This window comes from Rothia sp. P7181 (assembly GCF_048513015.1).
Classification (GTDB): domain Bacteria; phylum Actinomycetota; class Actinomycetes; order Actinomycetales; family Micrococcaceae; genus Rothia.
In genome coordinates this window covers 1-115343 of sequence record NZ_JBLXXZ010000006.1, presented here as the reverse complement: position 1 = coordinate 115343, position 115343 = coordinate 1, and the positions used below count along the sequence as shown (strand labels likewise).

The window sequence follows — 115343 nt, the reverse complement described above, 5'->3', positions numbered from 1 at the left end:
GAGTATGACAGCAAATTTAGCGACTACTTTCATTTTTCTGAACCGCTCAGAAAAATACCTAGCCACCGTGTTCTTGCTTTGATGAGAGCCGAGAAAGAGGGCGTCGTTGAGCTTCGTATAGAAATAGCTCAAACCCCAGAATTTTTAAAACAATCAGGTGAAAGCGACCTCGCAAAACTTCGTGCAAGTAGTGAACGTAACGAACAAGAACGTTATACCTATGAGTCTGCTATCGCTTTTGCGTTAGGTATTCCGGTGCAGGTGCTCAACACTGTCAGCGATGAAGACCGTGTTCTTGGATGGTTGGCATCAACAGTACGTTCTACTTGGAAAAATCGTATTCTCCCTCGCCTTGCAACACAGATAAGGGCTCGTCTGCGAGAACACGCCGAAAAATCTGCTATTGATGTGTTCTCATCAAATCTACGAGACCTACTTTTAGCAGCACCAGCTGGTGAACGTGCTGTGCTCGCCTTAGACCCCGGTCTACGCACTGGCGTAAAAGTCGCCGCGTTATCTGCACTTGGGGAGGTGCTCGATACTACTGTTATCTACCCTCATGCCCCTAAAAAACAATGGGCTGAATCGCTGAATACCTTAACTGAACTCGTTAAAGAACATCATCTTGAACTGGTTTCTATTGGTAACGGAACAGCCTCTCGCGACACTGATAAACTTGCCAGCGAACTATTGAGCACCCTTAAAAATGAGGGAATCTCTGTACAAAAAGTTACTGTTTCAGAAGCAGGAGCTTCCGTCTATTCTGCATCTGCTCTAGCAAGCGAAGAACTGCCAGATCTCGATGTGTCTCTGCGCGGGGCAGTCTCTATCGGACGTCGTCTACAAGACCCTCTTGCTGAGCTTGTTAAAGTAGATCCGCAATCTATTGGCGTAGGTCAATATCAGCATGATATTTCAGCTCATGCGCTACGACGCTCCTTAGACGCAACTGTTGAAGACTGCGTCAACCGTGTAGGTGTATGGGTTAATAGCGCATCCGTTGAATTACTTTCTCATGTTGCAGGTCTGAACCGTGCGTTAGCTCAAAATATTGTGAACTATCGGCAAGAACATGGTGCTTTCAAAAACCGTCAGGAACTTCTAAACGTCTCTGGAGTAGGCCCTAAAACCTTTGAACAAGCTGCCGGCTTTATTCGTATTAGGGGAGGGGACGAACCTCTTGACGCCTCTGCCGTTCACCCTGAGTCTTATGGGTTAGCTCGTCGTCTCCTTCAGGATGCTGGGGTACGTGCAGGTGAAGTGATACCGTCGAGTGTTCGAAAAAAGATGGAATTACAAAAATATTTAGATGAGGGTTTTGGCACTCAAACGCTCAACGATATTTTGGATGAACTCGAAAAGCCCGGCCGTGACCCGCGCCCAACGTTTCGTGCTGTGCACTTTACTGAAGGTGTCGAAACCATCCATGACGTCAAAGTCGGCATGATTCTTGAAGGGACAGTTTCAAACGTTGCTGGTTTTGGAGCTTTTGTGGATATTGGTGTTCACCAAGACGGACTCATTCACGTCTCACAGATGAGCACAAGCTATGTTCAAGACCCTCACCATATTGTACGTTCTGGCGATATTGTACAAGTCCGTGTTACCCACGTTGATACAAACCGTGGGCGTATAGCGTTATCGTTACTGCTTGAAGACGAACCTTCTATTACAAAGAAAAATGCTCGACGTCGGCAACGTCGAGCATAAAAACCCAAATAACCTCTTCTAAATTCTATGAGGTCTTTTGCACTGGCGGAACAGAACCTTCATCCATCGGCATAGAAGGTGATTTCTGCTCACTGTCGAAAGGTACCACTTCGTGTAGTTCTGCTTTTTTGCGAGCCTCGTAACCTTTAAAAACAAAGCGGTCAAGTGCCCAAAATCTAAAGACCATCGCTAGGGCTGTACCGAGAATAGGGCCGGCAATAAAGTCCGCTATTTCTTGTGCTAGAAACGAGATATTGGGGTACGACAAATGAAATATATAGCGTGATACCCACTGTGGAAGAGCGTTTAACCCAATACCGATGACCGTCACAATGAAGAAGCCTAAGAACTGCTCGAACGTTGGCTTTCCGGAGGAGCCTTGCCACGTCCAACGTGAAGAAAGAATATACGAGACAATACTTGCTATTCCGGTTGCAAAAATAAGAGCTGTTGTCGGTTTTGCGGTAAGAACCGTGTATTTGAGGGCATAGTTAATGACCATGGTAAGCACAAAGCAACCACCACCAACAATGAGAAAACGGACTTTCTCATTCTGAAGAAGCTTAAAAAAACTTTCTTTCATGCCCTCAGCTCTTTTCTTTCATCATGGGCTTTGTTCCATAAAGTCTTAGAACACATCACCTCAAAATAGCATTATTACCTCTCTAAAAGAGGAGTATAGCGCTAAAAAATAGCGTGGTATTAGTTGCAGTTTAACCTCAAAGAGGCAGACGCCCTATGACGTCTGCCTCACCTGAGAAGGTAAAAGCTGCTCTTAGAACTCGATATGTGACGGGTCAGGGCCAATACGCCCATCTGCACGAGTCAATGAGTTAATAGCCTCAATATCGGCATCATCGAGGCGTACCTGTAGAGCCTCAAAGTTGGACACAATTCTTTCTGGCGTGACCGATTTAGGAATAACAACGTTGCCTAACGCTAAATGCCATGCGATAACAACTTGTGCCGGTGTGGCCTGATGCTTTTGAGCGATTTCAGTGATGACAGGGTCACTGAGTAACTGGCCACCTTGACCTAACGGAGACCATGCCTCGGTTAATATTCCAAGCTCCTGATGAACTGCACGCAACTTCTCTTGAGAGAAATATGGGTGCAACTCAATTTGATGGATAGCAGGGGTTACCCCTGTTACCTCAATAATTTCGCGTAATTGTTGTTCGGGGAAATTTGAGACACCGATGGAACGTACTAGTCCACGACGACGCAACTCAATGAAAGCTTCCCACGTCTGAACATATTTTTCACGATGGATAGAAGCCCAATGAATGAGGAGAAGATCAACACTTTTGAGCCCGAGGCGTTCTAAGGATTCTTCACAAGCTCGAAGTGTTTGGTCGTACCCTTGGTCGTCATTCCAAATTTTGGTGGTGACAAAGATGTCTTCACGAGCTACGTGGCTAGATGCTAATGCTCTGCCCACACCAGTTTCGTTGCCGTAGATTTTTGCGGTATCGATATGTCGGTATCCGGCATCGAGTGCTAGTTGTGTCACTTCTTCTGCGCGGTCGTTTTCAACCTGCCATAATCCATAACCTAGCTGAGGGATGGTGTGTCCATCATTAAATGTTTTGAGAGGTTGTTGTGCCATCTGATAATCCTTTCGAAGGTGTGCTCAACGGCATCAATCAGAAAACTTTATGCGTAAAATTTTCTGTCTATTCTTTCATCATAGAATTAGTGCCGCCCAAAAATGCTGGTGTTACTTTTCTTTGCGTCATCAGATAATCTTCATCAACGCACCGATAACCCCTGAAAAGATGCGCAAATAGACGGCATAAGACACGGTTAGCCATAGTGTAGTATTTCCCTCATGGCGAAAATTTTTATGGATTTAACGCCGGTCAAAGAACTCCCCGAGTACCGCCGGCTGTGGATTGGTTCTCTCTTTTCTAGTTTGGGTTTCCAAATTACATCAACAGCCGTCACCCTAGAAATTTTTTCGTTCACGCACTCCACCTTCGCCGTGGGGCTTCTCGGCTTTATTGTGGTGTTACCCCTTATCATAGGAGGTCTTTACGGAGGAGTCATTGCCGATAACTATGACCGTCGTAAAGTTTCTTTAACCGCCAGCTGGGGCATGTGGCTCATGACCCTTTTCATTGCCTTGCAATCATGGATCAATCTCCAGAACCAATGGATTTTGTATACTCTCGTTGCTTTAGAATCATTACTTTTCCCCATTAATCAGGCTGCTCGTGGCGCTATTATCCCTCGAATAGTTCCGCCAAAACTTCTTGCATCTGCCAATGCACTTAATATGAGCGTTGGCTCCTTGGGCATGGCTCTTGGGCCTTTACTCAGCGGTTTATTCATTGCTTCTATCGGATATAACTACACATACCTTGTTAACGTTTTTGCTCTACTGGTCAGTATCTGGGCGCTATATAAACTTCCTACAGTCCTTCCTGAACACGATGAAAAAACACCAAAAGTTCGTGGTCTTCGCTCCGTAGTAGAAGGCTTTTATTTTGTACGGCGCACCCCCGTCATTGCGATGACGTTCATCGTTGATTTGATTGCGATGATATGTATCCAAGCCCGTCCTCTCATTCCGGCTCTAGTGCTCCTCTCCTTTGGTGGTGGAGACCTTGGCGCCGGTGTGCTCTTCTCAGCTGGCGCACTAGGGGCTTTTATTGGGGTCACTTTTTCGGGGTGGCTATCAGCTATACAACGCCGTGGAGCTTTCCTCACAATGAGCTATATGTTGTGGGGGATAGGATTCGTTTTCTTCGGCACAATTGCATTCTTCTTAGAAGGACGCTCTCCAAGCGAGTCCTTGCACGAAAACCTGTTACCTCTTGTCTGTGCTTCTTGCGCGTTAGCGGTAGCAGGCTGGGCAGATGGTGTAGGCGGTATATTCCGTTCTACTATCATTCAACAAGAAACCCCCGATAGGCTTCGCGGACGTCTTCAAGGTATCTTCATCATGACCCTTGCTGGTGGGCCTAACATCGGTATTGGTGTGATGGGTCTGGGAGCTGCACTATTTGGTACCTCAATGACAGCCATCATTGGTGGTGTGATATGCGTTGGTGCTATCGTGCTAGCGACATACTGGAAACCAGCTTTGTGGAGATATCCAACCGAAAATACTCTTGAACAATAATGAACGATAACTTCCCTTGTATTCTTGGGGTAGTAGCTTATTGGACAGAGATAAAGAAAAGAGATCCTCATGGCTGGCGGGCTAGTTGCGCTCCTAGACGACATCGCAGCATTAGTAAAACTCACAGCGGCAAGCACCGACGACATCGCTGCCGTAGCCTCTAAAGCAAGCGCTCGCGCTATTGGTGTTGTTGTTGATGATACTGCTGTTGTTCCCCAATATCTGAACGGGGTAGAACCTCGTCGTGAGCTACCTATTATTCGTAAAATTGCGGTTGGTTCTCTCCGGAATAAGCTATTTTTTATTCTTCCACTGATTATCTTTTTGAGTTGGTTATGGCCAGCGTCATTAACTCCGTTGTTAATGTTAGGTGGTCTGTACCTCTGTTTTGAAGGTGCTGAGAAGATACTAGAGCTATTTCATCCGCACTCAGCAGAAGAGACCGAAACCCCCGCCATTATTGCTGGGGAAGAAGCCGAGAAAAACGTTATTTCTGGGGCGATTAGAACAGACTTCATTCTCTCTGCCGAGATTATGGTCATCGCCATGAACACTATTGCTCATGAGGGAACGTGGGCTATTCGTATTATCTCCCTCATCGTGGTGGCGGTGCTGATTACTCTACTTGTCTACGGCGTTGTTGCCGTACTCGTGAAGATGGATGATGTCGGCTTAGCGCTCATGCGCCGTGAATCTTCTATGACACAGAAAATAGGCGCTGTGCTCGTGTCAGGAATGCCTCTTGTGATGAAAGGTATTTCATTACTTGGTACTTTTGCGATGCTTTGGGTGGGCGGGCATATCGTCTTGAACGGTTTAGCAGATATCGGTCTTCACGCCCCAGAACACGCGGTTGAATACCTTGTTCATGCTCTCACCTCGTGGAGTTCCGGTACTCTTCTGAGCGTGCTTGCATGGTGCGCTGAAACATTTTTTGCCATGATCTTTGGTCTGTTATGTGGCGGTATTGCGGTTGTTACAACGCACTTCTTCTCATCGCTACGAGGTACTCAATAGTTCTCGGATATGTTCTGCTGTCATCTTTTCGCTAAAGAAATCTCCATCATCAACAACAGCGTCGAAGAGTGCAGACTTATTTTTTTGTAATTCCATAACTTTTTCTTCAATGGTTCCCGCAGCAATAAGCCTGTAAACCATCACATGTCTGGTCTGCCCAATACGGTGGATTCTGTCGATGGCTTGTTGCTCTGCTGCAGGGTTCCACCACGGGTCCATCAAGAAACAATAATCTGCTGAGGTGAGGTTAAGCCCGAACCCTCCCGCCTTGAGCGAGATGAGAAAGACGGAGCTTTCTCCTCTCTCAAATTGTTCGATAACTTTTGCACGGTCTCTTGTCGAACCGTCAAGATAGCAGAATTCAATATTCTGTTCTTCTAAATCTTTTGCGATGGTTTTAAGGTAGCTGGTGAACTGGGAGAAAATCAGTACACGGTGTCCCTGAGAGAGAACTTCTGGCAGATGCGCCTGAAGGTACTCTAGTTTTGATGAGGTAATGTGCGAGTACTCTTCGTCGACTAGATGAGGTGCTAGCGCCATCATGCGCAGTTTTGTTAACGAACGGAAGACCGTAAAACGGTTTTTGTCCATATCTTTGAGCAGTCCCAGAACTTTTTTGCGTTCTTGTTGTAGGAGCATATCGTATGCTTTACGATGCTCTGGGTTAAGAGCAATGGGCATTCTTTGGTCTGTTTTATCTGGTAGCTCTGTGGCAACAAGTTCTTTCGTTCGCCGGAGAATCAGCGGGCGTATCCGTTGCCGTAACTGTTCGAGTTTTTCGTGGTCTTTGCTTTCAGTGATGGGTTGTACGTAATAGTCTTTGAATTTTCGTGCACTGGGGAATAGACCTGGTGCCACGAGAGAGAAAATGGACCATAACTCCATGAGGTTGTTTTCCATGGGTGTTCCGGTGACAGCAAGTTTGAAACGTGCAGGTATTTTTCGTGCTATTTGGTGTGCCTGAGTCCTCGCATTCTTAATGAACTGCGCTTCATCAAGAATGACCCCGTTCCACGGTGTTTCTTGTGCGTAATTGTTAAAAGCGTTGGAATCTAGTCGTAGCAGAGTGTATGAGGTGATAACGACTTGTGCCTGACCGATACGTTCTGTGAGTGTTTGTTGCGATTTTGCAGTGGATGTGGTGATGGCGGCGACTTCAAGTTCTGGTGCGAAGCGTTCTAATTCTTGTACCCAGTTGGGAACAACAGAGGTTGGGGCAATGATGAGGAAGGGAGCAAATGATGGGGTGCTGTTATTGAGCTCTTCGACCCATTGTTCATAGGCTTTGAGCATCATGGAAATAGTTTGTAGTGTTTTACCAAGCCCCATGTCATCACCGAGGACGGCTCCAAGGCGGTGTTTCCACAGGAAGTAGAGCCATTGGTAGCCTTCTTCTTGGTAGGGGCGTAGCTGTGCTTGGAGTGTTGCTGGAGTCGGTACGTTATCGCTACTGTCTTTGTCGCTGAGGAGGCTGTGAATATTTTCTTGCCATCCTTGGCATGATTGTGTGGTGGTGGCAAGATCTTCGAGTTCTTCCCACATCCCTAATTGGTGTTTGTTGAGGCTAAGTGGTTGGTCTGGTTCTGAGAAGTCTTCTATTTCGGCTAGTAGTTGACGTAGTTTGATAAATTCTGGTCGGTTGAGGGGATAGTAGTTGCCATCACCGAGAAGGATGTGTTTTTTCCCCGCGTTGAGTGCCTCAAAGATCGTAGAGAATGATACGGTCCATTGACCAATGGTGACGATAATTCCAAGGTCAAACCAGTCTTGGGTGTCGCTTGGTTCAACTCTCATCTGGATTTCGGGGGTAACGTCCAGTTCTGTGAATTGAGGTTCTTGTCCGTGAGTTTGGATGCGGAGTCCACGAACATTGCGGTATTGGGGCAGTATAGATTCGGTGAGTTGTTGAACATCCCAGTCGTAGAAGTGTTGTTCTGTGAGCTGTAATGCGGGGTAGATATTTTTGAGTTGCGCGAGGATTGTATTTTCGTAGTTTTTATCGCGCTGTTCATAGATGTCTAATAAGGTGCTCTGTACTGGGAAGTATTCGAGGTTGCTTTCATCTCGTGTGTTCTTGAGCGGGTCTTTAGGGTATTCCCATTCCCAGCGGGTGTGGGCGTGGGGTGTTTGTTCGCTGTCGAAGTAGACGTGAAGAATTAGCTCTGGTTGTTGCACTTGGGGTGGTTGTATCGTTGCGTCGTTGGTGCAGAAGCTGATATTGCGTGTGAGATATGGGTAGAACTCTTGATAGAAACTATTGATATCTTGTGAGGGGATTTCGATATGTTCTTCTCGGATAAGGGTTTCTGCTGCGCCGTTGAGTGTTTCTTTCAGGGGAATGAAAATGAGGTCGGCTGCGGCGTATCGGTCGTTGAGACGTGTTGGATTGATGGCGCTAGGTAGGGTTGTTTCCCAATGTTCAGCTTGTGCTGTGGCTTTGTAATGTTCTTGTGCTTTGTGCCCGAGGGCAATGAATCCGTTGCGGGGCTGGCCTATTGGGTGGCAGTAGTATGCGGGGAAGGCATTTTCTCCTGTGGTGAGTGTTGGTGTGATGCGTAGACCGTCTTTGTAGCTGTGAAGTTCTGCTTTTAGCGTGGCTTCTTCGGTGTGCGCCGTAGTGATGGGTTTTCCCTCTAACAGGATGGGCAGTGCTATTTTTTCTGCTTTTTTGAGTACTTTCCATAGTAGGGACGAGTTAACCGTAGAAAGTGTTACCCAATCGCGGTGGGAAGTGTACGCTGATTGCCAAGGTCTGATGATGGAGTAGAACTCTCGCAACCATCGTTCGTGTTCGGGCCGGAGGGCGTGGCTGCTTGTCTTTCCGGTGTGATCTTTTTGGAAGTGTTCCCAGTTGATGCCGTCTTTAATCCAACGGTTGTTTTTACCTTGGACGAGTGGACGTGCTTGTAGGGTGATACGTGGTGTTTTGTGTTGACCGCTACCGAGTGCGAAGCGGGAGTTAACGTGCATTTTGAGGTCGAGAGCGGCGATGGTATTGCTGTTATTTTCGTAGGGTATCCGGTGATGCTGCGCCAGTGTTTGTGACAGTGTTCTGCGCCATGTCGACATTTTTTGTTGTTCTGCTAGCTCTTGTGCAGTAGTGATTCCGTGGTGTTTGAGCTGTTCTTCGCTGAGTCCGTCTGTGACGCGTTGAGTGGAACTTTGAGCTTTGCTAACTTTTTCGGCTCTTTCGATGGCGGTGAGCATGATGGCTACGGAGTGTTTGCAGTCGGTGCGTACTGGGCAGGTGCATCGTGCGGAGAAAGCGAGGGACCCTTCAACCTGTTCTGCGGGGAAGACAATTTTGCTGAGGTATGGGTCTGTTGCGTCGCCGTAGGTTGTTCCTGTCAGGATGTGTGCTTGGGCGTCGTAGGAGTATCGGGCGACTTTGCCCTCTTGCATGTATTGTTTTCCGCGCAGGTAGGTGCGGTGTCCTACTTGCTGGATAATTTTTGCTGCGCTGACGGGGATTCTGGGGAAAGCTGATGGTGCATTCACGGTGGTTGTATCCTCTGCTGGCAGGGTGCATATATGTTCTAGGTTACCGGATGAGCTTGCACCAAAGCTGGTGTAGCCTAAATCTCTCAAATATTTTGGGTTGAGCTCTTTGTTTTTTGTGGTGGTTGCGTTATTCTGGATTCAGCTTCAAGAGTTTCAACTGATAAGCTCCGACTTTAGTTGAACGCCAACCCCATGTTCACGGGTGGCTCGGATGACGAAGCGGTTCGTATTCGCGTCATAGTACGCAGGCTGGTACGGACAAGAGCACTTCGAAAGGAAAGCGCATTCAGCGCAGTTGTATCATGCACAACACCGCTCGCCCTCAGCACAATATTCAACCTGTTTCTTCTGCTCAAACTCGTGGCGGTTACGCTGCCGTAAGCATTCAAGATTACACTCGTATTTCCCATGAGCGTTCTGAGTTTCTTAACTTTTTGCTCTCTCCTAATCCGCACGGTATCCCTAACCAAGAATACGGTATCTTACAAGCAGCATGAGTATAAGAGGACTACTTCTAGACTCTGATGTACTAGCAGAGATTCGCAAAGCCACACCACATCCGCAGGTCGTTGCGTTTCTTCGCCGTCGCTCATATATGGTGATGTACATATCAGCACTTAGCCTAGGCGAACTTAAAGGGCTTTACCCCTACCCTGAAACAGAGAGGTGGGTTAACGAACTTCTCGAACGTTTTAGCGGGCAGGTTCTCGACGTTGATACGAACGTATCTTTGGCATGGGCCGGTCGCCAAATTCGTGCTGAAGAACGCCCCTCACCAGAAGGCCCTTATACGCCATTGCCTACCGCCGCACTTGAAGGGCTCATGGCTGCTACCGCTGAAGTGCATCAGCTAGAAATAGTTTCTTCTAAAGCAGATATTTATCGTCGCTGGGGAGTCCCTGCCGTTAATCCGTTGCATGAAAACGCCGCGCGAGGACTATAAACACTGTGTCTTTTACGTGACCTTAAGACGTAGGCTGTGATGAGCTTAGCCTCTTGACCGGCATACATGGTATGGTTCAGTGGGGTGCACGCGGTGAAGAAAATCCTTGGTTTATGTCTCATTTGGATGAGAAAAGCTGTGTGAACTTCAGAGTTCAATAGAGTTCATGACAAGATAAAAGACGATGAAAACCAACGTGATGAAACCTCAACAACGTTCGATACCGATGCCCCTCTGGCTACAGGGGGTTGTCGAACTCTTTCGTACTGCCTTCTACTCTTGCTTTGCTGTAGTGCTACTACTGGGTGCCGTATGGTTTACCGGCGGTTTTGAACAGCGTGACCTCTACGCTATGGCAGTTTTAGTTAGCCAAATGTGGCTTCTAATCCATGGGGTTCCTCTTCATCTGAACATCTCTGCCCCGTATGGAGACACCCCCGATATTCAGGGGACGATGAGCTTTATCCCGTTGGGTTTAACGCTGATACCCTTATGGTTATGTTTCCGTTCAGGACGAGTCTTAGCTCAAGCATCTCGTGAGGGACAATTCTGGATACCAACATTAACCGGAGCTATCACTTATAGTGCCTGTGCTGGGGGCTTGAGCCTTTTGACAACAGATACTGCTGCGGTAGCGTACCCTGTAGCTTCTGCACTTGTACCGTGTTGGGTCGTTTTATCAGGGCTTATTCTTGGTGGCTGGTACGAGTCTCGTTCTTTGGCGAGAATGATCGGTGTTAACGCTGCAGAATGGGTTGCTCAGTTTAGCCAGTACTCACGTTGGGCGGGTTCTTATGTTTGGACGGTTCTTCGCGCATCAATCGTGGCAGTTCTTGCGTTTATTGGCTGTGGAGGGCTATTACTGAGCTTGTCTTTGCTCTGGCATTGGAGCGATGTCGTCACAATTTATCAATTGCTTGATGCTGGTGCTATCGGCGATACTGCTTTGACCTTTTTACAGCTTGGTGTTATCCCTAACGTAGTTTTTTGGGCGATGTCTTGGAGTGTCGGAGCTGGTTTCTCATTGGGAGAACATACCTCCGTAAACTTCTTTGAACACTCTACTGGTGTGCTCCCCGCTTTCCCTCTTCTGGGTGCCTTACCAACGGTCAATGAGCCGTGGAGCTATATTGCTATTGCGGTTCCTGTGCTGTGCGGTATTGTTGCTGGCTGGTGGTTCTTCCGTGCCGGCGAAGACCATCTTGATGAGTGGCTTTCTCTTAAAATTCCTTTCCGCTGGATTTCTTTGCCACTATCAACTTTTGCCTTAGCTATCTTTGTTTCTATTCCTGCCGGCATCATTTTGGCGTTATGCGGTTGGGCATCGCGCGGTTCTCTTGGTATGGGACGTTTTACTGATTTAGGGCCAGATGCTTTATTATTTGGTGCTTTATCTGCCGGTTGGATTGCTTGTGGCGTGATGATGGGATCGGTGATGGCCCCTATATTCCATCGTGGCGCTATTACTGAGCTTGAGCGTTTTTCTGATCTAAAGAATGACCGTGAAGAGCGCCGTCGTCGTAAACGTCTTGCCCGCGAGCAGAAAAAAGCGCAACGTCGAAACTCTCGTCAGAATTCTGCTATCGCAGAAGTTGAAGAACAGCATGATGAAACCAATAAGCCTTCTTCCGAGGCTGTGCGTCGTCTCTTAGAAGACTCTGATGAACCGTTATCGGATATGACGCTATCTGAGGTGGCTCAAAAGGAGGAGCAAAAAACTGCTGATTTTGAATCTGTCGTAGCCCAAAACTTACGATTGTTTTCTGATATCGAAGAGGAAAACCTCGAGGCTCAGGCAGAGGCTTCGTCAACTGAAGATGACGTATCGAAACAAAAAAATGATACTGCAGCCGATCAGGTAACTGGAGATAAGGATTCTTCTGAAGGGAAAACCCTCACTCACTTTAAACATGGGCGAGTCATACGCCGTCCAAAAACTCGACGTCGTTCTTCGTCGCAGTCTGATGACTCTTAACGCTTTTCGGGGCACAGAGCTTTTGGCGTTTTGAGGGTGTGAGAAAACCTCACTTAAATAATTGAGCTGATGGGATGTATCTAGAGCATCATCAAATGTGCTTGAAGACAATACCTTGAGGTTTTATCTTGAAGTTTATTGTGGGGGTTGTTTGTCCCAGTCTAATCGCTCTACAACCACCACCATGAGTACTGCTACCAGTACCCCTATAACTCCCGGTATAACTGCCCCTATCGGCTTTATTTGAGTAAGGACCCTAAAAGATTATCTTCTAAATCAGCTTTACACTGCTCCTGCCGGACAATAGTCAGAGCATGACGGGTACAATCTGCAAACTGGTTTGTTTGGTCCATAAAAATTATTTGTATTGCGGTGCTAAACATGAGCACTAACGCAATCACCATAAAGAATGTGAACGTCACATACATGCCTGAGGACGCACGTGCCCGAGCAATATACGTCATGCCCCAAACAGCGCTGACAATCATCCCTAACTGAAAAGACACTGCTGCAATAAGCCACCACCCGCTATACGAGGAGAACACAAACCCTAAAAGGCCAAAAGCAATGCTCAAACGATGACAGACGTCAAGACGCTGCTTTGCGTCTTGAACCATGGGGGAGGACTCATTCTCAGGAAGCATAGGCTGTACAGACATACTCTCTAGGATACCTGCTCTGAGAGATTTGAGGGATTCCTCGCGCCTGCTCTCTCATGCGCAAAATACTTTAAGTCATATAAATAATTGAACTATTAGCTTCGCCACAAGGTGGGGTACACTGTGAACCATGCGTATTGTGGTGATGGTCTCTGGGTCAGGGACAAACTTACAGTCCATCATAGATGCTGTTTCGGCAGGCACCCTCACGGTGGATATTCTTGCTGTCGGTGCAGATAAACCGTGCCGTGGTATCGCACGAGCCCAAGAGAACGGTATTGAAACGTTCCTGTGCGAACCACATCATTATTCTTCTCGCGAGCAATGGAACCGCGCCCTTGAAGAACACCTCACCCGATATAACCCTGATCGTATCGTCTTCGCTGGCTTCATGCGCATCGTGGACAAACAACTTGTTGAACGATTCGCCGGACGTATCATCAATACCCACCCTGCTCTCTTACCCTCTTTCCCCGGAGCACACGGGGTACGCGACGCCCTCGCCTATGGGGTTAAAGTCACTGGAATGACGGTTCATTTAGTTGATGCAGGGGTGGATACCGGAACTATCCTTGCTCAAGCTCCTGTCCTTGTGGAAGATACAGACACCGAAGAAACCCTCCACGAGCGTATCAAAGTCAAAGAGCGGGAATTACTTGTGAACACTCTTGAACAGATAAGCCACACTCTACGTTCTTCGCAGAATGCCACGGAGAAAACCACTCCTGAAGAACATACACCCCCGCTTTTATAAGCGCCGGTGCCACAGATGTAGATACCTCATCACTGGTATCTAGCCCGTGGGCCGGGGCTGAAAACGGCTCAAAATAACACCTTTTACCCAGACAAAAAATTGGAGTATTTGTGAGCCTTACTCAGCTAGACCGTGTCCCCATCAAACGTGCGCTCATCTCTGTCTACGACAAAACTGGATTAGAAGACCTTGCACGCGAACTACACCAAGCCGGTGTATCACTCATTTCAACAGGTTCTACCGCAGCGACGATTGCTTCTGCTGGCGTACCAGTAACAGAAGTATCTGATATCACCGAGTTTCCCGAATGTCTTGAAGGTCGCGTCAAAACTCTTCACCCGAGGATTCACGCAGGTATTCTAGCTGACCGTCGGAAAGAAGAACACCGACAAACTCTAGAAGAGCTGAGCATCGAACCTTTTGACGTTGTTATCGTTAACCTTTACCCTTTTGCGCAAACCGTTGCTTCTGGCGCTGACCACGATGCTATTATCGAAAAAATCGATATTGGTGGTCCTTCCATGGTGCGTGCAGCCGCAAAAAACCATCATTCAGTAGCTGTTGTCGTCGACCCCCAACGCTATGATGACGTCATTAACGCAGCCCAAAACGGTGGATTTACTTTAGCTGAACGTCGCCGTCTTGCCTCAGCTGCTTTTGCACATACCGCCACTTACGATACCGCTGTAGCAACATGGACAGCCGCCCAGCTAGAAGGATCTGAGAACGCCCAATACTGGCCACCTTTTGCGGGACTATCCTTTGAACGTTCAGAATCTTTACGCTATGGAGAGAACCCTCACCAGCAAGGAGCTCTTTACGTCGACCCCGCTAGCGCCCCCGGCATTGCCCAAGCTGAACAACTCGGCGGTAAAGCAATGAGCTATAACAACTACGTTGATGCTGACGCCGCTCTACGCACCGCCTATGATTTCGATGAACCCGCAGTAGCTATTATTAAACACAATAATCCTTGTGGCGTGGCAATTGCACCACCACAAGCTGAAGACCCTATTGCACAAGCTCATATGAACGCTCACGCCTGTGACCCGGTGTCTGCCTATGGCGGTGTTATTGCAGCAAACCGCGAAGTGACCGCACAGATGGCGCAGAACATCAAAAACATTTTTACCGAAGTAATTGTTGCACCGTCCTATAGTGCAGATGCTTTAGAGATTTTACGGTCTAAGAAGAACCTACGTATTCTCGAACTGCCTCAGAACTATACGCGAAGCACCATCGAATACCGTCAAATTTCTGGTGGCGCATTATTCCAAGATGCAGACCAGTTACAAGCTGAGGGTGATACGCCTACCGCGTGGACTCTCGTTGCCGGTCAACCTGCCGATGAACAAACCCTCAAAGATTTGAGCTTTGCTTGGCGTGCCCTACGTTCTGCAAAATCAAATGCTATCCTTCTAGCTCATCAAGGTGCTGCTGTCGGTATTGGCATGGGGCAGGTAAACCGTGTAGATTCTTGTAAACTTTCGGTTGAACGCGCTAACACTCTTGCCGATAATGCTGAACGCGCTCGCGGTTCAGTTGCTGCCTCTGACGCCTTTTTCCCTTTCGCTGATGGTCTACAGGTGCTCATAGACGCTGGTGTTCGTGCGGTTGTTCAGCCTGGTGGCTCTATTCGTGATGAAGAAGTCATTGCTGCCGCTGAATCTGCTGGTGTGACAATGTACTTCACTGGCAGCCGTCATTTCTTCCATTAAGAAGAATAATTTCAGAGAATCTGTTCTCTGATAAGGGAGAGATACTAAGAGGGGTATGGTTCAGAAAATATTTTCTGAACCACACCCCTCTTAGTTGAGTTTGGAAAACCTAGTATTTATTGGTTTTCGGTTGCTGTCTCTTGGTGGTGTGCTTGCGCTTCTTCGGCTCCAGCATGTGCTAGTGCCTGTTTCTCTTGGCTAGAGAAAGAGAACGCTTCTGCGAAGATAAGTTGGATATCTTCTGCAGAGTTTGCGGGGAATGCCTGTCCACCGGTTTGGGACGCAATTTCTTGGAGCGCTTGCATATCTGCATCAGCTGAAATGCCGATAAGGATGATATAAATCGGAGCTTCTGGATCTTGTTGAGACTGGATGGTCTTAATAAGGTCTTCGGTGCTGATGGAATTATCATCGTGGTTTTCACCGTCGGTCATGATGATGACGGTGTTTGCTGCGCCGACTTTATATTCCTTTTTAACATTCTGGAATGCCGCAAGAATGGTGTCGTTGAGTCCAGTGTAGTTATCTGGGATAGGCTTGAGAGAAGAACCTGCTTCAAGGAGAAGGTTGCGTTGTGAACGGCCGTCGGTTTCGTCACTCATGTGGCGGATAGGAGCAAGGCTCTTGTAATCGACGGTATTTCCTTGGGCGTCTTGGCTCATGTTGCTAGAGAAACTCCACAATCCCATGGAATCTCGTGCGGGGAAGAGTTTGTATCCGGCAAGGATGGAGTTGACGGCAATGTCCATACGGGTTTGGTCGGTACCTTCAATTTTGTATCCCATGGAGCCAGAGACGTCAACCGCAACGAGAGCGTTCAACGGTGCTGCTTGAAGGGAGTATGTAGACCAGGCTTCTGCGAGAACTTCTGGTTTTGCTCCGGTCAGGTTGGTGAACTTTCCGATGGAATCTTTTTCGAGTGGTTCGCCTTGTGCATTGCGTAGACCTGTTTCGGCGAGAGCCTTTTTGCCGTCTTCAGAGGAGATGAAGTTGGTGATTTTATCGGCTGCTTGTGCGATGGTTTTATTGGCTTCTGTACCGCTAGACGCTGGCTGATAGAGCGGATAGTCTAATTCGCCACTGCCAGTTGCTGGAACATACGCGGTGAGCTTGGAATCGGAGTGTTCTTTAAGGTACGAGACGTAGTCATTTTCTCCGACGATAGCTGAACGGTAGGTGTCATGTTCTACACCTGAGAGGAGTTCTTGAGCGTTTTCTGCTGCTGCTTCAACTCCGATAGTTTGTGCGCGTGAGCCGAGGTTGCTTGCCAATGACTGTTTGCTTGTTTTACCGTTAGCGCTTTCTTCTGTAGCGTTGATGATGGCCATAAACGAGCTAGGTTCTACGCTGGGATCGCCTACGTGTACGGCGGTTACATCGCTGAGCGCTTCGTTCCACGATGGGTATTTATCTGAAGATTTGGTGACAATGACGCTAGGGGTTTTTGCGAGGGATTCGGCTTTAGTCACTAGCTCGCTTTTTCCTGCGAGGGCAAGTTGTGCTTGTGTCGATGATGCAGGTAACCAGAGGTTTGGTGCAGATTTTCCTGCAATAATTTGACTTGCAACGTCAGCGACGGAAGTGTCGTGGCTAACAGATAAGACGATGCAGTCTTCTGGATTGACGGGGATTTTGTGGAGGACCTGCGCCATAATGGGTGTGGTTTCAATGGTGACGCGTTGAGTAGTTGCGCAGGAGGTAGGTACGGATTGTGCGTTAACTACCTTGTCTTCTGTGTTGTTACCTTTGAGGTAATATGCGAGCATTCCGCCGCTTAGTAGGATGGCTGTTGCGCCTCCGACTGCGGTCCATTTGCGCATGTTTTTTCTGCGTTGTGCTTCTCGTGCTTCGCGTCGAGATTGAGCGTTCCCCATTTGTACCCTTCCGCTCTGTCTCCGTAGGTGAGTTTGTTTACTGGTATGAAGATGCGTGAGCGCATAAATAAAGTATGTATCCTTACAAGCCTAATACTTTAGCATATAAAGTACGGTTAATTTTTATACCATGAAGTTGTTTAAAAATGGATATAATTAGTGCAATTTTTGAGATGATTATTTCTTGTTTAAACATATTTTTATCAATAAAAGTTTTTACTGAAACTGGCCACATTACCCTGACTAGATGAAACAATAAAATTATAAGTGAGCTGTTAAAAATTAAGGTTCTCGAAATTCTCAGACCTACATGAGACACCTTCTTATAATGTGGATAAATCCTTCTTGTGAGTTAAAAACGAAAAACTCAAAACTTGAGTGATTATTAAAATAAAGTTAGTAAAACTGTAGAAACTGTCGAAAAATATACGCGCTGTCTACTATTGAGCTAGGTCAAGAGTCATGTAGCACCATGAAGTGTTGTGATAGAAATATCAAAAATATTACGATGAACAACAACTTAGCTGAAGTAACACATGTACGTAGCGTGGGTAACACTAATACACTAGATGAGTAGTCAATATTCGCACAGGGAAACCACCCACGAACAAAACTACTTACGCCCTGTACCGAGCTTCCCTCTTGGAAGGAACACCTCATGTCCCAAACCGAACAGGTTACTAACCTCCCACTATCCCAAGTAGACCCAGAAGTTGCTGAAGCTATCGCCCAAGAACAGCAACGCCAACAAAATACCCTCGAAATGATTGCCTCAGAGAACTTTGCGCCACGTGCAGTTCTCGAAGCTCAAGGTTCCGTACTAACCAATAAATACGCTGAAGGATACCCATCCCGTCGATACTACGGCGGTTGTGAATACGTTGACATCGTCGAAACCCTTGCCATCGAACGAGCTAAAAAACTCTTCGGAGCAGAACACGCTAACGTCCAACCACATGCTGGCGCCCAAGCAAACAACGCCGTCATGCACGCACTACTTAACCCTGGCGACAAAATTATGGGTCTTTCCCTCGCACACGGAGGACACCTCACCCACGGAATGAAACTCAACGTCTCCGGAAAACTCTACGACGTCGTCGCCTACGGTGTTGACGAAGAAACCGGACGCGTCGATATGGGCCAAGTACGCGAACTAGCACACACCGAAAAACCACAAGTCATTATTGCTGGATGGTCCGCATACACCCGTCACCTGGACTTTGCCACATTCCGAGAAATTGCGGATGAAGTAGGAGCATACCTCTGGGTCGACATGGCACACTTTGCTGGTCTCGTCGCTGCAGGAGTTCACCCCAATCCCGTACCCTACGCACACGTGGTCTCGTCGACCGTTCACAAAACCATTGGCGGACCCCGCTCCGGATTTATCCTCTGCACGGAAGAACTCAAGAAAAAAATTGATTCCGCCGTATTCCCCGGACAACAAGGCGGCCCTCTCATGCATGTCATTGCTGCCAAAGCAACAGCCTTCAAAATTGCTGCAAGCGAAGAATTCAAAGACCGTCAAAAACGCACTCTCGCAGGAGCCAAAATCCTTGCTGAACGCTTGAGCCAACCCGACGTTGCAGAAGCTGGAGTCTGCCTCATCTCTGGAGGAACAGACGTTCACCTTGTGCTCGTCAGCCTCGTCAATTCAGCACTCAACGGCAAAGAAGCAGAAGACCTCCTCCATGAAGTCGGAATCACCGTCAACCGTAACGCTGTGCCCAACGATCCTCGCCCACCCATGGTTACCTCTGGGCTACGTATCGGCACCCCAGCCCTCGCAACCCGAGGCTTCGACGAAAACGCCTTTGCTGAAGTTGCTGACATCATCGCTGAAACCCTCAAACCTGGTGCAGACGTTAAAGCCCTGCAACAGAGAGTCACCGCACTGTGCGAAAAATTCCCCCTCTACGACGGTATTCAGGAGTGGTAATGACACAAATACTTGACGGAAAAGCAACCGCACAAGCCATCAAAAAAGAACTAGCACAGCGAGTAGAGGCCCTCAAAAAACAAGGCATCACCCCCGGTTTAGGAACAGTGCTGGTTGGAGACGACCCCGCATCTCGCTCCTATGTTGGAGGTAAGCACAAAGACTGCCAAGAAGTTGGTATCGCTTCCATACGACGTGACCTCCCCGCTGAAACCACTCAAGAAGAGCTAGAAGCAGTTCTAGACGAACTCAACAACAACCCAGAATGTACTGGATACATTGTTCAACTACCTCTGCCTGAGCACCTAGATACCAACCGTATCCTTGAAAAAATTGCTCCCGAAAAAGACGCCGATGGCTTGCACCCCACAAACCTTGGCAAGCTCGTCCTCAACGTCAACGAGCCCCTTAACTCCCCACTACCATGCACCCCACACGGCATTGTTGAGTTAGGTCGCCGTCACGGCATCGAATGGGCAGGTAAACACGTCGTCGTGCTCGGTAGAGGAATTACTGTGGGGCGTCCGCTTGGACTCTTGCTCACTCGCCGTGAAATCAACGCCACGGTAACTCTCGTTCATACCGGAACACAAAACCTCGACGAAATTCTCCATAGCGCAGATATTATTATCGCCGCGGTTGGAGTCTCCCACATCATCAAAGAACATCAAGTGCGCCCTGGCGCCGTAGTCTTTGACGTAGGAGTCTCTCGCATCTTCGACGAAGACACCGAAAAATACCGTCTTAGCGGAGATATCAGCCCAGAAGCTGGAGCTAAAGCTAGCTGGGTCTCCCCAAACCCCGGCGGTGTTGGTCCCATGACCCGCGCCATGCTCCTCGTGAACGTTGTCGATACCGCAGAAAGAACGGTGTCCTAGCCCCTCACCATCTCTATAACGAGCTCATACAAGAAAAAGATGGCGGTTGCCTCATCTGGATACTCAATAGATGAGGCAACCGCCATCAACGTTAAACTAGCCCAAGGTTACAACACCCTCAAAGGTCGTACCTATCTACCAGAACGTGAAAGCCTAAACTCATAGTCATACCTATCAGCACGGTACAAACACACCGTGCTCTCTACCGCAATACCGCGATCGGTATAACCAATCTTCTCCACCCTCAACGCCGCAGAACCAGAAGGGATGTCAAGGGCTTGAGCTTCTTCTCCTGCCACAAGTGTGGCACTGACACGATGCGTGGCCTTTTCAATACGATAACCACTACGCGAGAGTTGTTCGTCCAAAGAACCATGTGTTTCAGGCTCCATATGAGTGAAAACTTCCTGAAGAAAATGAGCTTTTTCATAGCACATCGGTTCAGTATCAGCCCGACGAATCTTTACAATCTCAATCACCGTTGTTCCTATTGGAATCTCAAGGTTCTTTGCTGTCTGAGCGTCTGCACCCATCGGGTGACATCTCAACGTCGAGGTATCAGGCTTCTGCCCACGAATATCCATATCTTCGGTGTACGAAATCAGGCGCGGTTCCTTCGCATGCAAATAGCGGTCTGCAACATATGTGCCAGACCCCTGAATGTTATACACCAACCCTCGACGTTGCAACGTCGCAATAGCACGCCGAACCGTATCTCGACTAATACTAAAACGCTCCTGAAGTTCTCTTTCTGTCGGCAAAAGAGTATGGGGCGTGCCCTGATCAATATATGTTGTACACAAATAATGCGCTAAACGAAGATATTTTGGTGGATTATTTGGGGGCAACTCGAAAGATGCAGAAGTCTGTGCTGTCGCGGCCATCGTCATTGAGTCTTCGCTAGTCATAGCTTCATACTATCTGGTTAAAGTACAATTCTTGAGTTTTTTCTTCCTCAACCAGACAATAACGTATCAGGCAATAACCGCACACAATAAACGGCATATACTCCTCAACCGTTTTAACCACCATAAAAACTATGAGGAAAGCCAAGCTCCCCACTATCGTGCTTGGACGTTATCACACTGGCATAATGATAAGTATGCAATCTTCCGGTTCAGACACAACAACACGTACCCAAACACTTTCAAAAGCTCTCATCGGGGCAAGTATTGGGGGAGGTATCCTCCTCGTCCTCTGTATTCTCGCCATCTACCAAGCCTCGCACGAAGAATCTGTGCTCGGATGGATTGTCGCAGGTATTCTGCTGGCATGGCTAGGGGTTGCCGGATACCTCGCCATCATCGTGACACAACAAGCTCGCACCACCCAAAAAAATCAAGAACTCTTCCTCCAAGCACGTCGAGCAGAAGAAGACGCCATGCTCGACGACAAACTATCTCACAGCTTCCAAATCGTTCTCGTACAATCAAAAGTCATTGCAGAACACCTCCACTCAGATAATCAAGATGCACCTGCCATGATTGAACGAGCACTAGACACCATCAACACCACAGCTTCTAACGGCATGAGCATGATTAAAGAAGCCCAAGGGCAGAACAACGCAGAAAGAGACTAATCACCCCATGACAAGAACACCTAAAACCCTACGTATTGCCAGCGTCAATGTGAACGGCATCCGCGCCGCATACCGTAAAGACATGGAAAGCTGGCTCAACGAACGTGACGTCGACATCCTCTGCCTACAAGAAGTACGTGCCCCCGACAAAATCGTACGAGAACTACTTAACGAAGAAAACTGGCATATCCTCCACTCAGAAGCTGCCGACAAAGGACGCGCCGGAGTCCTCATCGCCACAGCACGCACCCCACATAAGAACTCCATCCTTCCCGCCGCAGAACCGACTAATACCCGATCACACATCGGCGAAGAATACTTCGAACACTCTGGACGATGGGTTGAAGCAGACTACACTCTTCCCAACGGAGAACAACTTACCGTTGTCTCCGCCTATGTACACTCTGGAGAAGTAGACACACCCAAACAAGACGACAAATACCGTTTCCTCGAACGTATGCTTGTGCGTCTTCCCGAACTTGCTCAACACAGCGAAAACGTTGTCGTTGTGGGAGACCTCAACGTCTGCCACACAGAACGAGACCTCAAAAACTGGAAAGCAAACCAAAAACGAGCAGGATTCCTCCCCGAAGAACGCGCCTACTTCGACAAATTCTTTGGACAAAGCGGATACGTCGACGTTGCACGTTCGCTTGCTGGAGACGTCGACGGCCCATACACCTGGTGGTCCTACCGTGGACAAGCCTTTGACAACAACGCAGGATGGCGTATCGACTACCAGATGGCAACACCCGCCATGGCACAACGCGCTATCAGCTCAGTTGTTGACCGTGCAGCATCCTACGACCAGCGTTTTAGCGACCACGCACCTCTAGTCGTCGACTACCAATTCGCGTAGCACACGAGTCAAAAATCTTAACACCTTCGAGGACTTTGATACCCTCATGGTCAAGACCCCGTCACAACACGCCAACCCATTGAAGGACACACCGTGGCAGAAGAAACCACCAACACCATAGACCGCGCACTCATCCCCAACGCGTCCAAAGGAAAACCACGCGCTTTCTCCGGCGCCCAACCATCATCCGACTCTTTACACCTAGGAAACTACCTCGGCGCAGTAGAAAACTGGGTGCAAATGCAAGAAGACAATGAATGTCTCTTCTTCATCCCCGACATGCACGCTATCACCGTACGTCAAGACCCAAACGTTCTTCGTGAACGTACCCGAACCATTGCCGCACAATATATTGCTGCCGGAATTGACCCACAAAAAACACCTCTTTTCGTGCAATCTCACGTACCTGAACATGCACAACTCGCATGGGTCCTCAACTGTATTACCGGCTACGGTGAAGCCGCCCGCATGACCCAATTCAAAGACAAATCCAGCAAACAAGGCTCCGAGAACACTACCGTCGGACTCTTCACCTACCCCATGCTCATGGCAGCAGACATCCTGCTTTACCAAGCAGACCGTGTCCCAGTAGGCGAAGACCAACGTCAGCACCTAGAACTTACGCGCACTATCGCACAACGCTTTAACTCTCGCTTTGGCACCACCTTTCTCCTGCCAGAACCATTAGAGTTCCGCGAAAGCGCAAAAATCTATGACCTGCAAGATCCCACCTCCAAGATGAGCAAATCTGCCCAAAACGATAAAGGCATTATCTGGTTGCTCGACGACCCGAAGAAAACCGCCAAAAAAATTAAGTCTGCGGTAACTGACGACGGATCAACCATCGCCTTCGACCGAGCCGACAAACCGGGCGTATCAAACCTCCTTGCCATCTATTCAGCAATCACCGGACGCCCTATCGAAAACATCGTCGAAGAATACGACGGCAAAATGTACGGGCACCTCAAAGTCGACCTCGCTGAAATTCTCGTACAAACCCTAGCGCCTATCCGTGAACGTTCTCTGGAACTGCTCGACGACCCAGCCGAACTCGATAAACTCTTGGCTGTCGGTGCGCAACGCGCTCGCGAAATTGCGTCTGTGACGTTGCAGAATGTCTACGAGCGTGTGGGCTTCATGGGTGCGACGACGCTTTAGCTGAAGAGCCCTTTGATGTCTTTATCGTCTTCTGCTGTGCGAGCTTTAGAGCTTGACCGGCATTTGAGCGTTATTGCGCCGGTACAAGGCGAGTTATCTCGTCTTGTCCGGTGCTGGCAGGGTGCTCATGGTGTGTCTGAATCTGTGCAGACGAGTCATCTAACAATTTTTTTATATGAGCCTACTCCTTCGACGAAAGATATGGTGCTCTCATCCTTGGTGAAGGCCTTATATGGGCAATACTCTTTTAGCGTGTCTATGGGGGCTATTGAGAGCTTCATGCCGTTATCTGAGGTGAGTTATCTGCCCGTGCTAGAGGGCGCGACAGACTTGATGACTTTACGTCAGCGGTGTATTGATGCGGTAGGGGAGTCTAGCTCTCCTTTTGCGTATGTTCCGCATCTGAGCGTATCGAATCGTTTGGGGCAGAGAGCGCTAACGGATTCTTTGCAATATTTTGCGTCGTTACCTTCTACTGCTGAACGTTTTGTCGTAGATCATCTTCAAATCTGTGAGCATGTTCAAGGGACTTGGCGTTGTCTTAGGACGGTTCCGTTAGATACGAGTCATGATTAGGTTCTAGCTGGTAGGTCTGGCGGATACAGTAAAGCCTGTCTTATCGTTGTTGCGATAAGACAGGCTTTACTCTGTTGAGTTTCTTTTTTAGAGCAGCTCGTTGAGGTTGAGCTCCTTAATGTCTGCAACAGTGTTTTTCACTGCTTGAGCTTTATCTCGTGTCGTAATGAGTAAGGCATCGGGAGTGTCAACTACGACGAGGTTTTCAATACCGATAACAGCAATTTTGCGTTCCGCATGGGTGACAATAAGCCCCGAGGAATCTTGGTTGAGAACATTGCTCTTTTCGCCTAATACGGTGAGCTTTTCACCTGTTTTCTCTTGGTTCAGGCGGGTGACTGCGTCGAAGTCTCCCACGTCGTCCCATGTAAAGGAGCCTGGCACCATGGCGACATCTCCTGCGGCTGCTGCTGGTTCTGCAACAGCGTAGTCGATAGCCGTTTTGGGGAGAGTCTCCCACACTTTTTGAAGAGTTTGGTGCTGTTGTGGGGTGTCCCAATCTTCTGCGATGGCGTTAATTCCGGCGTATAGTTCTGGTTCGTTTTCTTTGAGGTGTTTGAGCATCAGTTCTGCTGGTGCGACAAACATTCCTGCATTCCAGGTGTATTCTCCGGAGTTCACATAGTCTGCTGCTGTTGCTGCGTCAGGTTTTTCGACAAACGACTCTACGGCTAGAGCTGAGGGGGCATTATCGATACCGAGCGAAGACTTTGCTTTGATATATCCAAAAGCTGTGGATGGTTCGGTAGGGGTGATACCAATAGTCACGATTTTTCCGGTAGCTGCAGTTTCTACCGCTTCTTTGACCACTTTTTGGAATTCCCCAACCGGTGTGATGACGTGGTCAGCAGCGAAAGAGCCAACAATAGCTTCTCGATCTCTTTTATAGAGGATAGCGCAAGCTAATCCGATAGCTGCCGCCGAGTCTTTGGGGGAGGGTTCAAGGACGAAGTCAGTGTCGTTGAGTTCACGAACTTGTTCGCGTACTGCTTGAGCGTGCGATTCTCCGGTCACAATCATCACTGAGCTTTGGGTGAGTCCGCTGAGCCTGTCGTAGGTTTGGCGTAGAAGTGAAGATCCGTTACCGGTAAGGTCTAGTAAAAACTTAGGTGCGTGTGCCCGCGATAATGGCCATAGGCGGGACCCTACCCCACCGGCCGGAATGAGCGGGTAAAACTTATCTAGTGGTGTTCTCATCACCTCTAAGAATAGCGAATTTTTACGTCATAATTCTGAAAATTTTTTGAGATGTCTAACTATTGCTGGTCACTTTTTACGTCCAATGTGATGAGGATTTCCCTTGTTCTCGCGGAAAAGTTGAATATCGACATAAAAATTTGTGCTAATTACGCTAAAATAAGCCGGTTTTTTATCAACTAACTGTCAATAAAACCGTAAGTGAACTGGTACTGTGTGTGACTAGATGAACACACATTAATTAGCTATTCGATGGTAGACATCGCTTGTTTGATGAGCCAAAACAAGGTCACAGCCACGAACAGCTTGCAGGAGGTTATTCAGTGCCGAATAATTCACGAGGAACCTTGTACCGCGGCCGTGAAGGCATGTGGTCTTGGGTAGCTCACCGCATCACCGGTATCGCTATTTTCTTTTTTCTTCTTGTCCACGTCTTAGATACCGCTCTTATTCGAGTTTCCCCCGAATCCTATAACTCCGTGATGGAGCTTTATAAAAATCCCATCATGGGGCTAAGTGAAGCAGGACTTGTGGGAGCTATCGTCTACCACGCCTTTAACGGTATTCGCATTATCCTGATTGACTTTTGGAAAGATGGCGCAAAAAACCATAAAACAATGCTTTGGGGAGTCCTCCTTCTCTGGGCCGTTGTTATGGTTCCTTTCCTCATCCGCCACATGATTAACACTTTCGGAGGCTAACGCATCATGGCTGTTTCACCACAGAAAATCAAAATTTCTGCTCCGAGAAGCAAAGACAACACCGTTAACGGAGTCAAATACAACCGCTCTAGCTCAAAACGCAATAACTTTGAAATGTTCGCATGGCTTTTCATGCGCATCTCAGGTGTTATTCTCGTTGTCCTTATCTTTGGACACCTCTTCGTCAACCTCATGATGGGTGAAGGCGTTCACCGTATTGACTTTGGTTTCGTTGGTGGCAAATTAGCTCAACCTTTCTGGCAAGTATGGGATCTACTCCTGTTATGGCTTGCAATGTTGCACGGCATGAACGGTATTAGAACCATCATCATGGACTATGCAGAAAAAGACAGCACCCGCCTGACCCTAAAACTAGCGTTGTTCTGTTCTGGCGCTTTTGTTCTTCTGATTGGAACTCTCGTAATCTTCACGTTTGACCCATGCCCAACTGGTGCGGCACCAGAACTATTACCTTCTTTCTGTACCGCCCCATAAATAGCTGAACCTACTACTAGATTTTAGAAAAGAGCATTTTCACATGCAGGTACATAAGTACGATGTCGTTATTATCGGTGCTGGTGGAGCTGGCATGCGTGCCGCCATTGAAGCCGGCACTCGCGCTCGAACCGCCGTTTTGACCAAATTGTACCCAACTCGTTCCCATACAGGAGCCGCTCAAGGTGGCATGTGCGCGGCCCTCGCCAACGTCGAAGAAGACAACTGGGAATGGCACACCTTTGACACCATCAAAGGTGGCGACTACCTCGTCGATCAAGACGCCGCCGAAGTCATGGCTAAAGAAGCAATTGACGCTGTTCTTGATCTAGAGAAAATGGGTTTGCCCTTCAACCGTACCCCCGCTGGACGTATTGACCAACGTCGTTTTGGCGGACACACTCGCGACCACGGTAAAGCACCAGTGCGTCGAGCATGTTATGCGGCGGACCGTACCGGACACATGATTCTTCAGACGCTCTACCAGAACTGCGTAAAACATAATGTGGAGTTCTATAACGAATACTACGTCCTTGACCTCATCATGGTAGAAGATGAAAAGGGACAGCGTCGCCCCGCCGGCGTGGTCAGCTACGACCTTGCTTCTGGCGATGTGCACGTATTCCAAGCAAAGTCCATTATTTTTGCCTCGGGTGGTTGTGGAAAAATCTTTAAAACGACATCGAATGCGCATACTCTCACCGGTGACGGCATGGCGATTGCTCTACGTAACGGTATTCCGCTAGAAGACATGGAGTTTGTGCAGTTCCACCCAACGGGTCTTGCCGGACTAGGCATTCTCGTCTCTGAAGCTGCTCGCGGTGAGGGTGGTATTCTTCGTAACTCTGACGGTGAGCGTTTCATGGAGCGCTACGCCCCGACCATCAAAGACCTTGCCCCACGTGATATTGTGGCGCGTTCTATGGCAAACGAGGTGCGTGAAGGTCGCGGTTGTGGACCGAACAAGGATTATGTTCTTCTAGACTTGACCCACCTCGAACCAGCCCACATTGATGCGAAACTTCCCGACATCACGGAGTTCGCTCGCACCTATCTAGGCGTTGAACCGTACACCGAACCTGTTCCGGTGTTCCCCACTGCACACTATGCAATGGGCGGTATTCCCACCAACATCGAAACAGAAGTGTTTGCAGATTCGGAGAACACTATCCCCGGTCTTTACGCCGCTGGCGAGGTTGCGTGCGTATCTGTGCACGGTTCTAACCGTTTGGGCACGAACTCTCTGCTTGATATTAACGTTTTTGGTAAACGTGCTGGCATTAAAGCGGCAGAGTACGCTGCTTCTGCAGAGTTCTTACCTATCCCTGAGGACGCCGCAAACCGCACTTTAGAACTTTTGACGTCTCTACGTGATGGTGAGGGAACCGAAAAAGTTGGTGTCATCCGTAAAGAACTACAAGATGTGATGGACGCCGATATGCAGGTGTTCCGCACGGCCGATACGATTCGTAACGCTCTTTCAAAGATTGCAGAATTAGAAGAACGTTATCAGCGTATTTCTATTCAAGACAAAGGTAAGCGCTTCAACCTTGATTTGTTGGAGGCCGTCGAACTGGGATTCTTACTTGAGCTCGCTAAGGTGATGTCTGTTGCTGCTTTCCATCGTCAGGAGTCTCGTGGCGGTCACTTCCGTGAAGATTATCCGGATCGTGATGACGTGAACTTTATGAAACATTCGATGGTATATCGAGACGAAAACTCAGAGTTCGAGGGTATTCGCGGTCTTCGTTTTGGTACGAAGCCTGTTGTCTTTACCCGTTATGAGCCGAAGGAACGTAAGTACTAAAATGTCTGATTTTGAAGCACGCGAACCAGAATCTAAGGTTGCTATCGCCTCGGAGCAAGGTGGCTCCCAAGGTATTAAAACCTATGATGTGACGGTTAGAATTCGTCGTTATAATCCTGAAGTTTCGGATCAAGCGCATTGGGACGAATTCAAGGTGACAATGTATGGTACCGATAGGGTGCTTGATATCTTGCACAAGATTAAGTGGGAGATTGATGGTTCGTTATCGTTCCGCCGTTCATGTGCTCACGGTATTTGTGGTTCTGATGCTATGCGTATTAATGGTAGAAATCGTTTGGCGTGTAAAACCTTGCTGAAGGATTTAGATATTTCTCAGCCGATTACGATTGAGGCTATTAAAGGTTTGCCTTGCGAAAAAGACCTTATCGTGGACATGGAACCGTTCTTCCAGTCGTATCGTGAGATTATGCCGTTCTTGATGAATGAGGGGCATGAGCCAGAGCGTGAACGCTATCAGTCTGTTGAAGATCGTGAACGTTTTGACGACACAACAAAGTGCATCTTGTGTGCAGCGTGTACGACGTCCTGCCCTGTGTTCTGGACGGACGGCCAGTATTTTGGCCCGTCAGCTATTGTGAATGCTCACCGTTTTATTTTTGATTCTCGTGATGATGCTGGTGATATGCGTCTTGAGATTCTCAATGATAAAGAGGGCGTGTGGCGTTGTCGTACGACGTTTAACTGTACTGATGCGTGTCCTCGCGGTATTCAGATTACGAGGGCTATTGCTGAGGTGAAGCAGGCTATTCTAGCTCGTTCTCTTTAAGACAATGGCGGCTCTGTTTTTTTCGTATAGAGCTTGTAGAAAAGTGCCCTTTTCTTGATGATGTGGTGTTAGCTTCTGTAGAAGCTGACACCACATTTTTATGTCGTGATACAGAAAATGTGCGTTGGTGTTGTGTGAGTGGATAGCACAAAGCCCCTTTGACCTATCACCGATAGGTCAAAGGGGCTTTGCCTTATGGTTGTTCTTCTGTTTGAAGAGAACCTTTAGGAAGTTTTAGCCACCGGTAGAGATATCACCAGCGGAGCGGGGAGTTCCTGCAACACCTTCAGAACCTTCGCAAGTACCGCGAAGAACTGGCTGGTTATTACGATCATCGCTATTAGGTAGGTATTCCTTACCGTTGAAGATAACCTTGGTATCACGGTTAAGGCGAGTTGAATTACCCAAGTAAGAGAACTTAACGGTTGGGTAGCAAGGTCCGTCGATAATAACGGGCTTGTACCTGCTGTTGTTAACTTTTCCATCACGGAGAGGAATGGTGACGCCAACGTTGTAGCTCTCAGTTCCGTTAGAGGAAACAACGCTAATGTGGCTACCTGGGTCAATGTTAGATGAGTTTGCGGAAGAACCATTGTCCCAAAGGAGTCTTGCAACACAGTTAACTTCGCTAGTGGAGATGTCGGTATTCGCAGTAAGAGTAACAGTGAACTTACCATCAGCAGTGCGTGAACGCTCTGGAGGAGTTACTGAGAGAGACCAACGACCATTCTGTGAGTAATTAAGACCAGGAACACGAGCGCTTGTAGCGTCGAATACCCAGCTAACAGTATCGCCTTTTTTCATCATGCCGTTTGGTGTGATGACAGAGAGACCAATAGTGGTTCGCTGCGCGTTAACGTTACCGCTACCAAAGAAAAGGTCACAGATAGCACCATAAGGTTTATCTGAAGAAGACGCGTATGCGGGAACAACAGCAGAAGCAGCTACAACAGGAGCTGCCCATGCTGCACCCTTAGCCAGGGTACGGCGTGAAATTTGAGTCATAAGTATATTTCCTTCTCAAAAAGATGCTAAGTGAGGATAATCGGGATACGTCACCAGTTACGCCCTCTAACCTAGAGAATACGAATGTGCACTAGGGTGCATACTCTTTGAGACCTACATGAGCAGGACACTCAGCTATTTAGGGGACAGAACTGGTTTCCGACTAATAATATCAGCGAATCCCCAGAAATAAAGAGGTTCATTCTGAAAATATCCCCCGAATGGCCGATAAAAATACAACTTTTAAGAAGAATACTGCCCCCTAAAAACCCACAACCTAGAACGTTGGAAAGTGGGTTTTTATAGAAAAATTTAATTTTGTGTTAAGTATGAGCACGTCAAGCGATAGAAAATCTGATGTTTAACACTGAAGGAAATTTGGGTTCAAGCACAAAAGCCACCCATGGCACTGCGTCTTGCAACGTGCTATGAGTGGCTTTGTGATTTTAATATCATTTTGGGCAGGGGTGGGTTGAGAGGCCTAGTATCCTCTCGTTGCCTGCTTTCAATAACCTGTTATTAAGTTCTATTATCGAAGAAGTTTTAGACTCGACCGTCCTGATTTGGATCCCATTTTGAAGCACCGCGACGCTTGTCGGGAGAAGCTCGGTCGATGGAGTCGTAGTCTACAACTAAGGTGTCTCCTTGATATCCGCGAACAATGACCTTGTCTGCGCGTCTGTTTCCAGGGAAGAGTCCTGTAAGGCCTGTGAAAATTTTGAAACCTACGCTCAGTGTTCCGCGCTTTGCGCCACGCTTATCAACAAACTCAGGAGTATCAAACGTAATGGTTTCTACGCCAGTCTTTGAATCGTATTGAACTGGTGAGACGTTGGTGCGTGGAAATTCAGTAGGAATTGCTGATCCTCCACCGTCTCCGGCAAGGTCTTCAATCTTAAAATCACGCTTTTTGGTGATGGTTTTATCGTCATCGTTTGGCACTGGAACAATAGTAACTTCCCAGCGCATGGGTGGAATTGTTGACCCTACGGGGATGAGGAAATGGAAGTTTCCTTCTCTAATGGATGAATGTGAGCCTGCATCTCTCTGGTCAATATAGAAAGGCCCGCATGAGCCGTCTAATTGGCATGTTGCAAGAATATTTGAACTTGCTGCGTATTGTGGTACTCCGGTTGAGTTACGCACGGTAGGTGCTGCCCAAGCGGGAGCGGTGGCGAGGGCAAGGGGTGCAGCAATTGCTGCACCTTTTGCGAGGGTTCGTCGCGAAATGTGTTGAGTCATGGTGTATTCCTTAGAATGCTCTCATTAGCGGTGCGGAAATATAAAATAATCAATAATATATTGAAATAAATATGAAGTTATGGTGCCGTGTTATCTGTTGTCACCACGCTTTGTTGAGTGGTTCATATACTGTCCCTTAAATATGAGTACCCTATTTGGTGGACAACGATAACACCCTCAACGCTAGTGAATCCCTTCCGAATATTCAGCCTGTTTCGTGCTTATTACGCAAGACTTAAGGGATTTTTTAATAAAAAGCAGTCTCTTTTTAGGGGACAAACTTTCAATATAGAAAATAGTGATTGAAAATTAATATTAAGTTTCTGTGAGAATCCTCGGTGCGAGTAGTGAAAAAGCATTTAATGAATGTGTAATACGTGTAAAAAATATCCATTTTTACGAAAATAAATATAAAAAATAGACTAAAAATGTATCTTTAATTACATGCTTATATATTGATTTTTGACGTTTATACCGTTTACTGACGAATCCTGTAGCGATAACAAAGGGAAGCCTCACAAAACTCCCACCACAACACCAAAGCGCGCTACATTAGAAAAATGGCAGAAAAACCCGCACTAGCACTTCTCGACGAATCTGGCCCCGTCATCGGAACACGCATTAAACACCTCACCGAAGAACTGCGCCAATTCCGCAGAATCGTTCACCAAAACCCAGAACTCTCGTTCAAAGAACACCACACCACAGAGCGAATCATTGCCCGACTACAAGTCGCCGGTATGAGTCCCCAGCGTTACAAAAACACCGGATGCTACGTAGACATTGGAGAAGGCGCCATCGCTGCCGCACTACGGGCAGATATTGACGCCCTACCCATCAACGAATACACCGGCTTAGACTACAGCTCCATTCGCCCCGGCGTCATGCACGCCTGCGGTCACGATATTCACCAAACCGTCATGCTCGGAGTCGCGCTAACACTCTGGGAAATACATCAACAAAGCCCGCTCGCCCGCACTATTCGCATCATCTTCCAACCGGCTGAAGAACAACTCCCCGGTGGAGCCGTAGAAGTTATCGCTCAAAATGCGTTAGAAGGAGTCCCACGCGCCTTCGCTTTACACTGCGAACCAAAAGTGGATGTCGGAAAAATTGGAACCCGCATCGGTCCCATCACCTCAGCCTCAGATACCATCAAAATACGACTCACGGGACGAGGCGGGCACACATCGCGTCCACACCTCACAGAAGACCTCATCTATGCGATGAACCAAATCGCTATCAACGTCCCCGCAGTTCTCTCGCGACGAATCGACGTGCGCTCAGGCGTACTCCTCGCATGGGGGCAAATTCAAGCAGGTGTTGCACCCAACGCAATCCCCTCCGAAGGCTACCTTGCCGGAACGATGCGTTGCCTCGACGCCCAAGCCTGGTACCAAGCCGGAGAAATCCTCGACGAAGTGGTCGAACAAGTTGCAGCACCCTATGGGGTCACCGTTGAGCTAGAACATATCAAGGGAGTACCACCAGTTGTAAACACCGAAGACGAAACAACCATGGTCGAAAACGCGGCACGAGCAGAACTTGGCGAAGACTCCGTTGTTCTCGTCGAACAATCTATGGGCGGAGAAGACTTCGCATGGATGCTTCAAAAAGTTCCCGGAACCATGATACGACTAGGAACAAGAACCCCCGGAGGAGCCACCTACGACCTGCATCGAGGAGACTACAACCCCGACGAAAGAGCTATCGGGTACGGGGTACAAGTCATGGCCTCCACTGCACTACGAGCCGTACGCTGGGAAATCGCAAAACGTTCTGCCGAACAATTCCGAACAAGCAACACCTACTAAATAACCACAGAAAATAAGTGTTACAGGAAGAAAAAATTGAACCAGAAAAGAGATAGTGGCTAGGCTAAACCCTGAACACTCACCAACGCGGACAGATAACAGTACCCCGCCCCACGGAGTGTGATACGACATAACCACGTGTGACCCATTACTATATAACGTATATACCGCACTCTCATCCTCAACAGAGCTAGGACGGCAGAACCTTTCTGGCACACCATGAGTGCACCCCCACTCAACACATCATGAAGGGACGACGATGACCAATCGTAAACGTTTTGCAGCAACAGGTTCAGTCCTGGGTATCTCAGCTATGCTCCTTGCAAGCTGTGGTGCAGCACCCGAAGCATCCTCCGGCGATGCACAAGCTAAAGACTCCAACTTCAAAGGCTGCATTGTCTCCGACTCCGGCGGTTTCGAAGACAAATCCTTCAACGAAAACTCCTACGCTGGACTCAAAGCAGCAGAAAAAGATTACGGCATTCAAACTGCACAAGCAGAATCAAACTCCGAGTCTGAATTTGGCCCTAACCTCACCAACATGGTCCAAGCAGGCTGCAACATCATCGTCACCGTTGGATTCTCACTAGCAGACGCAACTAAAGAATACGCAGAGCAGAACCCCGACATTAACTTCACCATCGTTGACTACGGCGACATCGACGTTAAAAACGTCCGACCCATCGTCTACGACACAGCACAAGCAGCTTTCCAAGCCGGCTACCTTGCTGCAGCACAGAGCAAGAGCGGTAAAGTCGCAACCTACGGTGGTCTAGAAATCCCCACCGTTACCACCTTCATGGACGGCTTCGCACAAGGCGTTAAATACTACAACGAACAAAAGAACGCTAACGTTCAGGTGCTCGGCTGGGATCACGACTCCAAGAGCGGAACCTTCACCGGCGACTTCTCCGACCAGACCAAGGGCAAGACCAACACCCAAAACTTCCTTGACCAAGGGGCAGACATCATCCTGCCCGTAGCAGGACCAGTTGGTGCAGGTACCCTTGACGCCGTGACCGAATACAACTCAAGCCACCAAGACGCACCCGCATCTGTTATCTGGGTAGACTCCGACGGCTACGAAACCAACCCGAACTACCAAGACATCATCCTCACCTCTATCCAGAAGAAGATGAAAGAAGCTGTAGAATCCACCATCCACGACAGCCTCGAAGGCAAGTTCACCTCCGAGAAATACGTTGGAACCCTCGAAAATGACGGTGTTGGACTCGCTCCATTCCACAACTTCGAATCCAAAGTCTCTGACGAAACCAAGACTGAACTTGGCACCATCAAAGACAAAATCATTTCTGGCGAAATTACCGTTAACACCGACGGAAAACCACAGAAATAAAACCTTATAGGGCTCAGTGGCTGGCACTCAGAGGGACACCTCTTCGTGCCAGCCGCTCAGCGCTTAAAACTCCACCACATATTCACACGGATAACCCCGCTCAAACGCTGAGAGAACCAACCCCAACCCTCACCAGCAGAGTCTGAGCAATGACAAGAAAGCACATCGATGAAACTCGAACTGCGAAAAGTCACAAAAAAATTTGGTGATTTTACCGCAAATGACAGCATTGATTTAGTCGTAGAACCAGGTACTGTCCATTGCCTACTCGGCGAAAACGGTGCCGGAAAATCGACACTCATGAACGTCATCTACGGACTCTACGAACCCACCGACGGGCAAATCCTCATCGACGACAAACCCGTTGAATTCTCCGGTCCCTCAGACGCCATGGCGGCCGGCATCGGCATGGTACACCAGCACTTCATGCTTGTACCCGTCTTCACCGTCGCAGAAAATATTGCCCTCGGCTCAGAAGAAACGCGCGGAACCGTTCTCAACCTCGAAGCAACCCGCACCAAAATCCGTGAAATTTCCCAACGCTACGGGTTCGACGTCGACCCAGACGCCATCGTTGAAGACCTCCCCGTAGGTGTGCAACAGCGCGTAGAAATCATTAAAGCGCTCGTACGAGACGCCGAAATTCTCATCCTTGACGAACCCACCGCCGTGCTCACCCCCGCAGAAACTGACCAGCTGCTCGGCATCATGGATCAGCTACGCAAAGACGGTAAATCACTCTTATTCATCTCTCACAAACTACGAGAAGTACGCGAAGTATCAGACCACATCACCGTCATCCGACGAGGAAAAGTCGTCGGCACCGCTGACCCCAGCGCCACCACCGACGAACTCGCCTCCCTCATGGTCGGAAAAGCCGTCAAACTCGTCGTCGACAAAGACACCCCACAACTAACTGACGCAAACTTCACTGTTGAAAACCTCAACCTCATCTCTGACCAAGGCGTACCACTTCTCAAAAACGTCAGTTTCAACGTTCGCGGAGGCGAAATCCTCGCCATCGCCGGTGTACAAGGAAACGGGCAGACTGAACTCGCTGAAACTATCATCGGGCTACACCCTAAAGCGCACGGTTCGATGAAGCTGGGGGAGACCGAACTCCTCGGCAAAAATACTCGACAAGTACTTGACGCAGGCGTTGGCTTCGTCCCAGAAGACCGAAATGTCGACGGTCTAGTAGGTTCCTTCTCCATCGCAGAAAACCTCATTCTCGACCTCTACAATCGCAAAGAATTCTCCCAATACGGCACACTGCGCAACAGCGAAATCGCTCAGAACGCAGAAAGAGCCATCAAAGAATTTGATATTCGTGTTGGATCACAACACGATGCAGCCTCAACGTTATCTGGCGGTAACCAACAAAAAATTGTGGTTGCACGAGAACTCACCCGAGACCTCAAACTCTTTGTCGCATCACAGCCAACTCGCGGTGTAGACGTTGGCTCTATCGAATTTATCCACCAAAGAATCGTTGAAGAACGAGACAAAGGCGTACCCGTCATCATTATCTCTACAGAATTGGACGAAGTACACGCCTTAGCAGACCGTATTGCCGTCTTCTTCCACGGTGAACTTATGGGCATTGCACCACCGGAAACGCCACGTAACGTCTTGGGTATGATGATGGCTGGAACACCCTATGAAGAAGCTCTCAAAGCGGCAGGGGAAGTTTCTACTACAGATAAGAACACTCCCCAAACACAAACCCCCGAAACCGAAAATATCCCCTGGGCAGAAGGAGACCAAGCATGAGCGCCGAAGGTAAATCCACCGTCGCAGAAGCCACCGATACAGTGCTCACCGCCTCCGAAACAGTACCACCGGCACACACACAACCTTCCGAAAAAGAAAAACTTCCTGTACTGACTCGTATACTATCCGGCTCCGTCAGCTTGTCCTTTTTCGCACTACTTGCTGCACTCATCGTCGGTGGTATTCTTATCGCGGTCACTGACCCCGCAACACAAAAAGCCTCACGCTACTTCTTCGCCCGCCCCCTAGACACACTCAGCGCCGGCTGGGAAGCAGCAACCAACGCATACCTCGCATTATTTAGAGGCGCTATTTTCAACTATGAAGCGAGCACCTTCACAAAAGCGATTTACCCGCTGACCGAAACACTCACGGTAGCAACACCACTTATTTTTGCTGGTCTTGCCGTAGCAATCGCATTCCGTACCGGACTCTTTAACATCGGTGCACAAGGACAAATTATCCTTGGCGCAATCGTCGCCAGCTACGTTGCTATCAACTGGCACCTACCCAGCTACTTACTACTACCTTTTATCGTTCTTGGCGGTATCCTTGGTGGTAGCCTGTGGGGTGGTCTCGTCGGATTACTCAAAGCAAAAACTGGTGCGCATGAAGTCATCCTATCCATCATGCTCAACTACATTGCTGCGAACCTACTTCTCTTCCTCCTCAAAACACCACTATGGCAACGCGAAGGAAGCTCAAACCCCATTTCACCTGTATTAGCAGATGAAGCAATCTTCCCCAGAATCTTTGGACAAAGCTTCCGTCTTCACGCCGGATTTATCCTCGCGTTACTGGCTGTCCTCTTTGTCTCGTGGCTGATTAACCGTTCAACTATCGGATTCAAACTCCGTGCGGTAGGGGCAAACCCTCATGCTGCAAAAACTGCGGGCGTATCTGTTGCTAATGGATACATTATTGTGATGGCTATTGCTGGTGCGCTAGCAGGTCTTGCCGGTGTCGCCCAAGTATCTGGAACCGAAAAAGTCTTGAGCACCGGTATCGCTTCCTCCTATGGTTTTGACGCTATTACTGTGGCACTTCTTGGACGAGCAACACCCGTTGGAACCCTTCTGGCAGCTCTTCTCTATGGGGCACTTCGAGCAGGTGGTGTGACCATGCAAGTCAGTACCGGAACGTCTGTAGACCTTGTCGACGTGGTTCAGGCACTGATTGTGCTCTTCATTGCTGCACCACCACTGGTACGAGCCATCTTTAGGCTTCCAGACCCCGACAAGCCCAAAAAGAAGAAAAAAACTACTCAGTCCGCGGAGGCAAAATAATGAGCACGACAGCTGTTATCGACACCGCAACACCACAAGATACCGTGCTCGTACGTCACTGGAAAAACACGTGGATTTTCGGCACGCTAAGCGTCATATCGCTACTAGTTCTTGCCTTGAACGCTCCTGCCTCACACGTGGTACTTGGTCTGTCCACCAAAAATGACGTCATTCAACTTCCGGCGCTGAACCTATCAACGCCAACAACGGGTTGGGCTGTTACCGCCGTCCTCATTGCCGTCACCTTATGGTGTGCTAAGCTCACGTTCTCCGGTAAGAAAACACCGCTATATCTCTCAGCTATTTTTTGGTTCTCTTTTATCTTTGGCGTACTCATCTGGGCTATTGGCTCTGCACGTATGACCGAAATATCGTTGATTACCATCCTTACCGGTGCTGTTGCACTCTCAGTCCCCATGATTTTTGGTTCGATGGGAGGACTCCTTTGCGAACGCTCTGGAATCATCAACATTGCGATTGAAGGTCAACTTCTTTTTGGTGCATTCTCTGCCGTACTTGTTGGTTCTATGACAGGAAACCCGTGGATTGGTCTTATCGCAGCGATGATCGGCGGTATGCTCGTATCCTTCCTACTAGCAACTTTCTCCATTAAATATCTTGTTGATCAGACCATCGTTGGTGTTGTGGTGAACGTCCTCGTCTCCGGACTTACCGGATTCTTATACTCCCGTGTACTCCAACAAGACGCAGCACACCTCAACTCGGCTCCTCGTCTACCTAGCTTTGAAATTCCGGTTCTTTCACAAATCCCTGTGATTGGTCCAGTATTATTCAACCAGTCCGTTATCGTGTACTTGATGTACATTGTGGTTGGTACGATTTGGTTCTCTCTGAACAAAACACGTTGGGGGCTTCGTACCCGCGCGGTTGGCGAACATCCCCAAGCTGCAGATACCCTTGGCGTCAACGTGAACCGTCTACGCTTTAGCAATGTTATGATTGCTGGCGCTGTTGCTGGTATGGGTGGAGCATTCTTCACCCTTGTTGCCGTCAGCTCCTTCAACGCAGATATGACAGCAGGACAAGGCTACATTGCGTTGGCTGCTCTCATCTTTGGACGGTGGAAACCACTTGGTGCACTCAGCGCATCACTCCTTTTCGGTTTCTCCCTACAGATGCAGTTCATCCTTTCTGGACTCGGAACGGATATCCCTACTGAACTATTGGCTATGCTCCCTTACGTCGTAACGATTCTTGCAGTGGCTGGTCTGGTCGGTCGTTCGCGTGGACCTGCAGCAGCCGGTAAAGCGTACACCAAGGGATAACCGCCCTCGGTCTTATGAGAAAATACTAATGATGAGGTTTCGATAGTGCACACTGTCGGAACCTCATCGTGCCCTCTGGCACCATATGCACATCTTCACCCCTGCAAGGACCCCAAGCATGAGCCAACGTGAAACCCTAGAACACCCCATCAACTGGGAAGAACTCACAGAGCATGCCACCTGCGCGATGAAAAAATCCTACTCACCGTACTCACACTACGCAGTAGGAGCAGCTGCTCTCACCGACGACGGCAGAATCATCACCGGTTGCAACGTCGAAAATGCGTCCTTTGGGCTTACCTTATGTGCTGAATGTTCCCTCATCTCAGAGCTTTTTAGAACAGGTGGAGGGAAAATCCTTGCCTTTACGTGTGTGGATAAAAATGGTGAAGCACTCATGCCTTGTGGACGGTGCAGACAACTACTCTACGAACACAGCACTAAAGATATGCTCATCAAAACAGTGAGTGGAATACTTTCTATCGAACAGATGCTTCCCGACGCTTTTGGTCCTGAACGGCTCTAAAAATATTCACACTTGACCTCACCTAACACCTTTGATGGAGGAAAACACATGTCCTACGAACCATTCGACGCTGTAGACGTCATCCGCACTAAACGAGATCGCGAAGAACTCACGAAAGAACAAATCGACTGGGTTATTGATGCATATACGCGTGGAGTCGTCGCTGACGAACAAATGAGTGCACTTGCCATGGCGATTTTCTTGAACGGAATGAGCGCTACCGAAATTCAACAGTGGACCCAAGCCATGATTAACTCGGGTGAACGACTCGATTTCTCCTCTATTGTTGGTGCCGGTAAGAAAATTGCAACCAGCGACAAACACTCTACTGGTGGTGTGGGAGATAAAATCACGCTGCCACTAGCACCATTGGTAGCAGTATACAACGTTGCTGTTCCGCAGCTATCTGGTCGAGGGCTAGGGCATACCGGTGGAACACTCGATAAATTAGAGTCCATCCCCGGTTGGCAAGCATATTTGAGCAACGAACGAACTCTCGAAATACTCTCGGACGAAGGCGCTGTTATTTGTGCTGCCGGAAGTGGACTAGCCCCAGCAGATAAAAAACTTTATGCGCTACGTGATGTCACTTCTACTGTAGAGGCTATACCGCTGATCGCAAGTTCTATCATGTCTAAAAAAATTGCTGAAGGAACAGATTCTCTGGTACTTGACGTTAAAGTTGGCTCCGGTGCTTTTATGAAAGACCTCGATTACGCACAAGAACTAGCACGTACTATGGTGCGTTTAGGAACAGACGCCGGCGTCAAAACAACAGCCTTGCTCACCAACATGGACACGCCCTTGGGGCTGACCGTTGGCAACGCGTGTGAAGTGGAAGAATCTGTAGAAGTACTTGCCGGTGGGGGACCGTCCGATGTCGTTGAACTAACGGTGGCGCTTGCCCGTGAAATGCTCCTTTCATGCGGTATCGATGAAGATCCTGCTGAAGCTCTTGCCGATGGCCGAGCTATGGATAAATGGCGCGCCATGATCAGTGCACAAGGTGGCGACCCCGATGCTGCATTACCTCAAGCTCGTGAAACTCACACTGTTTATGCAACAGACAGCGGTGTGCTAACTTGTCTCGATGCGTTGAGCGTGGGTGTTGCTTCTTGGCGTTTGGGCGCTGGACGAGCTCGTAAAGAGGACCAAGTACAAGCCGGTGCTGGAATCCGTCTCCACGCTAAACCAGGAGACACTGTGCGTGCTGGCGAACCCCTCATGACATTGATGACCGACACTCCCGAACGCTTTGAACGAGCGCTAGAATCCTTAGAAGATGCTTATACTATCGGCAAAGAATATGAGCCTCAACCGCTGATTCTAGGTAAAGTGAGTACTGAACAGCAGTAAACTACCCGTAAGAACACTCATAGTTCGCACCGAAGAAAGAGAACATCATGGGACTTTTTAGCCGTCGCAAAGACAAGAAAGCTGCTGAATCGGCAGCGACAACAACACCGGAAGCACAACCTGTTGCGCAACCTGCAGAACCAGCAACGCCGGTGCAGGAACAGGTACCAACCCCTCCCGTAGAAGAAAGCACCTCTACTCTTATAACTTCTGAAGAGCTCAATGAACAGAGTGCTCTTCACTCGCTGATTTGTATGATGCAATCTAAAGGTGATGGTCAGCTGACCCTTGACCTGAAGCAGGCAGGCAACGACATGTTGTTGAGCTTTGAAGAGAACGGTAAAAAAGTAGAAGAAACCATTGTTGTTCCTGGAAACCCTTGGTTCGAAAATGTTGCGGCACTCTACACCGAAGAAGAAAAAAGCCCGCGCGGTGCATGGACTCGTGCACTCATCATTCTCTTAGGGACTAATGCTCAGGTCTCTTACCTCAACTCAAAGAATGAGACCTCTTGCAACCTGCATTATCAAGTGGAGGAAAAGGCGAACGAGCCAGCAGAGAAAACGTCTGCTACAGAAGCTACAGAAGTAGCTGGAGCAGACGTATCATCTGAAAATCAGCAGAACGGCATTGCCGATGACTCTCCTCTTGCACGCGTTTCAGAACGTTTTGAAGCAGCACAGTCAACAGAAAAAACTGCTGTCGCGCATAACGTCAACGCAGAAGAAGCTACACAAGAGAATAGTTCTGCAACATCAGTAACTGATGCTCACGACTCTGTTGAAGAAACATCATCTGTTGCTAAAAATATCGAGACTGAAACTTCACCAGCTGAGGAAAACACCGCAGCGGGTACCGTGGCTGAGCCAGCAGACGATGCCACTCACAACCCTGCTCGTGATGTTGTAGAAGAATCTAAAGAAACCTCAGAGGCAGCTACAGCTGAAACTGGTGCAGAAACTGGTGAAGATGTCCCTCAGGGCGTTAAAGAAAATACTGCATCAGTGGTTGCTCCGCAGGCTCAAAGCACTGAACAAACAGCTCCAGAAGCTGAACGGGTTGAACCTCATGCGCGTTTGGCTGTTGCCCGCCCATCAAATACTGCGAGTGTAGAAACAGCAGCTGATACCACCACAGGAGCTACTGAAAATTCTGCAGGGGACGCTAAAACTCCAACCACAAATACCGAAGCCAGTGAGAACACTCCTCCTGTCCCATCTGAAGACGCAGAATCAGCAACCCACCACTCAGATGCAGAGACCTTCACTTCCGCACATGATATTTCGCTGGTCAGCGCGTCACTGCCAGAACACGTCGATGACGAGTGGGAAGAAGAGGAACCAGATACTCTTATTGGTTCCTCAGCTACCAACTCTCGTGGAACAGACCTCCCTGAGGCCGCTCAAGGCGTAGACGTAGCACCCTCCTACAACAACCCCACAGAAGAGGTGCAACCGCCTTCTACCACCGAACTAGCAGAAGGAAACCTCGTCCTCACCGAAGCGCAGGTTGTTGCTCGACTACTTAAAGCACAAGAACAACTCTTCGGAGAAAACGGGACAGCACGGGACGTCTCCACCGTACTTATTCGCGTGCGAGCCCTCGGCTCCTACTACGACGCACTAACACACGTACGACGTAACGGCTTCTGGGATCAACAACGAACCTTCGACCTCATCCCTGAAGATGTTCTTGCTATTTTGCAACTCAAAGCAGATTCCTATAAAGAAGGCGCGGGCTCCCCACTAGCGATGAGCCTACGTTTCACCCCTGGAATCCCTCCGGTAGCGTCCTTTAGCTACAACGATGAAGGCGCCTTCGCTAAATACCAGGACACTCTACCTGCACAGCAATATGTTGAAGAGCTCAGACTCTTCCCCCGTACGGGAGCAAACATTCCTGAACATATGAATCGGGCGCTTGCTTCATGGACTCTCTAAACCTTTAGAGCATAGAACGCTGTCGAGAAACTCCACTAGTGGGGCTACTCGGCAGCGTTTTCGTATCGACGTTAAATATCTCGTATCAGGAAAGAACATCACCTATGACACAGCACGATGAGCAATGGATTCAAAAACTACCAAAAGTATGTCTACACGATCATCTCGATGGTGGTCTGCAACCACAAACAATGATTGATATTGCACAAGACATTGGGTATGAACTACCCAGCACAGAACGTGAAACTCTCCAACAATGGTTCTTTGACGCCGCAAATTCTGGCTCTCTTGACCGCTACCTTGAAACCTTTACTCACACTTTAGCTCTCATGCAACGAGCAGAAGATTTGCAACGTATTGCTCAAGAACATGTTCTTGCGTGCGCGGCAGACGGTGTGATTTATGCAGAGGTCCGATGGGCACCAGAACAGCACCAGCGTGCAGGTCTTAGCCTTGACGAAGCAGTCCGTGCTGTTGCTACAGGACTCAACGACGGTATGGAAATGGTAGCTCAAGCAGGCGGAAGAGTTCTTGTTAACCAGATACTTTGCGCCATGAGAGACCGCGATAATTCACGGCAGATAGCAGAACTTGCTGTTAAATATCGCACCTTAGGTGTGGTAGGTTTTGACCTTGCCGGTGCAGAAGAAAACCACCCTGTAGAACAACACCGTGAAGCTCTAGATTATCTTGCAGAGAATTTTATGCCGGTCACGATTCATGCCGGTGAAGCTGAGGGGCTACGCTCGATTCGCTCTGCATTATTGGTGGGACGTGCCCTACGTATCGGCCATGGCGTACGTATTACCGAAGACTTTTCGTATACAACGGTCGGGGAGATTGACCCCGAGGGGAAGATGATGCCCCAATCACCCAAAGATCAGAAAATTCTTCAGCTTGGTGCGCTCGCTAGCTGGGTTAAAGATCGTCGTATCACGTTGGAAGTGTGTCCTTGTTCTAATATTCAAACGCGTGCCGCTTATGCTGTTGAACATGGTGTGGTTGATTCTGCTCGTATCGCTGAGAATCTTTCGGAACACCCCGTCAATGCTTTGCGTGAGGCTGGTTTTGCTGTGACCATTAGCCCCGATAATCGTTTGATGAGCGGTAGTAGTGTTACTGCTGAATTTGTGCATTTGGCGAATAATTTTGGGTATCAGGTGCAAGATTTCTTTGAACTAACAACTAATGCTATCGAAGGTGCTTTTATTTCGATGGAGGAGAAACAGCATCTAATGCGTGCTGTTCAGGGTGCGTATATGAGTGTTTTTGAAGAGCAGAATCGTGTCGCTCAGGAGCAGGAGTAGTCATGGCAGAGCAACGTATTATTCCGCAGGGTGCGCCGGAAGCGTTTGAGCGTTTGATTGAGTTGATGGATACTTTGCGTTCTGAGGGTGGCTGCCCTTGGGATGGGAAGCAGACACATCACTCGTTGGTTCGGTATTTGATTGAAGAATCATATGAGGTAATTGAGGCTATTGAGTCTCAAGAGCAAGTGAACTATGAGCTTTTGAAAGAAGAGCTGGGCGATGTGCTTTTGCAGGTTCTTTTTCATGCTCGTATTGCTGGTGAGCGTAGCGTAGAAGAGGGCGGTTTTAGTATCGCCGATGTTGTTGAGGGGCTGAACCAGAAACTTGAGCGTCGGCATCCTCACGTTTTTGGTGATTCTTCTGCTCACTCGCTGAGTGATCAAGAGGTAACTGCTCAGTGGGATGAGCTGAAGAAGCAGGAGAAACCGGAACGTTTATCTGTTTTTGATGGTATTCCTCCTCATCTTCCGGCGTTAGCTTTAGCAGATAAGGTGATTTCTAAGGCTGATAAGGGACAGGTGTCGCTTGATGTCGCTGGTGTTACCGCTGATGGAGGTGAAGAATCGGCTTGTGCTGTGGAGTTGTTTGAGATGGTTCAGCGTGCTCGTGCTCAAGGGATTGATGCTGAAGGTGCGTTACGTCGTTTAATGTATGCGCTGATTCAGGCGTCTGAGAAGTAATGTGCTGTGCGGTGTTATCTACCGCTGATGTTGTTATTCGTGGGAATATCTTTGGGCGGATAGGGGAGTAGCGTAGGAAAATATCTCAAAGATATTGGTGGGAATTATTGAATCCCTGTGTGCTTATGTGGGTTTCTTTGGTAAAATCGTAGCTGAACGTACGCTCACGTAAGTGCGCACTAGTGAAACTTGCCTGAGCTTACTCATAGCCAACCAATCTAAGCTTCAAGGAGCATATTCATGGCTTTAATTACAGCAGTTCACGCACGTCAGATTCTCGATTCTCGTGGCAACCCTACCGTTGAGGTAGAGGTTCTTCTCGAAGACGGCGCATTCGGTCGCGCAGCAGTTCCCTCCGGTGCATCTACCGGTGAATGGGAAGCAGTAGAACGTCGTGACGACGACAAATCCGTCTACCTTGGCAAGTCTGTTCTTGGTGCTGTCGGTGCAGTCATCGACGAAATCGCTGAAGAAATCATCGGCATCGATGCAACTGACCAGCGTGCACTTGACGCTGCAATGATTAAGCTTGACGGCACAAAGAACAAAGGTAAGCTCGGCGCAAACGCTATTCTTGGCGTATCTTTGGCCGCTGCAAAGGCTGCTGCAGAATCTGCAGACCTTCCGCTGTTCAAGTACCTAGGCGGACCTAACGCACACGTTCTTCCTGTTCCTATGATGAACATCCTTAACGGTGGTTCTCACGCAGATTCCAACGTTGATATTCAGGAGTTCATGATTGCTCCTATCGGTTTCGATACCTACTCTGCAGCATTGCAGGCAGGCGTTGAGGTATACCATGCACTCAAGTCTGTTCTCAAAGACCGCGGTCTTGCAACCGGTTTGGGTGACGAAGGCGGATTCGCTCCTAACCTAGAGTCAAACGCTGCTGCTCTTGACCTCATCATCGAAGCAATCGAAAAAGCTGGCTACAAGCCCGGCGAAGAAATTGCTTTGGCACTAGACGTTGCCTCCTCTGAGTTCTACAACGACGGCGCATACGAGTTTGAAGGTCAGAAGAAGACCGCTGCAGAAATGTCCGCATACTATGCAGACCTCGTCGCTAAATACCCACTCGTCTCCATTGAGGATCCTCTCGATGAAAACGACTGGGAAGGCTACAAGAACCTCACCCAAGAAATCGGCGACAAAGTACAGATTGTGGGCGACGACCTCTTCGTCACCAACCCAGAGCGCCTAGCTCAGGGTATCGAATCTGGTGCTGCAAATGCGCTGTTGGTGAAAGTCAACCAGATTGGTTCTTTGACTGAAACTCTTGACGCTATGGAAATGGCACAGCGTCACGAATACCGTTGCATGGTTTCCCACCGCTCCGGTGAGACCGAAGACGTCACCATCGCAGACCTCGCTGTTGCAACCAACGCGGGCCAGATTAAGACCGGTGCGCCTGCACGCTCTGAGCGCGTTGCAAAATACAACCAGCTTCTACGCATTGAAGAAGAACTGGGCGACGCAGCTGTTTACGCTGGGGCATCTTCATTCCCCCGTTTCAAAGCATAGAGTTTTCTGTTTCCGCGAGGGAGCTAAAAACTCATAGATAGTATCTCCACCAAGAGAGTCTCTGATATGGAGCTTTCTTGGTGGAGATACGTCGTTTTAAAGAGTGCCCGTGTAAGAGACAAACTTTAAAACAGCTGAGAAGACACCACGAAAATTAGAATCTAACGGGTACGTTTCAAAAACCTAGAAGTGATTTACTTTTTGGGTGGGTAGAATAGCTAATGCGCAGTATCTTCTTTCTCTGTGCTAGAAGATATACAAAAAGCTATCGAGCGAGTGAAAAACGTAGTCAGGGGTAAAATGTCACGAGATAATAAGCAACGTCGTCGCTCATGGGCAAACTTTTTTGGAACAGAAAAATATCAAAGCTCTCAGGACGCTAACGCTAAAGAAGATTCTGACGCTCCTGTTGCTGCACATGCCTTTTCGGGCAGAATGGTCGCACCTCTGGTCATTTTTGCTGTTATTCTCATCTCTTCTTATGCGCCGGTTTCAACATATATCCGCCAACAGGCAGAAATACACCAAGTTGAATCACACATTGGTGCCTTGCAACAAAATCACGATAGTTTACAAACTCAGCTGAGCTGGTGGCAAGATGAAAACTACGTCAAACAGCAAGCAAAGAGCCGTCTATACTACATGTCTGAAGGCGAAACACCCTATCTTGTGGTGGGAGTAGACCCAGCAGCGCATCGTGCAGACGATACATCAGCAGCAGCACAAAGTGCCCCTAAAGAATCTTGGACAAAAGGGTTATGGAGTTCTTTCGAACAATCAGCTTTTGCACACGATGCAACCCACCAAAAACCATCCGATAACACCTCGGAACCGGCAAATACAACACCTACCGATGAGATAGCCCCTGCTGATACTTCTCGTCCCGTAGTTGATCCGAGCGCCCCAACCACCCCGCCAGCTAGCTCTACTCCAGCACCCTAAAAATAGACTTTATTCACTAACTAAAACCAATATCACGAGGAACTTCATGATGACGAACACTACCAACCCACAAGGTTTCGGCGTGAGCGCAGAAACCCTAGAACCCACCGAACTAGATATCCACGTGTTATCTGAACAACTGGGACGAAAAGTACGTGATGTCGCAGAGATTCCCGCCCGCTGCCGTTGTGGCAACCCTCTCGTCGCTGCGACCGCACCGCGACTATCGAACGGTTCACCTTTCCCAACCGTCTTCTATCTAGCCCATCCTGCTATTACTGCAGCTGCCAGCCGTTTAGAAGCTGAAGGAAAAATGTACGAGATGACTGATCGTCTTGCTGAGGATACTGACTTGGCTCAGCAATATCAGCAAGCCCACGAAAACTATCTCAGTGAACGTGAACGTATCCGCCTCAAGACTCACACCGAAGAGGTCCCTGAAATTGACGGTATTTCTGCTGGCGGTATGCCTGTACGCGTAAAATGCCTCCACGCGGTACTTGGGCACACCCTCTCTGTCGGTCGTGGAATCAACCCTATGGGCGATGAAACACTTGATCTGATTGCACCATGGTGGACTCCTGAACAATGCGCTTGTGACCCACAATGGCGCCATAGCTTTGTGGCAACCAGCGAAGAAACCACTCAATAGGAGAAAGAAGACCCTACCGTGCGTATTGGTGCTATTGATTGCGGAACAAACTCCCTACGACTACTCATTGCAGATGTTGAGACGCAGAACGGTGTGAGCACCCTTCACGATGTCGTACGTCTTATGCGAATTGTACGCCTCGGAGAAGGCGTTGACGCTACGGGCAAGTTCTCAGAAGAAGCCCTTGAAAGAACCTTTAACGTTGCCCGCGAATATGCACAAATTATTGCTGAGCACGGTGTTCAGTCTCTTCGCTTTGGCGCAACAAGTGCGACGAGAGACGCCACCAATAAAGATATTTTTATTCAGGGAATACAAGATATTTTAGGTGTGAGCCCAGAAGTTATTACTGGTGATGAAGAAGCCAAACTTTCTTTCTACGGTGCGCTTTCCTCTCTTGACCCCTATGAGGGGAAAACCCTTGTAATTGACTTGGGTGGAGGCTCAACAGAATTTGTTCTAGGCGATAATCAGTCACTGTTTGCTGCTCGTTCTGTCAACATTGGTTGTGTACGTCTTACCGAGCGTCATCAGGTCAGTGCCCCTATGACTGAGGAACAGAAACAACGCATTATTGCTGATGTTGAGGAAGCTCTTGAGGAAGCTCTTGCACATGTTCAACTGTCACAAGCACAACGAGTAGTTGGTGTGGCTGGTACCGTTACCACCATTGTTGCAGAACATTACGGTCTTGAAAGCTACGATCCTCGAAGAATCAACGGTGCAGAACTTAGCATCCAAGATATTGAGCAGGCATGCCATTCTCTGGCTCAAATGACCGCTGAAGAACGTGCCGGACGTGGGTTTATGCACCCCGGTCGTGTCGATGTGATTGGCACTGGAGCTGTGATTTGGGCGCATATTATTCGACGTTTAGAACAGCTCACAGGTGGGGCCGTCTATAGCGCTACTGCTAGTGAACACGATATTCTTGATGGGTTGGTACTCTCGCAGCGATAACACGTTCAGGTATTCAACACCGTTTGATCGTGATGTTTGTTGTTTTTCTTGAGATAACATTCTTTGGGGAGAGCCTATGCCTAACCACATAACGCCTGATTCTTGTTCTTCGATGCCTTCATCCTCGCACCGAATGAGAAAATATGCCTGTTTCACGGCAACACTATTACTGAGTATTTTTGCGCTCTCTTCGGCATCGGTGGCGCAACCTGTGGCTGCACCGACTCCTACACCAAAGTCATCAGCTTCACCTGCACCGCAACCACCGAGCGCCCCTCAAGTACCAAGCGTACCGTCAGAACCTCCAAGGGTGCTTCCCTCGATACCGACTATTGAGGTACCTGAAGGTGATGCTGTTCGCGCACGAGAATACTGGCTTAAAGATTATGGTTTTAGTTCCGTCTGGAAAGAAGCTACCGGACGCGGTATCACCGTTGCGGTGATTGATACTGGCGTAGACCAAAGCCACCAAGACCTTAGAGACAACGTTTTACCCGGTACAGACGTTTCCGGTGTTGGTTCTGCTCGAGGGTGGAAAGGTCTTGGAGTTGAGCCTGAACACGGAACAATGGTGGCCTCATTAATTGCGGGGCATGGGCACCGCGACCCCCAAACACCGTCCTTCTCAGGGGTCGGCGGTAAGCGTCCAGCTGGCATGATTGGAGTGGCGCCAGAAGCTAAAATTCTTCCAATATCTTTAGAAATTGGTACTGTCTCTGAAGGCGCTAAAAGTATTGATGAACAACTTCCTGAAGCCGTACGATACGCGGTAGATCACGGCGCCGATATTATTAATCTTTCTGTCGGCTCAGATAGCACAAACTGGCCAGAACAATGGGATAGCGCCTTCGCCTATGCCGAGGAAAAAGGCGTCATCATCGTAGCCTCTGCCGGTAACCGTGGTTCTGGTATTACGCAGGTAGGCGCTCCTGCAACGATGCCGGGGGTGCTGACCGTTGGGGGAGTGAACCAAAATAAACAAGATTCTTGGTCTTCATCTTCTCAGGGCATTTCGATTGCTGTTGTCGCCCCCAGCGAAAACCTTATGGGCGCTACTCCCGATAACAAATATGCGGTGTGGTCAGGCACTTCTGGGGCAGCACCTATTGTCTCGGGTTTGGCAGCTCTCATTAAAGAAAAATACCCAAACCTTACTGCTTCACAGATTATCCAGCGTATTATTTCTTCAGCTGATGATGCTGGAGAAACGGGGCGAGATGCCTTGTACGGGTATGGCATTATTAATCCAGCAAAAGCTCTGAGCTCTAAAACCTCTGATGACGTTCAAGAGAACCCTTTAGGGTCTATGAGCCAATGGATACAGGTCCATCGTAAAAGCCAGAGCCAGCCTGCTCCTAGCGCGAGTGTTCCGATACACCATGCTGATGAGAATATTCCAGTGGCATCGGCACCGAAACCTCGTCGTCCAGTTGAAGATTCTGCGATTCTGCCACTTATTGTGTTGGGCGGATTTTTTCTCTGGGCATTTATTATTACGAGATTTTCTATTCGTTCGCTAAGTCAGCTAGTCAGAACCCATCAAAAGAGGCGTAGACCACAAGGTCGATAAAATCAAGAATCAAGAAAAGCTAAATCCTTGAAGAAAAAAATGCCCTGTAGAGTAGGAAAACTTCGGCTTAAGTGGCAAGATAGCATATTGAGCAATTGTCCTCTCACCGCGCTGTTTTGCGCTCTAAAGGATGTTGTACTTTTAATAGTTAAACATGCGGTGCAGACACAGATACGAGTGCATAGACAGCTCCCGTATCTCAACCTAAGGAAGTAGCAAAATAAATATGGCATTCACCAAACTAGCTCAGGATCGTCCTCGAGTTCTCATCGTCGGCGGTGGCTACGTAGGATTCACCGTCGCCAAAAAAATTCAGAAGACCATTAAAGAAACTGGCGGTATCGTTACCGTTGTAGACCCTAACCCTTATATGACTTACCAGCCCTTCTTGCCAGAAGTTGCTGCAGGTTCTATGGAAGGTCGCAACGCTACCGTTCCTCTACGCCAGCACCTCAAGAACTGCGAAGTTGTTGGTGGCCGAGTCACCGCAATTAACCATGCAACTCGCACCGCAACAATCGAACCCATCGACGTTGGAGAATCTTTCGAGGTAACGTACGACGAAATCGTCATCGGTGCAGGTGCTGTTACTCGTGCATTCCCCATTCCTGGTCTTGCAGAAATTGCTATCGGTATGAAGACCGTAGAAGAAGCAGTTTCTGTCCGTAACTGGGTTCTTGAGCGTATCGAAGTTGCTTCCATGCTTGATGATGCAGATGAACGCCGTCGCGCCCTCACCTTCGTCATTGTTGGTGGCGGTTTCGCTGGTGTCGAGACCATCTCCGAACTTGAAGATATGGCTCGTGTAGCGGTAGAACGTAATGGTCGCCTTCGCGTATCTGACCTTCGCTTCGTTCTCGTTGAAGCTGCACCTCGTATCATGCCTGAGGTTCCTGCAGACCGTGCGGAGAAGGTTGTTGAAGAACTCCGTGGACGCGGTATTGAGGTTCTTCTCAACACCTCCTTGGCAGACGCTACTGACGGTCACCTCGCGTTGATTAACATGGGAGATAAGTCTCCTGCCGGTGAACTTGATACCGACACCCTCATTTGGACTGCTGGTGTTGCAGCATCCCCAATGCTCAAGAACACTGACCTTCCTTTGGATGAGCGTGGACGTGTACGTGTCGGCGCAGACCTACGTGTTACCGGCGACGACGGTGTGATTGAAGGTGCATGGGCAGCTGGCGATAACGCTGCTGTTCCTGACCTTTCTGGTGGCGGAGTCGGCGGTTTCTGCGTTCCTAACGCACAGCACGCTTCCCGTCAGGCTGTTAAGCTTGCACAGAACCTATTGGCTTCTCGTCGCGGTGAAGCACTCACCGACTACTACCATGAGACCATCGGCGTTGTTGCTGGACTCGGCTTGTGGAAGGGTGTTGCGAACTTCAAGGGTAAGACCATTGGTGGACCTCTTGCATGGTTGATGCACCGTGGATACCACGGTATGGCGATTCCTACCGCTGAGCGTACTGTACGTGTTATGAGCATTTGGGCGTTGAACCAAATCTTCGGTCGTGACACTTCTTCTATCCGCCATCAGCGTTCTCCACGTCGCGCATTCCAAAGCGCAACCGGAACTGCTCCTGAAAAGAGCAAGGCACGCCTGTAATAAAAAGTGCGTTCAACGCAATTTTATGGCTATAATAATGTCCTGTGCCTAGAGTTATCTAGGTGCAGGACAACACTATTCGTTCTATACGGTATAGTGGTAAGGTAGTTGTTTTCTAAAATCTAGCTGCCGATATTGCTCCTATAGCCCAATTGGCAGAGGCAGAGGACTTAAAATCCTTGTGTTCTGGGTTCGAGTCCCAGTAGGAGCACAGACAAAAGGTGACCCCATCAGTACATACTGATGGGGTCACTTTTTATACACGATAAGAATTCTGAGCTCCTATGCCACGATACTCAGCCTCTCTAAAAACTGTTAGAACCCTAGGAAATACTGTGCTTTTCACCAAAAGTCCCCACGAATATCACGGTTCTCCGATAGTCTGGTAGAGACAGAATTATAGAACTAAAGGAGATTGTTCTCGTGGCAGGCAACCCCCTCATCAATTCCATGCTAGATTCTCAAAAGAAGGATTCTCGCTTTGGACAATTCGGCGCTGGTGGCGCATACTCCAACGGTCAGAGCTCTTCCGCACCGTACGGATATACACCTACCTCACCTCGTGAGGAGACTCCTACCGCCGCTGACCTCAACGCAATGTACCAGTCCCCCAGTGCAACAAGCGCTCAAACGGGGCAGATGACCATGAACGACGTCATCGTCAAAGTTGCTATCAACTTTGTTATCCTACTGGTTGGCGCAGCCGCATCGGTGATGTTCCCCATACTCGTTGTAGCCGGTTTAGTCGGTTCTATTGTTCTAGGACTTGTTAACGGTTTCAAAAAAGAAGTTTCTCCCGTACTTGTGATGGCATACGCCCTAGCACAGGGTATGCTCCTTGGCGGTTTCTCCGCCATGGCAGAAACACGCTACCCCGGTATCGTTGGGCAGGCTGTTCTAGCAACCTTCATCGTCTTTGGTACGGTTCTGGTTCTCTTCCGCAACGGTAAATTGCGTGAATCACCTAAGATGACGAAATTCTTCACCATCGCAGCTATCTCATACGCAATTTTCTGTCTCGTCAACCTTGGCATGACCCTCTTCGGCGGAACAAACGTTCGCAGCATCGAAGTCATGGGCATTCCTCTCGGTCTCATTATTGGGCTCTTTGCTGTTGCTCTGTGCGTATACTCCCTCATTCTTGACTTCACCCACGTCAGCGAAGCTGTGCGATACGGTGCACCAGAACGTGAATCATGGCGCATGGCATTCGCCCTGACCTCATCTCTGGTATGGCTCTACATCGAGATTCTTCGTATCCTCATGTACGTTCGTGAAATGATGGAACGCTAAACGCCAATAAAGCATTAAACGTCAGGGCACACGATACCTATCGTGTGCCCTGACGTTTATATACAACCTTTTCTTACGTTTGTTTCGCCCCGAAAATAACGACTTGTCTAAAGATGTGAAAGAATAGTATGCATGAGCGAAACTACCCCCTCACCAGTACCGAAAAACCATGTTGAACAAAGTTCTTGGTACCACGGCGACGAACGATACATTCCATTTGCCCTACGCACTGCTGCCGCTTGGTCGTGGAGACTCATCATCGTCCTCTTCGCATTAGCTTGCCTCCATTGGGTTGCCGCAAAAATTAGTATCATTATTATTTCTATCGCCGTGGCAGTACTGCTCGCTGCGCTCATATCACCAGCGGTATTTTTCCTGCGCAAATACGGTCTTAGACGAGGATACGCAACAGCTATCGTCGAGTTAGGATTCATCGCGCTTGTTGTTGGACTACTCACCCTTGTCGGACAACAAATTACCTCTGGATTCTCTTCACTATCAGATGAGATTGTGCAGGGGTACCACACTGTTCTCGGGATGATTGATCAATCTCCTCTTACCCTAGACCTGAAAGAAATAGACTCACACTTTTCGGAGTTTACACAATTCGTCAAAAATAACTCTGACTCCATCCTCTCGGGAGTTGCCTCACTCGGTTCTACCGCTGCCGATATCGGAACTGGCACAGCCCTTGTCCTTTTCACCCTGATTTTCTTCCTTCTTGAAGGTGAAAGAATCTGGATTTTCTTGGTAGGGCTTTTCCCTGTAACCGCACGTGAAGCAGTAAACGGCGCCGGACGTCGTGGCTGGCGTTCTCTCGTAAGCTACGTCCACGTCCAAGTCTTTGTTGCCTTCGTGGACGCTCTTGGTATCGGTTTAGCAGCGTTCTTCCTCGGAGTCCCGCTAGCTATTCCACTGGGCGTACTCGTATTCCTTGGCTCTTTTATCCCTATTGTGGGTGCTCTCGTAACCGGCGCAATTGCAGTGCTTCTAGCGCTTGTTGCTAATGGATGGTTTAACGCTCTGATTATGTTGCTAATGGTTCTGCTCGTACAACAGATTGAATCACATATCCTTCAACCCCTAGTAATGGGCAAAGCCGTCTCCTTACATCCTCTCGCCGTAATTTTTGCGGTAGCTAGCGGAACTATCCTTTATGGGCCACTTGGTGCGTTGTTCTCTGTGCCTGTTCTTGCCGTGATGAATACCATCGTGCGTTATCTGGCCCGACGCGAGTGGGAAAAAGACCCAGAAATTCGTACTAAAGAGTTTCTCTACGACCATGAAATTGCTCGTAAAAAACGTAAAGCTGTGGCTGATAAAGTCAAAGAACGTCTTGAACGGCTTAAAGAACACGAACAAGAAGAATCAACACTATAACTGCACTACTCTTGAGATAGTTTTTGTTTCTTACAACTATTCTTCGGATATTCTCTAACGCATAAAGGAAACACCTGTGTCCACTGTTTCAACACAATTACCTGTTCAATATGCAGATATCGAACAAGCCGCTCATCTTCTCAAGCCGGTCATTGAACGCACACCGGTGGACCACTCCTTAGCACTATCAGAAATGATTGGCTCAGAAGTTTACTTTAAATGTGAGAACCTACAACGTTCTGGATCTTTTAAAGTACGCGGAGCATACGTCCGTATGGCAAAACTTACTGAAGACGAAAAATCACGTGGAGTAGTTGCCGCCTCAGCAGGTAATCACGCACAAGGCGTCGCTTTAGCTGCCCAACAACTAGGCATTAAAGCGCGCATCTATATGCCTTTAGGTGCAGCTCTTCCGAAAGTTGCTGCAACTAAAAGTCGTGGGGCACAGGTTATCTTGCACGGCGCAACCGTTGACGACGCCCTAGCAGAAGCAAAACGTTATGCCGAAGAAACTGGCGCCGTTTTTGTTCACCCCTTCGATAACCCTGATATTATCGCAGGTCAAGGAACTATCGGTATTGAAATCCTAGAACAAGTACCTGATGTTGAAACTATCATCGTCGGTGTTGGCGGGGGAGGGCTACTTGCTGGTCTATCTGTTGCTGTTCGAGAACTTGAACAAAAAACTGGTCGGAAGATTCGTATTATTGGTGTTCAAGCAGAACATGCTGCAGCATACCCACTCTCTTTAGCTGCTGACGCTTTAGTGCCCCTGAAAAAAGTATCTACCATCGCTGACGGTATTGCTGTCGGGCGACCTGGGCAGATGCCTTTCTCCATCATTAAAGAACTTGTTGATGACGTGCATACCGTCTCTGAAGATGATATTGCTCGGGCACTCATCTTTTTGATGGAACGTAATAAGCTAGTCGTAGAGCCGGCAGGGTCTGTTCCTGTTGCTGCTTTGATGGATGGAAAACTCCTCCAACAATACGGAAACCTTGGGACAACAGTATGTTTGCTCTCTGGCGGAAATATTGACCCAATGCTGATGCTCAAAGTAATTCAACGAGGACTTTCAGCTGCTGGACGGTACTTAACTATCAAGATGATGTTAAATGACCGCCCTGGCGAGCTAACAACTATCTCATCCATTATTTCTTCTTTAGATGCGAATGTGACCGGAGTAGACCACACACGTGTCGGCGGTGCCCTTTCTATGGGAGATGTTTCTATCACCATTGATATGGAAACGAAAGGAAATGAGCACATCCAGCAGGTGCTTGATGGTCTTACAAGTGCTGGCTATAAGCCAATCGTCGTATACTAAAACATTGATTAAACGTGTTGTAATATGCATGATGCCACCGCATTTGACCCATTGCCAGGGTATGCGGTGGCATCACTGTTTTGAGCCGAGTAACGGCGTCAGCGGAGTTTCTTAGCCTTCAAAAGGAACGACAGAAATAATCTTCACATCAATTGTCTTACCGGTGGGCGCAACATATGAGGTTTCGTCACCAGCACGGCAACCCAAAATAGCAGAGCCCATCGGTGAATTTTCAGAAAAGACCTGAAGACCAGAATCACCGACCAAAGAATCTGCAACCTCACGTGAACCGAGCAGGAATTTAAAAGGTCTACCAGCAAGTTCGGCTTCTACCACCATTCCAGAGTCGACAACTCCGTCATTATGTGGTGCTTCGCCAATTTGAGCGTTCTCGAGCAACTGAGTTAGCTGAGCGATACGTGCTTCGTTTTTGCCTTGCTCTTCACGGGCAGCATGGTAGCCACCGTTTTCTTTGAGGTCACCCTCATCACGAGCAGCCGAAATACGATCAATAATTTCTTGACGGTAAGGGCCAGAGATATGTTCTAGTTCTTTTTTGAGGCGGTCGTATGCCTCTTGGGTGAGCCAAGCACCTTCATGAGCGCTCATATATCTTCCTTTCATAAAATCTTGAGCCTAAGGAGCTATCTGTCGGCTATCCTCAACCTCAAAATTAGAGTAGTTGTAGCGAACTTTACCCGTTCTAACATGCAAGTGCTAGTTTGTGGTGTGAATTCTAAACCTTATGACGAGGTTCGCATACTCCAACAGGTATCAACGGTCGCGGTGACAGCGGGGGAGAGAACCCGTATGTTAACAGTTTGAACATGCACTCGAGACGAGCTCTCACCAGCGGTATCGGCAGGAATGGTGACTTCTTTCCAACCAACTGGTGCACGTGAAGAGTTCAACGCTTTAACCGCGCAGACGGCTTTCACCTGAGGGTCCTTGAGCACTTCAAAAGTCAGTGATACTTCATCGGAACTGGTGAGCTGATGTGAAAGATCACGCGCTTGAGGAGATGTTGCTGAAGAGTCACTTTGCACCCACCAAGCGAAAAGCATCGAGATGATGGTAGCGCAACCAGCTAAAAGAACCCATACCCACGTCGGTATGTTCCTTTGAGCAGGCTTCCTGCCATAGCGTGAATCTAAGCTAGTTGTCACGACATCCTTCGTTCATATTCGTTAACCTAGATTGGGTTATCACCATCAGATATTCGCTAGAATAGAGTGTCCTCTTGCTCTCGCATCATCTGCTGACGTTCTAGATGTACTATTTTAGCTACTCTAACGAAAAAATATTGGAGTTCTTCGTGACCGACTCAAAACACCCTAACAGTATCCTCAAAGATATGGTGCCTTCACCCTTAGCAGAGGACTATGCAGGACTACGTATTTTAGCGGTACACGCACACCCCGATGACGAGTCTTCTAAAGGCTCTGCAACAATGGCAGCATATATACATCGTGGGGCACGAGTTATGGTAGCAACGATGACTGGCGGAGAACGCGGCGATATTCTCAACGAACAGGTGAATGAAAACCCTAAAGCCCACCGAGACCTCCCCGGTGTCCGACGTGAAGAAATGGCAGAAGCTGCCAATATTATTGGTATTGAGCATCGTTGGATAGGGTTTGTAGATTCTGGACTACCTGAAGGTGACCCGCTACCAGAACTTCCTTGGGGCTCTTTTGCAACACTGCCTCTAGAACAAGCAGCTGCACCGTTAATCCAACTCGTGAGAGAATACCGTCCACACATTATTCTGAGCTACGATGAACGAGGCGGATACCCTCACCCCGACCACATTATGACCCACCGAGTCGCAATGGAAGCTTACGACAAATCCGGTGACGAAAAAGCATACCCGCAATTAGGGAAACCATGGGAAGTTCAAAAAATATACTATGACCGTGCTTTCAACCCAGAACGTATTAGAACCTTCCACCGATACCTCACGAGCACCAAAGGTGAAAGTCCTTTCACCCAGTGGGTGGCTCGTCTTGATGAGAGAGAAGAAGACGAAAAACGTCATCCTTCGCCGTACCCCTCCCACCAGACAACGACACGTATCTCGTGTTGGGAGTTTTTTGAAACCCACGACCGTGCACTTCTTGCGCACCGCTCACAGGTTCGCCCAACCGATGCATTCTTCGCGCTCACACCTGAACAGCAAAAAGAAATCTGGCCTTGGGAAGAATACGTATTAGCAAAAAGTAGAGTCCACTCAGAACTACCAGAATGGTGCTTTGCAGAAGGAATCGACTATAAGAGTTCCGAACCTAACGCGTAGAATAAGAGACAGCTCTTCTCGTGACAAGACTATCCTTAGAACAACAACGACCAAGAAAATCTGGTGTAACGCATGACGTATCTTTTTGCTGTTGTGGAGACAGCCCAACTTCTGGCAAACTCAACCACACAATATAATCAGGACGGCTCACCAACGGGTTCTCCAGGGTTCCTTGGATTTGTCGCAACTTTCACCGTAGGTGTCTTCATCATCTTGTTGATGTTGGATTTTACGCGCCGTGTACGTCGTATGAGGTACCGTAACCAATACGCTATGGAACAAGAATCACAACAACGTCAGCAACCCCAGACGGGCGATAACGATACTTCATCTAAACCCTCACCAACAGAAAAATAAATAAAGTGCGCGCTGTCTTCACCAGAATATTCTTATGCGTAGAGGGAGAACACCACTGCGATATAGTGCAGAATAAAACCGATAACCGTGCACACATGGAATAACTCATGAAACCCAAAAATATGGGGAGCAAGATGAGGTCTTTTCGTCCCATAAAAAACAGCGCCAAGAATATAGAAAGCGCCACCAGCTGCAATAAGAATCGTTGCGATGACAGAAACCTTCCAAAAATCTTGAAGGTAAAACACCGCCATAAGACCCATCACCACATAAATAGGGGTATAAAGCCAGCGTGGAGCGTACGTCCATAACACCCTAAAAAGAACCACGCCTAAGGCACAGCCCCAAATACTCCATAAAAGAATCTGACGCTTTGGGCCGTTAAGGAGCGTAAACGCAAACGGGGTATATGTTCCGGCAATAACCAGCGCAATGTTAGCGTGGTCAAGACGTTTGAGAAGAAGACGCACCCGATCTTCCCAATACCCTCGGTGGTACATTCCAGAAACACCAAAAAGTATGACACCGGTCAACGAGAAAATAGCGCACGCAACTGCTAAAACACCACCGCCAGAGAGCACCACAAGAACAATCCCTGCAATAAAAACAATGGGAGAAAAACCAGCATGTATCCAGCCACGCAGCAGAGGTTTCTTTTCAAAAGGACGATGAGAAGTATCTGACGATAAAGAAGTTGAAGAAGATGAACGGTGTGTCACTGGTGAACGCCAATCCTAAAAATGTGGTTTCCTCCATTATCTCTGCGATACTCATTAAGGACAAGAGGCAATAAACATTGTGGAACGACTTCAGCACGGTACGATGAAAGAAGACGTTGTTTACTCAAACCAGAAGAAAATATGACATAAGGAGCTATAGGTGGAAGATTCCTCATCAACTCAAAGCCTTGAACAGCTTCAGATGTTTCAGAACATTCCGCCCCAGAAACTTCCACAACACGTGGGTGTCCTTGTCGACGGCAACAGAAGATGGGCAGCACAACAAGGCAAAAACACCAAATACGGGCATCAACGTGGAGCCCAACGCATTATCGACTTCCTCCAATGGTGCCAAGAACTCAACGTCCCCATGGTCACCCTCTACATGCTCTCCACTGAAAACCTCAAACGAGACCCCGAAGAATTACAAGACCTCCTCGACGTCATTGAAAGTCTTCTTAAAGAACTCACAGATAAACGTCTTGCAAAAATACATGCGGTAGGAAGGCTCCACGCCTTACCAAAAACTCTGACACAGAGCATCAACAAAGCAACAGAAGCAACTCAAGACATCAACACACTACAAGTCAACATTGCCGTTGGATACGGTGGAAGACAAGAAATCGTCGATGCCGTCAAAGAACTTCTACAACAAGCACAGCAGAGAGGAACCTCTCTCGAAGAACTAGTACAACAACTAGAAACTTCAGATATCAGCGAACACCTCTACACCCGTGGACTACCCGACCCCGATCTTTTAATTAGAACCTCTGGAGAACAACGCATCTCAGGATTTCTCACATGGCAATCTGCCTACTCAGAGTTCTACTTCTGTGAAGCGCTCTGGCCAGACTTTACCCGAACAGACTTCGTTCACGCCCTAGCCGACTACGCCCTCAGACAACGACGTTTCGGCTCCTAAACACCATAGAAGAACCACCATGCTGAATATCATCGTTGAATACTTTCATCGTGGAACAGTGCTCAGTAACACGCAAGGAACCATACTAAGCCTAACCCTCATATACTTCATCTATCGAGCCATCGAACTGAGCATCATCGACATACGAGAACACCGACTACCTAACCGTATCGTTCTTCCGCTATACCTGACGATTATGCTACCGCTCATAGCGGTATACCTCCTTGAACACAACATCATCGGTGTTAAAAATACCCTCTACTCAGCTGTGTTCTTAACACTTTTCTACTACGTACTACGAGTATTCTCCCGCGGTGGACTGGGCCTAGGAGACGTCAAACTCTCCGGAATCCTTGGAGCGCTCACCGGTTTCATATCACCTATGACTCTATGCTGGGCAACCTTGCTCACCTTCACCTTAGGTGGCATATATAGTCTTATCATCCTCCTACAACGCACCAAAACACCACAACAACACATCGCCTTTGGCCCGTTTATGCTCCTTGGCACCACCCTTGCAATACTTTTCCCACCATCAAACACCCTTTTCTAAAACCCAAAGGAACTCTAAAACACTATGCCAACACCATCATTTATCACCAAACTACGTGAAAAAATTGGCAACGACATGCTCTGGCTCTCCGGCGCAACAGCCGTCATCCAACGACAAAGCGACCAAAAGATTCTGCTGGTTCAACGAAGTGACTCCGGAGCATGGACACCCATCACAGGAATCGTCGACCCCGGAGAAAACCCAGCCCTAACCATTCGCCGAGAAGCTCAAGAAGAAGCGAACGTCAGCATCGAAGTTATCGCCTTAGCACAGCTCAAAGCAGACCCTCCACACACCTTCAACAACGGTGACCAATGCCAATTCCTTGACCACACCTTCTACTGCCACTACATCAGTGGAAAAGAACGCGTCAACGACGAAGAAAGCACACAAGTTCGTTGGGTAAGCCTTGAAGAAGCCCAAGAACTCTGCTCCCCAAGGATGCTTGACAGAATAGACGCCGCCTTGCACTGGCAAGACGGCGTCCGATTCGGCTACGAACAAGCCTAAAACACTAAAGACCGTTCACAAACCTAAAGAATCTGCCTCCAAGCACTCATATTACGCAGATTCGAACGAGCCATAGCAACAGCCTCACCAGCACCACGATTAAGAGCAATCTTCGATAGCGAGGAGGCAAAACCAATAATTTGTTTTGCCTCAACTTCTGGAGGCATCGAAAGAGCATTAGGATCTGTCACAACATCCACCAACGACGGACCACGGTGCTCCAACGCCTGACGGTAAGCATCCTCAAGATCTTCTGGATTTGTCACACGTTGAGCCTGAAAACCCATCGCCTGAGCAATATCCGCATAATTAACCTCAGGAACGTCTACACCATAATCCTCAAAACCTTGAACTAACTGTTCAAGCTTGACCATCCCCAACGTCGAATTGTTAAACACCACCACGGTCATCGGCAGGTTATACATCTTGGCTGTGAGCAAGTCTCCAAGAAGCATCGACAAACCACCATCACCCGAGACAGAAATTACCTGACGTTCAGGATGAGAAATCTGGGCACCTAATGCCATCGGCATCGCATTAGCCATCGACCCATGTAAAAACGAACCTAAAAGACGACGTTTTGGACCTGGCGTAATATAACGAGCCGTCCACACATTACACATTCCCGTATCAGCCGTAAAAATAGCGTCCTCAGCAGCAACTTCATCCAGTACTGTAGCAGCATATTCGGGGTGAATGAGCGCAGAAGTATTAGGATCCTTTGCGTAAGCATTGACAACTTTCTCCATAATCTTCTGATTCTTTTTCACAAGAGTCTCAAGAAAACTACGGTCTTCTTTTCTCGAAACCAACGGAAGAACACCGTTGAGAGTTGTCTCAATATCGCCTTCAACAAGCAACCCCACATTAGTACGTCGGCCCATCACCTCAGCACGACGATCAATCTGAATCGTCTCAGTATCAGGCAAGAACTGGTCATAAGGAAAATCCGTGCCCAAAAGCAACATCAGGTCAGCTTCCTTAAGACCCTCAGCTGCCTCACCATAACCTAACAGCCCAGTCATTCCCACATCGTACGGGTTATCGTATTGAATGAACTCTTTACCCCTCATCGTATGTCCGATAGGAGCACCGATTTTTTCGGCAAGTTCAATAACGCGCTCGCGTGCTTGAGCTACCCCAGCACCGGCAAAAATAGCGACTTTTTGTGCTTTATTGATGCGTTCTGCAATTTCTTTAAGCGTCTCAGAGGTTGGGGTTAAGGCCGCTCGACACAAAGTACCCCATTCGGGAACTGCTTCGACGGCATCTTCTGAAGCAATATCGCCGGGGATAGAGACGACGGCAACACCGTTCCGAGCAATTGCGTGACGCATTGCTGAATTGACAATGCGCAATGTTTGTTCGGGGGAGACAGCCATCTCGTTATAAACAGAGCACTCTTCAAAGATTCTTTCGGGATGGGTCTCTTGAAAATAACCGGTGCCGATTTGTCCCGAAGGAATATGCGAGGCAATAGCAAGAACTGGAGCTTGAGAACGATGCGCGTCGTATAACCCGTTGATGAGGTGAGTATTTCCCGGTCCGCAGGAACCTGCACAGACCGCTAGTTTGCCGGTGAGTTGTGCTTCAGCTCCAGCGGCGAAAGCTGCAACTTCTTCATGCCGGACGTGTATCCAGTCGATTCCTCCATTGTCTGAACCGCCGGATGCTCGTACTGCATCAACAATCGGGTTTAGAGAATCTCCTACTACACCATAAATTCTTTTAACCCCAGCTTCGATGAGTTGCTGGACAATCTGTTCTGCTAACTTCATGGAAAACCCCTCAATCGTTATCAGTATTCTTACGGTTAACGATAGACCCGTTTCCTAAGAACATCTAGAGTCAAGAACTGAAAATCTCAGAATAAAAAAGACCCTCAACGTTTAGAGAAAAAACAATATGCCGTTGGTGCAGATACCTTGTGTATCTGCACCAACGGCATATTATGCTCAGCGTCTTGACCGGACTTAAGAGACTAACGATAAGAACCAATCATGCTCATCACATCTAACGCCTGATCCAACTGTTCTTCCGTAATCTCTCCACGCTCAAGGTACCCAAGAGCTAATACCGCTTCACGAATAGTGCTCTGATGCGCTACCGCATATTTGGCAATCTTCGCAGAAGCTTCATAACCGATATATTTATTGAGCGGAGTTACGGTAGAAGGAGAAGCCTCCGCTAAGAAACGAGACCGCTGAACATGAGCTTCTAAACCATCAATCATCTTGGACGCCATCACTGTTGAAGCATTAGCGAGTAAGCGAATTGACTGTAGAAGGTTAGCAGCCATGACGGGAATACCAACGTTAAGCTCAAATGCGCCGTTGGTAGAAGAAAGCGCAATCGTCGTATCATTACCAACAACCTGAGCGGCTACCTGAATCACTGCCTCACAAATAACAGGGTTCACCTTTCCGGGCATAATAGAAGAGCCCGGTTGCAAATCTGGAATCTGTAATTCTCCTAGACCCGTATTAGGGCCAGAACCCATCCAACGAATATCATTGCAAATTTTCATCAACGAATACGCAATAGTGCGCAAATGCCCCGAGGCTTCAATTAGAGCATCACGGTTTGCTTGCGCCTCAAAATGGTTACGAGCTTCAGTAATCGGTAAAGAAGTCTCCTGCGCAAGTAGCTCAATGACTCGCGCAGAAAAACCTTCTGGAGTGTTAATACCCGTACCAACAGCAGTTCCGCCTAAAGGAACTTCTGCAACACGCGCCAAAGAACTTTCGACACGCTCAATGCCATACCGTACTTGTGCGGCATAACCAGAGAACTCTTGTCCGAGCGTTACGGGGGTTGCATCCATAAGATGCGTACGGCCAGATTTCACAACATCTTTGAACTGCTCAGACTTTTGCTCTAAAGATGAAGCCAACGTATCCAAAGCTGGAATGAGATTGTTAATCAGAGCAGAAGTAGCTGCCACATGAACCGATGTAGGGAAAACATCGTTAGAAGATTGTGAAGCATTGACATGGTCATTGGGGTGAACCTCAAGACCTTGCTCCTTGAGACGACGTGTTGCAAGAGTTGCTAGAACCTCATTGGTGTTCATATTAGAGGAGGTTCCCGAACCGGTTTGAAAAATATCAATAGGGAAGTGCTCATCGTATGCTCCGGTTGCGACGTCATCGGCGGCTTCACGGATAGCTTGAGCACGCTGGGAATCAAGAACACCTAGTTCTTCATTCGCGGTAGCAGCAGCCTTTTTAATGAGCGCTAAAGCGCGAATATGTGCAGATTCTAAACGTTGCCCTGAGATAGGAAAGTTTTCTACTGCTCGTTGGGTTTGTGCACGGTACAGCGCCTGTGCTGGGACGCGCACTTCGCCCATCGTGTCATGTTCAATACGGTATTCAATATGTTCAGCCATGACTACCAGCTTAGCTTCCATAAAGTGACTTACAGCTCACTTTGCGGGTTTTTGACAAGAAAAAACCAAAAATTAAGAACCACACAAACCCTTAAGCTAAAAACCTCATCGCAGCATTCTTATCGATATTCTGTGAACAATACACCAACTCAACTTTTCCATCTGCAAGGTGATAAAACATCCCCACAACAGCTGTACGTCCCTCATCCACTGCCTTCGCAATAAGACGTGACTGCTCCAAAATACGTTCCGACACCTGAACAGTATGCTCCCGAACCACTTCATTGATACTCGGAGTAGACGACAAATGGGCAGAGATTGCTGAAGGAATAATTCTCTCCACCAAATAACGAATAAAGCCTCCAGGAAAAACACCCGTCTTCAACGCTTTTTGAGTGACCGAAACAGCTCCACACGAATCATGTCCAAGAACAACAATCAGTGGGGTATGTAAATGTGCAATCGCATACTCTAAAGAACCGGTAATCGCACTCTCCATCACATGCCCCGCCGTTCGTACCACGAACATATCGCCTAGACCCTGATCAAAAATCACTTCAGCAGCAATACGAGAATCGGCGCAACCAAACAACGTTGCATAAGGGAATTGTCCACTGACTAAATCATTGCGACGTTCTGCATCTTGATTCGGATGCTCCACCTGCCCGTGTACAAAACGCCAATTTCCTTCAATCAACCGTTCAAGAGCCTGTTGTGGAGTAAAAACTCGCTCGCTAGTATTCATTCTTTTTCTTTTCTCAAGGCCCACAGAGTTTTTATCTACTGAATACCCGAAGACGGTGTCGGTTCAACAGTTTTTGTGGGGTTCTTCTCGTATGCAATCACAGCTTGAGCTAACTGAATAATTTCGTCCTCGGAACTTTGCCCATTGAGAATGACCGTTGTTCCTGAAACAGTACCCACATACGAAATGGTTGGTTCACCATCTTTAGGGGTATATATACGCACATCCCAGAGTACTCCAGCAACCTCCTGTGTTCTTTGAACAGGAGCATTATTGACTCGCTGAGCAATCCACGTAGGGTTAGTGTTTTGGGCTTGAACCAGCTCAATATATCCTGCTTGAGCAGTGAGCTGACCAGTATTCCAGAAGCTAATACCATCTGCTTGACGACTCTTCCATCGAGCAAAGTTATAACGCCAGCCGTCTATCTCTGGCGCTGCTACAGGATAACCAGCCTCTTGAGAAGACAGGTACGCAATAGAATCTAAATCAACTTGTGGATTGTAATGATTCTTATTGGACGTCAAAGCAGGGGTTAACCAGAGAATAGGGATCAGAATAAGAATCATCACCGCCATCGAAATAATCATATTTCGAGCCGGAGCATGAATACGCTGTGCCTGTTTTTGCGTAATCAGGGGAACTACCGGTTCAGAAGAATCATCGGTAGAAATGGTGTCTTGAGATGAAGGATGTTGTTCTGTGCTCACCTAACTATTTTCCCCTATCTTTCTCATAAAAAACCTTAAGACGTCCTAAAGAGCTCAGAAAAACTCAGGTAATAGAGAGAAAAATTTAGCAATTTGAATCACAACAATCAATATATGGAACTAAGCTTATAGAATGATGAAGGAAAAAGGGAACCAGTCATAACGACGACGTAATGACTGACCTATGACCACATCTTAAGTACATATCATCCACTTCGAAGGTCAGGGAACATGTCAGAAAATCTGGCGCAGAACGATACTTACCACACCGATCGAAACCTCGCACTAGAACTCGTGCGCGCAACTGAAGCTGCTGCAATAGCAAGCGGACCCTGGGTAGGGGCAGGCGACAAAAACCTCGCTGACGGCGCAGCCGTTGACGCTATGCGATACCGACTCTCCACCGTCAACTTTAGCGGTACAGTCGTTATCGGAGAAGGCGAAAAAGACCAAGCGCCCATGCTTTTTAACGGAGAAAAAGTAGGAGAAGGCATAGGTGCCTCCTTCGATATTGCCGTAGACCCTATCGACGGTACACGGCTAACCGCTCTGGGAATGGATAACGCACTATCGGTTATTGCCGTTGCAGAAGCTGGCTCCATGTTCGACCCATCTGCCGTGTTCTACATGGAAAAACTTGTTGCTGGACCAGAAGCAGCCGAGCTCGTAGACTTACGACTACCTGTTAAACAAAACCTTCACCTGACCGCAAAAGCGCTAGGCAAACCGGTGAGCCAACTTACCGTTTGTGTGCTTGACCGCCCTCGTCACGAAAAACTGATTCAAGAAATTCGTGACGCTGGTGCTCGTACTCGCATTATTCTTGATGGCGACGTTGCCGGAGCTATCGCAGCGTGCCGTGAAGGAACAGGTGTAGACCTCATGATGGGAACCGGCGGAACACCAGAAGGAATTGTTGCTGCTTGCGCTATCAAATCTACTGGTGGAATCATTCAAGGCCGACTCGCACCTGTCGATGATGCCGAACGTGAAAAAGCTATTGAAGCCGGACATGACCTTGACCGTGTCCTCACCACTGATGACCTCGTCACCAGCGACAATTGTTTCTTCGCGGCAACAGGAATTACCGACGGTAAACTCCTACGTGGTTTGAGATACAACGGAAACACCGTTACCACTCAGTCATTGGTCATGCGTAGTAAATCAGGAACAGTGCGCATTATCGACGCAGAACATAACCTAGAACGCTGGGAACGTATTCTTCAGCGTAAAGCAAGTGTACGCCGATAACCATACGTAGAAGGCTCTACCAACAAAAACTGCGGGTGGGGTGAAAAACAGTATGTTTTTTCACCCCACCCGCAGTCTGTTAAGACACTTTGAGCAGAATGCTCAGAACAAAAACTTAAGATTCTTGACGAGCTGAACGAACCTCAGCAACCTTAGCCTTAAGCTGTTGAAGGCCCTCACGAGCAGCGCGGATACCTTCGTAGGCACGGTAACCGACCGCAGAGACGGGCAAATCCCATGTTCCAGGGTAAGCGACTGAACGTCCACCAAAAGACTTCTTAAATTCGGTGAAACCTGCCCACTCATGATTCGGATCATCATTAGGAGCAATTCCGAACAAGTCAACGTATTTGAGACCTTTTTCTTTCGCATCCATAATCATCCACGACACGAGAGGTTTGTTGATGCGTAGCTTACGGTGTTCCCAAGACGTCCCCGTGTGGGCATAGGTGCGTGTGTCGTCAGAGTCATAGACGAACGTCGCCCCAATAGCTTCACCCTCAGCAGTTCGAACAATAATAAGACGAGCAGCATCTTCAGGCATAAGAGTTTGAGCAACACGCTTAAGGTAATCATCTTGCTGACGCTTAAACTGATTACGTTGCGCTGTCTGCTCTAGATATTTGGTAAGAATCTCGATATCCTCAGGATTATGTGAGACCTCAAAGGTAATACCCTTCTTATGAATATTACGGTGCAAGTTACGGTTGGTGGATTGCATCTGCTGTAAGAGTTCATCCTCAGATAATTCCAAATCGATAATCTGAGTGTGTCCGGGCTGAATCTGCCGTGGAGATAGTTTAAAACCTCGTGCAGATAAGAATGTATCTGCCGAACGAGAACCCCAAATAGCTTCTTGCGTAGGTTCAATACGAATAAACCAGCATTTATTCTCGGCAGCAACCTTCTTCATCTCTGCGATAGCCTCATCAAAAGCCTCCGAACTATCGGCAACAGGACCATAGGGGGAGTAGAGGTATCGTCCGGTTTTACCGCCTTCTAACGTTGCAAGATAGCTCCACCCATCTCCGCTACCACGGAACACCTGGTGACCATTTGCTGTTTGGAACTTTGCCCAAATATCTGATTGCAGGATATTACTCATGGTTTTCAGCATACCGAACACTGAGCCTCTTTGCTCACTCTATAACAGCTGAGTTATCCCACATTTAATGAAGAATCAGAGAAAAGAAAAAGTTCCACTGCTCGAATATCTTTGGGCTAATGATTAGGGTGCATAAGGTTTATCAGACGGTACATCTTCTACTGTCGGCAGGTTTGTAGAATCATCTTCTTGCTGTTGGGTGCGTGATGAAACTTTAGCACGGAGAACTGCACCCTTATCCTGAGCAGAACGTTTGAGATTCTGCGCAAACTGTTTGATATCAGCTTGAATCTGCTGAGCTTGGTCATCAACACCAGCACCTAAGATACGTAAAGCAAGAAGACCCGCATTACGTGCACCATTGATAGACACTGTTGCTACCGGAACACCGGCTGGCATCTGAACAATAGATAACAAAGAGTCCATTCCCTCAAGATTTTTTAAACGCACTGGCACACCGATAACTGGCAGCGGCGTCACAGAAGCTAACATCCCTGGAAGATGTGCAGCACCACCAGCTCCGGCAATAATGACACGAATACCTCGCTCATGCGCACGGAGCCCATACTCAATCATTTCTTCAGGCATACGGTGAGCTGAAACTACATCAGCTTCGTATGCGATACCAAATTCCTCAAGAACGGCAGCAGCTTCTTCCATAACTGGCCAATCAGAATCAGAACCCATGACGATACCGACTATGGGCTGGGTGTTCTCGTACGATGAGAGCATCATGTTACTCCTTTGAAGAGGTGAGTGTCTCTGCGCCAGTGCTGAAGAGACGGGATAATGTTTCAGCGGCTAGTTGCCGCTGGGGTAATGATTGTTCAGAACCTGTGATGTTAATGTGCCCAATTTTTCGTCCGGGGCGGACATCTTTACCGTAAAGATGTATTTTGGCTTGAGGTTCAAACGCTAATGCTTGCGGGTAAAGTTCCCAAATATTTTCATGAGTTCCACCGAGAATATTTTTCATGAGTGCACTAGGCTCTGTGAGCTGAGTGTCTCCTAGAGGAAGATTAAGTACTGCTCGTAAATGCTGTTCGAATTGACTGGTCTTTGACCCGTTTTGAGTCCAATGCCCAGTATTGTGTGGGCGCATTGCTAATTCATTGATGTAGAAGCCCTCTGGCGAGTCTGGCACTTCAAATAACTCAACTGCCATAACTCCTGTTACGTTAAGTTCACGGGCAAGGGTCTGTGCAGTATCGCGTATCTTTTGCGCTAAATGCTCGGATAATGCTGGAGCTGGGGCAATAACCTCATCGCAGACAGAATTGACTTGCCGTGATTCACTAATATCCCAAAGACGAATCTCTCCGTTGTCATTGCGTGCAACAAGTGCCGATAACTCTCTCGTGAAAGGGACTTTCTCTTCAACTAAAAGTGAGGAAAACGCCGTGTTATGTTCAAGCTGAGCGAACCATCGTGCGACGTCTTTGCCGTGTGCTTGCTCTGGAGAGCTGATAACCATGACACCTTTGCCGTCATACCCTCCACGTGGAGTTTTGAGAACAATATCCCAACCATATTTTTCACCAAAGCTAAAAAGTTCTTCACGAGTACGTACCTCAGCCCACGGTGGGTTAGCTAATCCTAGGCGGTGAACTGCCTGACGCATCTGTAATTTATCTTGAGCATATATGAGAGCTTGAGGGCGTGGCTGAACGTTAATACCTTCGCTGATGAGCCGTTCTAAGAAATCGGTGGGGACGTGCTCATGATCAAAGGTCAATACATCAACGTTCTGAGCAAAATCGTGAAGTTGTGTGTAGTCGGTGTAATCGCCGACAGGTGCCTCAGGAATGGTTTGACGCGCACAAGAGTTTTTGTCTTCAGCCATGACTTTCAGATGAAGACCTAATTCATGGGCGGGAGCTGCCATCATACGTGCTAACTGACCGCCACCAACAATGCCAATGATGGGAGAGTTCACAACCATAAGGCTACCTTCTTTTCTGGTTGGAAGGGAAAAATGTCTTTTCATGAAATATCGATAAAGGTGCTTAGAGGTTTGGTGCGCATACCGCTTTTTCTTCACGGAGAATACGATCGATTTCTTCGGCACTCCAGAGGACATTCGGATCTCGTAGAATAATAGCTTTTCCTTGAGAAAGATAATGTAGGACCTGTTGAAGATACTTAGCGTTGAGCATGGTAGGAGCGCTCATATCGTAGGACTGTTCCGGTGATGTCTCTTGGACTGTTAGCGCCATATTGTTGAGAAGTTGCTGATAGCTGGTATCTTCCCAGGCGGTATCCATGAGAGATGGTGTTGATAACCCATGGTAGACATCGCCATAGGAACGAACAAGAGCGCAATAATCCATGGTGTCATCGGGTAGAACACCCATAAAGCGTGGTGCGAGAGGGCTTTTTTCAATCATGAGCTGATATTCGGCAGAGTTTTTGTGAAGATTATCAGTGTTATCGGTACAAAATATATCGGCACATTCTTCTTCTGCTGATGTGAACTGTAGTTGCGCTCCGATGCGGAGGGCAGCTAATGCAATGATGATAGAGCGCCAATGCGTGCTGGTGTTTAAATGTATTGGTTCTGAACTATCAAGCTCACATTCTTCACTGAGAAGGTTTGCTGTTTTGCTTACCCAATTTTCGAGGACTCGACCAGAGAGTTCAATACGTTCTGAATGGGTGCTGTACCAGATAAGAGCTGGGCTTTGACGTGTTTTAAGCGTGGTAAAAAATTTTTCAAAAGAATAGTTTTGGGAGGGTTTTTGGGTGAGCATGCACATAACTTTAGCGAAAAACTCCTCGAAACATAATGTATATCACTTAACTTTTGAGATAAGAGCCATACTTTTTGGTCGATATGGAAAAACATCGCATAACACAGTAGGGTAGATACCACATCGAGGGTATAAAAGACGCTGTTTCAGTGAATAAAATATAAAAGTTTTTGCTCTCAGCTTGACTAAACCGGTATTACACGCGTGTAATTAGGTTCAAGGTTTATTGCACTTTTGATTTTGCTTCAGCATCGTTGCGAGCTATACAGTGTATGAGTGCCAATAAACCACGCCAATCAAGAATCAGCAGATTGGTCAATAGAAAACCTCCACGATATAGGGACACGGAAGGGACGAAAATGGGTGTGTATGCTCACCGCAACTACGGGAGCGAATCGCGATATAGCGGAACACAGACCCAACGTTATACTATGCAATCCGCTCAATACCTTGAAGAACGAGCAAACGCTTTACTAGCTGCCGCCGACGCTAAAGAAAAAGCAAAACAGCCTCCACAGCAAAAGAAGAACCTTGACCCGTTCTCTGCAGAAGCGCTTTCCCTCTGGGAAGCTGCTGCCGGCTTATATAGCACCGAAGGCGACGACGGAGAACTTGCTTGGCAAGCAGATGCTCTCTGTGCACAAACAGACCCAGAAGCATTCTTCCCTGAAAAAGGTGGCTCAACACGCGACGCAAAGCGTGTGTGCAATGAATGCCCCGTACGTGAAGCATGTTTAGAATATGCAATGGATAATGACGAACGCTTTGGCATCTGGGGTGGACTATCCGAGCGCGAACGTCGTCGTCTGCGCAAACAGACTATTTAGCAGAAAAGAGAAACGCTGTGATGGCACAAGTTCGCCTTTGCTCACGACAAACCTGCCAGCGTGAAGCTATCTTCACTCTGACTTATGCATACAGTCAATCAACGGCAGTTATCGGTCCGCTCTCGGCACACCGTGAACCACACGCCTACGACCTCTGCGCATTTCACGCAGAGAGACTTACTGCACCTCAAGGGTGGGATGTGATGCGTTTGGACGAGTCGCAACCTGACACACAGGAATCCCCCTCCAATGAGCGCGAGTACCCGACACTGCGTAGCGTACAAGACTAATCTGCTGTTTTTCTCAGTTTAGAACTTTACATATCAAACTACTTATCAGTAAACTGATAACTTCGAGTGCAAGTTTAACTTGCACCATCACAACACACACAGACTCACCTCAATCCCCAGTGCCACTGATACCGCCACACTAAAAATGGCGGATATTCACGCGCACCACACTCGGTAAGTCCCTCCCCGTCGTATGTTCTTCAGTAATCACAACACAGTAACTAAGGTGGATAAACTTCGTGAGTCAAACACGACCAAACTCCTCTCGTACCTTCGCACGACGCCCCTTCCTCAGCGCATCGGCGGCATTGTTAGGGCTCACTACATTGAGCGCTTGTGGAGCAACTAAAAACACGACACCACATGCAAATAGCTCAGCAACCCTAACACCAAGTGCGAGCCCCAGCCCCAAAAAATTTACAGGAACTGTCGAAGCTGTTCCTGCCAAAAAAACCACCGAATATAACCCCACTCACCCTGTGACGCTCACCGTCACCGGCGGAACACTCAGCAACGTCACCCTCAAAAATGAGGACGGAGAATCCGTTAACGGTGAATACAATGCCGACAAAACCGTGTGGACGTCCGCCGAAACCCTCAACTTCAAAGACCACTACACCATGAGCTGGACAGCCGAAGACCCAGACGGCGGAAAAACCAACGGAACGTCAACCTTCTCCACTGTCTCCGCCGCATATGAAGCTGACGCGAACACTAACATCATTAACGAAGCCACCTACGGTGTTGGAATGCCCATCGAAATCCGCTTCTCAGAACCGGTCATCGACAAAGCATCCATGGAAAAAGCCATTACCATCACCACCGACAAAGCACAACCTGGAAAATTCCGCTGGTACTCCGACCACATGGTGCGCTACCGCCCCGAAAACTACTGGGCACCTAACTCCACCGTCACAGTCAATATCGACATCCTTGGACTAGATTTCGGACAAGGAATGATCGGTAACGCAAATATCAAACGAACTTTCCACACTGGCAATAAACACTACGCATTAGCTGATAACAACACTAAACTACTCACCATGTACGTCAATGACGAACAAGTCTACCAAGCTCCTATCACCCTAGGAGACCCCGAATGGCCTTCTGTGACTGGGCAACTTGTCATCATGGAACAAGCAAGCACCTACTTCTTTGACTCCGGCTCACTCGGACTCAAAAAAGGAGACCCACACTACTACGAACCCTTCTGGGCTACAAACGCCTCACGCATCACCGCAGGGGGAGCCTTCGTACACCAAGCACTACCTAGCGCATACCCCTACGTAGGAAACGCCAACGTCTCCCACGGCTGTATCGGATTACTACCAGCAGACGCAAAATACTTCTTCGACTCATTCCGCGTCGGCGACATCCTCGAAACCATCAACACCGGATACCCCAACGCCGACCCCGATGACGGTTACGGAGACTGGAACATCCCCTTCGAACACTACGACGACGAATCATACGTCGGCAACTGGTAAAAATAATCTATACCTCAAGTCCCTCACCCCACACCGGTGAGGGACTTGATACTATCTGAGCTGACCTATACTTATTGCAAGTACAGCAAAAATAAGCGCGCACGAGCAGGAGCTATAAAATGACAACCCCTCCGCAACGACGGAACGAATGGGCAAAACTGTCCCCAGCTATCTCCCATAAGGTAGCTAACGCCGACGAACTACTCTCCGCTCGCAGACAAGAAACCCAAGAAAAAGATAAAACTTCTAACCCCTCAAATACAGGTACTGTACATAGCGGCACCACCCCTTGGGCATCACAAAAGCAGCCTTCACCCGTGCCTCACACCAATACAACGCCTGAATCCCACAACCAACAGGAACAGCACACAGTACCAACCACAAGTGCCGCAGAAGAAACTGCTACCACCCCAAAACAACCGTTAGCTACCCAAGAAGAACAACACAGCACACGACGTGCAGCACGTGCAGAAGAAAACCCCGAACAACAACAAAAACGCCTCAGCACACGAGAAACCGCCGTCGAAGACAAACCCAAACTACTTGGACTGCGAGCAACACTTATCGGGCTGAGCGTACCACTACTCACCTTCTTCCTCAGCCTCAAACTCGTAGCCTCCTCAACTTTTCTCTGGATCGAATACCACCGCGCCGCATTCCCCAAAGACCGCTACGGGTTCGACACACAAGACCGCCTCACCTACGGCAACTACGGGCTAGAGTACATCTTCAACCTCGCACCAGCTAGCTACCTCAGCAGTATCAAAAATCTCGAAGGGAAAAAACTCTTCCTCGATAGCGAAGTACAACACATGACGGACGTCAAGCACCTCATGCTCACACTCACCGTTCTTGCCATCATGAGCATCATCAGCGCACTACTTTGCGCACGAACCCTAAGCTTGCGAGCACCAGGAATCATCCGCCGTAGCATCTGGTACGGAAACCTTGCCACTGCACTCATCCTTGCCGTACTAGCCATTATCGCCATCACCGGATGGGACGTCTTTTTCACCCAATTCCACCACATCTTCTTCCCCCAAGGAAACTGGCAATTTAGAGAATCAGACACCCTCATCCGACTCTATCCACCACAATTCTGGGTTGACGCAGCACTCGTATTCTGCACCCTATGCCTGAGTACTATCGCCGTTCTAGCAGCCATAACCTGGCCCACCACATACCGCAAAATACAAGAAGAAAAACGCAAACAAGAACGCCAAGAACTCCGCCAAAAACTAGCTGGATAAACAACACCTCATGAACCAGAATCTCAGGGAGCAAGAGTGACAGCCCCACAAACACCCATAGCTTTAACAAAAGGCTGGAAGCTAGAAGAACTGTATACCCGACTCCACGTCGAATACATTGCACTACCACGCTATGGCTGGATTGCCCCCGCCCTCATCGTCCTCCTTGCCGGAGCACTACGATTCTGGAACCTTGCCCACCCCAACGCCATCGTCTTTGATGAAACCTACTACGTCAAAGACGGCTACTCCCTCCTCCATTACGGATACGAAAGAAACTGGTCAGAACACGCTAACGAAACATTCGTCGCCGGAACACCCACCGGAATACGAGACACCGCAGAATACGTCGTTCACCCACCCGTTGGAAAATGGATGATTGCCTTCGGAATGGCACTCTTCGGAGACAACAACCCCTTCGGATGGCGTTTTGCAGCAGCACTCACCGGAACACTCAGCGTTGGTCTTATCGCCCTCGCCGGATGGCTTATCTTCCGATCTGTTACCGTCGCAAGCCTCAGCGCACTACTACTAGGTGTCGACGGGTTAGCTATCGTTCAATCAAGACTTGCCCTACTCGATATCTTCCTCATGTTTTGGCTCCTTGCCACCTTCGTCTGCCTCCTTCTCGACAGAGAACAAGCACGCAGAAAACTCGCTCAAGCCTTGCACCACAACGCCCAACACAACGGGGGAGAACCCACCAACAAACTACTGCAATACGGACCTAAAATAGGTATCCGTCCATGGCGTATCCTCGCCGGAATCTGTGCCGGACTAGCCGTTGGCACAAAATGGAACGCACTATTCTTCATCGCAATATATGGTGTTATTACCGTCCTTTGGGACAACCGTGCACGCCAACTACTCGGTATCAAAAAATGGTGGATACGCGGTATCTTCGACGACGGGATACGAGCCTTCCTCTCCATCATCGGTATTGGACTCCTCACCTATATCAGCACCTGGTCAGGGTGGTTCCTCTCCGATAACGCCTACCACCGACACTGGGCAGAAAAACACCCAACAGAAGGACTGCTCTGGCTACCCCCAGCGCTACGCTCCCTCTGGGAATACCATGTCTCCGCGTACTCTTTCCACACCCACCTAGACAGCCCTCACACCTACCAGTCACCAGCATGGCAATGGCTCATCCTTGGACGCCCTACCTCCTACTACTACGAATCCCTCCACCTCGGAGAAAACGGATGCCCCGTCGCAAAATGCTCAGAAGCAATCCTTAACGTCGGAAATCCACTCATCTGGTGGGCTTTCATCGTCACCATGGCACTGACACTATTCATCGTCATCCTCAAACGTGACTGGAGATTTGCCACTCTCTGGGCCATCTTCGCTATCGGCTACTTTCCATGGTTCGCCTACCCAGAACGAACCATGTTCTTCTTCTACGCACTATCTTTTGAACCCTACGCCATACTTCTACTTGCAGGAACGCTAGGACTAGCACTAGGACGCCCCAACGACACTCCACAACGCAAGAAAAAAGGCCTCATCATCGTGGGCCTTTTCATCATCACCGCACTACTTATCACCATCTTCTACCTGCCTATATGGACAGCCGAAATGATTCCTTATGAACACTGGCGCTGGCGAATGTGGTTCAACCGCTGGATATAAACAAACAACCCTCACCACCATTGAAGATAAGAGCAACACCCCGATGACACACAACACAGAAACCAACACCCTGCAACACACCACAACACCAGAATCTGCCGGAGTGCTCATCCTTGGAGGCACACCCATCGGAAACCTCTCCGACACGACAGACCGGCTCAAACATTACCTACAAACAGCAGACCTCATCGCCGTAGAAGACACCAGAACCCTCCGCCGACTACTCAGCGGGCTAGGACTCCAAACCCACGCAAAAATTATCACTAACCACGACCACAACGAAACACAAAAAACCGAAGAAATCATCCACGCTGTACGCTCTGGAGAAACGGTCCTCCTCCTATCCGACGCAGGCATGCCCACCATCTCAGACCCCGGATATATTGCCGCACAAGCCGTCGCCGCAGAAAACCTCCCCGTATCAGTCGCGCCTGGCCCCTCTGCAGTACTTAGCGCTCTAGCAGTCTCTGGTCTTCCCAGCGGGCGATTCACCTTTGAAGGATTCCTCGCCCGTAAAGGAAGTGAACGTACCAAACGCCTCAATTCCCTAGCCACCGAAGAACGAACCATGATCTTCTACGAATCCCCACACCGCCTTGCAAAAACACTACAAGATATGAGCCAAACCTTCGGCCCAGACCGGCAAGCCGTTATCTGCAGAGAACTCACCAAACTCCACGAAGAAATACTCCGCAACTCCCTCGCCGAACTGACAACATGGGCTCAAAACACTACCATCCGCGGAGAAATCGCACTCGTCGTAGCAGGCGCAGAAACACCAGAAACACCAGAACCTGAAAGCCTTGTCGATCAAGTCCACACACTCGTCGACCAAGGTATGCGACTCAAACAAGCCTGCGCACACATCGGAAAACAGCACGGGGTCTCCACAAAAGAGCTATACAACGCCACTCTCGCCTCACGAAACTAACACCCCACACCACATAACCCTATCTACTGTTGAAAAGAGACCCCAATGTGCACCTCAAAAAATCAACCTAACGATAGAGACTTCACCACCGAAGAACTCACACACTACGCCCAAAAACTCGGTATCCATCTTCCCACCGAAGAAACCCAACAAAGTATCTTCACCAACACACCACACCCAACAACAGGGCAAACACCACCAGCTTACGAAAGCTCACATTACAACCTCCACAACACCGAAACAGGAGAAGGCACCGGACGCCGATCAAACACCGGAACGAACGGAAGCGCTCGCAACCTTGTCTTCCCTCCAGCGCCAGAACCCTTACCAGCACCCGTTATCGACAACCACACACACATGGATCTACTCGATGGAAACGTCAACATTAGCGTGCGCGACGCCTTAGATACAGGGGAGGCCCTCGGCATCTCACATGTTGTTCAGGTGGGCTGTGATGTTGAATCTTCTCTCTACTCATTAGCTGTAGCGAATATGGATACACGAGTGTTAGCTGCTGTCGCCTTACACCCCAACGAGGCACCACGCCTACACCAACAGGGGAAGCTAGAAGAATCTTTAGCTATTATTAATCGTTTAGCTCAACAGACACGAGTCTGCGCTATCGGAGAGACTGGACTAGATTATTTTCGAACGGACGAAGAAGGCCGCTCTTCACAACACGAAAGTTTTCGTGAACATATTCGTATTGCTAAAAAATACGGTAAAGCACTTCAAATACATGACAGGGACGCTCACGAAGACGTCGTACGTATCCTCCTAGAAGAAGGCGCACCCGAGAGAACTGTTTTTCATTGTTTTTCAGGTGACGAACACCTAGCTAAAATCTGCATGGAACAAGGATGGTATATGAGTTTTTCAGGAACCGTCACTTTCAAAAACTCTCATGGCATCCAAAAAGCACTAGAAATAGCAGACCCATCTCTTATTCTGGTCGAAACAGACGCCCCATTTTTGACACCTCACCCTTATCGCGGGCGACCTAACGCCTCTTATATGACGAACTATACGGTACGTTTTATGGCAGAACGCAGAGAATCTGAGCTTGAACAGTTCTGCGAATTACTGACCCAAAACTCACATACCGTTTACGGCTCGTGGGCAGAGAGAACGAGATGAACCCTGCTATAAATGATGTGGATTCTTGCCAGTATTATGCTCTTCTTGGCATAGATTGCTAAGATGAACGGTGTGAACGAACAGCAACTATTAGGCCCTCAAGAGATTCGTGAACTTGCAGATTCTCTTGGTATTCGGCCCACGAAAACTTTGGGACAGAACTTTGTGATTGACCCGAATACGATTCGTCGTATCGTGGCAGCAGCACATATTGATCCTCATGAAACTGTCCTTGAAGTTGGGCCTGGGCTTGGTTCTTTGACCCTTGGACTCTTAGACGCTGCCGCTGCTGTTGTTGCAGTTGAAATAGACCCTCCACTGGCACAACAACTCCCACACACAATAGAACGCTTCAGGCCAGAACGGGCAGAAAACCTTAGCGTTATTCACAGTGATGCCATGAAGGTATACCAGCTTGAACAAAACCCTACTGCGCTGGTCGCAAATCTTCCCTATAACGTTGCTGTTCCCATCTTGATTCACCTGTTCACCCATATTTCTTCACTACGTCATGCTTTGGTCATGGTTCAAGAAGAAGTTGCTCAACGTCTTGCCGCAGTGCCCGGCTCAAAAATTTATGGGGTACCCTCGCTCAAAGCCAACTGGTTCTGTGAAGTCTCTCAGGCTGGAATTATCGGCAAAAATGTCTTTTGGCCCGCCCCCAAAATCAATTCTGGGTTAGTATCCTTTACCCGACGTGAACAACCTTTATCGGATGTTCGTCAAGAACTAGTTTTTTCTATCATCGATGCGGCATTTGCTCAACGTCGTAAGACTCTACGCGCTGCCTTGGGTGTTTGGGCCGGTTCACCGGCTCAAGCTGAAGAGATCCTCAACCATGCTGGGATTGATTCATCATTGCGTGGTGAGAAGCTTTCTATTCATGATTTTGTTCGTATCGCTGAATCAGCTCGCGATCTTGGCTATGACCACGGCTCAATGACTCGCGGACAAGCTCACTAAAGGGCAGAAGAGGTTAGAACCTATGAGTGCTTCCCAACCATCAGTTGTTGCTTACGGACACGGCAAAGTTAATATGTATTTTGCGGTAGGTGCCCCCGAAGCTAACGGCTATCATCCTGTTGCCAGCTTGTACGCTTCAACTTCATTAAAAGAAACTATTAGTATCCATAGCACTAAAAATACTGGTATAACACTCAGTGCAGAAGTTGCTTCTAATTCATTACTAGACCAAATGCAACAAGACGGAGTGTTCGACCTATCTGCTGTTCCTTTAGACTCTCGTAACCTTGCATATCGTGCTGCTGAGGCTGTTCTGCACGAACACGGGCTAGGAACACATGACGTTGCATTCCGTATTCACTTGGTGAAAGCTGTTCCTGTTGCTGGTGGTATGGGTGGCGGTTCAGCTGATGCTGCAGCAACAATTCGCGCCATAGATGAGTTTCTCCTCAAAAGTTCTATGACAACATCCTTACTACCTGATAGCGCATACCACCGTATTGCAACATCTTTAGGCGCTGACGTTCCTTTTGCCCTTCACACGGGTATCGCTATTGGCAGTGGGGTAGGAGATCAACTTCAGCTTCTGGAACTACCTTCTACAGTGGAGCCTTTACCTGTTGTGCTGGTTTCTTCAGCCCAAGGCCTTTCTACACCAACCGTCTTTCATGAGTTGGACAGGGGTCGTATGCACGGAGATTATCCACCTGCAGAAGATGTTTTAGCGGTTCCCGACGATCTTTTAGAAGCTTTGGTCGCCGATACAGCACCTATTGCTCGTCTCTATGAAATTTCACGGTATATCCGTAACGATTTAGGGGCACCTGCCTGTACCTTAGCTCCAGAACTAACGAAGGTATTAGGGATCGAGTCCGAAGGACTGATTGCAAGTTTTGTATCAGGCTCTGGCCCCACCATTGTTTTGCTGATGGACTCGGCAGAAGAAGCTCAAAAACTTGCATCGTCTTTGCGAAGACGTGGCGGTTACGCTATCGCTGCATACATTCAATAGTATGAAGATAGGTGTCTTATTATATGGAAATATGGTGATTTTTCTAAATTGAGGAATCATGAATTACTCAAGAATTTCGGAGAGCTCGAGCCAACGTAGCTCTAGTTCTTCGATAGAAGCGTCAAGTTCACTGATATCTTGCTGTAGTTTTCCTAACCCCGCAAAATCGGTAGGGTCGTGTTCTGCCATGATGGAAGAAATGCGTTCTTTTTCTGAACTGAGTTTAGACATCTTTCGATCTATCTGGTTCATTTCTTTTTGAGCTGCGCGAAGTTCTGCCCCAGAAACTTTGGGCTGAGCGTCATCTTCTGCAGAATTTTTGTGGAGTGCGTATGCTCCAGAGCCGTTTCCTGCAGAGCTTCCGCCCTTTCCCATAGCAGAAAGATTCACGTATTCTTCAACCCCGCCGGGTAGATGGCGGAAGTTTCCATCAATAATGGCGTATTGCTGGTCGGTTACACGTTCCATCAGATATCTGTCGTGTGAGACAACAAGTAGTGTTCCTGGCCAGGTATCGAGGAGGTCTTCCATGGCTGCGAGCATGTCCGTGTCAAGGTCGTTAGACGGTTCATCGAGGATGAGGACATTTGGCTCGTCTAAAAGAATGAGTAGAAGCTGTAAACGTCTTTTCTGCCCACCTGATAAATCTTTAACAGGGGTAGATAACTGTGCTGTTGTAAACCCTAAACGTTCAAGGAGCTGTCCAGGCGTCATTTCTTTGCCCTCGGCAACATATGAGGTTTTTTTGCGAGAGATTACTTCTGAAACTCTGTCATGTTCAACTTCTTTGAGCCCCTCTAGTTGCTGAGTAAGCGTCGCAATTTTGACAGTCTTTCCGTGCTTTACTTTTCCGCTAACCGGTGTAACGGCACCCGTAACTAGTCCTAGAAGCGTTGATTTTCCAGCACCGTTAACGCCAAGTATCCCCGTGCGTTCTCCTGGAGCAATATGCCAAGTGATATTTTTGAGGACTTCTTTTGACTGTTGCGGGTTTTCTGGATCAGGGTAGCTGACAGAAACATTTTCGATATCGACAACGTCTTTCCCTAAACGTGAAACTGCCATCCGCGATAGTTCGATGGTGTTGCGTGGGGGAGGGACATCTGCAATGAGTTCGTTGGCGGCTTCAATACGGAACTTTGGTTTTGAGGTGCGTGCTGGTGCACCTCGTCTCAACCATGCAAGTTCTTTGCGCATGAGGTTCTGACGTTTTGCTTCGGCCACTGCTGCTTGCCGATCTCTTTCGACGCGTTGCAGGATGTAAGCCGCGTAACCACCTTCGAAAGGTTCAACCAGTCCATCGTGCACTTCCCATGTGTCAGTACAGACTTCGTCAAGGAACCACCGGTCGTGTGTGACGGTGAGTAATCCACCAGCATTTTTGGACCACCGATTTTTGAGGTGGTTTGCTAGCCATGTAATAGCTTCTACGTCGAGGTGGTTTGTGGGCTCGTCGAGCATGAGGACGTCCCAGTCTCCAGCTAATAGTGCGGCTAGTGCGACACGTCGGCGTTGACCTCCTGATAGGGAAGAGACGCTGGCGTCCCAATCAAGGTCTTGTACAAGACCGTTGATAACATCACGAATTTTGGGGTTTGATGCCCACTCGTATTCTGGTGTGTTACCAACAATTGCTTCACCGACGGTGTTCTTATTGTTGAGAGTGTCGGCTTGGGTGAGGAATCCAATGCGTGTTCCAGAACGGACGGTTACTTTTCCGCTGTCTGGTTGTAATCGTCCTGCAAGCAAGGAAAGGAGCGTTGATTTTCCGTCACCGTTTTTACCGACGATGCCGATACGGTGTCCTTCGTTAACACCTACGGTGATGCCTTCAAAGATAGTGCGTGTAGGAAACTCTAAATGGAGTGATTCTCCGCCAAGTAAATGTGCCACATATATAGCCTACATAGCTTGGTGTGTTTATGTGCTGCTTTGGGCTAGAGCGGTAGAGTGTTTTAGTGTGAGTATTTTCTAAACGATGAGTAATACACTGTTTAGGGGACAGCTGATAATTAGTCGGTTGTGTTAAGGAAGTCTTGCTAAAATTAGACTTTGAGTCAAAATATCTTATTGGCACAAAACGTATCTAAGGAAAGAGGAGCATGGCGAGATTTGGCCTAGGGGCGTTAAAGAACCTTCTTGGAGGAAACAAACAGCGTAAACACGAGGTTTCTTCACCCGCCACACCTAAAGCTCCTCACCCATCCACAGGGCAGGCTGCTGTCGTTACCCCGCCCACAGGGAAGACTTCTATCGTTGCAAAGGAATCTCCTGTAGTTTCGATTACTCCTGCTGCACCTGTGTCACGAAAAATACCTGAGGGTGCGAAAAAGATTCTTTTTGTATGTACCGGAAATATTGCACGTAGTGCTTCTGCTCAGTACCTTGCGCAATCTATGGTGCCTTCTGATTCGCCGTGGATTTTTGATAGTGCAGGAACTGGTGCTGTTGTTGGCAGTCCGGTAGCTTCACACATTGATAAGGAGCTGGAGCGTCGTGGAGTGCCGTATCTTGGGCATCAAGCGAAGCAGATTAATACCCGACTCTTAGCTGAGTCGGAATTAGTATTGGTGATGGAGCGTGCCCATCTTGACTGGATTGTGCAGGAATGGCCACAATACCGTTCTAAGGTGCGTTTATTGCGTGAGATGTCTCGCCTGCGTGAGGGTGCTGGACGCCGTTCAGACCCTATTTCCTATATGAAACAGCACGATAGTGAACCCCTCGCTAAAGACGATATCGCTGACCCTTATCGGCGTGGTGCTAAGGCTGCACAGAAAGCTGTGAAAGAAATTGAAGAATCTCTTGAAGTGATTATTGCTTGGTTGGGATACGAAAAATAATAAAAGTGGGATAAATCAAAGCGCGGGAATTTTGATATTCGCCTAGCTTTGGTATGATAGTGAATCGTCTGGTTGATTCAAGGTTTATGAAACCGAGAGGACGCTGACAATCCGCCATGGTGTAATAGGCAACACAGCGGCCTTTGGAGCCGTTATTCTAGGTTCGAGTCCTAGTGGCGGAGCAAGGTTAACTTCAGCTATATAAAAACTACATTGAAGTAACCGTTTCCCACCCTCGAGGAGTCCTAAACTGTGAATATCGCAGAAAAACTCGCCCCGTCCGCTGTTATTGTTCTAGCCGCTGGGGCTGGGACTCGCATGAAATCTGAGATGCCAAAAGTCATGCATGGCATCGGAGGGCGTTCAATGGTAGAGCACGCAATTGCTGCGGCTCGTGAACTCAATCCTAAAAAATTAGCTGTTGTTGTTCGACATCAACGAGATCGCGTCGCTGAACACGTCGTAGCGTTCGACCAAGACGTGCATATTGTGGATCAAGATGACATTCCCGGTACAGGCCGTGCTGTTGAAGTTGGTTTACTTGGTCTTGATGAACAAGGGGAAGTTTCTGGAACTGTTGTAGTTACTTACGGAGACGTTCCCCTTTTGCGTGCTCAGACACTGCAAGAGCTAATTGCTTTCCACGAAAAAGACCATAACGCAGTCACTGTGCTGACAGCACACCTCGACGAACCTGGTGCTTATGGTCGTATTGTTCGTAATCAGGCTGGTGAAGTCACCGCCATTGTCGAAGCGAAGGACGCTACCCCCGAACAACTGGCCATCACCGAAATTAACTCGGGTATTTACGCTTTTGACGCTAAAGCTCTTCGTGAATCTCTTGCGCAGGTAACAACTGATAACGCACAAGGCGAAAAATATATTACAGATGTTCTTCACATCGCTCGTGAAGCAGGACATCGCACCGCCGCCCTTGCGATTGACGATCGCTGGGAAGTTGAAGGGGCAAATGACCGTGTACAGCTAGCTCAGCTTGGACGAAAACTTAACGACCGTACCCTAGAACTGCATATGCGTAACGGCGTCACCATCGTAGATACACAAAATACATGGATTGACTCCACTGTAGAAATTGACCCAGACGTTACTATCCTTCCTGGCACACAGCTACACGGTACAACGCGTATCGGAACTGGGTCCATTATCGGACCTGATTCCACCCTGACAGATGTTACTGTCGGTCAGCGTGCTCAAGTGTCACGCACTCATGGCTCAGAAGCAACCATCGGCGATGATGCTACTGTTGGGCCTTTCGCATACCTTCGTCCCGGAACTGTTCTCGGCGAATCTGGTAAAATCGGCACATTCGTCGAAACAAAGAATGCAACCATCGGTAAAGGTTCAAAACTTCCTCACCTCTCATATGCCGGTGACGTTACCATCGGAGACCACTCCAATATCGGTGCAGCATCTATCTTTGTCAATTACGACGGAGTCAATAAACACCAATCAACTATCGGCTCATATGTTCGCATGGGCTCAGATAACATGTATGTTGCACCGGTTAATGTCGGCGACGGCGCGTATTCCGGCGCCGGAACAGTTATTCGACAGGATGTTCCTGCCGGTGCGCTAGCTGTTAACGTAGCTCCCCAGCGTAATATCGAAGGCTGGGTTGTCAAAAACCGCGCAGGTACGGAGGCAGCTGAAGCTGCTGAAGCTGCGGGTGCAGAAGCGAAAAACTCTTCCGAGGAGAGCAAAAAATAAAATGACTGCAATTACTAATCCTGGCGAAAAGAAGATGGTTCTTGTTTCAGGACGAGCCCACCCCGAACTCGCCAAAGAAATTGCTCAAGAACTCGGATGTGAGGTTCTTCCTACTTCCGCATATACTTTTGCGAACGGTGAAACATACGTGCGCTACGAGGAATCTGTTCGTGGTGCAGATGCTTTTGTGATTCAGTCTCACCCTGCTCCTATTAATGAGTGGGTGATGGAGCAACTCATCATGATTGATTCTCTCAAACGTGCGTCTGCCCGTTCTATTACTGTCGTTTCACCTTTCTACCCTTACGCTCGTCAGGATAAGAAGCATAAGGGACGTGAACCTATTTCTGCTCGTCTTGTTGCAGACCTATACAAAACTGCTGGTGCAGATCGTCTCATGAGCGTTGATTTACACACCGCGCAGATTCAAGGATTCTTTGACGGCCCCGTTGACCACCTCATGGCCATTCCACTGTTGGCGGAGCACGTACGAGATCAGGTTGAAGACATCAGCAATATCACTGTGGTATCTCCTGATACTGGACGAGTTCGAGTCGCTGAGCAGTGGGCAGAGCTACTCGGCGGTGCGCCTCTAGCTTTCGTCCACAAAACTCGTGACATCAATGTTCCTAATAAGGCTGTATCAAAAACAGTTGTGGGTAATGTTGAAGGCCGTACCTGTGTTCTAATTGACGACATGATTGACACCGGCGGAACAATTTCTGGCGCAGTGAAGGTACTCACCGATAATGGCGCAAAAGATGTAATTATTGCGGCAACTCATCCCGTATTCTCTGATCCAGCAGTTGAGCGTCTCTCGCAATCAGGTGCTTCTGAAGTGGTCGTGACTAATACCCTCCCCGTGGGAAAAGACCACCAATTCGAGAATCTCACAGTACTTTCTATTGCTCCGCTTCTTGCTCGAGCAATTAAAGAAGTATTTGATGAGGGATCAGTAACCAGCCTTTTTAACGGACGCTCAAACTAAAATCTAATTGATAAAGTTTTGGGGTAGAACTAAAAGTTCTACCCCAAAACTTTATCAATTAGATTTTATTGAATTACGTAAGGTATTAATAGCGTTAAGAAAATCTTGCCGCATTATGGGAACTAACAATATAACAATTGAAAAAGCCGATAAATAGACGAAACTCGTTATCATAAGATGAATTATTCCCGATCCTGGAATAACATAATATCCGACGTATAGGGTCGTCAATAAGGCTATACCGCAAGAAATAATAATTCTCAGTGAAGTGAAAAAAAGCCTCTTCGTAGAATATCCTGTAGCTCTATAACATATATATAGAGATAACGGCCATAAGAATGTCGGTGCTATTGCATATACCGAGGCAATAGCATATAAACCGAACGGAACCATAATACAGAATAAGACTATTCTCGTTACTGTCGATATGACAGTGTACTGTAGCAAAGCATAACTTTTCCCTTTTGAAAGGTAAACCCATCCTCCAGCAGAGGAGAGGTTTGAGATAGCATCGCCTACTGCAAATATAATTACTAGAGGAATAACTTGAGACCATTCAACTCCGAGTAATAATGGAATGGTATCCTGGGCAGTGGCTGCAATCCATAGACTAATGAGCGTTATCGGATAAAGAAAAGCAACTTGTGCTTTAGTAACATAATTATTAAAGCGTTCTTCATCATCTTGTACTTTACTTAAAGTACTGATGGCTACGGAGGTAAGGGGATTCCTAATTTGGTTCATTGGCAGGCGGATGACTTGCATTCCTCGGTTGTAATACCCTAGAGATACTGTCCCAAAAAATTTTCCAACTAAGGTTGTGTCAAGGTTTGAAGCCCAGTAGGTTAATAGACTCGAGCCAAAAATAGGGAACCCAAATTTAAAGAAATGCTGAATGCTTACTGTGCGATCATAGAATCTTGGCAACCATTTAGCAGCGTAAGATAGACATAATAAAGCTAAAAGATTTGTTGAAACCTGCTGGAAAACTAACGCCCAATAACCTCCACCTATGTGTGCAATGTAGATTGCTCCTATGAGAGAGCACAATCCGCTTAAGAGATCAATAGCTGCTATTTTCCCCATCTGCAAATTACGCGTCAAATCTGTGCGATATTGGGTCGCTGCACCTGAGATGGTGAAAACTAATGATAAGCATAACGTAATTGTCAGAACATCAGGTTCGTTATATACCCAGGCAAGTAAGGGAGCCAGCGACGCAGCCCCAATACTACAAAGAACGCCTAAACCAGTATTTGCCCACCAGAGGTTGTTTCGTTCCTCAAAAGATAATGTTTTTGCTTGAAGTGCCGCCGTAGACAGACCCATATCTCTGATAAGTTCTGCTACTCCGATAACGGCAGTTACCATTGCGAGCAATCCATAATCATGAGGGGATAGCATTCTTGCGAGAATTACTAACGATGCTAAGTTAATAGCTAATTTCCCAAATTGTCCAGCTGATCCGAGTAATGCTCCGCGTCCTGCTAATTGTGATAAAGAAGCCACGTCTATTGATGTCCTATTTTCTGCAATGAATGAACAGCCTTGCTAATGAGCGAATCTGCATAGGAACGCACGTCACGGGCTTCTTCTGCAAGATGTTCTGTTTTTGAGACAAGCTGAAGAACTCTTTGAGCGACGTTATTCTCTGTTCTAATATCGACAGTATGCGACCAGTTTATTTGGGAGAGAAGTGGTTCAAACTTTCTGGAATATGCCATTGGGATAGCAGGGGTGCTCATAGACAGAGCGTTTAAACATGCATGCATTCTCGCAGCAATTACTACTCTTGCTTTTCCTGCGATTTTCCGAGCGTCTAGTAAATCTTTCGGAGTAGCTACCTTTAGATAAGGATATTTTTCTATAAGCTCAGCGATTGGGTAGATATCATGGTCGAGGCGGCTTTGAGGGCTGTCAGAGAGAACATGGGGAAAGAGAGTGATATCTCTTCCATTTTTATGGAGATTTTCAATAATATCCATAATTGACAATCGATATTTTTCATAGTTAACATGTGGATTTTTGTCCCATAGAAGTCCTGAGACATTGAGTAGCACATCGTATTCTTTTTCAAGTTTCTCATGTTCTAGAGCGAAGACAACATCTGTTGTTAAAACTTCTGGGTAATGTCCTAACTTATTGGCATATTCTACGCTAATAGGGTCTCGTGAGAACACTTGCTTCGCTGTTTTAAGGGTTAACCACGCTGCAGACTTTCCAATAACTGTGTTGAAAGGTCCAATTGTTTGTGGTCCCATAACGACGGGAACTCCCCAAAATGGAGCTAACCAACTCAAGGTACTAGTTTTAATTTGTCTCTTGACTCCATAAATGTCAGAAAAACTATCACCTCCTCTGGCATCAATAATTAAGTCAAAACTTTTAAGCCACTTGTTGAATTCACTTTTTGGTGTTAGCGCAGATTTTAAGAGTAATTTAACCCGTGATATATTTATTGGACCATCATTATGAGGTAGAGATGAATCTCCTGTGCCATGGAAATATACTTCTGTTTTCTCGCCAAAAGCCTGTTTAGCGAGCTTCTCCATGCCTCTACCCAAAGCTGCAACGCCAAGGTTGTCGTGATTCTTGTTTGCCCATAAAATGAGTACTCGCATTTTTCCCCTAATAGTTAACTCTGTCAAACGATACCGGACGGAGATTCTTTACTTTAGCCACTATTGCCAGATGCGGTAGTCTAAGGAGACCAACGCTATAGAAATTATCTTAGTACACCCAATTTTTTTTAGGCAGGTGTCTTCGGGGGAAGTCTCCTAGTGGTGTCTGTTACTGAACTGGCTATATGCTCCGTAAAGTGGCTATCCTGGTAGAGGTATAAGGCTAGAATACTGTTTGATCATTCGCAATAAAATTTAAGGTAAAAATGGGGAAGTTTCGTGATTCGGTAGAGGCTGTCGTGAATAGCCAAATGTGCACAGGATGTGGTCTATGTGCAGCGATGTCTTCAAATATTCAGATGAAATATGTCAATGGGTTTATGCGTCCTGTATTTTCAGAATCGGCCTGTATAGAAGACAAAGACCATGAGAAAGCAAAGACTTTTTCTGTAGCATGTCCGGGACGCCGTGTTCAAGCTATCAAAACCCCAGAAGCTGAACGCCATGAGACTCTCGGACCAATTATTGGTATATGGCAAGCCTGGGCCGTAGATCCAGAATTTCGCGACAAGGGAAGCAGTGGTGGAACGTTGTCTGCGCTGAACGCCTGGTTGCTTTCAAGAGGAATTGCTACAAAAGTTGTTGGTGCTAGTGCATCAAGAGAGAACCCTCGTAAAACTGTTCCTGTTACAATTCTTAGCAGAGAAGAAGCGTTGGCAAGTGCAGGATCTAGATATGCTCCAACAAGTAATTTAAGCAATTCCGATGCTTTTCTTCAGGGTGTATCTTTTACAGGGAAGCCTTGTGAAGTATCGGCTAAAAGAGCATATGATAAAGCTAACGGACAGAACTCTCCCATATTACTAAGTTTCTTTTGCGCAGGTACTCCATCTCAGGATGCGACCGATAATCTTATCGAGAAGTTGGGAATCAGCAAAGAAACTCCTCTTCAATCATTATGGTATAGAGGTCATGGATGGCCCGGAGAATTCACTGCAATATCTAAAGACGGCAATAAAGTTTCGACATCATATAATGATTCTTGGGGTGCAGCGTTGGGGCCTACCGTGCAATGGCGTTGTAGAATCTGCCCAGATGGGGTCGGCGAATCAGCAGACATCACAGCTGGTGATTTTTGGGAAGCTGATGAAAAAGGATACCCTGAGTTTTCTGATAAACCTGGTCGCAGTGCGTTAATCGCTAGAACCCCAAGGGGATACCAACTGATACAGGAAGCAATTAAAGAAGGCATACTTGAAGCAATTGCTACCGACCCTGACACTGTAGCTAAGATGCAACCTTATCAATATTCTCGAAGAAAATACCTTATCGCTAGGATTCTAGGAAGTCGTATTTTTCTTGGGAAAACTCCTAAAATTGTTGGTTTTGGTATGTATAGAATTCTTTGGAAAGAGCCTAAAACTGTGTATAAAGAGATGCGGGGGACTATCTCTAGAATTAGGCATCGTAAACGTTCTGGAATAAAAAGCTAAATCTAAGCTGTGCCAGATGCCTTTAGTGTTCTGTTATATATAGACTGCTTACATCATAATAATATTTCAAATATTGCATATGTTTGGTTCTTTTCATGAAAGATAAAATGATATCTATCGTTATTCCGTTCTACGGTGATCCCGCAGATACGATGCCCCTTATCGAGCAGCTACAGTCTCAAGAGCTTTCTATTCCCTTAGAGATTATTGTTTCAGATGATTGTTCCCCTACACCATTTCCTGATTTAGAGGGCGTTATCGTCGTTCGTCGTGAGATTAACGGCGGTTTTGGCAAAGCTGTCAATTCTGGTATCGAGATTGCCCAATCTGATTGGGTTTTTGTTCTCAACAGTGATTTAACGATTGGACCAACTTTTATTGCAGATATGCTTGCCCAAAAGGAACGTCATGGGGTAGGTGTATATAGCCCTCAGGTTGTCGACCACGACGGAAAAGGTCAGTGGGTAGGACGAAAATTCCCGACTGTTTTCCATCATGCTTGTGAATGGTTTACACCTCTTGCCCGTTTTAAGGGGACTACCTGGTGGCATCGCTTGGTAGGGCACGATACTCGGTGCGCTACCGGAAAGACTGTTCACACTGATTGGGTAGTGGGTGCGTGCATGCTCCTGCCTGTTGAACCATTCCGTGCTATCGGGGGATTCGACCCTCGTTTTTATATGAATAGTGAAGAAGTCGATTTACAGAAACGTTTAACCGAGAATGGCGTACCATCTATTTTTGCCGGAGAAGTGAGCGTTGAACATGTCGGCGGTGGATCTTCTGCTGACGATAAACGTATTGGTTGGCTGGTTGACTCTCGATTTATATACGCAGAAAAATGGGGCTTCAAAAAACAACTTCACCGTTCCCTAACTGCTGTTAGCTACGCTAATTTTCTCGTCAACGTTGTACGTTCTTTACGAAATAAGGATGTTCATGCGCAAAGTATTCTTTCTAAAGAACTCAGTTATCTGAAAGGCCATTAGAAAATGAATATTGCTCAAAAGATTATTGAGTCTGTCCCCTCTGTTCGCTGGCATATATCTGCTGTTCTTTCAAAGACTCTTTACGCCAAAGGATTCAAAGAATTTGGTCATGGCAGCACTATTGTCTCACCTCTAAAAATGCGTGGTGTTGATTCCATTTGTATTGGCGAAAACGTCACTATCTATGAGGGCAGCTGGTTGCAAGCCGAATCTGGTGGGACTTTATCCATCGGCTCAGGAACATATATCGGGCATCGAACGCACTTTCATGCTGTTAAACCAGTATCGATTGGTGAAAAATGCGTTATCGCCGATAACGTCATGATTAACTCTGGAGAACACAGCCGTGAGGATCTATCTCACATTGTCTCTCGTGGTGAAATTAGGGTTGGAAATCAAGTCTTTATCGGACAGAACGCGGTAGTGCTAGCTGGCGTCACGATTGGTGATGGTGCCATTATCGGTGCTGGTGCTGTTGTGACAAAAGACGTTCCTGCTAGGGCAGTGGTTGCCGGTGTTCCTGCTAAACCTCTAAACTAATTAAAAATACTCGTATCTTATCTATATAAAATTTAGGGAAACATGAAAATTCTACTAACTGGCGGAGTCGGCTTTATCGGTCTGAAAACCGCAAAAAAACTTGTTGAACAAGGACATGAAGTTGTCGCGCTCGATAGTTTGTTAGAGCAAGTTCACCAAGATATCGAATCAGAAAAAGCACAGTTCCCCGGAAAAATTATTGTTGGCGACGTGGCGCTTCCCGCAACATGGGAGAACCTCGAAGGTGCTGATGCCATTATTCACCTTGCGGCTGAGACCGGAACAGCTCAGTCTATGTACGAAACTGAGCGTTACCGTAGCGTGAACGTTGACGGTACTCGATATGCAGCAGAATATGCCGTTAAATGGAATGCTCCTCTTGTCTCACTGAGCTCACGAGCTGTTTATGGAGAAGGTTCTGCCGAGCGTGCAACTCAAGAATCAGATCCTCACAAACCATTGTCTGTATATGGTGAAACTAAATCTGAAGGTGAAGATATCGTCCGTGAGGTAGTTGCTGGCAAAGTGCCGGCAACTATCGTCCGCCCACAGAACGTTATCGGTCCGGGACAAGCCCTCCATAACCCCTATACCGGCGTATTGGCGGCTTTTCTTGCACGCCTTCGTGAGGGTAAGAACCTTTCTGTGTATGGGGATGGTACTCAAACCCGTGACTTCATCCACGTAGAAGATGTCGCAGATATTCTGATTTGGGCGTTAACAAACCTCCCTGCGCTTGACGAATCTCCCCGTATTATTAACGCTGGTTCAGGTGAGCGTATTACCTTAGACCAACTAGCTCAGTATTCTATTGATGCTGTCCCTGGTGGTTCTGAAGCAATAATCGAACACGTAGATATCAAACGAGCTGGCGATATTGATCATGCTCTTGCTGATATGTCTTATGCGTATTCTTTGGGCGCACCTCAGGCGCGTTGGAGTGCACGTGAAGCAATCGCTGACTTTATTCAGAAGTCTTGGAAAGCTCCTGGTGCAGATAGTTCTGCCTGGGAGACTGCTCTAGAAGAACTCACTGAGCGGGGCCTTGCAGAGCATAATGACTAAACCGAAATTACTCTTAGTTTCTCCTGGGTTCCATGGTTATTGGATGACGATTCGAGATTCTATCGTCCGCCTAGGCTATGAAGTTGTCACCCACGTTTATGATGCTCCTGGAAATATTCAAGAACGTATTACGAATAAAATCTTGCATGATCTTCCTGAACGTTTTCGTCCAGAGAATCTAGAGCATCAGGTTACGGAGAAAGCTATCGCTGTTTTCTCGGAGCAGAAACCAGATATTGTCTTGGTTGTCAAAGGTGACCAGCTTGGCCACCGTTGGTGGGAGACCCTTGAACGGTCAGGGGTTCGTTATGGTACGTGGATGTACGATGAGCTTCGTCGTATGCGCTATACCGACGAGTTGCTTTACCACATCGGTCCTATCGCAAGTTATAGTCCTGCCGACGTACAAGACCTAAAATCTCGTGGTTTTGACGCCATTGATGTTCCTCTAGCCTATGACTCACACATGAAGATTGCGCCTTCAAAGGAAACACATATTAGTTTTGTCGGTGCTCGCTATGAGGGTCGTGAACGTATGCTTAAGGCTCTTCATCAGGCAGGTATTCCAGTTCGAGCTTATGGCAAACAATGGTCACGTCACTGGTGGGATGTAGCACGAACTCGTCAGTTTAAAGACCCCGGTTTGCCGACTGGTCGCGATTTAGATCGCTCTCAGGCATACGGTGTGATGGCGGCGTCACCCGGAACACTCAACATTCATGGAGACCAAGACGGCTTTACGATGCGCACCTTTGAGGCTTCTGGTGTTGGGGGTCTACAAATTATTGATCGTGATGATGTCACTCGATACTATGAGCCAGGGACTGAAGTGTTGACGTATTCTTCTACCGCGGAGCTCATTGAGTTATGCCGACGTATCGTTGCTGACCCACAGTGGGCTCAGAAAATTCGTGAGGCAGGGAAACGCCGTACGTTAGCAGAACACACATTTGATGAGCGCGTCAAAGTGCTGGAGACTTTATGGCTTTAAAATTTCCTCGCGATTTGTCTGCTTGGCAACAATGGCAAGCTAACTCTAAACCAGAACAACGAGTAAAAAACCTGCTTCGTAAGCTGAAGGGACGTCAAGAACAAAACATCGTATCCTGCGCTGTTTCAGGTGTTCTGCATATGAATCATCCTGAACCTGAGCTCTTGATTGTTCTTGAATCGACTTCTCCTACTTCGGTTGTTTCTTTGCTGCGCCCTGTGGAATATCTGAAGAATCCTCGTGTAGCAGTAATAGCTCCTATGAACGTTGAAGAGTTCCTTCCATCTGGCTCGTGGCGGGTTCACGAACTAGATACTGATGCTCTCACACAACAACGTGGCGTTAAGGTTGTTTTAGCTGCTGGGCATTATCTTCCATTAGGCGCTGCCGTGTACCGTGATGCTCAGAAGATGGGCTGGGAGTTTATCGTTGTTCAGCACGGATTGATGACACCTTTTGCCCCTCCACTTCCAGAAAACTCAACTTTATTAGCTTTTAGTGATGCTGATGGTGATTTTTGGCGCTCGGGAAGAGAAGATATTACTGTTCATACAGTAGGCTCTCAACTATTTTATGAAGCGGCGCAGAAACCTAAAGTTGATATTGAGAGTATTGATTCTACTCCGGTGTTTTTAGGGCAGATGCATGGCGCTGAGCTACCGCGTTTATCTTTTGCTCGGGCTGGGTATAAATTCTGTCTAAATCACGGTGCAATCTATCGACCACATCCTTCGGAAAAGGATAAACTGTCTTTAATAACTCATAAATTATGGGGACAACGAGGAATAACTGTGGACACGTCCGCAATCCCTCTTAATGAGATGACTCATCCAGTCGTTTCAATCTTCTCGACGGGAGTCTTAGAAGCTGCTATTCGAGGTATTCCTTCTTGGGTGTATCACCCTAAACCAGAACCATGGCTTATTGAGTTTTGGGAACGGTACGGCATGAATCGTTGGGGCGATTCTCCCACTGAACCTCCGGTTCAACCATGTACCGCACCCGCTGATACTATCGCTCGCATCATCGCAGAAAAATTGGAGAAATAATGCGCATTCTATGCGTTATTCCTGTGCGCGGAGGTTCTAAGGGAATCCCTCGGAAGAACCTCAAGCTCATCGCAGGTAAACCTCTGGTTGCATGGACTATTGAACAAGCTCTTGAAGCACAAGAGGCTCTGGCACCAGAACATATTATGGACGTCATCGTTTCAACAGACGACCACGAACTCGCAGATATCGCTCGTGAATATGGGGCTGAAGTTCCTTTTATGCGTCCTGCTCATTTAGCGGAAGATACTACGGCTACTGAGCCTGTTATCGAGCACGCTATTGAGTTTGTCGAAGAGCAGGGACGACGTCCTGACGCTGTGATGCTTTTACAGGCAACAAGCCCCGTTCGTTTACCTGGCACTCTTGAACGTGCCGTCCGTCAATTTGCTAGCTCTGATTCTGACTCTATGGTGGGAGTCATTCCTATCGGTCCTTTCATCTGGACTGCTACAGAACCACCGCAAGCTCAATATGAGGTGATGGCTCGTCCCCGCCGTCAAGAACTGACCCGCGAAACCTACCGTTACCGTGAAAACGGCTCAATGTATATCACGGCCACCGAAATTTACGAAAAGTACCATAACCGTCTTGCCGAGAATATTGAGCTTTTCTTACTCGACGAGGTAGAAGGTGTTGACATTGATGCACCTATTGACTTTGCTGTAGCCGAACACCAGCTCAACGAGATTCTTAAGACCCATAACGAAAGTAGCTCCTCATGATTATCGAACGTAATACCACCCCCTATGTAGTGTTTTCTGAGGATCCCGTTCTCACCGCTCTACAAAAAATTTCTGCAAACCAGCAGCGCATTATTTTTCTTGTGAACGAGTCCGGCGTACTTCAAGGCGCCTTATCTGACGGAGATTTCCGTCGCTGGTTGATCGCTCACCCGACTGAATCTCTTGAAACTTCTGCCCTTGAAGTTGCTAACAAGAACGTTCATAGCGTGCCTTTTGGCACGGATACGGCAGCTCTCAAAGCAGAATTCGCTAAAGGTATCTCACACCTTCCACTCGTTGATGAGCGAGGACACCTTATCGCTATTGCTATGAACGAACAAGACGTTCTTCGTATCGGTAAACATGAGATTACCCAAGACAGCCCAGCATTCATCATCGCAGAAATTGGAAACAACCACCAAGGCGATGTCGATTTAGCAAAGCGTCTTGTTGACCTTGCCGTAGAAACCGGCGCAGACGCTGTGAAGTTCCAGCTACGTGATATGGATGCGCTATACCGTCAAGCAGGTTCTCAATCTGCAGGTGAAGACCTCGGCGTACAATATACCCTTGACCTGCTTTCACGTTTCTCGTTGTCTGTTGACCAGATGTACGAAGTCTTTGACCACGTCAAAGAACACAATATGGACATTATGTGCACACCTTGGGACGCACCTTCTGTTCAGGCTCTTGTCGATTACGGTATCCAAGGCATGAAGATTGCTTCTGCCGACCTTACAAACCATGAGCTTCTTGAAGACGTTGCCTCTCGTGGTCTACCCATGCTGGTTTCTACAGGTATGAGCCGTGAAGAAGAAATTCGTGAGTCGGTCAAACTCCTACAGAATCGTGGAGCTTCGTACGCTCTCTTACAATGCCAGTCTGCGTACCCGGCACCGTTCAAAGACGTCAACCTTGCATACATGGATCGTCTTGCTGAAATTGGTCAGTGCCTTGTCGGCTACTCCGGACACGAACGCGGATATCACGTTCCGGTCGCTGCTGTAGCACGCGGAGCAAAAATTATTGAAAAGCACTTCACTATCGATAAAACTCTTGAAGGCAACGACCACACCGTCTCGTTGCTTCCAGAAGAATTCACCGCAATGGTGACTCAAATCCGTGAAGTAGAAGAAGCTATCGGAACAGCGGCTCCTCGTGAAGTGTCTACCGGTGAGCTTATGAACCGCGTAAACTTGGCAAAATCATTGGTTGCAACTCGTAATATTGCTAAAGGCGAGGTCGTTTCAGAAGCTGACGTTGCTGTTAAATCTCCTGGCCGTGGACTCCAGCCGAACTGCTTGCCGCAACTTGTCGGACGTACCATGCAACGTGATGTTGAAGCAGGCTCCTTCTTCTTTGAAGGGGATCTCAAAGATGACCTTGTGACTCGTCGAGACTTCACTTTTGACCGTCCTTGGGGTCTTCCTGTTCGTTACCACGACTACAAACCCCTCATTGAAGACTCAAAGCCTGATTTTCTTGAGTTCCATTTCTCTTATAAAGATCTCGAAATTAACATCGACGATGTCTTTGACCAGAAGCTTCCCATGAGCTTTACAACTCACCTGCCAGACCTCTTTGCTGGTGATTTCTTAGTAGACCTCGCCTCCCGTGACCAAGATATTTGGGAGCGTTCCATCGCTGAGGTTCAACGCACCATCGACATTACTCGTGACCTTACCCGTTACTTCACCGTAGATGATGACCCTGTCATGGTCGTGACCATGGGTGGTTTCACCAAAGACGGACATATCCCTGCTTCTGCACGTGCTGATAAGTATGAGCGTATTGGTGAGGCTCTTGGCAAACTAGATACTTCTGGGGTCCGTATCGCGGCGCAAACTCTACCCCCTTATCCTTGGTTGATGGGCGGTCAGCAATACCATAACCTCTTCCTTGACCCTCAAGACACCGCAGAATTCTCAGATACCTATAACACCGCGCTATGCCTCGATATCTCACACACCATGTTGGCTGCAAACTTCTTGAAGATTCCGCTATCTGAAGCAGTAGAACTATTGGCACCACGCTCTATCCACCTGCATTTGGTAGATGGCAAAGGTGTCGACGGTGAAGGCGTTCAAGTGGGTGAAGGCGATGTCGACTGGGCAGCTCTCGGTAAACAGCTTCGTGAGCTGACTCCTCAGTCATCCTTTATTCCAGAAATTTGGCAGGGCCATATCAACAACGGTGAAGGATTCTTTACCGCTCTAGATCGGCTCGAAAAGTGGCTCTAAAAGACACATCCCAGTTGCCGGTTGCTCTCTGGGCAATTCCGGTTCCTGAATTTGGTGGAGTAGCCCGGCACGTTGTAGATTCTGCACGTGCCGGGCTACCCGGCTATCAGCTGATTGTCCTCGCACCTGAAGGTGAACTCACCCGTCAGCTTCAAAAGCAAGGAACTGAGGTTATTACCGCGCAGTATGGCCCTGACTACGGTTTTGCTACCTCTTTTAAATCTTTGTTAGCAGCAATAAAACAGGTTCAGCCTCGTATCCTTCACTCACATCTTGCATATTCTGATGTTGTGGCATGTGCTGTGGTTCAGAGTCTTAAATTGCAATCTTTGGTGAAGAAAAGCATTCGTGTACCGTCTTTAGTGACAACCGAACACGGTATTGCTGGTAACGATGAGGTATATCATGGGAGCTCGTGGCGTTCTCGTTTAATGGCAGGAATCCATCGTGTCCGCTTGGCTGGTACAGATGCTGCGATTGCGGTGTCCCGTTCGACGGCTGAACAGATGCGCCGTAAATGGGGTGCCTCTAGTGTGAACGTCGTTCTGAACGGTGTTCACGGTACTGATCTTTTGAAACAGTTAGAAAGCTATCGTACGGAGCGAACATCTCAAAATATAAAAGTGCTTTCTCTTTCTCGTCTTTCTCCAGAGAAAGGTCTTGACGTACTTCTTGAAGCGTTTGCTCATTTTTCTGAACATAACCCTGATGCTTCTTTAACTATTGCGGGTAGCGGCCCATTACGTGAGGTATTAGAAGACCAGGCACGAAGCCTTGGCATTGAGACAAAAGTCCATTTCCCAGGGTTCGTGGATTCTGTCCAAGCCATGGCAGAACACGATATTCTAGTTCAGCTATCAGTATGGGAAAATCTTTCATATACGCTCATTGACGCTCACCTTGCTGGAATGAAAACTATCGCCACTGATGTTGGCGGAAACCGCGAGATTGTTGCTCCTGAAGATCTTATTCCTGCTATTACTAAAGATAACCGTGAAGACGTCATTAAGCTCGTTGCCCAAAAACTTACTCAAAAAGCACACACTGAAAAACCCACTCAACAGCAATGGGTTAGTGCAGAAGAAATGACAGCTAATATCGTGAACATCTATCAGAAAGTGAGTTCCTCATGAGTGCAGCTTCCCTCTCTGAACGTATGAATGGTGCTCTTACTGCCGAAGCAAAACACCTTAAAGAGAGTGCTGGCAGCATTATTCTGATTGACTTTATCTTTGGTATGTTTATGTTTGCCGTGGGCACACCACTTTTCGGCGTGCCTTTTGGTGTAGTAGTAACTGTTGGACTGCTCGTACATGCCTCAACAAGAAAAGCCCATTACGGTGATCCCAGACTTAACTTATTTATTGCTATTGCTGTTTTGGCTGTTGCTTATGCTGCAATAAACTCTGTAGTTTTTGGTATTTCTACAGTTGACGAAGCCTTTAGACGTGCAATCCGTATTTTCATTGTGATTCTTTTGGCGCTCTTTATCGGTGATAAAAGAATTGATGCGCGATCTTTGATTTTTGGTATTGCAACCGGCATGATGTTCAACGCCGCTGCATATTATGCTGGTATTGCACCGGATGCTTATACTGGATTTTTGACCGGTTGGTTTGGTGATAAGAACGTTTCCGGACTTTGGTATGCATTCATCGGTTTGCTCTTCTTTACTTATCTTGATGATAAGAAAAAGAAAATTCTAGCCTTTGCACTTTTTAGCGTACTGCTGTGGGAAACAGGTTCGCGTACTTCTCTTGCAGGCTACATGTTTGCGCTTTTATGGTTAACATTCGGTAAGAAAATTGGCCTTTTCGCAAAATTTGTTTTAGCTACTTTCATCGTGTGGGCAGTGGACTACCTAACAGAAAACTACGCTCAAGTTGGTGTTTTCGCAAACCGTGATGGTAGCGACTTGTTACGTGCACGTATTGACGAAGCAACGCTAGAGAAAGTTGCTCAGACACCATGGCATGGTCAAGGCTTTGGACAAGCCTATGTTTTGATTGAGGGTAATAATAGCCACTGGTTGTTTCATAATTCTTTCTACACGTTGTTCGTCGAAGGTGGTTGGGCCTGGATATTTTCAACTCTATTGATTACTCTTTTAGCCACAGTTCTTTGGAAGCAACAACATCAAAAAGGTAAAGAACGTATTATCATTGCCGAGGCGGCTATCGTTCTTCTTGCTATCTGTAGCTGGCGTCTTGGTGAAGTTATTCTAACTATTCCTTGGGCAATTGCTGTTGGTATTGGTCTTTCTTATTTGGTGAAGCCTGAAGATGCTATTGCTTTTTACAAAGAACAAAATACTTAAAGAACCTAGAAAGAGGTATGAGCTGTAAAAGTTTATCTTTATAGAAGGAATAGTTTTTATGTATAAGGAACTAACGATTGCTACGAATAACGGCGACATCGGCGGGGGAGAAGTCATGCTCCTTAACGTTGCTCGTGCCGCTCGTAGTTTGGGCTACCAGGTCACTGTCGTTGGACCTGCCGAACCACCTGCTTTGGTTGAAGCTACACAAGATGAGGGCTTTGACACCGTCGTTTTACCTGCCACAACACGTAAACACTATATTGCCCAACTACGCGTCTGGGACAAGAAACATCGTAAAGGTCTACTATGGTGTAATGGTCTCCTTCCTTCTTTTGCTACAGCTGGACATCCCCACCGTATCGTTCACTTGCATCAACTTCCTGAAGGAAAACTTAAATACCTTGCTCCTATCGCACGACGAAAAGCTTTAACAACACTCGTCCCTAGTGATTTTGTGAGTAACCAGTTAGCTGGAACTGAAACGTTTTATAACTGGGTTACTGAAGTCTCTATGCCTTTAGAACGCAAGGTGTTTTCTCCGAGAAACATTAAAGTAGGTTTTCTTGGTCGTCCATCTGAAATCAAGGGGACAGATGTTCTTGCGCGTGCGCTTAAAGAGCTTAACCAACAGTTCCATGAAGAGAACTATTCATTAGTACTTGCTGGAGAATCGCGTTTTATTGGAGAACAAAGTCAACAACGGGTACAAGAATCTTTAACTGATCTTGGTGACAACGTAGAAACTCTAGGATGGGTTACCCCATCAGAACTCATGAAGAATGTCGACATTATGGTGGTACCTTCTGTTTTTAACGAAGTTTTTGGTCTCGTTGCTGCCGAAACTATGAGTGCGCGTGTGCCACTAATTATCTCTAATGCTGGTGCTCTTCCTGAAATTCTTGGTGAAGAATATCCTTGGGTATTCCCTAACTCAGATGTGTCAGCTCTTGCCAAAACAATTCGTCGTATGTCGCAGGAGCTAGCTGTTCATCCGGAAAACTTGCAAGGAATTGTAGACTCTCTCTACTGGCGTTGGCATGAAAGGTACTCTCCAGAAGCCGGTAAAGCTCGTGTCGAACAACTTCTAAGAAGGCTCTGGCAATAGTGGTAAAGAATGTGTCGAAAACACCAAGAAACTATTCCATTGATGCAATTCGAGGCTTTGCACTTATTCTTGTTGTTCTGGGGCACGCTAATGTTGGTGTAGTGTCAGCAGGTCTTGCAGTAGGTAATACTTTTTTGTCTCAGCTTAATGCGGCGCTATACCTTGTACATATGCCACTTTTTGCGTTCTTAATGGGACTTAACATGAGCGCTGCTTCACGACGACACCCACATCCACAATACCTGTGGAACAGGGTGATAACTTTTGGGTATCTCTATTTTCTCTGGACCTTGATTCAAGGCTCTTTTCAGGTTCTTGGATCTTCTGCCAGTAACTCTGATACTTCGTGGATAGATGTTATTAACCTGTGGCATCCTCTTGCGCATCTTTGGTACCTACCATGGGCTGCCATCGTTTTTTGTATTCTTCTGAGTATACAACCGTGGAGGAACCGGGCAACATCTTATCTTCTGATGGTTTTGCTCCTGCTGGTTATGCTTCTATCTTGGGGTATCGATGGAAAGAGTATTCCTGAGCGAGGTATGAGTTTGCTTTTTATTACTGCTCTAGGTGCAGTTCTTGGTATTGAGCGATTAACACAAAAAATTATGAAATTACATTCATTTGTGTTAATCATCTTTGCTATATGTTTTGGGGCTCTTTACCTATATATAGCGTTTTCTTCGGTAACGACTACTCGGCCAACCTCTGCTGATCCACATAGGACATTGTCTTCTATCGGGATGGGAATGGCAGCTAGTTATGCAGGAATGGTTGCTATCATCATGTTCTTCTCGTATCTGTACCGTTGGCGTAGAATTCGGGTTTTAGAATATCTTGGAAAAACATCTTTACCTATTTATTTGATGCATCTGATGTTTACCCCTACTACGAGGGTCCTTTTAGCCAAAATCGGTGTAGATAACCCTTATATTATTGATATTTTTGCTACTCTTGCTGGAATTATACTTCCTGTCTTGATCGTTTATATGACCCGTTTGCGTATGCCTTGGCTCTATGAGCCTCCTACTATATTGTTGCCTTCCGGTAGCGGATATGGCTATAAACCTAAACATTCTCGATAGAATAAAAATGTATTTCACTCATGGGAGAGCACCTTTAAATGTATAAAGCAGCAGTTATTATCCCCACTAGGGGAGGAGCGTCTAAACTTCACTATCCTTTAGATGCTCTAGAACAACAGACCGAAAAAGATTTTCAAGTTATTGTTGTCTGCGATGGTGATATTGACGGATCTGAGAGCGTCGTAAAGACCTACCAACAGCGCGGTATTCTCAACATCGAGGCTATCGTTTTTCCGGAAAATCGTGGACGTTCCAAAGCTCTTAACGCAGGGCATCAGGCTGCTGATGCAGAGATTCTGATTCGTTGTGATGATGATCTTGAACCGGGCGAAGATTTTATTGCGGAACATATCCGCCTACATCAGGGCGATGGTGAGACTGGAGTGATTGGTTTAGTCCACAATGTGTATCCTGATAATGCTTATGCACGAGCTTATGGATACCATCGCGATATAAAGTTCCGAGAAGACGCATATCGGGTTTCTCCTGATCGTCGATGGAACTTTTGGAATGCAAATGCTTCGCTGAGCCGTCACATGTATGAAAAAGTTGGTGGCTATGACGAACGATACCGACTTTACGGTTGGGAAGACGTTGATATGGGGTATATGCTCCATCAAGCTGGAGCAACCATTATTCTTGCACCAGAGCTAGAATCTCGTCACCATATCGCGGCGACAACTACTGTTGGACGTGCTACTCGCGCCTTACATTCGGGCGCTGCACGAGCAATTTTTGTTGAGAAACATGGAGACGACGTTTTAGGAGAGGTCAAACTCCATGGTTTGTGGGGAACTGCTGTCAAAGCTGTTGCCGCTCTAACCACTGAGAAAACCATTAATATCTTTGGATCAGCTATTGATTCTGTTGCTGATAGGCTTCCTCGTAAAGTTTCAGAAAAACTTATTTCACTTGTTGTAGAGTCTGCTGGATATGCCGGAATTACATATCCTCAACGCGCCCGAAAGGTCTTCTAAACTCCATGGTTCTTTTCCCCCAGTTCAAGAACTTCCTTCGCAAATTTTCTCGCACCGCACCCATAACAGAAGAGTTCGCTATTGCTCATGACTACCTCACACAACGTGGTGGGGCAGAACGCGTTGTGCTTGCTATGCATAAAGCTTTTCCGGAAGCTACGATTTATACCACGTTATATGATCCTGAGAATACTTACCCAGAATTTAAAGACGCAAAAGTGGTTGTCTCTCCTTTAAACAAAATAGGAGTTCTCCGAAAGAATCATCGTTTGGCTCTACCCGTCCTTCCGCTTGCAAGCTCTTTCCTTCGCGTACCAGCACGGAAGACTCTTGTCTCCAGCACAGGGTGGGCGCATGGCTTTAACTTTTCTGGTGCATCACTCATTTACTGCCACTCTCCGGCACGATGGCTATACCTGAGCGATGAGTATTTAGGGAATTCTACTCACCCATTAATTGGTGTCGCATTGAAAGTTCTTCGCCCTGCATTAATCCATTGGGATAAACGTGCTGCACAGAAAGCGGGCCCTTATATCGGTAACTCTACGGTGATTCGTCAACGTATCTTCGACGTATACGGAAAGAATGCTGAGATTATCTTCCCGCCGTATTCTACGAGCTCAACGGACGTAACCGAACCTATTGCCGGATTAGAAGAGTTTATGGCCGATGGTGATTACTTCCTCGTGGTTTCTCGTCTTTTGCCGTATAAAAATGTGGCAGATGTTGTGCAAGCGTTTAACCGGTTAGGTCAGAAACTTCTTATTATTGGTTCTGGGCCAATGGCTCAGGAATTGAAAAAAATGGCGGCGGATAATATCCGTTTTGCTCATAACGTTTCTGATGCACAGCTAAGTGGGGCATATGCTCATTGTCGTGCTTTATTAGCGGTCTCTTACGAGGATTTTGGGCTGACGCCCCTAGAAGCTGGCTCTTATGGAAAACCAACGATTGCCTTACGAGCAGGTGGTTATCTAGACACCATTCAAGAGAACGTGAATGGGTGCTTTATTGAGAAACCGACACAAGAAAATATTTATCATGCTGTAGACACTTTCAACCCTGAACAATGGGACGCTCAGCATATTCGTGAATATATTCAAAAGTTTTCTGAAAAGCAATTCGTTCGACAACTTCGTCAGAAATTAGCCTCCCTCTAGAACTAATCATTGTGACGCCTCAAGAATGTATTGAGATAAAAGAGTGGTACGAGAGAAATTCTCGTACCACTCTTTTCTATTAGCTGTTTTCTTTGAGATACCCTTTAGAAACAAAAGACTGGATAAAATCTGTTACCTCATCTTTAATATCCTCAACGGGCACCTGATAGATTTCACTGATTTCGTTGATCAGTTCTTCTAAGGTCATGGGGTCTTCTAAAAGTACCCAGATTGCGGCGCTAGAGCCTTCAAGAATCATGATTTCTGATGTGCGTAAGTCAGCAAGATAGACTGCATAGAATTCTTGATGTGTTTCAACCTCGTGGTTCAGAACGAACGCGCAAGAAGAAGAATGAGTGTATTGTGGGGTGCTCATCGTTTTCTCCTGATAGCTGTAAATCGTTCGAAGAATTTTTCTCGAAGTTCTTGACGGGTTGGTTTTCTACCTAAGGTCATCGCTAGATGGTCTTCGTTGACTGCAACGATGGATTTAATAACTCTCCATTTATCGCCTAATGTTTTGGCCCTTCGTAGACGAGCTGTCCATTGAATGGCTGGCGTTGAGTCTTCCGAAACAGATTTCCAGAGGAGATAGTGACGGCTATCTTTATGCGCTTCAATATTCCCTAGAGCCGTATCAAAAGCTAATAAAGAATCTAGCTCTTCTGCTCGAGTACGTAAAGTATCCCAGTCAGAAGCCTCAAGAGAAGAATCTAAGAACGTTATATCAGGTTTAACTTTTGCAGAAGCTCGTGCACCATGCAAAACGACGATGAGTTGCATATCTATGAGAGACGGAACCATACATGGGTAATGCGCTATTTCTTTCACACGACGCCTTTCCCATAACTGGTCAAAAGCTCGTGTAGGGCTTTCATACCCAAGGCCTGGGAAATAACGGTGAATGTCTGTTAACCCCCACGATGGGTGATAAAGAGTTTGTGCATGCTCGAAAATGGAACCTGTTTCAAAATGAGCTAGGGTCTGCCAACCAGCTTGATTGAGGATGTAGATAAAACGTTCTACATGGGCAGGCCGTACGAGTACATCGACATCGGTACTTGTTCTACCTGGGCGGTATGCTTCTTTTTCGAAAGCATAACCTTTAATATGTAGGATATCGATACCGTTGAGATCAGCTAGATGCTGAAAATAAGCATGAGATAGGCGAATACGTACAGGCAAAGAAACCTGTTGCTCTGTAGTAGAGCTATTGCTTTGAAGATGATCGCTCAAAATCTATGTCCCTTAAATCTATGCGTTAGTACCATTGTATCTCTAAAAATCTCTGGAGGTATGCTGGGAGGGTCTTACACCATACCAGACGAAAGGGGTGGTGCGGTATCTACGAAGTACCACACCACCCCTGATAGCTAGATGCTATTTTTTACGTTTGGTTTTTGCTTTTTTGGCTTTATCTTTATCAGAACCATAGTAGGAGGTGTATCCTCCGTAGGTTCCTGCATAGCCAAAGCCGTAGTAAGAATTGCCGAGGCCGCTAAGCGGTGTACGGTTGATGACCGCACCAAAGAGGTTCGCCCCAACTTTTCTAATCATCTTCGAGGACTCTTCAAGATGTTCCTTACGAGTCTTTCCCACTGTTGCTACGAGGAGTACGCCATCTACTGATGGAGCCAAGAGCGAAGCATCTGTTACAGGAAGAAGCGGAGGAACGTCAATGATGACCTTAAACTCTTTCGTAAGATCATCAATAAGCTGACTCATTTTCTCTGAACCAAGCAGTTCAGAAGGATTCGGGGGAGTGTGTCCTGCTGGCAAGATGTGAAGGTTTGGGCTGCCATTGTATGGGCGGGTCGCTTCCTGAAGCGTAATCTGACCGGCAAGGAGCTGGCTCAAACCAAGCTTAGAGTCAATCTTAAACTTCTTTGCGATGGTTGGACGACGCAAGTCAGCATCGATAATGATGGTTGGCTCGCCAGCTTCAGCCAAAGAACGAGCCAAAGAAGTTGCCACAGTGGACTTACCTTCGCCAGGTTCAGAAGATGTCACAATAATAGAACGCGGTGGTTTATCAACGTTGACGAAGCGGAGGTTTGTACGTAGCTGACGAACTGCTTCTTGAGAAGCATGGTCGTCTTTGTTCGTGGTGACTTGATCTTCAGAAAGGCTCTCAGTCTCTGGGAGCATGCCCAAAATGCCAGCATCAGTAGCTTTAATGACATCGTTACGAGTACGAACTTTGACGTCTAGTGCACGGCGTAGGAAGATGACAGCAAAGACAGCAACCAAACCAATGAGTGCAGCAATGCCAACATTCTTTTTCGTGTCAGGGCTGATAGGAGCGCCAGGGAGTGTTGCGTCATCAAGAGGGACAACACGAACAGTAGTGGATCCTTCTAGCTCATTAACAACTTTTGCTGTCGCTTCTAAAGAAGAGTTTGCTAGCACCTGAGCGCCTTCGGGGCTAGTTGCTGTTGCACGAACTCGGATAAGAGCAGACTCACCTTCGAGAGAAGCCCGTAAACTTCCACGAATCTGACCTTCAGAGAGTTTGAGGTCAGGGTTCTCTGCAAGAATCTGTTTTGCAACAGGGCCGGAAGATACTAATGCTAGGTAAGAGCGTGCTTTATCTTTTGCTGCTGAGCTACCGGAAATTACATCGCCGATACCCTCAGACTGCCCAACAGTGACGTAGCCGGTGGCAGATGAAGCATAGATTTTAGGTTGGAGGAGTGAATACCCCAGCCCTAAGAGGGCTCCGATGAGTGCGCCGATGACTAAGAGTTTCAGGTTAACCCTGAGCAGACGCGCAAAATCAAGAATTGTCATATTGTAAAACCTTCAAAAGGCGGAATGATGGTGGAGATAAAGATAGTTTAAGTCTTGGTCATTCTAACACTGGTCGCTTTGTCTACTTCAGTGAGTGATAGAAAACTCTCAAAAGTAATTGCTTTCACGAAACGTCGAGTGCCCAATGACGTAAGTGCTTTGAGAACTACTTCAAGAGATTGAGAAGATATTGTCCGTATCCACTCTTTACTAACGGCTGTGCCCGCTGAGCTAGTTGCTCGTCGCTGAGGTATCCCATACGCCAAGCAATTTCTTCAGGGCAACCAATGGATAGACCTTGACGTGCTTGAACAGTGCGAATGAAGCTCGTTGCATCTGCTAAAGAATCAAAAGTTCCGGTGTCTAGCCATGCAGTTCCACGAGGAAGGACCTCTACCTGCAATTTTCCTTGCTCAAGGTAGACCCTGTTCAAATCAGTGATTTCTAGCTCTCCACGGGCAGAGGGCTTAATGCTTTTAGCGTGTTCGACAACGTGGTTGTCGTAGAAATATAACCCTGGAATAGCGTAATCGCTCTTAGGGTTCTCTGGCTTCTCTTCAATTGAGAGAGCTTTGAAATCTTCGTCAAATTCAACGACGCCATAAGCTCTTGGGTCAGCAACACGGTAACCGAAGACTGCGGCTCCTTCGATGTTGCTATATTTACGAAGCTGATTGCCTAGGCCTGGGCCGTAGAAGATATTGTCACCTAGTACGAGCGCCACACTATCGTTGCCGATGTGTTCTTCTCCCAATAAGAACGCTTGTGCTAGGCCATCTGGAGAGGGCTGCACCTTGTACGTGAATGAAACTCCAAATTGCGATCCGTCCCCAAGTAGACGCTGGAATTGTTCACTATCCTCTGGTGTTGTAATAATGAGAATATCTTGGATACCCGCCAACATTAAAGTTGAGAGCGGATAATAAATCATTGGTTTGTCGTAAACAGGAGTGAGCTGCTTACTGATGCCGAGTGTGATGGGGTGGAGTCGACTACCGGTTCCCCCCGCTAAAATAATTCCCTTCATACGCTTTATTGTGTCATGAAAATCAATGAAATATTTGTTATTTGTGCAAACGCTACGAATAATACTTCCCGTACCATGTAACTATGGGAAAAATTCTTGTCACCGGCGGAGCCGGCTTTATCGGTTCAAACTTCGTACACCACCTTTTAGAGAACACCGATCATCATGTAACTGTGCTCGATATTATGAGCTACGCTGCTAACGAGAAATCTTTAGCAGGTCTAGACTCATCGCGTTTTGAGCTTGTCAAAGGCGATATTGCAGACCGCGACGTGGTAGATCCACTTGTGCAACAGGCAGATGCTGTCGTTCACTATGCAGCAGAATCACATAACGATAATTCATTGAACGACCCTTCACCTTTTATCCACACTAACCTCATTGGTACGTATACCCTCCTTGAGGCGGTTCGTGAACACAAAACCCGTTACCACCATATTTCTACTGACGAAGTGTTCGGTGACCTCGAACTCGACGACCCTCAAAAATTTACAGAACGCACCCCCTATAACCCCTCCTCGCCGTACTCTTCCACAAAAGCTGGATCAGACCTTCTTGTGCGCGCATGGGTTCGTTCATTTGGTATTGAAGCAACCATTTCTAACTGCTCCAACAACTACGGGCCTTATCAACACATCGAAAAATTTATTCCACGACAAATCACCAACGTTCTCTCCGGAATCAAACCAAAACTCTACGGAGAAGGCCTGAACGTGCGCGACTGGATTCACGCTTCAGATCACTCCTCTGCTGTGCTGACCATTCTTAACAAAGGAAAAATCGGAGAGACCTATCTTATCGGGGCGAACGGCGAAGAAAATAACATCACCGTGCTACGTACAATCTTGCGTTTGATGGGTAAGCCAGAAGACGCCTTTGAACACGTCGTAGATCGTCCCGGACACGACCTGCGTTACGCTATCGACGGCACTCGTCTGCGTGAAGAACTCGGCTGGGAACCTCGCTTTACTGACTTTGAATCAGGACTTGCAGATACCATCCGCTGGTATGAAGACAACCGAGACTGGTGGGAACCTCTCAAAGCTGAAGTTGAAGCAAAATACGCGAAAGCAGGGCAGTAAAAGATGACTCATGATCTTGCCGTGCACACCACTGATATTCCGGGGCTTCTCGTGATTGACCTGCCTGTTCACGGAGATAACAGAGGTTGGTTCAAAGAAAACTGGCAACGCGAAAAAATGGTGGCGCTTGGACTACCTGACTTCGGGCCAGTACAGAACAACATCTCCTTCAACGCAAGCGTCGGAACAACTCGTGGCATTCACGCTGAACCATGGGATAAATTTGTTTCAGTAGCTACCGGAAAAATCTTCGGTGCATGGGTAGACTTACGCGCCGGAGAATCTTTCGGAAAAGTCGTTACCGTTGAACTCGGACCAGATAAGGCGGTGTTCGTTCCTCGTGGCGTCGGAAACTCTTTCCAAACACTTGAAGATAACACCGCATACACCTACGTCGTCAACGACCATTGGTCCGCTCAAGCACAAGGTGAATACTCTTTCTTGAACCTTGCTGATGAAACTGTTGCTATCGACTGGCCTATTCCTCTCGAACAGGCAGAACTTTCTGATAAAGACAAAAATCATCCACGCTTAGACGCTGTAGAACCTGTCCAAGAAGCTCCTATTCTTGTGATTGGAGCTCAAGGGCAACTCGGTAAAGAACTCGTACGACAGCTCACCGAACGTCATATCCCATATATCGCAGCAACTCGCGATGAAATAGATATGACTGAACCTAAAAGCTGGGAGAAAGCCTATCGTTGGCGTTCATTACGCGCCATCATCAACACTTCAGCCTATACTGCTGTTGATAACGCGCAGGTGGGGCAAGGACGCACTGACGCATGGGCGGTTAACGCCACTGGTGTGAGCGCATTAGCTCAGATTGCGCGTGAAGCAAACATCCCATTGGTACATGTATCAACGGACTACGTCTTTGACGGTAGCCTTGAACGCCCAGAAGAATACTCTGAAGATGCGCCAGTAGCACCTCTTGGAGTCTACGGGCAATCCAAAGCCGCTGGAGAATGCGCAGTTAATGCCCTCAACGCACATTATTTGGTGCGAACCAGCTGGGTTATTGGTGAAGGTAAAAACTTTGTGCTCACTATGCGTTCACTTGCAGAGCGTGGTATCGATCCCGCTGTTGTTGCTGACCAATACGGCAGACCAACCTTCACTGAAGACCTTGCTGGTGCACTCTTACATCTGCTTGAGGCCAAAGCACCCTATGGTACTTACCATGTATCGAACACTGGAGAAGTTATTAGCTGGGCGCAACTAGCTCAAAACGTCTACGAAGCGTGCGGACATGACCCTCAACGTGTGAGTGAAACAACTACCGCAGAATATTTTGCAGAAGCTGAGAACTACTCACCACGTCCTATGAACTCTGCAATGAACCTGTCAAAAATCATTGCTACTGGGTTTACCCCTCGCGACCATCAAGAAGCGCTCACAAAGTACCTTGAGGGTTTACAGGATTAAAAATATAGACGTTTGGGGTATCTATGACTTGAGATACCCCAAACGTCCCCTTGCCTGAGTATTATTAATCAGGCATAATTGAACGGTTGTCTCTTCAGATATAAGAAACAACACCACTTGAGAAAGCCAAGGCGGTGGAATATCTACAGAACATCTGTAGGTAGGTCCGAACCCGACGGTGGCTGAACTGGAATAATATTCTGGCGTCAGTACACTGTATGGCGCAATATATCCAGTTGAAAGGAGTATCTCTTATGTCAGATACCATCAAAATTTCCGCAACTCTTCGCGAAGGGTTCGGCAAAGGATACGCACGTCGTATCCGTATGGCAGGCGACATTCCCGGTGTAATCTACGGACACGGTGAAGATCCCAAGCACGTTGTTCTTCCTGGTCACGCAACTACTCTTGCTGCACGTCAGGCAAACGCTATTCTTGCTCTTGACATTGAAGGCGAAGAAGTTCTTGCCATGATTAAAGACATCCAGCGTCACCCTATTCGTCCTGAACTTCAGCACATGGACCTCCTCATCGTTAAGCGCGGCGAGCGCGTCGAAATCGAGGTTCCTGTACAGGTTGAAGGCGAAGTTGCACAGGGCGCTGTAGCTAACCTCGAAGAAACCGTTCTCTTGGTTGAGGCAGACGCTTTGAAGTCTCCTGACGCTATCATCGTTGATATCGAAGGTCGCGAAGCTGGAAACCACGTTCTTGCAGGCGACATCAAGCTTCCTGCTGATGTAACCCTCGTTGCAGACGCTGAACTGCTTGTTGTTAACGTTTCTGAGCCTGAAGAACTCGACGTTCCTGAGCCTGAGACTGCAGAAGAAGCTGCTGAAGAAGCACCTGCTGAAGACGCAGAATAATCTTTTTCATCTTCTGACCTGATGAAGGTGGCGACGACCCGCATACTATGATGGTGTGCGGGTCGTTGTTGTTTGAGAGACTTATCTATCTGGTTGAAGACGTGGAGTATCGAATCAAAGGAAAATTATGAGTGACGTGTGGTTGGTTGTTGGGCTAGGTAATCCTGGGGCAGAGTATGAACGTACCCGTCATAATATTGGGCAGATGGTCCTTGACGCGCTTGCTCAGAGCGTAGGCGGAAATTTTAAACGTCACAGTAAAGCACGAGCAATGGTTCTTGAAGGGCGTTTAGGTATTGGTGGTCCACGTGCTGTTCTTGCTAAACCTTTGACATATATGAATGTTTCTGGTGCGCCTGTAGGACAGTTGGCCCAATTTTATGGTGTGTCTGCGGAAAATATTGTGGTGGTTCATGACGAACTAGATATTCCTTTTGACACTATCAAGCTCAAACGCGGTGGTGGTGAAGGCGGGCACAACGGGTTACGAGATATTACTAAGGTACTCGGGACTAAAGATTATTACCGTGTGCGCACGGGTATTGGGCGTCCTCCTGGGCGGATGAGTGTTTCGGATTTTGTTCTCAAACCTTTTAGTTCAGATGAAGTGCAATCCTTGCCGTTCCTTATTGATCAGTCAGCGCAGGCAGTATATATGTTGTTATCAGACGGTCTTATTGCTGCACAGCAGAAGTTTCATACGGCATCGGAATCTTCCTAAGATGCTGCACAAAAAGTTATGGTGAAGTCTGAGGCTCGGGCTTCTTACCGTGCTGTGACTATCATTTTTTGTCACTGAAGAATAAGCTATCAAAACATGGTGTTATGATGTGCTACACGGCGCATCATAACTATTATTGACTATCCGTTGGCAGACCCCTAGAGGAGAAAACTCGTGACGCACCCTTATGCATTAGCTTCAGGAACTGTCTTGAACGACCAGACGGTACAACAGCTACGCGAGGACTTTCCTCTGCTCAATACTGAAGTTAACGGGAAACGGCTAGTGTATTTGGACTCTGGTGCGACAAGCCAGAATCCCTATCAGGTGATACAGAGTGAACAGTCTTTCTATCAGCAGGCTAATTCTGCGGTCCATCGTGGTGCACACACTCTTGCTGTGGAATCGACAGAACTCTTTGAACAGGCTCGTATGGTTGTTGCCGGTTTTGTTGGTGCACAAGAGAACGAAATAGTATGGACGGCTAATGCTACAGAAGCGTTAAACCTCATCACATATTCTTTTGCGAATGCTTCATCTGGTATCGGCGCACCCGCATCACAACCTTTCGCGTTGTCTGAGGGAGACGAGATTGTTCTTACTGAACAAGAACATCACGCAAACTTGATTCCGTGGCAGATACTTGCTCAAAAAACTGGTGCAACGTTGCGTTGGATACCGCTTAATGCAGATGGGACTCTCAATTTAGAGGAGGCTGAACGCCTTATCACGGAGAGAACGAAGGTTCTGTCTTTTACTCATGTTTCGAACGTTCTTGGGTGTATTAATCCGGTAGATACTTTGGTGTCATTAGCACGTCAGGTAGGCGCATTCGTTGTTCTTGACGCCTGCCAGTCGGTTCCACATATGCCGGTGAATTTTCATGAACTGGATGTTGATTTTGCAGCGTTCTCTGGGCACAAAATGCTTGCCCCTACCGGTATTGGGGTGCTTTATGCAAAAGCAGAGCTTCTTGCCAATATGCCTCCTTTTTTGACGGGTGGTTCGATGATTACAAAAGTCACCATGACAGAAGCTAAATTTATGGAAGCTCCCACAAAATTTGAAGCAGGCACTCAAAAAATTTCTCAAGCTATTGCTCTAGCTGAGGCGGTGCGTTACCTTCAAAATATTGGGATGGATCAGGTCTATGCTTGGGAGCATGAGTTAGGGCAGCGTTTAGTGCACGGAATCAACAACCTTGACGGAGTTCGTTCTTTAGGCCCTGAAGCAGGGCAGACACGAGCTGGACTAGTTGCTTTTGACGTAGAGGGAGTGCACCCTCACGATGTTGGACAGCTACTTGATATGCAAGGTATCGCGGTGCGTGTTGGACATCATTGTGCTCAACCATTGCACCGTGCTTTGGGCCTTACTGCTTCTACCCGCGCGTCAAGCTATATTTACAATACAACTGAAGAGATTGATATTTTCCTTGAAGAGCTTGCACAAGTACGCAGCTACTTTGGATACTAAACCTTCGCTAAGAAAGATAGCCTTATGAGTTCACTAGATTCTTTATACCAGCAAATAATTCTTGACCATTCTAAACAGCGTTTGGGGGAGGGGCTTAACGACAATCAGGGACACCCTAGTGCAGATAACCACCAATATAACCCCACTTGCGGAGACGAAATTAACTTGAGAGTCCGTCTCAGCGAGAACAAGCAACACATTGAGAATATTTCTTGGGAAGGTGACGGCTGCTCTATTTCTATGGCTTCAGCATCAGTGCTATCTGAGATGGCTCAAGGCTTAAGCATTGAAGAGTTCAACGAGATGGTGGAACAATTCCGTCAGCTATTACGTTCTCGTGGGACGATTGAACCAGATGAAGAACTCCTAGGGGATGCGGCAGCTTTTGCAGGTGTTTCTCGATTTGTTGCACGTGTTAAATGTGCGATGCTTTCGTGGGTTGCTGCCGAAGAGGCGGCAAAAGAAGCTCAGTTGCAGAACTCATAAGCTGACAGTTCTAACAACTGTTGTGAGAAAGCTACCCTAATCATATAGTTTTTACTGGTCAGAGCCTAAAAAAGTAGTTTTTGTGGGCTGTTGTCCCTAAAACTATGCCTAAGAATAATAGGTGTTTCTTCCTCAACCTGACGTACTCTTGAAAAGTCAAAACATCTATGACAAGAGTATTTAGGGGACCTATGAACATCGGGTATGCTGCTGGAGCATTTGACCTTTTCCACGTAGGACATTTGAACATCTTACGAGAAGCTAAGAAACACTGCGATTACTTAATTGCAGGAGTCGTCTCAGACGAAATTCTAGAAATTACTAAAGGTAGGAAGCCTGTCATACCTTTAGCTGAGCGTATGGAAATTGTCTCCCACATTGATTTTGTAGACCGTGTTCATGCAGAAGTCCTTGAAGACAAACTAGAGACCTGGAAAGAGGTCCGATACAACACCTTCTTCAAAGGCGATGACTGGAAAGGGACACCACGCGGTATTGACTTAGAACAACGTTTTGCTCAGGTCGGTGTTGAGGTTGTGTACTTCCCCTATACCGCTCATACCTCCTCAACAAAACTACGCCAAGTCCTCGATAAACTAATGGAAACAGAACCACGAA

At 47.6% G+C, this 115343-nt stretch carries 104 protein-coding genes, 2 tRNA genes and 1 riboswitch (1 of these 107 running past the window's edge); of the genes, 78 read left to right on the top strand and 28 right to left on the bottom strand.

What is annotated here, in order from left to right:
* A protein-coding gene (locus tag ACN08Z_RS04620) for a Tex family protein (RefSeq protein WP_419103415.1) crosses the window boundary here: on the top strand, positions 1-1710 show its 3' portion. Its footprint begins 633 nt before the window's first position; 1710 of the gene's 2343 nt are visible here — the last part of the coding sequence; its start codon lies beyond the left edge, outside the window; its stop codon occupies positions 1708-1710.
* Between the two features lie 25 nt (positions 1711-1735).
* On the opposite strand, the gene ACN08Z_RS04615 is transcribed toward ACN08Z_RS04620, so the two are convergent.
* From ACN08Z_RS04615 to ACN08Z_RS04605, 3 genes are all read right to left on the bottom strand, one after another.
* Positions 1736-2293: a GtrA family protein gene (locus ACN08Z_RS04615; RefSeq protein WP_419103414.1), complete on the bottom strand. Its 558-nt coding sequence runs from the start codon at positions 2291-2293 to the stop codon at positions 1736-1738.
* A 192-nt stretch (positions 2294-2485) separates the two neighbouring features.
* Positions 2486-3319 (bottom strand): aldo/keto reductase, encoded by an 834-nt coding sequence (locus tag ACN08Z_RS04610; protein ID WP_419103413.1) that lies wholly within the window; start codon positions 3317-3319, stop codon positions 2486-2488.
* Between the two features lie 67 nt (positions 3320-3386).
* Positions 3387-3524, bottom strand: a complete 138-nt coding sequence (locus ACN08Z_RS04605; RefSeq protein WP_419103412.1) for a hypothetical protein — start codon at positions 3522-3524, stop codon at positions 3387-3389.
* A 17-nt stretch (positions 3525-3541) separates the two neighbouring features.
* On the opposite strand from ACN08Z_RS04605, the gene ACN08Z_RS04600 reads away from it, so the two are divergent.
* Together ACN08Z_RS04600 and ACN08Z_RS04595 are read left to right on the top strand one after the other, a co-directional pair.
* The gene (locus ACN08Z_RS04600; protein ID WP_419103411.1) at positions 3542-4837 is read left to right on the top strand and encodes an MFS transporter; all 1296 of its coding nucleotides are present in this window, start codon (positions 3542-3544) and stop codon (positions 4835-4837) included.
* 69 nt (positions 4838-4906) lie between these two features.
* On the top strand, positions 4907-5854 hold the full coding sequence (locus tag ACN08Z_RS04595; RefSeq protein WP_419103410.1) for a DUF808 domain-containing protein: 948 nt from the start codon (positions 4907-4909) through the stop codon (positions 5852-5854).
* On the opposite strand, the gene ACN08Z_RS04590 is transcribed toward ACN08Z_RS04595, so the two are convergent.
* Entirely contained in the window at positions 5837-9352 is a 3516-nt protein-coding gene (locus tag ACN08Z_RS04590; protein ID WP_419103409.1) for an SNF2-related protein, read from the bottom strand. The two genes, ACN08Z_RS04595 and ACN08Z_RS04590, sit on opposite strands and share 18 nt — an antisense overlap.
* 145 nt (positions 9353-9497) lie before the next feature.
* Positions 9498-9626: riboswitch (SAM riboswitch) on the top strand.
* Positions 9627-9657: 31 nt separating this feature from the next.
* On the opposite strand from ACN08Z_RS04590, the gene ACN08Z_RS04585 reads away from it, so the two are divergent.
* The 3 genes from ACN08Z_RS04585 to ACN08Z_RS04575 all read left to right on the top strand — a co-directional run bounded on the left by ACN08Z_RS04585 (position 9658) and on the right by ACN08Z_RS04575 (position 12273).
* Positions 9658-9852: a nuclease PIN gene (locus ACN08Z_RS04585; RefSeq protein WP_419101995.1), complete on the top strand. Its 195-nt coding sequence runs from the start codon at positions 9658-9660 to the stop codon at positions 9850-9852.
* A complete protein-coding gene (locus ACN08Z_RS04580) occupies positions 9849-10298 on the top strand; it encodes a plasmid stabilization protein (protein ID WP_419101996.1) in 450 nt (149 codons plus the stop codon). Before ACN08Z_RS04585 ends, ACN08Z_RS04580 begins: the two co-directional genes overlap by 4 nt.
* A 184-nt stretch (positions 10299-10482) precedes the next feature.
* A complete protein-coding gene (locus ACN08Z_RS04575; RefSeq protein ID WP_419103408.1) occupies positions 10483-12273 on the top strand; it encodes a DUF6350 family protein in 1791 nt (596 codons plus the stop codon).
* Positions 12274-12512: 239 nt separating this feature from the next.
* Here ACN08Z_RS04575 and ACN08Z_RS04570 read toward each other — a convergent pair whose 3' ends face one another.
* Positions 12513-12932: a hypothetical protein gene (locus ACN08Z_RS04570; RefSeq protein WP_419103407.1), complete on the bottom strand. Its 420-nt coding sequence runs from the start codon at positions 12930-12932 to the stop codon at positions 12513-12515.
* 130 nt (positions 12933-13062) lie between these two features.
* Here ACN08Z_RS04570 and purN point away from each other — a divergent pair, with 130 nt between their 5' ends.
* Both purN and purH read left to right on the top strand, forming a co-directional pair.
* The gene (purN, locus tag ACN08Z_RS04565) at positions 13063-13686 is read left to right on the top strand and encodes a phosphoribosylglycinamide formyltransferase (protein ID WP_419101999.1); all 624 of its coding nucleotides are present in this window, start codon (positions 13063-13065) and stop codon (positions 13684-13686) included.
* A gap of 110 nt (positions 13687-13796) precedes the next feature.
* On the top strand, positions 13797-15404 hold the full coding sequence (purH, locus tag ACN08Z_RS04560) for a bifunctional phosphoribosylaminoimidazolecarboxamide formyltransferase/IMP cyclohydrolase (protein ID WP_419103406.1): 1608 nt from the start codon (positions 13797-13799) through the stop codon (positions 15402-15404).
* A 116-nt stretch (positions 15405-15520) separates the two neighbouring features.
* Here the strand turns inward: purH and ACN08Z_RS04555 are convergent, their stop codons facing one another.
* Positions 15521-17278, bottom strand: coding sequence for a VWA domain-containing protein (locus tag ACN08Z_RS04555; RefSeq protein WP_419103405.1), 1758 nt, complete (start codon positions 17276-17278; stop codon positions 15521-15523).
* A 658-nt stretch (positions 17279-17936) separates the two neighbouring features.
* On the opposite strand from ACN08Z_RS04555, the gene glyA reads away from it, so the two are divergent.
* Positions 17937-19217 (top strand): serine hydroxymethyltransferase, encoded by a 1281-nt coding sequence (gene glyA / locus ACN08Z_RS04550; protein ID WP_419103404.1) that lies wholly within the window; start codon positions 17937-17939, stop codon positions 19215-19217.
* Positions 19217-20095, top strand: a complete 879-nt coding sequence (locus ACN08Z_RS04545; RefSeq protein WP_419103403.1) for a bifunctional methylenetetrahydrofolate dehydrogenase/methenyltetrahydrofolate cyclohydrolase — start codon at positions 19217-19219, stop codon at positions 20093-20095. Before glyA ends, ACN08Z_RS04545 begins: the two co-directional genes overlap by 1 nt.
* A 131-nt stretch (positions 20096-20226) precedes the next feature.
* On the opposite strand, the gene ACN08Z_RS04540 is transcribed toward ACN08Z_RS04545, so the two are convergent.
* Positions 20227-21003 (bottom strand): GntR family transcriptional regulator, encoded by a 777-nt coding sequence (locus ACN08Z_RS04540; protein ID WP_419103402.1) that lies wholly within the window; start codon positions 21001-21003, stop codon positions 20227-20229.
* Between the two features lie 194 nt (positions 21004-21197).
* Between ACN08Z_RS04540 and ACN08Z_RS04535 the strand changes: the two genes are divergently transcribed.
* From ACN08Z_RS04535 to ACN08Z_RS04520, 4 genes are all read left to right on the top strand, one after another.
* Positions 21198-21674, top strand: a complete 477-nt coding sequence (locus ACN08Z_RS04535; RefSeq protein WP_419103401.1) for a hypothetical protein — start codon at positions 21198-21200, stop codon at positions 21672-21674.
* Between the two features lie 7 nt (positions 21675-21681).
* Positions 21682-22533, top strand: a complete 852-nt coding sequence (locus tag ACN08Z_RS04530) for an exodeoxyribonuclease III (protein WP_419103400.1) — start codon at positions 21682-21684, stop codon at positions 22531-22533.
* Positions 22534-22626: 93 nt separating this feature from the next.
* Positions 22627-23691 carry a tryptophan--tRNA ligase gene (gene trpS, locus ACN08Z_RS04525; RefSeq protein ID WP_419103399.1) on the top strand — a complete coding sequence of 355 codons (1065 nt, stop codon included), beginning with the start codon at positions 22627-22629 and terminating at the stop codon, positions 23689-23691.
* Positions 23692-23706: 15 nt separating this feature from the next.
* Positions 23707-24267: a 2'-5' RNA ligase family protein gene (locus tag ACN08Z_RS04520; protein WP_419103398.1), complete on the top strand. Its 561-nt coding sequence runs from the start codon at positions 23707-23709 to the stop codon at positions 24265-24267.
* 87 nt (positions 24268-24354) lie between these two features.
* Here ACN08Z_RS04520 and ACN08Z_RS04515 read toward each other — a convergent pair whose 3' ends face one another.
* Complete coding sequence (locus ACN08Z_RS04515) at positions 24355-25464, bottom strand: mannose-1-phosphate guanylyltransferase (RefSeq protein WP_419103397.1); 1110 nt, start codon at positions 25462-25464, stop codon at positions 24355-24357.
* A gap of 323 nt (positions 25465-25787) precedes the next feature.
* Here ACN08Z_RS04515 and sdhC point away from each other — a divergent pair, with 323 nt between their 5' ends.
* From sdhC to ACN08Z_RS04495, 4 genes are read left to right on the top strand one after another with little or no spacing between them, the layout of a single operon-like run.
* Positions 25788-26165 carry a succinate dehydrogenase, cytochrome b556 subunit gene (gene sdhC, locus ACN08Z_RS04510; protein WP_419103423.1) on the top strand — a complete coding sequence of 126 codons (378 nt, stop codon included), beginning with the start codon at positions 25788-25790 and terminating at the stop codon, positions 26163-26165.
* A 6-nt stretch (positions 26166-26171) separates the two neighbouring features.
* Entirely contained in the window at positions 26172-26660 is a 489-nt protein-coding gene (locus ACN08Z_RS04505; RefSeq protein WP_419102011.1) for a succinate dehydrogenase hydrophobic membrane anchor subunit, read from the top strand.
* A 43-nt stretch (positions 26661-26703) separates the two neighbouring features.
* Positions 26704-28467 carry a succinate dehydrogenase flavoprotein subunit gene (sdhA, locus tag ACN08Z_RS04500; RefSeq protein ID WP_419103396.1) on the top strand — a complete coding sequence of 588 codons (1764 nt, stop codon included), beginning with the start codon at positions 26704-26706 and terminating at the stop codon, positions 28465-28467.
* Between the two features lies 1 nt (position 28468).
* Positions 28469-29254 carry a succinate dehydrogenase iron-sulfur subunit gene (locus ACN08Z_RS04495; protein ID WP_419103395.1) on the top strand — a complete coding sequence of 262 codons (786 nt, stop codon included), beginning with the start codon at positions 28469-28471 and terminating at the stop codon, positions 29252-29254.
* Positions 29255-29488: 234 nt separating this feature from the next.
* On the opposite strand, the gene ACN08Z_RS04490 is transcribed toward ACN08Z_RS04495, so the two are convergent.
* Both ACN08Z_RS04490 and ACN08Z_RS04485 read right to left on the bottom strand, forming a co-directional pair.
* Positions 29489-30259 carry a hypothetical protein gene (locus ACN08Z_RS04490; protein ID WP_419103394.1) on the bottom strand — a complete coding sequence of 257 codons (771 nt, stop codon included), beginning with the start codon at positions 30257-30259 and terminating at the stop codon, positions 29489-29491.
* 543 nt (positions 30260-30802) lie between these two features.
* The gene (locus ACN08Z_RS04485; protein WP_419103393.1) at positions 30803-31501 is read right to left on the bottom strand and encodes a hypothetical protein; all 699 of its coding nucleotides are present in this window, start codon (positions 31499-31501) and stop codon (positions 30803-30805) included.
* Between the two features lie 560 nt (positions 31502-32061).
* Between ACN08Z_RS04485 and ACN08Z_RS04480 the strand changes: the two genes are divergently transcribed.
* From ACN08Z_RS04480 to ilvA, 20 genes are all read left to right on the top strand, one after another.
* The gene (locus tag ACN08Z_RS04480) at positions 32062-33315 is read left to right on the top strand and encodes an amidohydrolase (RefSeq protein ID WP_419103392.1); all 1254 of its coding nucleotides are present in this window, start codon (positions 32062-32064) and stop codon (positions 33313-33315) included.
* A 259-nt stretch (positions 33316-33574) separates the two neighbouring features.
* Positions 33575-34672 carry a BMP family lipoprotein gene (locus ACN08Z_RS04475; RefSeq protein WP_419103391.1) on the top strand — a complete coding sequence of 366 codons (1098 nt, stop codon included), beginning with the start codon at positions 33575-33577 and terminating at the stop codon, positions 34670-34672.
* Positions 34673-34840: 168 nt separating this feature from the next.
* Positions 34841-36445, top strand: a complete 1605-nt coding sequence (locus tag ACN08Z_RS04470) for an ABC transporter ATP-binding protein (protein WP_419103390.1) — start codon at positions 34841-34843, stop codon at positions 36443-36445.
* Positions 36442-37731 carry an ABC transporter permease gene (locus ACN08Z_RS04465; protein ID WP_419103389.1) on the top strand — a complete coding sequence of 430 codons (1290 nt, stop codon included), beginning with the start codon at positions 36442-36444 and terminating at the stop codon, positions 37729-37731. The genes ACN08Z_RS04470 and ACN08Z_RS04465 overlap by 4 nt, the downstream gene beginning before the upstream one ends.
* Positions 37731-39017, top strand: a complete 1287-nt coding sequence (locus tag ACN08Z_RS04460; protein ID WP_419103388.1) for an ABC transporter permease — start codon at positions 37731-37733, stop codon at positions 39015-39017. Before ACN08Z_RS04465 ends, ACN08Z_RS04460 begins: the two co-directional genes overlap by 1 nt.
* Before the next feature lie 118 nt (positions 39018-39135).
* Positions 39136-39543, top strand: a complete 408-nt coding sequence (locus ACN08Z_RS04455; protein ID WP_419103387.1) for a cytidine deaminase — start codon at positions 39136-39138, stop codon at positions 39541-39543.
* Positions 39544-39591: 48 nt separating this feature from the next.
* Positions 39592-40899: a thymidine phosphorylase gene (locus tag ACN08Z_RS04450; protein ID WP_419103386.1), complete on the top strand. Its 1308-nt coding sequence runs from the start codon at positions 39592-39594 to the stop codon at positions 40897-40899.
* 47 nt (positions 40900-40946) lie between these two features.
* Complete coding sequence (locus ACN08Z_RS04445; RefSeq protein WP_419103385.1) at positions 40947-42839, top strand: hypothetical protein; 1893 nt, start codon at positions 40947-40949, stop codon at positions 42837-42839.
* 104 nt (positions 42840-42943) lie between these two features.
* Complete coding sequence (locus tag ACN08Z_RS04440; protein WP_419103384.1) at positions 42944-44146, top strand: adenosine deaminase; 1203 nt, start codon at positions 42944-42946, stop codon at positions 44144-44146.
* A 2-nt stretch (positions 44147-44148) separates the two neighbouring features.
* A complete protein-coding gene (locus tag ACN08Z_RS04435; protein ID WP_419103383.1) occupies positions 44149-44829 on the top strand; it encodes a MazG family protein in 681 nt (226 codons plus the stop codon).
* A 240-nt stretch (positions 44830-45069) separates the two neighbouring features.
* Entirely contained in the window at positions 45070-46350 is a 1281-nt protein-coding gene (gene eno / locus ACN08Z_RS04430) for a phosphopyruvate hydratase (RefSeq protein ID WP_419103382.1), read from the top strand.
* A gap of 300 nt (positions 46351-46650) precedes the next feature.
* Positions 46651-47292, top strand: coding sequence for an FtsB family cell division protein (locus ACN08Z_RS04425; RefSeq protein ID WP_419103381.1), 642 nt, complete (start codon positions 46651-46653; stop codon positions 47290-47292).
* A gap of 46 nt (positions 47293-47338) precedes the next feature.
* Positions 47339-47944 carry a DUF501 domain-containing protein gene (locus tag ACN08Z_RS04420; protein ID WP_419103380.1) on the top strand — a complete coding sequence of 202 codons (606 nt, stop codon included), beginning with the start codon at positions 47339-47341 and terminating at the stop codon, positions 47942-47944.
* An 18-nt stretch (positions 47945-47962) separates the two neighbouring features.
* On the top strand, positions 47963-48904 hold the full coding sequence (locus ACN08Z_RS04415; RefSeq protein ID WP_419103379.1) for an exopolyphosphatase: 942 nt from the start codon (positions 47963-47965) through the stop codon (positions 48902-48904).
* A gap of 76 nt (positions 48905-48980) precedes the next feature.
* Positions 48981-50474 carry a S8 family serine peptidase gene (locus ACN08Z_RS04410; protein ID WP_419103378.1) on the top strand — a complete coding sequence of 498 codons (1494 nt, stop codon included), beginning with the start codon at positions 48981-48983 and terminating at the stop codon, positions 50472-50474.
* 226 nt (positions 50475-50700) lie between these two features.
* Positions 50701-52086 carry an NAD(P)/FAD-dependent oxidoreductase gene (locus tag ACN08Z_RS04405; RefSeq protein ID WP_419103377.1) on the top strand — a complete coding sequence of 462 codons (1386 nt, stop codon included), beginning with the start codon at positions 50701-50703 and terminating at the stop codon, positions 52084-52086.
* Between the two features lie 137 nt (positions 52087-52223).
* Positions 52224-52297, top strand: a tRNA-Leu gene (locus tag ACN08Z_RS04400).
* Positions 52298-52509: 212 nt separating this feature from the next.
* Positions 52510-53379 (top strand): Bax inhibitor-1/YccA family membrane protein, encoded by an 870-nt coding sequence (locus tag ACN08Z_RS04395; RefSeq protein WP_419103376.1) that lies wholly within the window; start codon positions 52510-52512, stop codon positions 53377-53379.
* A 132-nt stretch (positions 53380-53511) separates the two neighbouring features.
* Positions 53512-54759 carry an AI-2E family transporter gene (locus ACN08Z_RS04390; RefSeq protein ID WP_419103375.1) on the top strand — a complete coding sequence of 416 codons (1248 nt, stop codon included), beginning with the start codon at positions 53512-53514 and terminating at the stop codon, positions 54757-54759.
* A 76-nt stretch (positions 54760-54835) separates the two neighbouring features.
* Entirely contained in the window at positions 54836-56089 is a 1254-nt protein-coding gene (ilvA, locus tag ACN08Z_RS04385; RefSeq protein ID WP_419103374.1) for a threonine ammonia-lyase, read from the top strand.
* 111 nt (positions 56090-56200) lie between these two features.
* Here ilvA and greA read toward each other — a convergent pair whose 3' ends face one another.
* Positions 56201-56698, bottom strand: coding sequence for a transcription elongation factor GreA (gene greA, locus ACN08Z_RS04380; protein ID WP_419103373.1), 498 nt, complete (start codon positions 56696-56698; stop codon positions 56201-56203).
* A gap of 134 nt (positions 56699-56832) precedes the next feature.
* Complete coding sequence (locus tag ACN08Z_RS04375) at positions 56833-57255, bottom strand: DUF4307 domain-containing protein (protein ID WP_419103372.1); 423 nt, start codon at positions 57253-57255, stop codon at positions 56833-56835.
* A 188-nt stretch (positions 57256-57443) separates the two neighbouring features.
* Here ACN08Z_RS04375 and mca point away from each other — a divergent pair, with 188 nt between their 5' ends.
* Both mca and ACN08Z_RS04365 read left to right on the top strand, forming a co-directional pair.
* On the top strand, positions 57444-58385 hold the full coding sequence (mca, locus tag ACN08Z_RS04370; RefSeq protein WP_419103422.1) for a mycothiol conjugate amidase Mca: 942 nt from the start codon (positions 57444-57446) through the stop codon (positions 58383-58385).
* 72 nt (positions 58386-58457) lie between these two features.
* Positions 58458-58742 carry a hypothetical protein gene (locus ACN08Z_RS04365; RefSeq protein ID WP_419103371.1) on the top strand — a complete coding sequence of 95 codons (285 nt, stop codon included), beginning with the start codon at positions 58458-58460 and terminating at the stop codon, positions 58740-58742.
* Between the two features lie 32 nt (positions 58743-58774).
* On the opposite strand, the gene trhA is transcribed toward ACN08Z_RS04365, so the two are convergent.
* Positions 58775-59461, bottom strand: a complete 687-nt coding sequence (gene trhA / locus ACN08Z_RS04360) for a PAQR family membrane homeostasis protein TrhA (RefSeq protein WP_419103370.1) — start codon at positions 59459-59461, stop codon at positions 58775-58777.
* Between the two features lie 160 nt (positions 59462-59621).
* Here trhA and uppS point away from each other — a divergent pair, with 160 nt between their 5' ends.
* Genes uppS through ACN08Z_RS04345 form a run of 3 tightly spaced genes read left to right on the top strand, consistent with a single transcriptional unit; the run spans position 59622 to position 61446 of the window.
* Positions 59622-60383, top strand: a complete 762-nt coding sequence (gene uppS / locus ACN08Z_RS04355; RefSeq protein WP_419103369.1) for a polyprenyl diphosphate synthase — start codon at positions 59622-59624, stop codon at positions 60381-60383.
* Between the two features lie 19 nt (positions 60384-60402).
* Positions 60403-60936: a prepilin peptidase gene (locus ACN08Z_RS04350; protein WP_419103368.1), complete on the top strand. Its 534-nt coding sequence runs from the start codon at positions 60403-60405 to the stop codon at positions 60934-60936.
* 24 nt (positions 60937-60960) lie between these two features.
* Complete coding sequence (locus tag ACN08Z_RS04345) at positions 60961-61446, top strand: NUDIX hydrolase (RefSeq protein ID WP_419103367.1); 486 nt, start codon at positions 60961-60963, stop codon at positions 61444-61446.
* 23 nt (positions 61447-61469) lie between these two features.
* Here ACN08Z_RS04345 and ACN08Z_RS04340 read toward each other — a convergent pair whose 3' ends face one another.
* From ACN08Z_RS04340 to ACN08Z_RS04325, 4 genes are all read right to left on the bottom strand, one after another.
* Positions 61470-63224 (bottom strand): pyruvate dehydrogenase, encoded by a 1755-nt coding sequence (locus ACN08Z_RS04340; RefSeq protein ID WP_419103366.1) that lies wholly within the window; start codon positions 63222-63224, stop codon positions 61470-61472.
* A gap of 203 nt (positions 63225-63427) precedes the next feature.
* Entirely contained in the window at positions 63428-64837 is a 1410-nt protein-coding gene (locus tag ACN08Z_RS04335) for a class II fumarate hydratase (RefSeq protein ID WP_419103365.1), read from the bottom strand.
* Positions 64838-64928: 91 nt separating this feature from the next.
* On the bottom strand, positions 64929-65582 hold the full coding sequence (locus ACN08Z_RS04330; RefSeq protein ID WP_419103364.1) for a carbonic anhydrase: 654 nt from the start codon (positions 65580-65582) through the stop codon (positions 64929-64931).
* Positions 65583-65617: 35 nt separating this feature from the next.
* Positions 65618-66292, bottom strand: coding sequence for a DUF4245 domain-containing protein (locus ACN08Z_RS04325; RefSeq protein WP_419103363.1), 675 nt, complete (start codon positions 66290-66292; stop codon positions 65618-65620).
* Positions 66293-66523: 231 nt separating this feature from the next.
* Between ACN08Z_RS04325 and glpX the strand changes: the two genes are divergently transcribed.
* Complete coding sequence (glpX, locus tag ACN08Z_RS04320) at positions 66524-67543, top strand: class II fructose-bisphosphatase (protein ID WP_419103362.1); 1020 nt, start codon at positions 66524-66526, stop codon at positions 67541-67543.
* Between the two features lie 115 nt (positions 67544-67658).
* On the opposite strand, the gene ACN08Z_RS04315 is transcribed toward glpX, so the two are convergent.
* The 4 genes from ACN08Z_RS04315 to ACN08Z_RS04300 all read right to left on the bottom strand — a co-directional run bounded on the left by ACN08Z_RS04315 (position 67659) and on the right by ACN08Z_RS04300 (position 71398).
* Positions 67659-68648 carry a lipid II:glycine glycyltransferase FemX gene (locus ACN08Z_RS04315; protein ID WP_419103361.1) on the bottom strand — a complete coding sequence of 330 codons (990 nt, stop codon included), beginning with the start codon at positions 68646-68648 and terminating at the stop codon, positions 67659-67661.
* A gap of 123 nt (positions 68649-68771) precedes the next feature.
* On the bottom strand, positions 68772-69383 hold the full coding sequence (gene purE / locus ACN08Z_RS04310) for a 5-(carboxyamino)imidazole ribonucleotide mutase (RefSeq protein ID WP_419103360.1): 612 nt from the start codon (positions 69381-69383) through the stop codon (positions 68772-68774).
* Position 69384: 1 nt separating this feature from the next.
* Entirely contained in the window at positions 69385-70590 is a 1206-nt protein-coding gene (locus ACN08Z_RS04305) for a 5-(carboxyamino)imidazole ribonucleotide synthase (protein WP_419103359.1), read from the bottom strand.
* Between the two features lie 64 nt (positions 70591-70654).
* Complete coding sequence (locus tag ACN08Z_RS04300) at positions 70655-71398, bottom strand: TIGR03089 family protein (RefSeq protein WP_419103358.1); 744 nt, start codon at positions 71396-71398, stop codon at positions 70655-70657.
* A gap of 272 nt (positions 71399-71670) precedes the next feature.
* Here ACN08Z_RS04300 and ACN08Z_RS04295 point away from each other — a divergent pair, with 272 nt between their 5' ends.
* The 9 genes from ACN08Z_RS04295 to ACN08Z_RS04255 all read left to right on the top strand — a co-directional run bounded on the left by ACN08Z_RS04295 (position 71671) and on the right by ACN08Z_RS04255 (position 80933).
* Positions 71671-72225, top strand: coding sequence for a WhiB family transcriptional regulator (locus tag ACN08Z_RS04295; RefSeq protein WP_419103357.1), 555 nt, complete (start codon positions 71671-71673; stop codon positions 72223-72225).
* Positions 72226-72245: 20 nt separating this feature from the next.
* A complete protein-coding gene (locus ACN08Z_RS04290; RefSeq protein ID WP_419103421.1) occupies positions 72246-72515 on the top strand; it encodes a DUF3499 family protein in 270 nt (89 codons plus the stop codon).
* A gap of 239 nt (positions 72516-72754) precedes the next feature.
* A complete protein-coding gene (locus ACN08Z_RS04285) occupies positions 72755-74002 on the top strand; it encodes an Ig-like domain-containing protein (RefSeq protein ID WP_419103356.1) in 1248 nt (415 codons plus the stop codon).
* Positions 74003-74121: 119 nt separating this feature from the next.
* Positions 74122-75252 carry a TIGR01906 family membrane protein gene (locus ACN08Z_RS04280; protein ID WP_419103355.1) on the top strand — a complete coding sequence of 377 codons (1131 nt, stop codon included), beginning with the start codon at positions 74122-74124 and terminating at the stop codon, positions 75250-75252.
* A gap of 36 nt (positions 75253-75288) precedes the next feature.
* Positions 75289-76890, top strand: coding sequence for a dolichyl-phosphate-mannose--protein mannosyltransferase (locus tag ACN08Z_RS04275; protein ID WP_419103354.1), 1602 nt, complete (start codon positions 75289-75291; stop codon positions 76888-76890).
* Positions 76847-77821, top strand: coding sequence for a 16S rRNA (cytidine(1402)-2'-O)-methyltransferase (gene rsmI, locus ACN08Z_RS04270; RefSeq protein WP_419103353.1), 975 nt, complete (start codon positions 76847-76849; stop codon positions 77819-77821). Before ACN08Z_RS04275 ends, rsmI begins: the two co-directional genes overlap by 44 nt.
* Positions 77822-77866: 45 nt before the next feature.
* Positions 77867-78958 (top strand): TatD family hydrolase, encoded by a 1092-nt coding sequence (locus ACN08Z_RS04265; protein WP_419103352.1) that lies wholly within the window; start codon positions 77867-77869, stop codon positions 78956-78958.
* A gap of 63 nt (positions 78959-79021) precedes the next feature.
* Positions 79022-79921 (top strand): 16S rRNA (adenine(1518)-N(6)/adenine(1519)-N(6))-dimethyltransferase RsmA, encoded by a 900-nt coding sequence (gene rsmA / locus ACN08Z_RS04260; RefSeq protein ID WP_419103351.1) that lies wholly within the window; start codon positions 79022-79024, stop codon positions 79919-79921.
* 22 nt (positions 79922-79943) lie between these two features.
* A complete protein-coding gene (locus ACN08Z_RS04255) occupies positions 79944-80933 on the top strand; it encodes a 4-(cytidine 5'-diphospho)-2-C-methyl-D-erythritol kinase (protein WP_419103350.1) in 990 nt (329 codons plus the stop codon).
* Positions 80934-80996: 63 nt separating this feature from the next.
* Here the strand turns inward: ACN08Z_RS04255 and ACN08Z_RS04250 are convergent, their stop codons facing one another.
* The gene (locus tag ACN08Z_RS04250; protein WP_419103349.1) at positions 80997-82826 is read right to left on the bottom strand and encodes an ABC-F family ATP-binding cassette domain-containing protein; all 1830 of its coding nucleotides are present in this window, start codon (positions 82824-82826) and stop codon (positions 80997-80999) included.
* Positions 82827-83035: 209 nt separating this feature from the next.
* Here ACN08Z_RS04250 and ACN08Z_RS04245 point away from each other — a divergent pair, with 209 nt between their 5' ends.
* The 4 genes from ACN08Z_RS04245 (at position 83036) to ACN08Z_RS04230 (ending at position 86492) form a co-directional block, all read left to right on the top strand.
* A complete protein-coding gene (locus tag ACN08Z_RS04245) occupies positions 83036-83776 on the top strand; it encodes a hypothetical protein (protein WP_419103348.1) in 741 nt (246 codons plus the stop codon).
* A 110-nt stretch (positions 83777-83886) separates the two neighbouring features.
* Positions 83887-83958 (top strand) — tRNA-Gln (locus tag ACN08Z_RS04240).
* Positions 83959-84034: 76 nt separating this feature from the next.
* The gene (gene glmU, locus ACN08Z_RS04235) at positions 84035-85504 is read left to right on the top strand and encodes a bifunctional UDP-N-acetylglucosamine diphosphorylase/glucosamine-1-phosphate N-acetyltransferase GlmU (RefSeq protein ID WP_419103420.1); all 1470 of its coding nucleotides are present in this window, start codon (positions 84035-84037) and stop codon (positions 85502-85504) included.
* A 1-nt stretch (position 85505) separates the two neighbouring features.
* Positions 85506-86492, top strand: coding sequence for a ribose-phosphate diphosphokinase (locus tag ACN08Z_RS04230; RefSeq protein ID WP_419103347.1), 987 nt, complete (start codon positions 85506-85508; stop codon positions 86490-86492).
* 54 nt (positions 86493-86546) lie between these two features.
* Here the strand turns inward: ACN08Z_RS04230 and ACN08Z_RS04225 are convergent, their stop codons facing one another.
* Entirely contained in the window at positions 86547-88001 is a 1455-nt protein-coding gene (locus ACN08Z_RS04225; RefSeq protein WP_419103346.1) for a lipopolysaccharide biosynthesis protein, read from the bottom strand.
* Between the two features lie 2 nt (positions 88002-88003).
* Complete coding sequence (locus ACN08Z_RS04220; protein ID WP_419103345.1) at positions 88004-89113, bottom strand: polysaccharide pyruvyl transferase family protein; 1110 nt, start codon at positions 89111-89113, stop codon at positions 88004-88006.
* A gap of 299 nt (positions 89114-89412) precedes the next feature.
* On the opposite strand from ACN08Z_RS04220, the gene ACN08Z_RS04215 reads away from it, so the two are divergent.
* The 14 genes from ACN08Z_RS04215 (at position 89413) to ACN08Z_RS04150 (ending at position 104852) form a co-directional block, all read left to right on the top strand.
* Positions 89413-90606 (top strand): Coenzyme F420 hydrogenase/dehydrogenase, beta subunit C-terminal domain, encoded by a 1194-nt coding sequence (locus tag ACN08Z_RS04215; RefSeq protein ID WP_419103344.1) that lies wholly within the window; start codon positions 89413-89415, stop codon positions 90604-90606.
* A gap of 107 nt (positions 90607-90713) precedes the next feature.
* Entirely contained in the window at positions 90714-91595 is an 882-nt protein-coding gene (locus tag ACN08Z_RS04210) for a glycosyltransferase family 2 protein (RefSeq protein WP_419103343.1), read from the top strand.
* A gap of 3 nt (positions 91596-91598) precedes the next feature.
* Entirely contained in the window at positions 91599-92135 is a 537-nt protein-coding gene (locus ACN08Z_RS04205; RefSeq protein WP_419103342.1) for an acyltransferase, read from the top strand.
* 42 nt (positions 92136-92177) lie between these two features.
* Complete coding sequence (locus ACN08Z_RS04200; protein ID WP_419103341.1) at positions 92178-93200, top strand: NAD-dependent epimerase/dehydratase family protein; 1023 nt, start codon at positions 92178-92180, stop codon at positions 93198-93200.
* Positions 93193-94191, top strand: coding sequence for a CgeB family protein (locus ACN08Z_RS04195; protein WP_419103340.1), 999 nt, complete (start codon positions 93193-93195; stop codon positions 94189-94191). The genes ACN08Z_RS04200 and ACN08Z_RS04195 overlap by 8 nt, the downstream gene beginning before the upstream one ends.
* Complete coding sequence (locus ACN08Z_RS04190) at positions 94182-95240, top strand: RNA-binding protein (RefSeq protein ID WP_419103339.1); 1059 nt, start codon at positions 94182-94184, stop codon at positions 95238-95240. Before ACN08Z_RS04195 ends, ACN08Z_RS04190 begins: the two co-directional genes overlap by 10 nt.
* On the top strand, positions 95240-95965 hold the full coding sequence (locus tag ACN08Z_RS04185; RefSeq protein ID WP_419103338.1) for a cytidylyltransferase domain-containing protein: 726 nt from the start codon (positions 95240-95242) through the stop codon (positions 95963-95965). Before ACN08Z_RS04190 ends, ACN08Z_RS04185 begins: the two co-directional genes overlap by 1 nt.
* Positions 95962-98205 carry an N-acetylneuraminate synthase family protein gene (locus ACN08Z_RS04180; RefSeq protein ID WP_419103337.1) on the top strand — a complete coding sequence of 748 codons (2244 nt, stop codon included), beginning with the start codon at positions 95962-95964 and terminating at the stop codon, positions 98203-98205. The genes ACN08Z_RS04185 and ACN08Z_RS04180 overlap by 4 nt, the downstream gene beginning before the upstream one ends.
* On the top strand, positions 98196-99338 hold the full coding sequence (locus ACN08Z_RS04175; protein WP_419103336.1) for a glycosyltransferase: 1143 nt from the start codon (positions 98196-98198) through the stop codon (positions 99336-99338). Before ACN08Z_RS04180 ends, ACN08Z_RS04175 begins: the two co-directional genes overlap by 10 nt.
* Entirely contained in the window at positions 99335-100522 is a 1188-nt protein-coding gene (locus ACN08Z_RS04170) for a zinc ABC transporter permease (RefSeq protein WP_419103335.1), read from the top strand. The genes ACN08Z_RS04175 and ACN08Z_RS04170 overlap by 4 nt, the downstream gene beginning before the upstream one ends.
* A gap of 58 nt (positions 100523-100580) precedes the next feature.
* Entirely contained in the window at positions 100581-101630 is a 1050-nt protein-coding gene (locus tag ACN08Z_RS04165) for a glycosyltransferase family 4 protein (RefSeq protein ID WP_419103334.1), read from the top strand.
* A gap of 11 nt (positions 101631-101641) precedes the next feature.
* Positions 101642-102715 carry an acyltransferase family protein gene (locus tag ACN08Z_RS04160; protein WP_419103333.1) on the top strand — a complete coding sequence of 358 codons (1074 nt, stop codon included), beginning with the start codon at positions 101642-101644 and terminating at the stop codon, positions 102713-102715.
* A 38-nt stretch (positions 102716-102753) separates the two neighbouring features.
* Positions 102754-103692, top strand: coding sequence for a glycosyltransferase family 2 protein (locus ACN08Z_RS04155; protein ID WP_419103332.1), 939 nt, complete (start codon positions 102754-102756; stop codon positions 103690-103692).
* 5 nt (positions 103693-103697) lie between these two features.
* On the top strand, positions 103698-104852 hold the full coding sequence (locus ACN08Z_RS04150) for a glycosyltransferase (protein WP_419103331.1): 1155 nt from the start codon (positions 103698-103700) through the stop codon (positions 104850-104852).
* Between the two features lie 79 nt (positions 104853-104931).
* Here the strand turns inward: ACN08Z_RS04150 and ACN08Z_RS04145 are convergent, their stop codons facing one another.
* The 4 genes from ACN08Z_RS04145 to rfbA form a co-directional block, all read right to left on the bottom strand.
* On the bottom strand, positions 104932-105228 hold the full coding sequence (locus ACN08Z_RS04145; protein ID WP_419103330.1) for a PqqD family protein: 297 nt from the start codon (positions 105226-105228) through the stop codon (positions 104932-104934).
* Positions 105225-106088, bottom strand: coding sequence for a nucleotidyltransferase family protein (locus ACN08Z_RS04140; protein ID WP_419103329.1), 864 nt, complete (start codon positions 106086-106088; stop codon positions 105225-105227). Before ACN08Z_RS04140 ends, ACN08Z_RS04145 begins: the two co-directional genes overlap by 4 nt.
* A gap of 144 nt (positions 106089-106232) precedes the next feature.
* Positions 106233-107642, bottom strand: coding sequence for a polysaccharide biosynthesis tyrosine autokinase (locus ACN08Z_RS04135; RefSeq protein ID WP_419103328.1), 1410 nt, complete (start codon positions 107640-107642; stop codon positions 106233-106235).
* Between the two features lie 166 nt (positions 107643-107808).
* Entirely contained in the window at positions 107809-108669 is an 861-nt protein-coding gene (gene rfbA, locus ACN08Z_RS04130; RefSeq protein WP_419103327.1) for a glucose-1-phosphate thymidylyltransferase RfbA, read from the bottom strand.
* An 83-nt stretch (positions 108670-108752) separates the two neighbouring features.
* Here rfbA and rfbB point away from each other — a divergent pair, with 83 nt between their 5' ends.
* The 7 genes from rfbB to ACN08Z_RS04095 all read left to right on the top strand — a co-directional run.
* Positions 108753-109751 carry a dTDP-glucose 4,6-dehydratase gene (gene rfbB, locus ACN08Z_RS04125; RefSeq protein WP_419103326.1) on the top strand — a complete coding sequence of 333 codons (999 nt, stop codon included), beginning with the start codon at positions 108753-108755 and terminating at the stop codon, positions 109749-109751.
* Between the two features lie 3 nt (positions 109752-109754).
* Positions 109755-111179 carry a dTDP-4-dehydrorhamnose reductase gene (gene rfbD / locus ACN08Z_RS04120; protein ID WP_419103325.1) on the top strand — a complete coding sequence of 475 codons (1425 nt, stop codon included), beginning with the start codon at positions 109755-109757 and terminating at the stop codon, positions 111177-111179.
* A gap of 254 nt (positions 111180-111433) precedes the next feature.
* On the top strand, positions 111434-112042 hold the full coding sequence (locus ACN08Z_RS04115; protein WP_419102086.1) for a 50S ribosomal protein L25/general stress protein Ctc: 609 nt from the start codon (positions 111434-111436) through the stop codon (positions 112040-112042).
* A gap of 127 nt (positions 112043-112169) precedes the next feature.
* Positions 112170-112763: an aminoacyl-tRNA hydrolase gene (gene pth, locus ACN08Z_RS04110; RefSeq protein ID WP_419103324.1), complete on the top strand. Its 594-nt coding sequence runs from the start codon at positions 112170-112172 to the stop codon at positions 112761-112763.
* A 174-nt stretch (positions 112764-112937) separates the two neighbouring features.
* On the top strand, positions 112938-114239 hold the full coding sequence (locus ACN08Z_RS04105; RefSeq protein ID WP_419103323.1) for a cysteine desulfurase: 1302 nt from the start codon (positions 112938-112940) through the stop codon (positions 114237-114239).
* 24 nt (positions 114240-114263) lie between these two features.
* Positions 114264-114725: a Fe-S cluster assembly sulfur transfer protein SufU gene (gene sufU, locus ACN08Z_RS04100; protein ID WP_419103322.1), complete on the top strand. Its 462-nt coding sequence runs from the start codon at positions 114264-114266 to the stop codon at positions 114723-114725.
* A gap of 191 nt (positions 114726-114916) precedes the next feature.
* Positions 114917-115343 (top strand): adenylyltransferase/cytidyltransferase family protein (locus ACN08Z_RS04095; RefSeq protein ID WP_419103321.1); only part of this gene is annotated, 427 nt, incomplete at its 3' end.

What these genes read in the sequence shown, in the direction of transcription:
- ACN08Z_RS04150 (WP_419103331.1), top strand. Translation starts at nt 103,698, where the DNA reads ATGGTTCTTTTCCCCCAGTTCAAGAACTTCCTTCGCAAATTTTCTCGC.
- ACN08Z_RS04505 (WP_419102011.1), top strand. Translation starts at nt 26,172, where the DNA reads ATGGCTGTTTCACCACAGAAAATCAAAATTTCTGCTCCGAGAAGCAAA.
- sdhA (WP_419103396.1), top strand. Translation starts at nt 26,704, where the DNA reads ATGCAGGTACATAAGTACGATGTCGTTATTATCGGTGCTGGTGGAGCT.
- ACN08Z_RS04605 (WP_419103412.1), bottom strand. Translation starts at nt 3,524, where the DNA reads ATGGCTAACCGTGTCTTATGCCGTCTATTTGCGCATCTTTTCAGGGGT.
- rfbD (WP_419103325.1), top strand. Translation starts at nt 109,755, where the DNA reads ATGACTCATGATCTTGCCGTGCACACCACTGATATTCCGGGGCTTCTC.
- ACN08Z_RS04595 (WP_419103410.1), top strand. Translation starts at nt 4,907, where the DNA reads ATGGCTGGCGGGCTAGTTGCGCTCCTAGACGACATCGCAGCATTAGTA.
- mca (WP_419103422.1), top strand. Translation starts at nt 57,444, where the DNA reads ATGGTGCCTTCACCCTTAGCAGAGGACTATGCAGGACTACGTATTTTA.
- greA (WP_419103373.1), bottom strand. Translation starts at nt 56,698, where the DNA reads ATGAGCGCTCATGAAGGTGCTTGGCTCACCCAAGAGGCATACGACCGC.
- ACN08Z_RS04580 (WP_419101996.1), top strand. Translation starts at nt 9,849, where the DNA reads ATGAGTATAAGAGGACTACTTCTAGACTCTGATGTACTAGCAGAGATT.
- pth (WP_419103324.1), top strand. Translation starts at nt 112,170, where the DNA reads ATGAGTGACGTGTGGTTGGTTGTTGGGCTAGGTAATCCTGGGGCAGAG.
- ACN08Z_RS04515 (WP_419103397.1), bottom strand. Translation starts at nt 25,464, where the DNA reads ATGAGAACACCACTAGATAAGTTTTACCCGCTCATTCCGGCCGGTGGG.
- ACN08Z_RS04345 (WP_419103367.1), top strand. Translation starts at nt 60,961, where the DNA reads ATGCCAACACCATCATTTATCACCAAACTACGTGAAAAAATTGGCAAC.
- ACN08Z_RS04545 (WP_419103403.1), top strand. Translation starts at nt 19,217, where the DNA reads ATGACACAAATACTTGACGGAAAAGCAACCGCACAAGCCATCAAAAAA.
- ACN08Z_RS04610 (WP_419103413.1), bottom strand. Translation starts at nt 3,319, where the DNA reads ATGGCACAACAACCTCTCAAAACATTTAATGATGGACACACCATCCCT.
- ACN08Z_RS04455 (WP_419103387.1), top strand. Translation starts at nt 39,136, where the DNA reads ATGAGCCAACGTGAAACCCTAGAACACCCCATCAACTGGGAAGAACTC.
- rfbA (WP_419103327.1), bottom strand. Translation starts at nt 108,669, where the DNA reads ATGAAGGGAATTATTTTAGCGGGGGGAACCGGTAGTCGACTCCACCCC.
- ACN08Z_RS04485 (WP_419103393.1), bottom strand. Translation starts at nt 31,501, where the DNA reads ATGACTCAACACATTTCGCGACGAACCCTCGCAAAAGGTGCAGCAATT.
- ACN08Z_RS04490 (WP_419103394.1), bottom strand. Translation starts at nt 30,259, where the DNA reads ATGACTCAAATTTCACGCCGTACCCTGGCTAAGGGTGCAGCATGGGCA.
- ACN08Z_RS04300 (WP_419103358.1), bottom strand. Translation starts at nt 71,398, where the DNA reads ATGCTCACCCAAAAACCCTCCCAAAACTATTCTTTTGAAAAATTTTTT.
- ACN08Z_RS04535 (WP_419103401.1), top strand. Translation starts at nt 21,198, where the DNA reads ATGCAATCTTCCGGTTCAGACACAACAACACGTACCCAAACACTTTCA.
- ACN08Z_RS04470 (WP_419103390.1), top strand. Translation starts at nt 34,841, where the DNA reads ATGAAACTCGAACTGCGAAAAGTCACAAAAAAATTTGGTGATTTTACC.
- glyA (WP_419103404.1), top strand. Translation starts at nt 17,937, where the DNA reads ATGTCCCAAACCGAACAGGTTACTAACCTCCCACTATCCCAAGTAGAC.
- ACN08Z_RS04495 (WP_419103395.1), top strand. Translation starts at nt 28,469, where the DNA reads ATGTCTGATTTTGAAGCACGCGAACCAGAATCTAAGGTTGCTATCGCC.
- ACN08Z_RS04460 (WP_419103388.1), top strand. Translation starts at nt 37,731, where the DNA reads ATGAGCACGACAGCTGTTATCGACACCGCAACACCACAAGATACCGTG.
- ACN08Z_RS04315 (WP_419103361.1), bottom strand. Translation starts at nt 68,648, where the DNA reads ATGAGTAATATCCTGCAATCAGATATTTGGGCAAAGTTCCAAACAGCA.
- ACN08Z_RS04425 (WP_419103381.1), top strand. Translation starts at nt 46,651, where the DNA reads ATGTCACGAGATAATAAGCAACGTCGTCGCTCATGGGCAAACTTTTTT.
- ACN08Z_RS04185 (WP_419103338.1), top strand. Translation starts at nt 95,240, where the DNA reads ATGCGCATTCTATGCGTTATTCCTGTGCGCGGAGGTTCTAAGGGAATC.
- ACN08Z_RS04200 (WP_419103341.1), top strand. Translation starts at nt 92,178, where the DNA reads ATGAAAATTCTACTAACTGGCGGAGTCGGCTTTATCGGTCTGAAAACC.
- ACN08Z_RS04340 (WP_419103366.1), bottom strand. Translation starts at nt 63,224, where the DNA reads ATGAAGTTAGCAGAACAGATTGTCCAGCAACTCATCGAAGCTGGGGTT.
- ACN08Z_RS04165 (WP_419103334.1), top strand. Translation starts at nt 100,581, where the DNA reads ATGTATAAGGAACTAACGATTGCTACGAATAACGGCGACATCGGCGGG.
- ACN08Z_RS04410 (WP_419103378.1), top strand. Translation starts at nt 48,981, where the DNA reads ATGCCTAACCACATAACGCCTGATTCTTGTTCTTCGATGCCTTCATCC.
- ACN08Z_RS04555 (WP_419103405.1), bottom strand. Translation starts at nt 17,278, where the DNA reads ATGGGGAACGCTCAATCTCGACGCGAAGCACGAGAAGCACAACGCAGA.
- ACN08Z_RS04570 (WP_419103407.1), bottom strand. Translation starts at nt 12,932, where the DNA reads ATGTCTGTACAGCCTATGCTTCCTGAGAATGAGTCCTCCCCCATGGTT.
- ACN08Z_RS04480 (WP_419103392.1), top strand. Translation starts at nt 32,062, where the DNA reads ATGGCAGAAAAACCCGCACTAGCACTTCTCGACGAATCTGGCCCCGTC.
- eno (WP_419103382.1), top strand. Translation starts at nt 45,070, where the DNA reads ATGGCTTTAATTACAGCAGTTCACGCACGTCAGATTCTCGATTCTCGT.
- ACN08Z_RS04420 (WP_419103380.1), top strand. Translation starts at nt 47,339, where the DNA reads ATGATGACGAACACTACCAACCCACAAGGTTTCGGCGTGAGCGCAGAA.
- ACN08Z_RS04115 (WP_419102086.1), top strand. Translation starts at nt 111,434, where the DNA reads ATGTCAGATACCATCAAAATTTCCGCAACTCTTCGCGAAGGGTTCGGC.
- ACN08Z_RS04335 (WP_419103365.1), bottom strand. Translation starts at nt 64,837, where the DNA reads ATGGCTGAACATATTGAATACCGTATTGAACATGACACGATGGGCGAA.
- ACN08Z_RS04540 (WP_419103402.1), bottom strand. Translation starts at nt 21,003, where the DNA reads ATGACTAGCGAAGACTCAATGACGATGGCCGCGACAGCACAGACTTCT.
- ACN08Z_RS04305 (WP_419103359.1), bottom strand. Translation starts at nt 70,590, where the DNA reads ATGGTTGTGAACTCTCCCATCATTGGCATTGTTGGTGGCGGTCAGTTA.
- ACN08Z_RS04440 (WP_419103384.1), top strand. Translation starts at nt 42,944, where the DNA reads ATGACACAGCACGATGAGCAATGGATTCAAAAACTACCAAAAGTATGT.
- ACN08Z_RS04475 (WP_419103391.1), top strand. Translation starts at nt 33,575, where the DNA reads ATGACCAATCGTAAACGTTTTGCAGCAACAGGTTCAGTCCTGGGTATC.
- ACN08Z_RS04205 (WP_419103342.1), top strand. Translation starts at nt 91,599, where the DNA reads ATGAATATTGCTCAAAAGATTATTGAGTCTGTCCCCTCTGTTCGCTGG.
- ACN08Z_RS04465 (WP_419103389.1), top strand. Translation starts at nt 36,442, where the DNA reads ATGAGCGCCGAAGGTAAATCCACCGTCGCAGAAGCCACCGATACAGTG.
- ACN08Z_RS04245 (WP_419103348.1), top strand. Translation starts at nt 83,036, where the DNA reads ATGGCGAGATTTGGCCTAGGGGCGTTAAAGAACCTTCTTGGAGGAAAC.
- ACN08Z_RS04435 (WP_419103383.1), top strand. Translation starts at nt 44,149, where the DNA reads ATGGCAGAGCAACGTATTATTCCGCAGGGTGCGCCGGAAGCGTTTGAG.
- purN (WP_419101999.1), top strand. Translation starts at nt 13,063, where the DNA reads ATGCGTATTGTGGTGATGGTCTCTGGGTCAGGGACAAACTTACAGTCC.
- ACN08Z_RS04220 (WP_419103345.1), bottom strand. Translation starts at nt 89,113, where the DNA reads ATGCGAGTACTCATTTTATGGGCAAACAAGAATCACGACAACCTTGGC.
- ACN08Z_RS04230 (WP_419103347.1), top strand. Translation starts at nt 85,506, where the DNA reads ATGACTGCAATTACTAATCCTGGCGAAAAGAAGATGGTTCTTGTTTCA.
- ACN08Z_RS04365 (WP_419103371.1), top strand. Translation starts at nt 58,458, where the DNA reads ATGACGTATCTTTTTGCTGTTGTGGAGACAGCCCAACTTCTGGCAAAC.
- rfbB (WP_419103326.1), top strand. Translation starts at nt 108,753, where the DNA reads ATGGGAAAAATTCTTGTCACCGGCGGAGCCGGCTTTATCGGTTCAAAC.
- glpX (WP_419103362.1), top strand. Translation starts at nt 66,524, where the DNA reads ATGTCAGAAAATCTGGCGCAGAACGATACTTACCACACCGATCGAAAC.
- ACN08Z_RS04145 (WP_419103330.1), bottom strand. Translation starts at nt 105,228, where the DNA reads ATGAGCACCCCACAATACACTCATTCTTCTTCTTGCGCGTTCGTTCTG.
- rsmA (WP_419103351.1), top strand. Translation starts at nt 79,022, where the DNA reads ATGAACGGTGTGAACGAACAGCAACTATTAGGCCCTCAAGAGATTCGT.
- ACN08Z_RS04405 (WP_419103377.1), top strand. Translation starts at nt 50,701, where the DNA reads ATGGCATTCACCAAACTAGCTCAGGATCGTCCTCGAGTTCTCATCGTC.
- ACN08Z_RS04180 (WP_419103337.1), top strand. Translation starts at nt 95,962, where the DNA reads ATGATTATCGAACGTAATACCACCCCCTATGTAGTGTTTTCTGAGGAT.
- ACN08Z_RS04445 (WP_419103385.1), top strand. Translation starts at nt 40,947, where the DNA reads ATGGGACTTTTTAGCCGTCGCAAAGACAAGAAAGCTGCTGAATCGGCA.
- ACN08Z_RS04135 (WP_419103328.1), bottom strand. Translation starts at nt 107,642, where the DNA reads ATGACAATTCTTGATTTTGCGCGTCTGCTCAGGGTTAACCTGAAACTC.
- purE (WP_419103360.1), bottom strand. Translation starts at nt 69,383, where the DNA reads ATGATGCTCTCATCGTACGAGAACACCCAGCCCATAGTCGGTATCGTC.
- ACN08Z_RS04390 (WP_419103375.1), top strand. Translation starts at nt 53,512, where the DNA reads ATGAGCGAAACTACCCCCTCACCAGTACCGAAAAACCATGTTGAACAA.
- ACN08Z_RS04615 (WP_419103414.1), bottom strand. Translation starts at nt 2,293, where the DNA reads ATGAAAGAAAGTTTTTTTAAGCTTCTTCAGAATGAGAAAGTCCGTTTT.
- ACN08Z_RS04295 (WP_419103357.1), top strand. Translation starts at nt 71,671, where the DNA reads ATGAGTGCCAATAAACCACGCCAATCAAGAATCAGCAGATTGGTCAAT.
- ACN08Z_RS04195 (WP_419103340.1), top strand. Translation starts at nt 93,193, where the DNA reads ATGACTAAACCGAAATTACTCTTAGTTTCTCCTGGGTTCCATGGTTAT.
- ACN08Z_RS04265 (WP_419103352.1), top strand. Translation starts at nt 77,867, where the DNA reads ATGTGCACCTCAAAAAATCAACCTAACGATAGAGACTTCACCACCGAA.
- ACN08Z_RS04290 (WP_419103421.1), top strand. Translation starts at nt 72,246, where the DNA reads ATGGCACAAGTTCGCCTTTGCTCACGACAAACCTGCCAGCGTGAAGCT.
- ACN08Z_RS04255 (WP_419103350.1), top strand. Translation starts at nt 79,944, where the DNA reads ATGAGTGCTTCCCAACCATCAGTTGTTGCTTACGGACACGGCAAAGTT.
- ACN08Z_RS04190 (WP_419103339.1), top strand. Translation starts at nt 94,182, where the DNA reads ATGGCTTTAAAATTTCCTCGCGATTTGTCTGCTTGGCAACAATGGCAA.
- rsmI (WP_419103353.1), top strand. Translation starts at nt 76,847, where the DNA reads ATGAACACTGGCGCTGGCGAATGTGGTTCAACCGCTGGATATAAACAA.
- ACN08Z_RS04585 (WP_419101995.1), top strand. Translation starts at nt 9,658, where the DNA reads ATGCACAACACCGCTCGCCCTCAGCACAATATTCAACCTGTTTCTTCT.
- ACN08Z_RS04530 (WP_419103400.1), top strand. Translation starts at nt 21,682, where the DNA reads ATGACAAGAACACCTAAAACCCTACGTATTGCCAGCGTCAATGTGAAC.
- ACN08Z_RS04170 (WP_419103335.1), top strand. Translation starts at nt 99,335, where the DNA reads ATGAGTGCAGCTTCCCTCTCTGAACGTATGAATGGTGCTCTTACTGCC.
- ACN08Z_RS04450 (WP_419103386.1), top strand. Translation starts at nt 39,592, where the DNA reads ATGTCCTACGAACCATTCGACGCTGTAGACGTCATCCGCACTAAACGA.
- ACN08Z_RS04330 (WP_419103364.1), bottom strand. Translation starts at nt 65,582, where the DNA reads ATGAATACTAGCGAGCGAGTTTTTACTCCACAACAGGCTCTTGAACGG.
- ACN08Z_RS04600 (WP_419103411.1), top strand. Translation starts at nt 3,542, where the DNA reads ATGGCGAAAATTTTTATGGATTTAACGCCGGTCAAAGAACTCCCCGAG.
- ACN08Z_RS04280 (WP_419103355.1), top strand. Translation starts at nt 74,122, where the DNA reads ATGACAACCCCTCCGCAACGACGGAACGAATGGGCAAAACTGTCCCCA.
- ACN08Z_RS04520 (WP_419103398.1), top strand. Translation starts at nt 23,707, where the DNA reads ATGTCTTTATCGTCTTCTGCTGTGCGAGCTTTAGAGCTTGACCGGCAT.
- ACN08Z_RS04575 (WP_419103408.1), top strand. Translation starts at nt 10,483, where the DNA reads ATGAAAACCAACGTGATGAAACCTCAACAACGTTCGATACCGATGCCC.
- sufU (WP_419103322.1), top strand. Translation starts at nt 114,264, where the DNA reads ATGAGTTCACTAGATTCTTTATACCAGCAAATAATTCTTGACCATTCT.
- ACN08Z_RS04155 (WP_419103332.1), top strand. Translation starts at nt 102,754, where the DNA reads ATGTATAAAGCAGCAGTTATTATCCCCACTAGGGGAGGAGCGTCTAAA.
- ACN08Z_RS04210 (WP_419103343.1), top strand. Translation starts at nt 90,714, where the DNA reads ATGATATCTATCGTTATTCCGTTCTACGGTGATCCCGCAGATACGATG.
- ACN08Z_RS04350 (WP_419103368.1), top strand. Translation starts at nt 60,403, where the DNA reads ATGCTGAATATCATCGTTGAATACTTTCATCGTGGAACAGTGCTCAGT.